Source organism: Clostridium sp. UBA3061 (genome assembly GCF_002367465.1).
GTDB classification, from domain to species: domain Bacteria; phylum Bacillota; class Clostridia; order Clostridiales; family Clostridiaceae; genus Clostridium_J; species Clostridium_J sulfidigenes.
On the sequence record NZ_DFCF01000002.1, the window covers coordinates 230,687 to 346,029 of the forward strand.

108 protein-coding genes, 1 pseudogene and 1 riboswitch (2 of these 110 running past the window's edge) are annotated in these 115,343 nt (G+C 29.2%); of the genes and pseudogenes, 89 read left to right on the forward strand and 20 right to left on the reverse strand.

Features of this window, described 5'->3' with window-relative positions; all coding sequences use genetic code 11:
* Nucleotides 1–355, reverse strand: partial view of an MATE family efflux transporter gene (locus B2P65_RS01205; RefSeq protein ID WP_346877231.1) — the 5' portion only. The gene continues 1,028 nt to the left of window position 1, outside the view; the window shows 355 of its 1,383 coding nt (coding positions 1–355); it begins with the start codon at nt 353–355; the stop codon falls past the left edge of the window.
* A 315-nt stretch (nt 356–670) separates the two neighbouring features.
* Between B2P65_RS01205 and B2P65_RS01210 the strand changes: the two genes are divergently transcribed.
* From B2P65_RS01210 to B2P65_RS01275, 14 genes are all read left to right on the forward strand, one after another.
* Nucleotides 671–958, forward strand: coding sequence for a DUF503 domain-containing protein (locus tag B2P65_RS01210; RefSeq protein ID WP_035131176.1), 288 nt, complete (start codon nt 671–673; stop codon nt 956–958).
* Between the two features lie 261 nt (nt 959–1,219).
* Nucleotides 1,220–2,947, forward strand: coding sequence for an ABC transporter ATP-binding protein (locus B2P65_RS01215; protein WP_346877232.1), 1,728 nt, complete (start codon nt 1,220–1,222; stop codon nt 2,945–2,947).
* Nucleotides 2,947–4,734 carry an ABC transporter ATP-binding protein gene (locus tag B2P65_RS01220; RefSeq protein WP_346877233.1) on the forward strand — a complete coding sequence of 596 codons (1,788 nt, stop codon included), beginning with the start codon at nt 2,947–2,949 and terminating at the stop codon, nt 4,732–4,734. The genes B2P65_RS01215 and B2P65_RS01220 overlap by 1 nt, the downstream gene beginning before the upstream one ends.
* Nucleotides 4,735–5,128: 394 nt before the next feature.
* Nucleotides 5,129–6,982 carry a 5'-nucleotidase C-terminal domain-containing protein gene (locus tag B2P65_RS01225; RefSeq protein ID WP_346877234.1) on the forward strand — a complete coding sequence of 618 codons (1,854 nt, stop codon included), beginning with the start codon at nt 5,129–5,131 and terminating at the stop codon, nt 6,980–6,982.
* Nucleotides 6,983–7,237: 255 nt separating this feature from the next.
* Entirely contained in the window at nt 7,238–7,951 is a 714-nt protein-coding gene (locus B2P65_RS01230; protein WP_346877235.1) for a phosphatase, read from the forward strand.
* A gap of 111 nt (nt 7,952–8,062) precedes the next feature.
* Nucleotides 8,063–9,502: an FAD-dependent oxidoreductase gene (locus B2P65_RS01235; protein WP_346877236.1), complete on the forward strand. Its 1,440-nt coding sequence runs from the start codon at nt 8,063–8,065 to the stop codon at nt 9,500–9,502.
* Nucleotides 9,495–10,382, forward strand: a complete 888-nt coding sequence (locus tag B2P65_RS01240) for a tocopherol cyclase family protein (RefSeq protein WP_346879472.1) — start codon at nt 9,495–9,497, stop codon at nt 10,380–10,382. The genes B2P65_RS01235 and B2P65_RS01240 overlap by 8 nt, the downstream gene beginning before the upstream one ends.
* A 170-nt stretch (nt 10,383–10,552) precedes the next feature.
* The gene (locus B2P65_RS01245) at nt 10,553–11,338 is read left to right on the forward strand and encodes an EFR1 family ferrodoxin (RefSeq protein WP_346847310.1); all 786 of its coding nucleotides are present in this window, start codon (nt 10,553–10,555) and stop codon (nt 11,336–11,338) included.
* 135 nt (nt 11,339–11,473) lie between these two features.
* Nucleotides 11,474–12,808: a hypothetical protein gene (locus tag B2P65_RS01250; protein ID WP_346879473.1), complete on the forward strand. Its 1,335-nt coding sequence runs from the start codon at nt 11,474–11,476 to the stop codon at nt 12,806–12,808.
* A 59-nt stretch (nt 12,809–12,867) separates the two neighbouring features.
* Nucleotides 12,868–14,070: a sodium/glutamate symporter gene (gene gltS / locus B2P65_RS01255; RefSeq protein WP_346879474.1), complete on the forward strand. Its 1,203-nt coding sequence runs from the start codon at nt 12,868–12,870 to the stop codon at nt 14,068–14,070.
* Nucleotides 14,071–14,558: 488 nt separating this feature from the next.
* Complete coding sequence (locus B2P65_RS01260; RefSeq protein WP_346877241.1) at nt 14,559–16,001, forward strand: aminoacyl-histidine dipeptidase; 1,443 nt, start codon at nt 14,559–14,561, stop codon at nt 15,999–16,001.
* Nucleotides 16,002–16,218: 217 nt separating this feature from the next.
* Entirely contained in the window at nt 16,219–18,150 is a 1,932-nt protein-coding gene (locus B2P65_RS01265; protein ID WP_346879475.1) for an OPT family oligopeptide transporter, read from the forward strand.
* Between the two features lie 165 nt (nt 18,151–18,315).
* Complete coding sequence (locus B2P65_RS01270) at nt 18,316–18,720, forward strand: PqqD family peptide modification chaperone (RefSeq protein WP_346847315.1); 405 nt, start codon at nt 18,316–18,318, stop codon at nt 18,718–18,720.
* Between the two features lie 184 nt (nt 18,721–18,904).
* Nucleotides 18,905–19,765 (forward strand): undecaprenyl-diphosphate phosphatase, encoded by an 861-nt coding sequence (locus B2P65_RS01275; protein WP_346879476.1) that lies wholly within the window; start codon nt 18,905–18,907, stop codon nt 19,763–19,765.
* Between the two features lie 72 nt (nt 19,766–19,837).
* On the opposite strand, the gene B2P65_RS01280 is transcribed toward B2P65_RS01275, so the two are convergent.
* Both B2P65_RS01280 and B2P65_RS01285 read right to left on the reverse strand, forming a co-directional pair.
* The gene (locus B2P65_RS01280) at nt 19,838–20,644 is read right to left on the reverse strand and encodes a TPM domain-containing protein (RefSeq protein WP_346879477.1); all 807 of its coding nucleotides are present in this window, start codon (nt 20,642–20,644) and stop codon (nt 19,838–19,840) included.
* A gap of 2 nt (nt 20,645–20,646) precedes the next feature.
* Nucleotides 20,647–21,216, reverse strand: a complete 570-nt coding sequence (locus B2P65_RS01285; RefSeq protein WP_346847318.1) for a LemA family protein — start codon at nt 21,214–21,216, stop codon at nt 20,647–20,649.
* 681 nt (nt 21,217–21,897) lie between these two features.
* Between B2P65_RS01285 and B2P65_RS01290 the strand changes: the two genes are divergently transcribed.
* From B2P65_RS01290 to B2P65_RS18050, 4 genes and pseudogenes are all read left to right on the forward strand, one after another.
* A complete protein-coding gene (locus B2P65_RS01290) occupies nt 21,898–23,403 on the forward strand; it encodes a carboxypeptidase M32 (RefSeq protein WP_346847319.1) in 1,506 nt (501 codons plus the stop codon).
* A 249-nt stretch (nt 23,404–23,652) separates the two neighbouring features.
* Entirely contained in the window at nt 23,653–24,216 is a 564-nt protein-coding gene (locus B2P65_RS01295) for a GNAT family protein (protein ID WP_346847320.1), read from the forward strand.
* 250 nt (nt 24,217–24,466) lie between these two features.
* Nucleotides 24,467–24,787: a rhodanese-like domain-containing protein gene (locus B2P65_RS01300; protein ID WP_346847321.1), complete on the forward strand. Its 321-nt coding sequence runs from the start codon at nt 24,467–24,469 to the stop codon at nt 24,785–24,787.
* A 110-nt stretch (nt 24,788–24,897) separates the two neighbouring features.
* Nucleotides 24,898–25,655: pseudogene (locus tag B2P65_RS18050) on the forward strand (metalloregulator ArsR/SmtB family transcription factor).
* A gap of 161 nt (nt 25,656–25,816) precedes the next feature.
* Here the strand turns inward: B2P65_RS18050 and B2P65_RS01315 are convergent.
* Nucleotides 25,817–26,755 carry an AEC family transporter gene (locus B2P65_RS01315; RefSeq protein WP_346879478.1) on the reverse strand — a complete coding sequence of 313 codons (939 nt, stop codon included), beginning with the start codon at nt 26,753–26,755 and terminating at the stop codon, nt 25,817–25,819.
* Between the two features lie 310 nt (nt 26,756–27,065).
* Here B2P65_RS01315 and B2P65_RS01320 point away from each other — a divergent pair, with 310 nt between their 5' ends.
* Complete coding sequence (locus B2P65_RS01320) at nt 27,066–27,311, forward strand: TM1266 family iron-only hydrogenase system putative regulator (protein WP_150845249.1); 246 nt, start codon at nt 27,066–27,068, stop codon at nt 27,309–27,311.
* Nucleotides 27,312–27,393: 82 nt separating this feature from the next.
* On the forward strand, nt 27,394–28,812 hold the full coding sequence (gene hydG / locus B2P65_RS01325) for a [FeFe] hydrogenase H-cluster radical SAM maturase HydG (protein ID WP_346877245.1): 1,419 nt from the start codon (nt 27,394–27,396) through the stop codon (nt 28,810–28,812).
* Nucleotides 28,813–28,839: 27 nt separating this feature from the next.
* On the opposite strand, the gene B2P65_RS01330 is transcribed toward hydG, so the two are convergent.
* Together B2P65_RS01330 and B2P65_RS01335 are read right to left on the reverse strand one after the other, a co-directional pair.
* Nucleotides 28,840–29,421 carry a 4Fe-4S binding protein gene (locus B2P65_RS01330; RefSeq protein WP_346847325.1) on the reverse strand — a complete coding sequence of 194 codons (582 nt, stop codon included), beginning with the start codon at nt 29,419–29,421 and terminating at the stop codon, nt 28,840–28,842.
* Complete coding sequence (locus tag B2P65_RS01335; RefSeq protein ID WP_150845245.1) at nt 29,421–29,633, reverse strand: 4Fe-4S binding protein; 213 nt, start codon at nt 29,631–29,633, stop codon at nt 29,421–29,423. Before B2P65_RS01335 ends, B2P65_RS01330 begins: the two co-directional genes overlap by 1 nt.
* 108 nt (nt 29,634–29,741) lie before the next feature.
* Here B2P65_RS01335 and B2P65_RS01340 point away from each other — a divergent pair, with 108 nt between their 5' ends.
* Together B2P65_RS01340 and B2P65_RS01345 are read left to right on the forward strand one after the other, a co-directional pair.
* The gene (locus tag B2P65_RS01340; protein ID WP_346847326.1) at nt 29,742–30,413 is read left to right on the forward strand and encodes a Crp/Fnr family transcriptional regulator; all 672 of its coding nucleotides are present in this window, start codon (nt 29,742–29,744) and stop codon (nt 30,411–30,413) included.
* A 57-nt stretch (nt 30,414–30,470) separates the two neighbouring features.
* The gene (locus tag B2P65_RS01345) at nt 30,471–33,839 is read left to right on the forward strand and encodes an AAA family ATPase (RefSeq protein ID WP_346879479.1); all 3,369 of its coding nucleotides are present in this window, start codon (nt 30,471–30,473) and stop codon (nt 33,837–33,839) included.
* A 121-nt stretch (nt 33,840–33,960) separates the two neighbouring features.
* On the opposite strand, the gene B2P65_RS01350 is transcribed toward B2P65_RS01345, so the two are convergent.
* Nucleotides 33,961–34,473: a superoxide dismutase family protein gene (locus tag B2P65_RS01350; RefSeq protein WP_346877249.1), complete on the reverse strand. Its 513-nt coding sequence runs from the start codon at nt 34,471–34,473 to the stop codon at nt 33,961–33,963.
* Nucleotides 34,474–34,661: 188 nt separating this feature from the next.
* Here B2P65_RS01350 and B2P65_RS01355 point away from each other — a divergent pair, with 188 nt between their 5' ends.
* From B2P65_RS01355 to B2P65_RS01365, 3 genes are all read left to right on the forward strand, one after another.
* On the forward strand, nt 34,662–35,006 hold the full coding sequence (locus tag B2P65_RS01355; protein WP_346847329.1) for a hypothetical protein: 345 nt from the start codon (nt 34,662–34,664) through the stop codon (nt 35,004–35,006).
* An 18-nt stretch (nt 35,007–35,024) separates the two neighbouring features.
* Nucleotides 35,025–36,197 carry a cation:proton antiporter gene (locus tag B2P65_RS01360; RefSeq protein ID WP_346847330.1) on the forward strand — a complete coding sequence of 391 codons (1,173 nt, stop codon included), beginning with the start codon at nt 35,025–35,027 and terminating at the stop codon, nt 36,195–36,197.
* A gap of 76 nt (nt 36,198–36,273) precedes the next feature.
* Nucleotides 36,274–36,463: riboswitch (cobalamin riboswitch) on the forward strand.
* A 217-nt stretch (nt 36,464–36,680) separates the two neighbouring features.
* Nucleotides 36,681–37,568: a YitT family protein gene (locus B2P65_RS01365; protein ID WP_346847331.1), complete on the forward strand. Its 888-nt coding sequence runs from the start codon at nt 36,681–36,683 to the stop codon at nt 37,566–37,568.
* 82 nt (nt 37,569–37,650) lie between these two features.
* Here B2P65_RS01365 and B2P65_RS01370 read toward each other — a convergent pair whose 3' ends face one another.
* Nucleotides 37,651–38,190 (reverse strand): 50S ribosomal protein L25, encoded by a 540-nt coding sequence (locus B2P65_RS01370; RefSeq protein ID WP_035133935.1) that lies wholly within the window; start codon nt 38,188–38,190, stop codon nt 37,651–37,653.
* Between the two features lie 274 nt (nt 38,191–38,464).
* On the opposite strand from B2P65_RS01370, the gene B2P65_RS01375 reads away from it, so the two are divergent.
* The 3 genes from B2P65_RS01375 to B2P65_RS01385 all read left to right on the forward strand — a co-directional run bounded on the left by B2P65_RS01375 (nt 38,465) and on the right by B2P65_RS01385 (nt 41,823).
* Entirely contained in the window at nt 38,465–38,809 is a 345-nt protein-coding gene (locus B2P65_RS01375) for a PadR family transcriptional regulator (RefSeq protein WP_035133937.1), read from the forward strand.
* Nucleotides 38,797–40,110, forward strand: a complete 1,314-nt coding sequence (locus B2P65_RS01380) for an FtsW/RodA/SpoVE family cell cycle protein (RefSeq protein WP_346847332.1) — start codon at nt 38,797–38,799, stop codon at nt 40,108–40,110. Before B2P65_RS01375 ends, B2P65_RS01380 begins: the two co-directional genes overlap by 13 nt.
* 402 nt (nt 40,111–40,512) lie before the next feature.
* A complete protein-coding gene (locus B2P65_RS01385; protein WP_346847333.1) occupies nt 40,513–41,823 on the forward strand; it encodes a sodium-dependent transporter in 1,311 nt (436 codons plus the stop codon).
* A 203-nt stretch (nt 41,824–42,026) separates the two neighbouring features.
* Here B2P65_RS01385 and B2P65_RS01390 read toward each other — a convergent pair whose 3' ends face one another.
* The gene (locus tag B2P65_RS01390; protein ID WP_035130106.1) at nt 42,027–42,875 is read right to left on the reverse strand and encodes a patatin-like phospholipase family protein; all 849 of its coding nucleotides are present in this window, start codon (nt 42,873–42,875) and stop codon (nt 42,027–42,029) included.
* Nucleotides 42,876–43,106: 231 nt separating this feature from the next.
* Between B2P65_RS01390 and B2P65_RS01395 the strand changes: the two genes are divergently transcribed.
* From B2P65_RS01395 to B2P65_RS01470, 16 genes are all read left to right on the forward strand, one after another.
* A complete protein-coding gene (locus B2P65_RS01395; RefSeq protein WP_346879480.1) occupies nt 43,107–43,544 on the forward strand; it encodes a DUF523 domain-containing protein in 438 nt (145 codons plus the stop codon).
* Between the two features lie 78 nt (nt 43,545–43,622).
* Nucleotides 43,623–44,522 (forward strand): SPL family radical SAM protein, encoded by a 900-nt coding sequence (locus tag B2P65_RS01400; RefSeq protein WP_346847431.1) that lies wholly within the window; start codon nt 43,623–43,625, stop codon nt 44,520–44,522.
* Between the two features lie 134 nt (nt 44,523–44,656).
* Entirely contained in the window at nt 44,657–44,845 is a 189-nt protein-coding gene (locus B2P65_RS01405; RefSeq protein ID WP_035130112.1) for a hypothetical protein, read from the forward strand.
* 36 nt (nt 44,846–44,881) lie between these two features.
* On the forward strand, nt 44,882–45,493 hold the full coding sequence (locus B2P65_RS01410; protein ID WP_346879481.1) for a class I SAM-dependent methyltransferase: 612 nt from the start codon (nt 44,882–44,884) through the stop codon (nt 45,491–45,493).
* Between the two features lie 522 nt (nt 45,494–46,015).
* A complete protein-coding gene (locus B2P65_RS01415) occupies nt 46,016–47,362 on the forward strand; it encodes a hypothetical protein (RefSeq protein ID WP_346847336.1) in 1,347 nt (448 codons plus the stop codon).
* A gap of 199 nt (nt 47,363–47,561) precedes the next feature.
* Nucleotides 47,562–48,182 carry a TetR/AcrR family transcriptional regulator gene (locus B2P65_RS01420; protein ID WP_346847337.1) on the forward strand — a complete coding sequence of 207 codons (621 nt, stop codon included), beginning with the start codon at nt 47,562–47,564 and terminating at the stop codon, nt 48,180–48,182.
* A gap of 5 nt (nt 48,183–48,187) precedes the next feature.
* Entirely contained in the window at nt 48,188–49,426 is a 1,239-nt protein-coding gene (locus B2P65_RS01425) for a cation:proton antiporter (RefSeq protein ID WP_346879482.1), read from the forward strand.
* Nucleotides 49,419–50,057, forward strand: coding sequence for a GNAT family N-acetyltransferase (locus tag B2P65_RS01430; RefSeq protein WP_346877256.1), 639 nt, complete (start codon nt 49,419–49,421; stop codon nt 50,055–50,057). The genes B2P65_RS01425 and B2P65_RS01430 overlap by 8 nt, the downstream gene beginning before the upstream one ends.
* Nucleotides 50,058–50,278: 221 nt before the next feature.
* Nucleotides 50,279–52,234, forward strand: coding sequence for a translation factor GTPase family protein (locus tag B2P65_RS01435; protein WP_346847340.1), 1,956 nt, complete (start codon nt 50,279–50,281; stop codon nt 52,232–52,234).
* A 38-nt stretch (nt 52,235–52,272) separates the two neighbouring features.
* Nucleotides 52,273–53,250 (forward strand): D-2-hydroxyacid dehydrogenase, encoded by a 978-nt coding sequence (locus tag B2P65_RS01440; RefSeq protein ID WP_346879483.1) that lies wholly within the window; start codon nt 52,273–52,275, stop codon nt 53,248–53,250.
* Between the two features lie 61 nt (nt 53,251–53,311).
* A complete protein-coding gene (locus tag B2P65_RS01445) occupies nt 53,312–54,508 on the forward strand; it encodes an alanyl-tRNA editing protein (protein ID WP_346879484.1) in 1,197 nt (398 codons plus the stop codon).
* A gap of 151 nt (nt 54,509–54,659) precedes the next feature.
* Complete coding sequence (locus B2P65_RS01450) at nt 54,660–55,112, forward strand: L,D-transpeptidase (protein WP_346847432.1); 453 nt, start codon at nt 54,660–54,662, stop codon at nt 55,110–55,112.
* 545 nt (nt 55,113–55,657) lie between these two features.
* Nucleotides 55,658–56,371, forward strand: a complete 714-nt coding sequence (locus B2P65_RS01455) for an ABC transporter ATP-binding protein (RefSeq protein ID WP_346847343.1) — start codon at nt 55,658–55,660, stop codon at nt 56,369–56,371.
* The gene (locus tag B2P65_RS01460; RefSeq protein ID WP_346847344.1) at nt 56,364–58,010 is read left to right on the forward strand and encodes an ABC transporter permease; all 1,647 of its coding nucleotides are present in this window, start codon (nt 56,364–56,366) and stop codon (nt 58,008–58,010) included. The genes B2P65_RS01455 and B2P65_RS01460 overlap by 8 nt, the downstream gene beginning before the upstream one ends.
* Nucleotides 58,011–58,025: 15 nt before the next feature.
* Nucleotides 58,026–58,412 (forward strand): GntR family transcriptional regulator, encoded by a 387-nt coding sequence (locus B2P65_RS01465; RefSeq protein ID WP_346847345.1) that lies wholly within the window; start codon nt 58,026–58,028, stop codon nt 58,410–58,412.
* A 1-nt stretch (nt 58,413) separates the two neighbouring features.
* A complete protein-coding gene (locus B2P65_RS01470; protein ID WP_346847346.1) occupies nt 58,414–59,544 on the forward strand; it encodes a DUF5808 domain-containing protein in 1,131 nt (376 codons plus the stop codon).
* Nucleotides 59,545–59,669: 125 nt separating this feature from the next.
* Here B2P65_RS01470 and B2P65_RS01475 read toward each other — a convergent pair whose 3' ends face one another.
* Both B2P65_RS01475 and B2P65_RS01480 read right to left on the reverse strand, forming a co-directional pair.
* Nucleotides 59,670–60,152: a permease gene (locus B2P65_RS01475; RefSeq protein WP_414632302.1), complete on the reverse strand. Its 483-nt coding sequence runs from the start codon at nt 60,150–60,152 to the stop codon at nt 59,670–59,672.
* A gap of 53 nt (nt 60,153–60,205) precedes the next feature.
* Nucleotides 60,206–60,691, reverse strand: a complete 486-nt coding sequence (locus tag B2P65_RS01480) for a permease (protein WP_346847348.1) — start codon at nt 60,689–60,691, stop codon at nt 60,206–60,208.
* A gap of 147 nt (nt 60,692–60,838) precedes the next feature.
* Between B2P65_RS01480 and B2P65_RS01485 the strand changes: the two genes are divergently transcribed.
* Complete coding sequence (locus tag B2P65_RS01485) at nt 60,839–61,453, forward strand: DUF488 domain-containing protein (RefSeq protein ID WP_346879485.1); 615 nt, start codon at nt 60,839–60,841, stop codon at nt 61,451–61,453.
* A gap of 107 nt (nt 61,454–61,560) precedes the next feature.
* Here the strand turns inward: B2P65_RS01485 and B2P65_RS01490 are convergent, their stop codons facing one another.
* Nucleotides 61,561–62,028, reverse strand: a complete 468-nt coding sequence (locus tag B2P65_RS01490) for a DMT family transporter (RefSeq protein ID WP_346847350.1) — start codon at nt 62,026–62,028, stop codon at nt 61,561–61,563.
* A gap of 58 nt (nt 62,029–62,086) precedes the next feature.
* Nucleotides 62,087–62,512 (reverse strand): DMT family transporter, encoded by a 426-nt coding sequence (locus tag B2P65_RS01495; protein WP_346847351.1) that lies wholly within the window; start codon nt 62,510–62,512, stop codon nt 62,087–62,089.
* Between the two features lie 141 nt (nt 62,513–62,653).
* Here B2P65_RS01495 and yeiL point away from each other — a divergent pair, with 141 nt between their 5' ends.
* The 4 genes from yeiL (at nt 62,654) to B2P65_RS01515 (ending at nt 68,529) form a co-directional block, all read left to right on the forward strand.
* Entirely contained in the window at nt 62,654–63,334 is a 681-nt protein-coding gene (yeiL, locus tag B2P65_RS01500; RefSeq protein ID WP_346847352.1) for a transcriptional regulator YeiL, read from the forward strand.
* Nucleotides 63,335–63,830: 496 nt separating this feature from the next.
* On the forward strand, nt 63,831–64,805 hold the full coding sequence (gene rsgA, locus B2P65_RS01505) for a ribosome small subunit-dependent GTPase A (RefSeq protein ID WP_346879486.1): 975 nt from the start codon (nt 63,831–63,833) through the stop codon (nt 64,803–64,805).
* A gap of 213 nt (nt 64,806–65,018) precedes the next feature.
* Nucleotides 65,019–66,392, forward strand: a complete 1,374-nt coding sequence (locus B2P65_RS01510) for an MATE family efflux transporter (protein WP_346847354.1) — start codon at nt 65,019–65,021, stop codon at nt 66,390–66,392.
* A gap of 43 nt (nt 66,393–66,435) precedes the next feature.
* Complete coding sequence (locus tag B2P65_RS01515; RefSeq protein ID WP_346879487.1) at nt 66,436–68,529, forward strand: GGDEF domain-containing protein; 2,094 nt, start codon at nt 66,436–66,438, stop codon at nt 68,527–68,529.
* Nucleotides 68,530–68,637: 108 nt separating this feature from the next.
* On the opposite strand, the gene B2P65_RS01520 is transcribed toward B2P65_RS01515, so the two are convergent.
* Nucleotides 68,638–69,546 (reverse strand): patatin-like phospholipase family protein, encoded by a 909-nt coding sequence (locus tag B2P65_RS01520; RefSeq protein ID WP_346879488.1) that lies wholly within the window; start codon nt 69,544–69,546, stop codon nt 68,638–68,640.
* Nucleotides 69,547–69,902: 356 nt separating this feature from the next.
* On the opposite strand from B2P65_RS01520, the gene B2P65_RS01525 reads away from it, so the two are divergent.
* The 21 genes from B2P65_RS01525 to B2P65_RS01625 all read left to right on the forward strand — a co-directional run bounded on the left by B2P65_RS01525 (nt 69,903) and on the right by B2P65_RS01625 (nt 89,678).
* Complete coding sequence (locus B2P65_RS01525; RefSeq protein ID WP_346847357.1) at nt 69,903–70,556, forward strand: pentapeptide repeat-containing protein; 654 nt, start codon at nt 69,903–69,905, stop codon at nt 70,554–70,556.
* Nucleotides 70,557–70,621: 65 nt separating this feature from the next.
* Nucleotides 70,622–71,395 carry a peroxide stress protein YaaA gene (yaaA, locus tag B2P65_RS01530; RefSeq protein ID WP_346847358.1) on the forward strand — a complete coding sequence of 258 codons (774 nt, stop codon included), beginning with the start codon at nt 70,622–70,624 and terminating at the stop codon, nt 71,393–71,395.
* A gap of 162 nt (nt 71,396–71,557) precedes the next feature.
* Nucleotides 71,558–72,463 (forward strand): alpha/beta hydrolase, encoded by a 906-nt coding sequence (locus tag B2P65_RS01535; protein WP_346847359.1) that lies wholly within the window; start codon nt 71,558–71,560, stop codon nt 72,461–72,463.
* A 64-nt stretch (nt 72,464–72,527) separates the two neighbouring features.
* Nucleotides 72,528–73,475 carry a patatin-like phospholipase family protein gene (locus B2P65_RS01540; RefSeq protein ID WP_346847360.1) on the forward strand — a complete coding sequence of 316 codons (948 nt, stop codon included), beginning with the start codon at nt 72,528–72,530 and terminating at the stop codon, nt 73,473–73,475.
* A 154-nt stretch (nt 73,476–73,629) separates the two neighbouring features.
* Nucleotides 73,630–73,908 (forward strand): chorismate mutase, encoded by a 279-nt coding sequence (locus B2P65_RS01545; RefSeq protein WP_346847361.1) that lies wholly within the window; start codon nt 73,630–73,632, stop codon nt 73,906–73,908.
* 37 nt (nt 73,909–73,945) lie between these two features.
* Nucleotides 73,946–74,758 carry a shikimate dehydrogenase gene (gene aroE, locus B2P65_RS01550; RefSeq protein WP_346847362.1) on the forward strand — a complete coding sequence of 271 codons (813 nt, stop codon included), beginning with the start codon at nt 73,946–73,948 and terminating at the stop codon, nt 74,756–74,758.
* An 18-nt stretch (nt 74,759–74,776) separates the two neighbouring features.
* The gene (aroQ, locus tag B2P65_RS01555) at nt 74,777–75,220 is read left to right on the forward strand and encodes a type II 3-dehydroquinate dehydratase (RefSeq protein ID WP_150846162.1); all 444 of its coding nucleotides are present in this window, start codon (nt 74,777–74,779) and stop codon (nt 75,218–75,220) included.
* 52 nt (nt 75,221–75,272) lie between these two features.
* Nucleotides 75,273–75,551 (forward strand): hypothetical protein, encoded by a 279-nt coding sequence (locus B2P65_RS01560; RefSeq protein ID WP_346879489.1) that lies wholly within the window; start codon nt 75,273–75,275, stop codon nt 75,549–75,551.
* A gap of 535 nt (nt 75,552–76,086) precedes the next feature.
* A complete protein-coding gene (locus B2P65_RS01565; RefSeq protein ID WP_035130168.1) occupies nt 76,087–76,626 on the forward strand; it encodes a helix-turn-helix domain-containing protein in 540 nt (179 codons plus the stop codon).
* 63 nt (nt 76,627–76,689) lie between these two features.
* Entirely contained in the window at nt 76,690–77,739 is a 1,050-nt protein-coding gene (gene potA, locus B2P65_RS01570; protein WP_346877266.1) for a spermidine/putrescine ABC transporter ATP-binding protein, read from the forward strand.
* Nucleotide 77,740: 1 nt separating this feature from the next.
* Complete coding sequence (locus B2P65_RS01575) at nt 77,741–78,577, forward strand: ABC transporter permease (RefSeq protein WP_035130173.1); 837 nt, start codon at nt 77,741–77,743, stop codon at nt 78,575–78,577.
* Complete coding sequence (locus B2P65_RS01580) at nt 78,571–79,353, forward strand: ABC transporter permease (protein ID WP_346847365.1); 783 nt, start codon at nt 78,571–78,573, stop codon at nt 79,351–79,353. The genes B2P65_RS01575 and B2P65_RS01580 overlap by 7 nt, the downstream gene beginning before the upstream one ends.
* A 4-nt stretch (nt 79,354–79,357) precedes the next feature.
* Nucleotides 79,358–80,407: an ABC transporter substrate-binding protein gene (locus B2P65_RS01585; RefSeq protein ID WP_346847366.1), complete on the forward strand. Its 1,050-nt coding sequence runs from the start codon at nt 79,358–79,360 to the stop codon at nt 80,405–80,407.
* 234 nt (nt 80,408–80,641) lie between these two features.
* Complete coding sequence (locus B2P65_RS01590; protein WP_346847367.1) at nt 80,642–82,072, forward strand: potassium/proton antiporter; 1,431 nt, start codon at nt 80,642–80,644, stop codon at nt 82,070–82,072.
* Nucleotides 82,073–82,253: 181 nt separating this feature from the next.
* Nucleotides 82,254–83,360 carry a glycine cleavage system aminomethyltransferase GcvT gene (gene gcvT / locus B2P65_RS01595; RefSeq protein WP_346847368.1) on the forward strand — a complete coding sequence of 369 codons (1,107 nt, stop codon included), beginning with the start codon at nt 82,254–82,256 and terminating at the stop codon, nt 83,358–83,360.
* Between the two features lie 12 nt (nt 83,361–83,372).
* Nucleotides 83,373–83,768 carry a glycine cleavage system protein GcvH gene (gcvH, locus tag B2P65_RS01600; protein WP_346878510.1) on the forward strand — a complete coding sequence of 132 codons (396 nt, stop codon included), beginning with the start codon at nt 83,373–83,375 and terminating at the stop codon, nt 83,766–83,768.
* Between the two features lies 1 nt (nt 83,769).
* Nucleotides 83,770–85,110 carry an aminomethyl-transferring glycine dehydrogenase subunit GcvPA gene (gcvPA, locus tag B2P65_RS01605; protein WP_346847369.1) on the forward strand — a complete coding sequence of 447 codons (1,341 nt, stop codon included), beginning with the start codon at nt 83,770–83,772 and terminating at the stop codon, nt 85,108–85,110.
* A complete protein-coding gene (gene gcvPB, locus B2P65_RS01610) occupies nt 85,110–86,564 on the forward strand; it encodes an aminomethyl-transferring glycine dehydrogenase subunit GcvPB (protein ID WP_346877267.1) in 1,455 nt (484 codons plus the stop codon). Before gcvPA ends, gcvPB begins: the two co-directional genes overlap by 1 nt.
* 159 nt (nt 86,565–86,723) lie before the next feature.
* The gene (gene lpdA, locus B2P65_RS01615) at nt 86,724–88,103 is read left to right on the forward strand and encodes a dihydrolipoyl dehydrogenase (RefSeq protein WP_346879490.1); all 1,380 of its coding nucleotides are present in this window, start codon (nt 86,724–86,726) and stop codon (nt 88,101–88,103) included.
* 53 nt (nt 88,104–88,156) lie between these two features.
* Nucleotides 88,157–89,140, forward strand: coding sequence for a lipoate--protein ligase (locus tag B2P65_RS01620; RefSeq protein WP_346847372.1), 984 nt, complete (start codon nt 88,157–88,159; stop codon nt 89,138–89,140).
* 160 nt (nt 89,141–89,300) lie between these two features.
* Complete coding sequence (locus B2P65_RS01625; RefSeq protein ID WP_346847373.1) at nt 89,301–89,678, forward strand: PH domain-containing protein; 378 nt, start codon at nt 89,301–89,303, stop codon at nt 89,676–89,678.
* 163 nt (nt 89,679–89,841) lie between these two features.
* Here the strand turns inward: B2P65_RS01625 and B2P65_RS01630 are convergent, their stop codons facing one another.
* Nucleotides 89,842–90,531, reverse strand: a complete 690-nt coding sequence (locus B2P65_RS01630) for a YjjG family noncanonical pyrimidine nucleotidase (RefSeq protein ID WP_346879491.1) — start codon at nt 90,529–90,531, stop codon at nt 89,842–89,844.
* A 94-nt stretch (nt 90,532–90,625) separates the two neighbouring features.
* Between B2P65_RS01630 and B2P65_RS01635 the strand changes: the two genes are divergently transcribed.
* Nucleotides 90,626–91,318: a Crp/Fnr family transcriptional regulator gene (locus B2P65_RS01635; protein ID WP_346847375.1), complete on the forward strand. Its 693-nt coding sequence runs from the start codon at nt 90,626–90,628 to the stop codon at nt 91,316–91,318.
* A gap of 95 nt (nt 91,319–91,413) precedes the next feature.
* A complete protein-coding gene (locus B2P65_RS01640; RefSeq protein WP_346879492.1) occupies nt 91,414–91,926 on the forward strand; it encodes a ferritin-like domain-containing protein in 513 nt (170 codons plus the stop codon).
* 98 nt (nt 91,927–92,024) lie between these two features.
* Here B2P65_RS01640 and B2P65_RS01645 read toward each other — a convergent pair whose 3' ends face one another.
* Complete coding sequence (locus B2P65_RS01645) at nt 92,025–93,050, reverse strand: DUF3885 domain-containing protein (protein WP_346879493.1); 1,026 nt, start codon at nt 93,048–93,050, stop codon at nt 92,025–92,027.
* On the reverse strand, nt 92,995–93,531 hold the full coding sequence (locus B2P65_RS01650; protein WP_346879494.1) for a hypothetical protein: 537 nt from the start codon (nt 93,529–93,531) through the stop codon (nt 92,995–92,997). The genes B2P65_RS01645 and B2P65_RS01650 overlap by 56 nt, the downstream gene beginning before the upstream one ends.
* Nucleotides 93,532–93,787: 256 nt before the next feature.
* On the opposite strand from B2P65_RS01650, the gene B2P65_RS01655 reads away from it, so the two are divergent.
* From B2P65_RS01655 to B2P65_RS01680, 6 genes are all read left to right on the forward strand, one after another.
* Nucleotides 93,788–94,210 carry a GNAT family N-acetyltransferase gene (locus B2P65_RS01655; protein WP_346879495.1) on the forward strand — a complete coding sequence of 141 codons (423 nt, stop codon included), beginning with the start codon at nt 93,788–93,790 and terminating at the stop codon, nt 94,208–94,210.
* 183 nt (nt 94,211–94,393) lie between these two features.
* Nucleotides 94,394–95,428: a M42 family metallopeptidase gene (locus B2P65_RS01660; protein ID WP_346847380.1), complete on the forward strand. Its 1,035-nt coding sequence runs from the start codon at nt 94,394–94,396 to the stop codon at nt 95,426–95,428.
* 197 nt (nt 95,429–95,625) lie between these two features.
* Nucleotides 95,626–97,002 carry a hypothetical protein gene (locus B2P65_RS01665; RefSeq protein ID WP_346847381.1) on the forward strand — a complete coding sequence of 459 codons (1,377 nt, stop codon included), beginning with the start codon at nt 95,626–95,628 and terminating at the stop codon, nt 97,000–97,002.
* Between the two features lie 282 nt (nt 97,003–97,284).
* Nucleotides 97,285–98,337 (forward strand): [FeFe] hydrogenase H-cluster radical SAM maturase HydE, encoded by a 1,053-nt coding sequence (hydE, locus tag B2P65_RS01670; protein ID WP_346847382.1) that lies wholly within the window; start codon nt 97,285–97,287, stop codon nt 98,335–98,337.
* A gap of 18 nt (nt 98,338–98,355) precedes the next feature.
* Nucleotides 98,356–99,546 carry a [FeFe] hydrogenase H-cluster maturation GTPase HydF gene (gene hydF, locus B2P65_RS01675; RefSeq protein WP_346879496.1) on the forward strand — a complete coding sequence of 397 codons (1,191 nt, stop codon included), beginning with the start codon at nt 98,356–98,358 and terminating at the stop codon, nt 99,544–99,546.
* 241 nt (nt 99,547–99,787) lie between these two features.
* Nucleotides 99,788–101,449: a SulP family inorganic anion transporter gene (locus B2P65_RS01680; RefSeq protein ID WP_346847433.1), complete on the forward strand. Its 1,662-nt coding sequence runs from the start codon at nt 99,788–99,790 to the stop codon at nt 101,447–101,449.
* 53 nt (nt 101,450–101,502) lie between these two features.
* Here B2P65_RS01680 and B2P65_RS01685 read toward each other — a convergent pair whose 3' ends face one another.
* On the reverse strand, nt 101,503–103,053 hold the full coding sequence (locus tag B2P65_RS01685) for a PLP-dependent aminotransferase family protein (protein WP_346879497.1): 1,551 nt from the start codon (nt 103,051–103,053) through the stop codon (nt 101,503–101,505).
* A gap of 224 nt (nt 103,054–103,277) precedes the next feature.
* Nucleotides 103,278–104,294: a delta-lactam-biosynthetic de-N-acetylase gene (gene pdaA / locus B2P65_RS01690; protein WP_346847385.1), complete on the reverse strand. Its 1,017-nt coding sequence runs from the start codon at nt 104,292–104,294 to the stop codon at nt 103,278–103,280.
* A 360-nt stretch (nt 104,295–104,654) separates the two neighbouring features.
* Here pdaA and nagA point away from each other — a divergent pair, with 360 nt between their 5' ends.
* The 10 genes from nagA (at nt 104,655) to B2P65_RS01740 (ending at nt 114,118) form a co-directional block, all read left to right on the forward strand.
* Nucleotides 104,655–105,764, forward strand: coding sequence for an N-acetylglucosamine-6-phosphate deacetylase (gene nagA / locus B2P65_RS01695; protein WP_346847386.1), 1,110 nt, complete (start codon nt 104,655–104,657; stop codon nt 105,762–105,764).
* 33 nt (nt 105,765–105,797) lie between these two features.
* Complete coding sequence (locus B2P65_RS01700; RefSeq protein ID WP_346879498.1) at nt 105,798–106,109, forward strand: hypothetical protein; 312 nt, start codon at nt 105,798–105,800, stop codon at nt 106,107–106,109.
* Between the two features lie 125 nt (nt 106,110–106,234).
* On the forward strand, nt 106,235–106,975 hold the full coding sequence (gene truA, locus B2P65_RS01705) for a tRNA pseudouridine(38-40) synthase TruA (RefSeq protein WP_346847387.1): 741 nt from the start codon (nt 106,235–106,237) through the stop codon (nt 106,973–106,975).
* Between the two features lie 90 nt (nt 106,976–107,065).
* Complete coding sequence (locus tag B2P65_RS01710; protein WP_346847388.1) at nt 107,066–108,340, forward strand: MFS transporter; 1,275 nt, start codon at nt 107,066–107,068, stop codon at nt 108,338–108,340.
* Nucleotides 108,341–108,481: 141 nt separating this feature from the next.
* Nucleotides 108,482–109,492 (forward strand): substrate-binding domain-containing protein, encoded by a 1,011-nt coding sequence (locus tag B2P65_RS01715; RefSeq protein WP_346847389.1) that lies wholly within the window; start codon nt 108,482–108,484, stop codon nt 109,490–109,492.
* A 124-nt stretch (nt 109,493–109,616) separates the two neighbouring features.
* Nucleotides 109,617–110,300 carry a response regulator transcription factor gene (locus B2P65_RS01720; protein ID WP_346847390.1) on the forward strand — a complete coding sequence of 228 codons (684 nt, stop codon included), beginning with the start codon at nt 109,617–109,619 and terminating at the stop codon, nt 110,298–110,300.
* Nucleotides 110,301–110,304: 4 nt separating this feature from the next.
* On the forward strand, nt 110,305–111,738 hold the full coding sequence (locus B2P65_RS01725; protein WP_346877285.1) for a HAMP domain-containing sensor histidine kinase: 1,434 nt from the start codon (nt 110,305–110,307) through the stop codon (nt 111,736–111,738).
* A 92-nt stretch (nt 111,739–111,830) separates the two neighbouring features.
* Entirely contained in the window at nt 111,831–112,859 is a 1,029-nt protein-coding gene (locus tag B2P65_RS01730; RefSeq protein WP_346847392.1) for a hypothetical protein, read from the forward strand.
* 154 nt (nt 112,860–113,013) lie between these two features.
* Nucleotides 113,014–113,769, forward strand: a complete 756-nt coding sequence (locus B2P65_RS01735; RefSeq protein ID WP_346847393.1) for an exodeoxyribonuclease III — start codon at nt 113,014–113,016, stop codon at nt 113,767–113,769.
* A gap of 76 nt (nt 113,770–113,845) precedes the next feature.
* Nucleotides 113,846–114,118 (forward strand): hypothetical protein, encoded by a 273-nt coding sequence (locus tag B2P65_RS01740; RefSeq protein WP_346847394.1) that lies wholly within the window; start codon nt 113,846–113,848, stop codon nt 114,116–114,118.
* A 76-nt stretch (nt 114,119–114,194) separates the two neighbouring features.
* Here the strand turns inward: B2P65_RS01740 and B2P65_RS01745 are convergent, their stop codons facing one another.
* Nucleotides 114,195–114,566 (reverse strand): hypothetical protein, encoded by a 372-nt coding sequence (locus tag B2P65_RS01745; protein ID WP_035130245.1) that lies wholly within the window; start codon nt 114,564–114,566, stop codon nt 114,195–114,197.
* Between the two features lie 423 nt (nt 114,567–114,989).
* Here B2P65_RS01745 and B2P65_RS01750 point away from each other — a divergent pair, with 423 nt between their 5' ends.
* Nucleotides 114,990–115,343: the 5' portion of a DUF2089 domain-containing protein gene (locus tag B2P65_RS01750; protein ID WP_035130549.1), read on the forward strand. It continues 9 nt past the right edge of the window; the window shows 354 of its 363 coding nt (coding positions 1–354); it begins with the start codon at nt 114,990–114,992; the stop codon falls past the right edge of the window.

Genomic DNA, 115,343 nt, shown 5'->3' on the forward strand with positions numbered 1-115,343 from the left:
TAAGACTAGTTAGAGATATTATAGCTGTTGAAATTGCAGATTTCATAGTAGTATATTTTTTTGAACCAAAGATTTGTGCAACTACAACAGAGCATCCCATACTAGAGCCTACAGCTACGGCGATGAATAGTGCAGTTATAGGATAAGAAGCACCTACAGCAGCTAAAGCATTTACTCCTATAAATTTTCCTGCTACAATACTATCCACAATATTATAAAGTTGTTGAAAAAGTGAACTAAGTAACATGGGAAGAGAAAAAGTCCATAAAATTTTAAAAGGGTTTCCAATGGTCATATCAGTGATAGAACTATCTTTAATCTTATTATCCCTTTTAGTGATAGTTTCAGAGTTCATAATAGTTTACCTCCTCAAATGATATAATTATAGATTTTAATCTAAAGTTTATAATTTAAAACTAAGTTTATATATACCTTAAGATAAAAAAATCCCCTTATCATTATAGGATGTATGTAAAAGAAGAGCAACGAAGGATATATATAGGAATATTGTGATAAAATTAGAATAATAGGGTACATTGGAGGTAATTGATTAGATTTGCTCTAGGAGCCTTAATTACAGTAATATCAATGGGTTTACCATGTAAGAACATAACATTATTGAAACTGGAGAAATTAATATAAAATATTAAATCAATGGAGTGATAATATAATGAAAATATTAATAATGCGTGTGACACTAAGAGCTTCGTGGGTACATTCTTTAAAGGAAAAGAGAATGGTGATAAAGAGTTTAATGCAAAGACTAAGAAATAAGTTTAATATTTCTGTTGGCGAAGTTGATGAACAAGATATACATCAAACATTAGTTATAGGTATTGCAGGAGTTTGTGGAACATCAGCTCAGGTCCATTCTACCATGGAAAATATAATAAATTTTATAGAAGAAAATACAGATGCAGAAATAATTAAAATTGAGAACGAGGAAGATGTGTTTTGATGTGGTATTAAATGGTGAAAAATTTTAGAAGATATTAAAAAGGGGAAAGTTGCAACACACATAGAGGAAATAAAATAATAAATATTAATAATTCTTTATGTAATTGTATTCACGGTTATAAATTCCATTGACTTCATAGTTAAGCTGTGGGTATTATGTTCTAATAGTGGTAAATAATTAAAGTTAATTATAGAACAGATAATTAAATTATTAATTTATATTATTAGTATTAAAAAATATTTACAAAGGAGGAATTATAAAATGAAATTAATTTTAAAATACTTAAAAAATTATAAAATGCTTCTTATGATTAATATAATATCAGTATTTGGCTTTGCTTTAGTTGAACTTGGAATACCAACTATTATGGCTAAAGTTATCGACAAGGGAATAGCTAATGGTGATATAGAATATATAAAAACAATGGGACTTATAATTGTAGTTATATCTATAATAGGGGTTTTAGGGACAATATTGTTAGGATATTGTTCATCTAAAATATCTACAAATGTAACTAGAGATATAAGGAATGATATATTTAAGAAATCACAAGAGTTTTCTCATAGTGAATATGATAGATTTGGTATATCATCAATGATTACTAGAACTACCAACGATGCATTTCAAGTAATGCAATTTATAAATATATTACTGAGATTAGCGTTGATTACACCAGTAATGTTTATAGTAAGCTTAGTGATGATACTTAAAACAAGTTCATCCTTATCAAGTATATTAGCTGTTACATTACCATTTATAATTATTGGTGTATTCATAATAGCTAAAATTTCCCATCCGTGGTCAGAGATTCAACAGAAAAATTTAGATAAGTTAAACAGAATATCTAGAGAAAATTTGACAGGAATAAGGGTAATAAGAGCTTTCGGTAATGATGATCATGAAAGAGAAAGATTTGCTAAAACTAATAAGGACTATACTGAGATTTCAAAGAAGATTTTCAAGCTTATGTCTATATCTCAGCCAAGCTTTTTCTTAGTGCTTAATTTAGCAATCATAGCCATATTCTGGATTTCTAGTAGCATGATAAATGTCGGAACTCTTCAAGTAGGACAATTAGTTGCTTTTATAGAGTACTTATTCCATGCTATGTTTTCACTTATGTTATTTTCAACTGTATTTGTTATGTATCCCAAAGCACAAGTTTCATCTAATAGAATACAAGAGCTATTAGATGCTGAACCTATTATCAAGAATCCTGAGAATGGAATCAAGAAAAGTAATAATGAAGGAAATGTAGAATTTAATAAAGTTACCTTTACTTATCCAGATGGAGAAGTACCTGTGCTTAAAGATATTTCCTTTACAGCTAAAAAGGGAGAAACTATTGCGTTTATAGGAAGTACTGGTAGTGGAAAAAGTACACTAATAAACCTAATTCCTAGATTTTATGATGTTACTGAAGGAAGTATAAAGATAGATGGGATAGATATTAGAGAATATGATTTAAAGACTTTACGTAAAAAAATTGGATTTATACCTCAAAAGACTAGGTTATTTACAGGAAGTATAGATACAAATATTAGATTTGGTAAAAAGAAAGCTACTGTAGAAGAGGTTGAATATTCTTCAAAGGTGGCCCAAGCCTATGACTTTATAATTAAAAAACCTAAGAAGTTTGAGGAGTTAATAAGTGAAGGGGGAGGTAATGTATCTGGAGGTCAAAAGCAAAGAATATCTATTGCTAGAGCTATAATAAGAAGGCCTGCAATATATATTTTTGATGATAGCTTTTCTGCCTTAGATTTCAAAACAGATGCTACTCTTAGAGCTAAGCTTAAAAATGAAACTAAAGAGGCTGTAGTATTGATAGTTGCTCAAAGGATAAGCTCTATTATGGATGCTGATAAAATTATAGTATTAAATGAAGGTGAAGTAGTTGGAATAGGAACTCATAGAGAGTTACTGAAAAATTGCGATATATATAAAGAGATTGCATCATCACAATTAACAAAGGAGGAGTTGGCATAATGAAGAAGATTAAAAATACAGTAAGTAAAATTTCTCCCTTTGTAAAACCTTATAAATGGCCTTTTATAGGGGCCATAATATTTGTAATTATAGCAGCGGTCTTTACTGCTCTAGCTCCCATGACAGAAGGATTAATTATAACTCAGCTTACCAAGGATGCCTTTGATATGGCGAAAGGAGTAGCAGGAGCTTCAGTAAACTTTAATTATATAATAAAAATTTTAATAGTTTTAGCCTTTGTATATGTAGGAGGTACAGCATCAACATATGCAGCTAGCTTCATGTTAACTAATGCAATTCAAAATACCATGAGGGATTTAAGAAATGCAGTTCAAGATAAAATTAGAAAATTACCAGTGAGTTACTTTGATAAAAATAGCTATGGAGATGTATTAAGTCGTATTACCAATGATATAGATACTATATCTAATGCATTACAGCAAAGTTTTGTTCAAGTAGTTAATGCAGTTCTTTCATTAACTTTTGCCTTGATAATGATGTTTACAATAAATGTGAAGATGGCACTAGTAGCTATACTTATAATACCTATAAGCTATATGATATCTAGAGTTATAGTTGGAAGATCACAGAAACTGTTTTATAAGCAACAAAAGGCTCTAGGAAACCTAAATGGTAAGGTTCAGGAGATGTATACGGGCTTTAATGAGATAAAATTATATGGAAAGCAAGATGATGTTATAAGAGAATTTGGAGATATAAATCAAGAACTTTGTAGTACTGGATTTAAAGCTCAATTTATATCAAGTATAATGTCACCCCTAGTTTCTCTAGTAAGTTATTTAGGAATTGCAGCCATTGGAGTATTAGGTGCAATTAATGCCATAGCAGGTGCCATTACTGTTGGAAACCTACAAGCATTTATTCGTTATATATGGCAGATAAATCAACCTCTTTCACAGGTAACTCAATTATCCTCAGCTATACAATCAGCTTTTGCTGCAGTTGATCGTGTATTTGAAATATTAAATGAGGAGGAAGAAATTTCAGATAAAGAAGATTCAATAAAATTAGAAAATCCACGTGGTAATGTTATCTTTGAACATGTTAAGTTTGGGTATAGTGACGACAAGCCATTAATAAAGGACTTAAGTGCAGAGGTAAAGAGTGGGCAAATGGTAGCCATTGTAGGTCCTACAGGAGCAGGTAAAACTACTCTTATAAACTTGCTTATGAGATTTTATGATATCAAAGAGGGAGCTATAAAGATAGATGGAGTAGACATTAGAGACATGAAGAGGGAAGATCTACGTTCAATATTTGGAATGGTTCTTCAAGATACATGGCTGTATAATGGTACAATTTACGATAATATAAAGTATGGTAGATTTGATGCTACGAAAGAGGAAATAATAGAAGCTGCTAAGATAGCTAATGTACACCACTTTATAAAGACTCTCCCTGATGGGTATAACATGTTTCTTAATGAAGAAGCATCTAATATATCTCAAGGTGAAAAGCAATTGTTAACTATTGCTAGAGCTATAATATCAGATCCTGCCATATTGATATTAGATGAGGCAACAAGCTCTGTAGATACTAGACTAGAGCTATTACTTCAAAAAGCTATGAAGAATATAATGAAGGGAAGAACAAGCTTTGTTATTGCCCACAGACTTTCAACTATCCGTAGTGCGGATTTAATTTTAGTTATAGATGAAGGTAATATTATAGAGCAAGGAACTCATGAAGAGTTAATGATAAAGGGTGGTTTTTACGAGAAACTTTATAATAGTCAATTTAGAAATAATGAAGAAGTAAGAAGTTAAATAATATTAGAAAACGTCTCTTTTTAAGAGACGTTTTTATATTTTTTTAATATACATATATCACAATATAAAATTAAATATACATTTAATTTTATAGTTTAAGTAACCTAATATCATGAAACCCGCATGAGCACAACAACTAGTTAACTAGGTAAATATTTAAATAGGTTTATAGGTATATATTTAAATAGGAACATAGTTTTATAGCTTCATATTTAAATAGTTTATGGTTAAAATCCTATTGAATTTTATTTTTAATTTAATTATTCTGTAATGACATAAATTACAAGTAAGGAATAAAACTATTGAAAAGTAAAATAATGGGTAATACAATATAAGGTATAAGGAATATAGTTAACTATGTTCCATTAAATTATAATTAGGGGGAAAGGGTATGAAAGAGAAAAAAAGACTTACGGCGTTTATAATGTCATTATTTTTATTTGCAACCTTAGTAATGCCAATAAATATTACTGAGGCATATGCAGAAGATAATGATAAAACAAATAATAGCCAAGCTGTAGCTAGTGACGAAAACAGTATAGAGACACAATTACTAGAGGAGACTAATTTAAGTAAGGTTAACAAGGTAGTTGACATTATAAGTTTTAATGATTTCCATGGCAATGTATTAGAGTCTGGTAAAAACATTGGAGCTGCAAAATTAGTAGGAGTTGTAAATGAATATAAAGCTAAAGCTACTACTGAATATGGTGTTATACCAGTATCAGCAGGAGATTTATATCAAGGGACAGCAATTTCTAATCTTACCACTGGTAAACCAGTAACAGCTATGCTAAAAGCTATGGGACTTGAAGCATCTGCTATAGGTAATCATGAATTTGACTGGGGCATTAATAATATAAATGCTTGGTCAAAAGAAGGTGGATTCTCCTTCTTAGCTGCCAATATAGTTAAAAAAGGTACTGAAGAAAGAGTAAGCTATGCGCAACCATATAAAGTAGTTGAAAGAAATGGAGCAAAAATAGGGTTAATAGGAATTTCTACTCTAGAGACAGCAACTTCTACTTTAGCTGAAAATGTAAAAGATGTAGATTTCTTAGATCCAGTAGATACTGTTGCTAAGTGGAACAAAGTACTTAGGGAAACAGAAAAGGTTGATGCTGTAGTAGTTATAGCGCATGCCGGAGCGTATCAAGATATTAATACAAAAGAAATAACTGGGGAAGCTGCTGATATAGCAAAAGTTGAAGGTGTAGATGCTGTAATTGCAGGTCATAACCATTCTGTAGTTTCAGGCGAGGTAAATGGAGTACCAGTAGTAGAAGGTGGATATAATGGTAGAGCCTTAGCTAAGCTTACATTTACCTTTGATCATAGCAACAAACTTATAGACGTAGAGCCTAGTGTGGATGTGTTTTTAGGTAAAGAGGCTACCCTTCCAGTAGATGAAAATGTATTAAAGGAAGTAAATGATATGAATTCAGGTTTAAGTGAAATATTAGGACAAAAGGTAACTTCACTTAAAGAGCGTTTAAGTCATGATGATAAAAACACTGCAGTAACTCCACTTGGTGTAACTGTAGCAGAAACTATGAGAAAAATAGTAGGAACTGAGATAGCTGTAACTAATGGTGGTGGAATTAGAAGAAGTCTAGAACAAGGAAATGTCACTATTGGTGATATGTACGAAATTCTTCCTTTTGATAACACTATAGTAACTCTTGATGTTAAGGGTTCAGACTTATATGGCATCATAGAACATGGAATTAATACAGAGGGATTTGCATGGGGTCAATATGCAGGTATAAAGGTTTGGTGTAATCCAGAAGATGGCAAAGTTTCATCTATAAGATTAAATGATGGAACTAAAATTGATATGGATAAATACTATTCGATAGCAATAAATGACTTTATGTTAACAGGTGGAGATAAATATGATTTCTCTAATGCTATAAATGCAGTTAACACAAATGTAGTTATGAGAGATGCAATGGCTGAAGACTGGAACCAAAATGGTGTCCCTAAAGTAGATTTTAATGTATTAGTAGCAGGAGAAGATACAACTGTAGATAAGCCTACAGAAGAAAAACCAACAGAACCTAATGTTCCAGAAGAAGAAAATAAGCCATCAACTCCAAATACTAATAATCCAAGTAAACCAAGCAATCCAAGCAAATTACCTCAAACTGGTGCTCCATTAACCCCAGATGCATTTGCAATTATGGGAATTGTGGTAATTGCATTAGGTGGATATATTGCTAAGAAAAAGAAAAAGTCAGCATAATAAATTGTTAAAATTTTTTTAACGAGCTTTAAAATAAAATTTTTTACTTGATATAATATAGATATAGCACGTAGCTTAACAGCGTAAGTTCGATTGTTAAGCTTATGTGCTTTTTATTTTGGAGGTGATTTTCAATATGTGAATAACTCATAGAGCAATACATAGAAAGAATCATCCCTTTTTTATTATGCAGTTTTGGGGTAATATAGAGGATAGTGATAGGACTAAAGAAAAATAAAGTAATGGAGGGATATAATGAAGGCTTTAATGGATTTACATACCCATACTATTTCTAGTGGGCATGCTTATAGTACTTTAAAGGAAAATATTGAGGAAGCTAGAGATAAGGGGCTAAAGGTCCTTGGAGTTTCAGATCATGCTATATCTATGCCAGGTACAGCTCATGAATATTATTTTAATAATTTAAAGGTGATTAAGGATGAAATTATGGAAGTTAGAATTCTAAAAGGAATAGAGGCTAACATAATGGATTATGAAGGTAGAATAGATGTACAAGAGGAGCTGGCACTAGAACTTGACTATGTCATAGCTAGTATGCATCCACCTTGTGTAGCACCAGGAACCATTGAAGAAAATACTAATGCTTTAATAAAGGTTATGGATAATCCTTATGTTAAAATCATTGGTCATCCTGATGATAGTAGATTTCCTTTAGATTATGAAAAAGTAGTATTAGCGGCTAAAGAAAAAAATATGGTTTTTGAAATGAATAATACATCCATATCTCCAAAGAGCTTTAGAAGAAATGCTAGAGAAAATCAAATAACTCTTCTAAACTTATGTAAAGAACATGGAGTTAAAATAATCATGGGCAGTGACGCTCATATTTATTATGATGTAGGAGAATTTTCATCCTGCTATGAGTTACTTAAGGAGATAGATTTCCCAGAGAAACTTGTTTTAAATTTTAATATGGATTCCTTAGAATATATATTAGGAAAAAGATAATATAAGGTGATATATCAACAAAATGTTATAGTTGTGTGGATATATCACCTTTATTAATAATTAATTGTGTATAAAATCACTAAAGTGGAATACTATTTATGAGGTGATTTTATGAAATCTGTATGGAGTGAAAGCTGTAATTTTAAAAAGAGGGAATCCTTAAATGGAAATATAGAGGCAGATGTAGTAGTTATAGGAGCTGGTATAACAGGAATATTAACTGCCTATATGCTAAAGAAAAAAGGAATAGATGTAGTTATAATTGAGGCTGAAGAGATTTGTAGTGGAAATACAAAAAATACTACTGCGAAGATAACTTCTCAGCATTCCTTAATTTATGATAAGTTAATTAAGGAATTTGGAGAAGCGAAGGCAAGACAATATGCAAGTTCCAATGAGTTAGCTATAAAAAAATATAAAGAAATAATAGAGAATGAGAGAATTAAGTGTGATTTTGAAGAGAAGGATGCTTATCTATATACTATGGACAATGTTGAAGCTTTAAAAAAAGAATTAGAAGCGGCAACTAAGTTAGGAATAAAAGCTAAACTTTTAGAAAATACAGAGCTTCCTTTTAAGGTTAAGGCAGCTTTGAAATTTTATAACCAAGGTCAATTTAATCCCCTTAAGTTTTTAGAAGTTATTACTGAAGACTTAACCATTTACGAAAATACTAAAGCTTTAGAAATTAAAGAGGAGCTAGTTGTTACAGATAAAGGGATGGTTGCTGCTAAGGTAATAGTAGTAGCTACTCACTATCCAATTATGAATACACCTGGGTATTATTTCATTAGAATGCATCAAGAAAGATCCTATGTTATAGCTTTAGAGAATGCTCAAGATGTCAATGGAATGTACATTGGTATTGATAAATGGGGATACTCTTTTAGAAATTATAAGGACTTATTATTGCTTGGTGGAGGTTCTCATAGAACTGGTAAGAATGAAGCTGGTGGTAAATATGAAGAATTAAGACAGGTAGCAAAGGAGTTATATCCCAATGCTAAGGAAAAATATCATTGGTCTGCTCAAGATTGTATTCCTATAGATGAAATACCTTACATTGGTCAATATTCCACTGAAACTCCTAATGTATATGTGGCAACGGGTTATAAAAAATGGGGAATGACATCTTCTATGGTGGCAGCTATGATTTTATCTGATATGATATCCGGAAATAAAAATGATTTTGCAGAGATATTTTCTCCTACAAGATTTGATATGTCAGCATCAAGTAAAAACCTAACCCAGGATGTAATAGAAACTACAAAGAATTTTATAGCACAAAAAATTCACATTCCAAGTGAGCAGGTAGAGAAGGTAGAAGCTGGTCATGGTGGAATTGTAGAATATAATGGAGAGAAAGTTGGGGTATACAAAGATAATGATGGTAATATATTTACTGTAACTACAAAATGTCCTCATTTAGGCTGTGAGCTTCAATGGAATCCTGATGAGTTATCATGGGATTGTCCATGTCATGGTTCTAGATTTGATTACAAGGGTAATTGGATAGAAAGTCCAGCTATTAGGGGATTATCCCATGAATAAAATTAAATGTTATACAAGGAAAAAGAATTTTTTTGAGGGCTGGTATTTTAAACATCAAAAGGGTGAGGATACTATATCCTTTATACCTGGCATAAATATAGATAGTAAAGGAAATAGATCAGCCTTTATACAAGTGATAACTAATAGAAATTCATATAATATAAATTATAGTTTTTCTAAATTTATAGTTTATAAAGATAAGTTAAGAATAAAAATTGGAGATAGTACTTTTTCATCTAAAGGCATTGAAATCCACATTAAAGATGAGGGCTTAACAATAGATGGAAAAATAGAATATGACTTATTGACTCCTGTAAAATATGACATCATGGGACCTTTTAGCTTTATACCTTTTATGGAATGTAGCCATGGCATTATTAGTTTATATCATAAATTAAGGGGAAATTTAATTATTAATGGTGAATATGTAAGTTTTAATGATGGAGTTGGATATATTGAAACAGATAGAGGCAACTCTTTCCCCAAAACTTATTTATGGACCCAGTGTAATGATTTTAAAAATGAAAAAATATCTATAATGGCAGCTATAGCAGATATACCTTTTATGGGAATAAATTTTAAAGGATGTATATGCGTTGTATATTATAAAGGAAGAGAATATAGATTATCCACCTATAATGGAGTTAAGATTCTTAAATATAATTGCAAGTCACTAATGTTAAAAAGAGGTAAGTATGAACTACAGATAAAAGTTACTGATGGAAATCCACAAAAGTTATTAGCACCCTCAAGTGGTAATATGTGCAGAACTATTCATGAAAATGCAGCTTGCTCAGCTAACTATAAGCTTTATATAGAGGATAATTTAGTCTTTGATATAGAAAGTGATAACTGTAGTTTTGAATATGTGGATAGATAGGAATTTAAATGTCTCTAGACCTGATAAAAACTAAATTCTAAACTAATATTAAACTAGCATTAAAAATATAAAGATGCTAGTTTAATATTTTTAAAAAGACTATTTCATAAATATATATCTATATGGTATATTAAAACAATAGCAAAAAAATATATATGGAGGGTTTATTCATGATATTTTATTTTTCAGGCACAGGAAATTCTTTATACGTAGCAAAAAATTTATCCAGTAACCAAGGAGAAGAATTAATTGCAATTTCAAAGGAAATGAAACAAGATAAAGATTTTTATGAATATGACTTAAAACCAGGAGAAAAGATAATATTTGTTTATCCTATCTATGCTTGGGCATCACCAGCACCAGTAGTTAAATTCATTAGTAAATTAAAATTAAATAACTATAAGAACAATTATTTATCAGCAGTAGTAACCTGTGGCGAGAACATAGGAAATAACATGAAAATACTAGAGAAAAAGCTAGGAGCTAAGGGGTTAAAGTTAAATAGTGGATTTTCAATTGTTATGCCTAATAATTATATTATCCTTGGAAGAGCAGATGAAGATGATATTGTGAATAGTAAGATGTCTAAGGCTTTGGAGACCATTGGAGAAGTAAATAATCTTATAGGTGATAAAGTTAGGGATGTATTTAAAGTTGAAACAGGACCAATGCCTAAGGTTATGACAGCTATAGCTAATCCTATATTCAATAAGTTAGCTATAAATACTAAAAAGTTTTATGTTACAGATGATTGTATAGGATGTAAACTTTGTGAACAGGTATGCAATACTAAATGCATTAAAGTTGATAAAGTTCCTAAATGGGGAGATAACTGCTGTCAATGTTTAGCATGTATAAGTTATTGTCCTAAGGAAGCCATCCAATATGGAAAATATACAATTAATAAAAAGAAATATAAAAACCCTAAAATTCCTGTAGGTGAAATGATAATATAACAGGCAATGATTCTATATAGCTCAGTGAACTTTTAAAGACTCTCTTTAAGACTGGGACTTTACTTTTAAAACATGTATATATTTTTATAATAAAAATAATAATAAGAGTACGAAATTTAAAAGGGGAGTTCATCCATGAAAAACTTACTTAGAGTTATTTTTGTATTACTTATTTTCAATTTTATATTATATGATATAGCTTTTGCTAAGGATAGAAGTTATGTCTTAGAACTTAGAAAAGAAGATAATAAAATTGAGGTAGCAGTAGTTATAAAAGATGATGGTATTTGGGCAGTGAATATAAATAACCCTTCAGAGAAAATAATGCTTAACAAAGGGGCTTATAGAGAGCCAAATATAAGTGAAAATGGTTATGTAGCCTATAGGGATATTAAGAATAACTTGTATGTAACAAAAATAGATTTTTATAAAAAAGTAGAAAATACTACTAATGTAGATGATAGTATTACTGCATATCAATGGGATAAAGATGGAAATTTAATTTATTCTAAGTCCACAGGTGGAGTATATATATTTGGAGTTAAAGATAAAACTAAAGAAATTTTCACTGGAGGAAAAGAGTTTTATACACAAATTTTATTAGGAAAAGATAACTCTTTATTTGCCACAAAGAATATTATGAAAAAAGGTAATTCGGATAATTATCCTTTTCCGCTAGGAATAGTTAAGTTAGATTTAGCAACTAAAACAGAAAAAGTAGTGATACCATATATACCTATAAGTTCCCAAAATCATGATTTAGGGTTGGATCCAAAGATGGCTACCATCTCAATTAATGGAGTTAATTTAATTGTATGGTGTAGACCTAATTCTGCATCAATGACAGCAGATGGGGTGCCTATAGGAGTTTATAATGATGAAAGTAACAAGTGTAGAGAAGTACTTAATGAAGAGATTATAGTTTTAACTTATGAGGATATGATGTCTGTATCACCAATAGATGATAACTTAGTGGCTATTATAAATGGTGCATATAGGTTTATGAATGTAGATAAAACTTTAGGAATCTTAAATTTAGAAGATGAAAGTTTTAAAAAGATCACTAAGGATGGAGAAGTAGCTATGACTCCAAGTTATTCTAGTGATGGTAGAAATATAGTTTATTCAGCCTCAACTTATAGTGAAAATCTTCAGCAATGGGAAAATTCCAACAATCAACATATATATGAAGTAAACTTAGAAAATAATGAAATTACTAAATTGACTAACTCATCTGTAGGATGGGATTTTTATCCTAACTATATTAATGATGATAGTGAATTTGTATTTATAAGAAAAGATAAAGAAAATAAATTTTCTTTAATTAAGGGAAATAGGGAGGGGAAGGAACAAGTTATTATTGATAACATTTTACACTTGGATGATAGTGCAAGTATAAACGAGTATTTTTGGTATTATGGACATTACGATATGAATAAGGTGTTTCATAATATGGAGATAACTCAATGATTTAAAAATTTAATACTTACGCACTAAGATACACATATGATGAGAGGAAAGATAAATTTATGGAATTGACATTAGACATATTTCAAACAATGGCATTAGCTTCTATGGTTTTTTATTTTGGAAAATATTTAAAAGAAAAAATATCTATATTAGAAAAGTATTGCATACCAGCACCAGTTGTAGGAGGTCTTATTTTTGCAATACTTATGCTTATATTTAGGCTGACAGGATTCATAACTATTAATTTAGATACAACTCTACAAAATATTTTTATGACTGCATTTTTCACTAGCGTTGGATTTACGGCTAGTATTAGAATATTAAAAAAAGGTGGTATAAAAGTAGTAACATTCTTAATTATATCAGTGCTTTTAGTAATTCTACAAAATACAGTTGGAGTTGCTTTAGCAACTTTGTTTAATTTAGAACCCTTATTAGGAATTTGTACAGGCTCTATTCCTATGATAGGGGGACATGGTACAGCGGGGTCATTTGGACCTATTCTAGAAGAAATGGGAATTGCAGGTGCTACAACTGTATCCTTTGCTTCTGCGACTTTTGGACTGGTTATGGGAAGTATAATTGGAGGATTGGTTGCTAGAACATTAATTATACGTCATAAGCTTAATACTCCTATGAAGGAGGATGATGATAATACCTGTATGCCACTAGGAGATTTTAATGAAGATAATCAAGATATACTATGTCATAAAAGATTAATGTCAGGTGCATCTTGGATCTTTATAGCAATGGGAATAGGATCTATAATATCTAATTTTATTCAGGGAATTGGTTTAACTTTTCCATCTTATATTGGAGCTATGCTTGTGGCTGCAATTATAAGAAATATTTGTGATGCCACAAATATTGAGTTAGTAGAAAAAGAAATTGAAAATCTTGGAGGTATCAGCTTATCCTTCTTTTTATCTATGGCTCTTATGGGATTAAAGTTATGGGAACTTCTAGATTTAGCAATTCCTATGGTTGTTATGTTAATAGCACAAACAATTCTCATAGGTGTATTTACATATTTTGTAACCTTTAGAATTATGGGGAGAGATTATGAAGCGGCAGTTTTTGCATCTGCAAACTGCGGATTTGGAATGGGAGCTACACCTAATGCTGTAGCTAATATGGATGCACTTTCAAATAAATTTGGATTTGCACCTACCCCATATTTTGTCGTACCAATTGTAGGATGCTTATTCATAGATTTCGTAAATTCTGCAATTATTACACTATTTATAAATATAATTCATTGAAGCCATTGATCAAAGTAATTATAGAATAACGACATATTAAAATATTAGAATATAAAAGAAAAAGCAATATACTATTAAAATGTAAAGAGTATGTTGCTTTTCTTAGGTTAAAATGTATGAAATTAATTCATAAAAGATATAATAATTATGAGATTAGAAAAAGTTGTTATAAAAAGGTAGCATAAATTCTTTCTATTAACATAGGTATTATATAGAATTATATTTTAAGAAATAATAAATAATACTATTTTTATAAATACTTTTTTTAATTATATAAAATATAAAAAATTTAAATGAATTATTAAATGGGTTATAGGTAATATTTCAAAAATAATTATTTTATATATGTTGACTTTATAAATTTATAAGTATAAAATTAATATAAATTTGCAAGTCGAAGAACGTAATAAAATGTTGAAATATATATTGAAATATATATAAAGTACATATTAATTATAAAGTAAATACAAAAAAATGGAGGGATTTTTATGTCTATATTAAAAGGATTAAATCCAGAAAAGGTTCTAGGCTATTTTGAAGAATTAACTAAAATACCTCATGGTTCAGGCAATGAAAAGGTTATCAGCGATTATTTGGCTAACTTTGGTAAGGAAAGAGGATTTGTAGTAATACAAGATGATGAGTTAAATGTAATCATTAAAAAACCTGCTACTCAAGGATATGAAAATGCACCAGTAGTAACAATCCAAGGTCATATGGACATGGTTTGTGAAAAGAATAAGGATAAGGTACATGATTTTGAAAAGGATCCATTAGAGCTTAGAATCGATGGGGACTATCTTTATGCTAATGGAACAACACTAGGAGCAGATAATGGAATAGCAGTAGCTTATGGATTAGCTATTTTAGATTCAAAAGAGTTAAAACATCCTGCTATAGAACTATTTGTTACTACAGGTGAAGAGACAGGTATGTATGGAGCTATAGCAGTAGATCCTAAAAATCTTGATGGAAAAATATTATTAAACATTGACTCAGAAGAAGAAGGAATATTCCTTGTAAGCTGTGCTGGTGGAGTTACTAACTATGTAAATATAAATACTCAATGGGAAGATGCCTCTAATGAAGCTTTAAAACTAGAAGTTAAAGGTTTAAAAGGTGGACACTCTGGTATGGAAATAATAAAACAAAGAGGAAATGCTAATAAACTTATGGGAAGATTATTAAATGCTATATCAAAAGAGGTAGATTTTAATATTTCTCATATAAGTGGAGGCGCTAAAAATAATGCAATTCCTCGTGAAGCAGAAGCTACAATTACAGTAGCAGCTAAGGATGTAGAAAAAGTTAAACAAATAGCTACAAAATCATTAGAAATATTTAAAACTGAGTTAAGAATACAAGATCCAGATGTAACTGTAATAGTTGAAAAATCAGAAACTAGCAAACAATTAACTAAGGAAGTAACTGAAAAAATAGTTTCTTACTTAGTAGTAGCTCCAAATGGAATTCAAACTATGAGTGAAGATATTAAAGGGTTAGTAGAAAGTAGTATTAACTTAGGAGTTATAGAATTTAGTGAAGAAAAAGTTACCTTTGTTTCTGCAGTGAGAAGCTCTGTAAAAACATTAAAAAATGCCATTACAGATGGAATAGATGTTGTAGCAGAATTAGTTGGTGCTGAGGTTATTAATGATTCTGATTATCCAGAATGGCAGTATGAACCAAACTCACCAATAAGAGATTTATGTATAGAAACTTATAAAAATGTTACTGGTGAAGAACCAAAAATAGATGCTATCCATGCAGGACTTGAATGTGGACTTTTAAAAGAAAAAATGCCAGATGTAGATATGATTAGCTTTGGACCAAATTTATTTGATGTACACACTCCAAATGAACATATGAGTATATCATCTGTTGAAAGAGTATGGAATTTTATAAAAGCACTATTAGAAAATATTAAATAAATGCCTAAGGTAAATTTTACTTTAGATATTTAATATAAAAATAAACAATTTGATTTAGGCATCCTGAAGAGTACTAGTTAATGTGTTTATATTTTTATCAATAGTATTAATTAAAGATAAAGATATAGCTTGTAGATAAATTAAACTTTTAAACATAGTAATTAGTGGCTTTTTTAGGGTGCCTTGTTAAAGAGTTACAAAGGAGGAGAAAAAATTTATGAGCCAAGAGAAAAGAAAATTATCTCAAAGTGCTTATGGTGGATGCAAAGGTGAAGAATATGTTCCTTTTATTCCAACATCAATGGCAATGCCAGAAACAACAGGTTATTCAATTATTTTAGGTATTATTTTAGCATGCGTTTTTGCAGCAGCTAACACATATCTTGGTCTGAAAGTTGGTATGACAATATCAGCTGGTATTCCAGGTGCTATTATTGCAACTGGAGTATTAAAAGGAATGTTTAGAAGAAATAACATTTTAGAAGCAAACATGGTAGCATCTTTAGCTGCTATGGGAGAATCCATTGCCGGGGGAATTATATTTATTTTACCAGCATTAATTTTATGGGGATTAAAATTAAGTATTCTAACTGTTGTTATTGTTACAATAATTGGTGGAGTTATGGGAGTATTTTTCATTACACCCCTTAGAAGATACTTAATCGTGGAAGAACACGGAAATTTAGTTTATCCAGAAGGTATGGCTGCAGCTGAAGTTCTTGTAACTGGTAGTGAAGGTGGACAAGGATTCAAAACAGTCATGACTGGTCTTGGAGTAGGAGCTGGATATAAACTTTTCTCAGGTGGATTTGCACTTTGGGGAGAGCAAGCTACTTATGTTATTAAAAGTTATCAAGGTACAATGATGGGATTTGACACTTTAGCATCACTTCTTGGTGTTGGATTTATAGTTGGTACTAGAGCATCATTACTTATGTTTGGTGGTTCTGTTATAGCTTGGTTTGCACTTATACCATTAATCAAATTCTTAGGAGTTGGACTAGCAGAGCCTTTATTCCCAGCTACTAAAATTATAGCTGAAATGAGTGCTAACGAAATCTGGGCTAACTATATTAAATATATAGGTGCTGGAGCTGTTGCAATGGGAGGATTTATTTCTCTTGCTAAGTCTATTCCTACTATTATCACAAGTTTTAAACAAGCTATGGGTGGAATAGGTGCAGGTAAAAATGATAAAGTAAGTAGAATTGATTTAGAAGCACCTCTTACTTGGGTTATTCTAGCAGCTGCTTTTGGATTTGCATTAACTTGGTTATTACCAATGGTTAATGGTGGATTTGTAGGTGGAATCATGGCAGTTTTATTCAGCTTCTTCTTTGCTGTTGTTTCAGCTAGAATGGTTGGTATAATTGGAGCATCAAACAACCCAGTTTCTGGTATGACTATAGCTACAATGTTATTTGTAACTACTGTAATTAAATTAACTGGTGGAGTAAGCCAAGAGTATATGACTAAAGCAGTACTAATAGGTGGAGTTGTTTGTGTCGCTATAGCAGTAGCTGGTGGAGCAGCACAAAGTTTAAAAACTACATTTATTATAGGTGGTACTCCTAAAAAGGTTCAAATAGGAATGTTTATTGCACTTTCAGTAGCAGGAGTTTTTGCAGCACTTGTAATTAACATGTTAAATACTGCTTATGGAATAGGTTCTGCAGATGTAGCAGCGCCTCAAGCTACACTTATGAAAATGATAGTTGAAGGTATTATGACAGCTCAATTGCCATGGACACTAATAATAATTGGTGCTGCAATTGCATTATTCTGTGAATTAGCTGGAATAGCAGTATTACCAGTAGCTCTAGGTATATACCTTCCAATAACTTTAAATGCTGCTATCTTAGTTGGTGGAATAATCAGAGAAATCGTTGAGAGAAAATTTGCTAAGGATAAAGATAGAAGAGGAGAAGTTGTTGAAAAAGGAACTCTTCTTGCATCAGGTTTAGTTGCAGGAGATGCATTGATGGGTATAGTAGTAGCTGGATTAGTAGCTGCTAATGTAAATATAGCATTCGGTAAGAATTTCTTAACAGGAATAACTCAAAGTAATCTATTTGCTTGTGTAATGTTCTTATTACTAGGATTATGGATTTACATGTTCTCTTGTAAAAAAGACAAAGCCGTTAAATAGTAAATCATAAAACAACTTAAAATCGCTTTGCCACAGGTAAAGTCTATCTGTGGACAAGCGATTTTAATAATTGGTAACAAATTAATTTATATAATAAAGAATAATAAAATGAATTAAAGAATATCTTATATTTAATAGTTATAAATAAGTTAGGAGGAATTTTTCATGAAAAATAAGAAAAAGCAAGAAGAAATAGAAAAACAAGCTCAAGATACAAAGCATAATTTTGCCCTTTATGTACCTGAAATTAAACAACAAAATTGGGAAGAAAAAGATGGTAAAGTTGTTATCCATATAAAAGTTACTGATCCAGTTAAAAAGTTTCTAGCTTGGATGGTTAAAAGAACTCCTGAAACTAAATTAGAACTAGATGAGAGATGTTCTACAGTATGGAAGTATATAGATGGAAATAGAACTGTTTATGATATTGCAAAGCTCATGGCAGAAATTTATAAAGAAAATGTAGATGGAGAGCTATATAGATTAGTAACTTATTTAAAATACATATCTAAAAGAGGATGGATAAAGTTTAAAGAATATGATAAAGAAGTTGAAATTAAATATACATAATATTTAATTAACATAAAATTTAAAATTACAAGACCTGTGTAAATACAAGGTTTATAGGTGTTAGAGAGGACAACCTTACATCATTGAAAGATATATGTAAGGTTATCCTCTTGTTCTATTTATACATGTAAGGTAAACTATATGTATGTCAAAAATGGGTACAAGTAGCAAGGAGTGAAAATTAGTGGGTTTAGATTTGATATTTATATTAAAGGCAATAATTATTGCAATAGTAGAAGGGTTAACAGAGTTTATTCCAGTTTCATCTACAGGACATATGATATTAGTTGGTAATGCTATTAACTTCCGTGGTGAGTTTGCTGATATGTTTCAGGTAGTTATTCAACTAGGGGCCATACTTGCAGTAGTGGTATTATATTGGAATAAGATTAAGGATAGTGTAATAGAATTTTTTAAATTCATATTCACATTTGGTAAGAAGGGTCAAACTGGATTTAAATTTGGAATTAATGTATTGATTGGATGTATTCCAATGGGAATAGTAGGAGTAATTTTTTATAAGCAAATTAAAAGTTTATTTAATCTTCAATCAGTAATTGTTGGATTATTAGTAGGAGGATTTTTACTACTTATAGTGGAAAACTTCTTTAGAAAGAGAAAAAGTAAAGCTGTTAAAAACATAGATGATATAACACCTATGCAGGCATTAAAGGTAGGAATATTCCAAGTTCTTGCTGTATGGCCAGGAATGTCAAGAAGTGCATCTACCATAATGGGAGGTTGGGTTGCAGGGCTCTCCACTCCAGTAGCAGCAGAATTCTCATTTTTCCTAGCAGTACCTGCAATGGTAGGATCATCAGCTAAAGATTTATTTGAATTTAACTATTCTATTATGACTCCAACCTTATGGGTTGCATTAATAGTTGGGTTTATTGTTGCCTTTGTTGTATCAATAATAGTTATGGACAAATTTGTTGCTTTCTTAAAGAAAAAGCCTATGAGAGTATTTGCTATATACAGAGTAGCAGTAGGAGTACTACTTGCTGTGTTAGTATTTACAAAGGTTATTACCTTAGTAGCTTAAATTAAATGATAACTTTAATAAAAAAAGAGAACAAATTCATTGAAAAAATGAACTTGTTCTCTTTTTTTATAACTACCAACTACCAGATGATCCACCGCCACCGGAAGAACCTCCACCGAAGCCGCCAAAGCCGCCGCCACCGGAAGAACCACCGCCGCCGAAGCCACCAAAGCCACCGCCACCTCTAGGACCTCTTCCACCTCTACTAGTCCAAAACAACATTCGTAGTAATCTACCCCTATTGAAGATGGAATCTATAAATACAATGATGATGATAGCTATAAATATAAATATATTAAAACCATCATTATCCTCATAATCTTCTTCACTAGGCATTGTCACATTCAAAGACTTATCTAAGGTGACACCGTATTCTTTACTAGCATAATCACATAAAACACTATAACTATTTAGAATTCCTTCACTATAATTTCCACTTTTAAAACTTGGTTTTGCGATGGAAGTCATAACTCTACTTGAAAGTGCATCAGGTATTGCACCTTCAAGACCTCTTCCTACCTCTACTCTCCACTCCCTGTCATCTATGGCTACAAGAATTAAAAGACCATTATCTTTGCCTTTTTCACCTATTCCCCAGGTTCTAAAGAGACTATTGCTATAATCTTCAATTGGAGTATTGTTTAGGGTGTTCATTACAACAACTACAGCTTGAGCACCTGTTTTATCCTCAAGCTCCTTACCTAGAGAAACAATTTTATTGGCATCTTCATTATCTATAATACCTACATAGTCATTTAGATATTTATATACAGTTGGACTAGGATAAGTATCCTGTGCTAATGCACTAAAAGAAGAGAGTAGTAGTATAACAATAAGCAAAGAAAGACAGTGTTTTAAAAATTTAATTGCACTCTTCATCTTTATTTAGAAAAGTCTACAGAAGGGACTTCTGCAGCACCTGCACTTGCTTTATAAAATGGTTTCTCGTCAAATCCAAATAATGAAGCAATTATGTTGGTAGGAAATCTTAAGATTTTAGTATTATAATTTGTTACTACATTGTTATAATCTTGTCTAGCAATGGCAATTCTATTTTCTGTTCCTTCTAATTGCACTGATAAATCTAAGAAATTTTGATTAGATTTTAAGTCAGGATAATTTTCAACCACTACTAACAATCTAGAAAGAGCGTTAGATAGTTCAGTATCTGCAGCTGCTTGGTCAGAGATATTTGTAGCTCCTGCAAGTTTAGCCCTAGCATCAGCTATTTCCGTAAATATTTCCTTTTCTTGAGTTGCATATCCTTTTACTGTATTAACTAGGTTAGGGATTAAATCTGATCTTCTTTGAAGCTGAGTATCAATATTTGATTCCGCTGCACTAACTCCTTGTTTAAGAGTTACAAGATTATTGTAATTTCCAACTAAAAATACAGCAATAATAATCACAATAATTATTATAGGAAGGAAAACCTTCATACCTTTTTTCATAATTTATTCTCCTTTCAATCTTTGATTTAGTATATGTTTTAATTTCACATATTATATATGAATTAATCTTATTATTAACAAGATTAATTAGAAACATAAAGTAATGAGTTATAAATTAAAACCATTGCTTTACATTATATTCATTATAATCAAGAAAATTTACAAAATCAATGTAAATAAGAAAATCCTGTGATTTACACAGGGTTTTCTTATTTGAGGGGTTAATTTTTAGCTTCATTTATAATCGGGGGATTATTTATGAAGTACTTTTTACTTAATACTTAGGGGTTCCACTTTTAATATTACTAAAAAGTAATATTAAAAGTGGAGATACTTATTCCAGGGTGTAACTTATTTGCTTTAAATATTAGGAAATTAATTATCTCTTATATAATCTTGGGGAATTACTTACGAAATATTTATTATCTCCTGTTGATATTTATAATAAGGGTATATTGTGACATCTGTGTGACAAAATTATGATTAGATTATAAATAATTTTAGAAGGAAATTAATGTGATTAAAAATTAGGTGTATAAATTGAATAAAGTTTTTTAATGAAATAAGTAGCATAAAGCAATAATATATAAATTTAATAAATAACTATGGAATTATATTGAAAATAAAGATATAATTAGTACAACGAAAATTATGTAATACAAGTTATAAGGAGTGGGGAGAATGGAGATTATTAATGAAAAATTAAATGAAGTAAAGGAGCATATTAAAAACGTAACTTATTTAATTCATGCAGAAAGCTTAATACATTGGGATATGCAAACAGGAATACCATCTAAAGCTATAGATGGAAGAATTGAAGTAGTGGGATATCTATATTCAGAGTGTATAAAACTTATGACTTCTCCAAGAATAGGGGAATGGATAGAGTATTTCTCAGATAAAATGGACAAATTATCTTTCAGGGATAAAAAGATTATAGAAAATTTAAAAAGAAACTATGATGAACTTATAAAGATACCACCTGAAAGAAATAAAGAGTATCAAATGTTATGTTCAACATCAGAAGCATTTTGGAAACAAGCTAAGGCTAACAATGATTATGAAGGCTTTAAGCCATATCTAGCAAAGATAATAGAGTTTAATAAGGAATTTGCTGAATATATAGGATATGAAGGAAATATATATAATAAGTGCTTAGATGATTATGAAAGAGGATTGACTGTAGATAGGGTAGATAAAGTATTTAAAGAGCTTAGGGATGGTATAGTGGAGCTTTTAGAGAAGATTAAAGCCTCTAAGGTAAGTATAGACGAGTCCTTCTTTAAAAAGCAATTTCCTATCAAAGATCAAGATGAATTTGGTAAATTTGTTTTAGAAAAATTAGGATATGATTTTGAGGCAGGAAGACTAGATACTACTGTTCACCCATTTACAACTAACTTCGGAAATAAAGATGTTAGAATAACAACTAATTATGATGAACATGATTTTAGAAGTGCTTTCTTTAGCAATATTCATGAAGGTGGACATGGTATTTATGAGCAAAACTCAGCAGATGATTTAGAATATACAGGTATTTCAGGTGGAACTTCTATGGGTGTACATGAATCACAATCTAGATACTATGAAAATATTCTAGGAAGAAGTAAGGAATTTTGGGCTTATTTTTATCCAGAGGCTCAAAAGAGATTCCCTCAATTTGAAGGAGTTAATTTAGAAGATTTCTATAAAGCTATAAATAAGGTAGAACCTTCTTTAATTAGAACAGAAGCAGATGAATTAACTTACAGTATTCATATTATAATTAGATATGAGTTAGAAAGAGCTTTCATGAATAATGAAATCACAGTAGAAGAGTTGCCAGCTGCTTGGAATAAAAAATACAAGGAATATTTAGGTGTAGAGCCTAAAAATGATTCAGAAGGAATTCTTCAAGATACTCATTGGGGTGCAGGTTTAATTGGATATTTCCCAAGCTATGCTCTTGGTAATGTATATGGAGCCCAATTTTTAAATAAAATGAGACAAGATATACCTACCTATGACGAAGAAGTTAAAAATGGTAATTTTGCAGTGATAAAAGATTGGTTAAGAGAAAACATACATCAGTTTGGATCTCTTTATACTCCATCGGAGCTTATTGTAAAAGTAACAGGAGAAGAGTTAAATCCTAAATATTTCTTAGAGTACCTAAATAAAAAATACGGAGAAATCTACGAAATATAAGTGACACTCCAAATTTTATATTTGGTCAGTGGAACTTACTCATTCGAACGCATGTGAGAAGGAGTTTCTTCGAGAGCGAAGCGAAAGGTTGCTTTAGCAACATCACTCCAAATTTTATATTTGGTCAGTGGAACTTAAGTGAGACTCTAAATCTATGATTTAGTTAGTTGAACTTACTCATTCGAATATATATGAGAAGGAGTTTCCATAAAATACAATAGATTTAGCATGCATAAAAGAAAGTGAGATATGATGAAATTTTTAAAGAAATTAGTTGGAGATAAATGTTATCTTTCTCCAGTGGATGATATACTAGCAGATAAGGTAGCTCAATGGAGTAATGACTTGAGGGTTTCCTTAAGAACTGGAGATATATCAGATATGATAACAGTTGATGCTCAAAGAGAGTATTTAAATAGTATGAATGAGAGAGGATATGCCTTCTATATAGTTGACTCTAAAAACGACGAGGCTATAGGGGTCATAAGGCTTATGAGAATAAGCCACATACACAGAAATGCTGTTCTTGGAATGTTTATTGGAGATTCGAATCATAGAAATAAAGGTATAGGAACAGAAGCAACAAAGCTAATATTGGATTTTGCTTTTAATGTGATAAATCTTAGAAACATAATGATAGAGACTTTTTCTTTTAATGAAAGGGCCATTAACTTATGCAAGAAGATTGGCTTTAAAGAGATAGGAAGAAGAAGAAACTCTATTATATATGGAAATAATGAGTTTGATGAAGTCTTCATGGATATATTGAATACTGATTTTCATGAATCAATTATATGTGAAGCGCTAAAATAGAAAGAAGACAATATATAACATTAGGCTGTTAAAAAATAAGAGCTATAAACTTTCAGTTTTATAGTTCTTATTTTTTTATTACATTTTATATGAAAATTAGTTAAATCTAAATTTAGTGACTGCAAAATCCATCTGACCATTAATAATAAACAATAAGTGATTAACTCACATAAATAAAATATTAAAAAGGGTAAAATATATGTATAATAAAAAGCAGATTTTGAGTTATCATATATAGGGAGGCATTACAATGTTTAACTTTTTAAAAAGGGATAATGGAAAAGTAATAAGTATTAATGATATAGATAGTTTGTTAGGTAAGATTAATTTAATTGATGTTAGAGAAATATATGAATATAGAAATGGAAGTTTAAAAACAGCTAGAAATATTCCAATGGGAAATCTTTTAAACAATCCAGATAGATATCTTAAAAAAGAAGATGAATATTACCTTATGTGTCAAACAGGTTCGAGAAGCTCACTTGCTTGTAGGAGACTGACTAAAAAAGGGTTTAATGTGATTAATGTTAGAGGTGGTATTGGAGCATATAAAGGGGCTAAAAGAAAATAACTTTAATTATTGTATAGAATATTTTAATTTGTAGTTGATATAATCACTTAAGAGTAATATAATTTAATTAAGTTAATGATTAATTAAATTATATTATAAAAGGAGTATATATGATAGAAAGTGTAAAAGTTTTTAAAGCTATTGGTGATGAGACAAGGATAAAAATACTAATATTATTATCTAAGAAGAATATTTGTGCAAAGGCAATAGCTAAGCATTTACAAATTTCTGAAGCTGCAGTATCACAACACATTAAAATTCTTAAGGAAGTAGATTTAATTGTAGGTTACAAAAGAGGATATCATGTAATCTATGACTTAAATAAGAAAGTTTTAGAAAAAGCTATAGAATTTATTAATGTATTAATTACTGATGACATATGCTCAATAGATGATAAGTTTAATGTAAGTTTAGAGAGCTTTCATGCTTTACAATGTGAAAAAAATTGTAAGGTGGTAAAGAAATGCTGTAAAGAGAGATTAAAGGAGGAAGAGTAATGAAGGTTTGTTTTCCAGTTAAATCTAATAAAGGTATGGAGAGTGTACCATATGGACACTTTGGAACAGCTCCAATGTTTGTAGTATGTAATTTAGAAACTAATGAGGTTAAGACTATAGGAAATGGTGATTTAGGTCATCAGCATGGTATGTGTCAACCAATGAAAGCATTATCAGGAGAAGTAGTAGATGCTGTGGTTGTAGGTGGTATTGGTCAAGGGGCTATAGTTAAGTTAAACTCCCAAGGAATAAAGGTATATAGAGCAGCAGAAGGAACTATAAATACAAACTTAGAGAAGCTTAAAAATGGTGAGTTGTCAGAATTCGCTATGAATCATACTTGTAATCATGATGGATGTGACCATCATTAAAATATAATTAAGAATTGAAAGAACTGTATGAAAATAGANNTCTATTTTCATACAGTTCTTTTAATAATGGCTCTGTTGAAAACTATAGTGATAGAATATACAATCTATAACATGTTGACGGATTATTTTTACATAGTCCAACTATATATTTAATCTATCCCCTAAATTAAACTAAACTGTTTTAATGTGAATATCCACAGGAATACTGTAAGTATACAAAAGGCTGAAGTAAATACTACTATTTGGGCAGCTAATTCACTATCACCATCCATTTTTTGAGCCATAGTGAAGGAAGAAATAGCAGTAGGGGATGCAAAGATAAGCATTAACGCTATAAGTTCTATATCTCTAAAACCTAACCATATACTTATAGGCATAAGAATACTAGGAACTACAATAAGTCTACCAGTTACACCTATAATAGTTTGTTTCAAGTGAGCTTTTACATCGGTGAAAGAAAAGGAACCACCAAGTAAAATAAGGGAAAGAGGTGTAGCAATTCGTGATATATCACTTATGGATTTTTCAATAGCTGTTGGAAGTTTTATTCCAAAGATAAGAAATAATAGTCCAATTGCTGATGTTATAATTAAAGGATTAGTAATAATTCCTTTTAGAGTATTTTTAATATCTAGCTTTCCGCATCTAAAAATTTCTAAGGATATCACTGCTAACATATTAAAAAAAGGAACAACAGTGGCTATTAGTATAGCTACAACACCAACTTTGTCTTCACTAAATAGGGAACATGCTACAGGTAGACCAAATATTATAAAGTTGCTACGAAATATACCTTGTATCAAAACACCACGTTTTTTATTATCCTTTTCAATAAGGGGAATGAGAATGCATAGTACTATAAAGGTAAGGGTAACACTTATAAGTGCAAAGCAAATAAGTTTCGGATTTATAGCTCCTTTTAAATCTGTTTTATATATATTATAAAATAACAATAGAGGCAAAAAAGCCTTAAAGGTGATACTATTCATAACCTTTAGAGTATTGTCATCAAACATTTTCAATCGCTTTAATATATATCCTAAAGCCATGGTAAGAAACAGTGGTAAAACTACATTAATTGATAAAATCAAATTTCCCATAATTAATATCCTTTCTAGTATTTTGTTAATCTATTTCTCATATTTTATATGGTTGTCCCAATTAATTGTATACAAAGTTAAAGTGTTTTTCAATGTATAAGTAATAATTGATAATATTTGTAATAGGTGTTAAAATAAAAATGTAGTCTTACTCTAAGGAAGTATCCAAGGAGGAAGAGTAATAGATTTAAATCGTTCTGAATTACATGAGGGTTAGCCCAAATGATAAGGCGGTGTCATAGGATAGCGATATACTATCTCTGCTCTCTATTGGGACGCAGAGAGTATTTTTTTGAGGGGAGCTTAAGCTTTGGAAACAAGAATCGCATTGATTGGAATTATAGTAGAGGATACTACAGCTACAGAAAAATTAAATAATATTTTACATGACTATGGACAATATATTGTTGGGAGAATGGGGGTACCATATCGCGACAAGGAGGTGTGTGTTATCAGCGTAATTATAGATGCAACTAATGATATTATTAGTTCATTATCTGGTAAGTTGGGTATGCTCGATGGTATTACTGTAAAAACGATCTATTCAAAGAAGTAGAGTAAATATATAAAATCAGAACGAATTAGGTATATATTAGAATAAAGCACTTAAAATCTTATTAAGAAAGAAGAGTAGATGTATGTATAATGTAAAATCTAAGGTAGCAACTGAATTTATTGAAGATGGAGAAATATTATCAACCCTTGAATATGCTAAGAAAAATAAAAATAATAAAGAGTTAATAAATAGTATTATAGAGAAGGCTAGAGAATGTAAAGGTTTAAACCACCAAGAAGCAGCAGTACTATTAGAATGTGATTTAGAAGAAGAAAATAAAAAGATAGAAGAGCTAGCTATGGAGATAAAGAATAAATTTTATGGTAATCGTATAGTTATGTTTGCTCCATTATACCTTTCTAATTACTGTGTTAATGGATGTATATACTGTCCGTATCACCATGGAAACAAACATATAGCTAGAAAGAAACTTACTCAAGAAGAGATTAAAAAGGAAGTAATTGCATTACAGGATCTTGGACATAAAAGACTTGCACTAGAAACAGGTGAAGATCCTATAAATTCTCCTATAGAATATGTATTAGAAAGTATAAAGACTATATATAGCATAAAACATAAAAATGGTGCTATAAGAAGAGTAAATGTAAATATTGCTGCTACTACTGTTGAGAATTATAGAAAATTAAAAGAAGCTGGAATAGGAACATATATATTATTCCAAGAAACTTATAATAAAAAATTATATGAAGAATTACATCCAACAGGACCAAAGCATGATTATAATTATCACACTGAAGCTATGGATAGAGCTATGGAGGGTGGTATAGATGACGTTGGTATAGGAGTTTTATTTGGATTAAACATGTATAAGTATGATTTTGTTGGATTACTTATGCATGCAGAGCATTTAGAAGCATCCATGGGAGTAGGACCACATACTATCAGTGTACCTAGAATTTGTCCTGCTGATGAAGTAAATCCAGAAGATTTTACTAATGGAATTTCTGATGATATATTTGCAAAGATTGTTGCAATCTTACGTATTTCAGTACCTTATACAGGAATTATTGTATCTACAAGGGAATCTCAAAAATCTAGAGAAAGAGTGCTTCATCTTGGAGTTTCTCAAATTAGTGGAGCTTCATGTACAAGTGTTGGAGGATATGCTCAGAAGGAAAAAGAAGAAGAAAATTCAGCACAATTTGATATCAGTGATACAAGAACTCTAGATGAAATTGTAAATTGGTTACTTGGCATGGGATATATTCCTAGTTTTTGTACTGCTTGTTATCGTGAAGGTAGAACAGGAGACAGATTTATGCAGTTAGTAAAATCAGGTCAAATTTCTAACTGTTGTTTACCTAACGCCCTAATGACTTTAAAAGAGTATCTAGAGGATTATGCATCTGAAGATACAAAAGCTAAAGGCGAAGAAGTCATAAAAAATGAAGCTATGAAAATTCCTAATCCTAAAGTTAAGGGTATTGTAGAGGAACACCTAAAAGAACTTAATGAAGGAAAACGTGATTTTAGATTCTAGATATAATAAAAATAGAGGGTTAGCCCTCTATTTTTTCATATCTTTAATTATACAAATTCCTTGAGTCATGGTACCCATTGGACAATAAACACACCAAGAACGTGGTTTATAAAGGGCCATGGTAATTATACCTAGGAAAGTTGAAGTTAACATTAAGCTATAGAAGCCAAAACTAAATTGAACTATCCAAGGAGAAACATAGGATAAATCTGTGAAGTTCCAAGGTAATTTAAAGGTCCAAAGTATAGTAAGAACTTCTTTTAGAGTATTTGTCCCTTGGAAAACTAAATATGTGTTAAATACCATACTAATGAACATAGTTAAAAAGAAAATTAAAAATCCGTATCTAAAATATTTAGATTTTAAAAATTTAGGCATAGGCTTATTTCTTGATAATTTTAATTTATTACCTAATAAATCTAATAGTTGTCCTCTACCACAATATTTATTGCAATAGCCTTTATTTCCTTTAACTATTGAAATTAATAAAGGTACGATAAAGCAAATTAACCCTAGCCAAGCAAAGAGTATATTAAATAACCCTAAAATTAAATATAGGGATGATAATATCCAAAGATATTCATAAAGATGCTTTTTCTTCCTTTTCATTAGTTGCCTCCTAGTTGTTTAATTTCTATAGTAGATGCAGGGCAAGCTTTAACACATTTTCCACATCCAACACATTTATCATAATCAACCTTTGAAAAAATACCCTTGTTAATAGCAATGGCTCCAAGGGGACAGACTTTTTCACAAGCACCACAGGCTACACAGTAGCTAGTATCCACATAAGCCTTCCTTTTAACAATTTTCTTTTCCATAAATTTATATCCTCCTGTTTTATAAATGTTGTAGTAAGCATATTATAACTGTATAATTAAAAGAAAATATGTGATATAGTCACACAAGCAATTTTTTAGGAGGATAATATGTTAAATAGTTTAGATGTATTTAATAAAAGACTTGAAGCTTTGTATGATGCTTATCCTGTATTAAAAGAAATAGATGATAGCCATGAAATTATAAGAAAAAATGTAATTTTTAAAAGTTTATTAAGTGAGGAGTATTTAAAAACAGATAGTGGAAACTGCATAGGTATGTTATTTGTTATAAGTGGAATTATAAAGGTTCAAAAAGTAACAGAAGAGGGAAATGAAACTAATTTATACAATGTAGAGCGTGGTGAGCTATGTCATGAAGCATTAAGCTGCTTTGTAAATTGTCAATCACTAAATATAGAAGGCATAGCCATGCAAGACTCTTTAATTGCTATTTTACCATCAGATATAGTGAAAGCCTATTTATTAAGTGATTTTAGATTTATGCAAGTTATATATAAAGATTTATATTCAAAATTTAGAGGGGTTATAGAAAACAAAGAAGCTAGAATTCATGAATCTTTAGAAAGTAGATTGGTTAAATTATTACTTAGTAAGAATACTAAAATAATTTATACAACCCATGGGGAACTTGCTTTTGAATTAGATTCTTCAAGAGAAGTAATAAGCAGAAAGCTTAAGGAACTAGAGAAAAAAGGATATTTATTAATATCAAGAGGTAAAATTCAATTACTAAAAGATTTAGAAGAACTATATAATTAGTAAAGAAATTATAATACAAAGATAACAACATAAACAAAAGAAAGGGTGAAGTTATATATGAAAGACAAAAGTTTAAGTAATGGTTTTTTAAATATAGTAAAAAAAATGAATAATGAAATAATAGGGCAAGGAGAATTCATTCATAAATTGTGCAATTATTTTAAAGAAAAGTTTGAAGAAGATAAGAAGGGCATATTACTTTTAGCTGGTAAACGAGGAACTTTTAAAAAAGCTAGTGTAAGGTTATTATTTGAAAAACTTAATGAGGAAGGAATAACTGAAGATTATCATATAGATGAAATAGATTTAGCTTCTTACAGTTTTAATTTAGGATATAATGCTTTTTTAAGTGACTTATATGAAAAACTAAATAGTAGTTCACAGGTAATAATGTTTAAAAATACTGAAAAAGCTTCAGAAAATATTTTAAATGTGTTATCAGAAATATATCCTAATACTTGTTTAAAGTTAAAAGATAACTACATTATGAAAAATAAGTTTCTTATTGAAGCAAAGATTAAGGATATAGACAATATAGGAGAATTTATCTGTCATAATAAGTTTTTCATATTTATTTATAATAGTGATGATAATGTAATAGGAGATGGAATTTTAGATAATAGGGAAGAGGTATTATATACTGAAAGCCTTACAGAAGAGGAACAAAATAAAGTAATTAGAAGAGAAGTGTTAAGGTCAATAGATGGTATACAAAAGCATATGCAAGGAAATATAGTTCTTGGAATAGAGAATAAAGATGAAGAGGAAGATAACTTTGGAATTTGTAGTTTCTTACAAGAAAACTTCATAGAAGATAGCAATTTTGGAATCAGTGAATATATATCCTATAAAATTTACAAACCAATTATGAACCTAATACAAAAAGAAGGACTTTATAATGAAAGTCAGATTTTAATATATGTAGATAAGAATGAGATATATTGCAAATCAGATGATGAAATATACAAGTTAGAAAACTATCTAGTACCTACCCTTGAAGAAGTAAAATATAAATTGGATTCTATAATAGGTATAGAGGAACTTAAGAATTTTATAATAAATGTTGAAAATAATTGGAAGGTACAAAAAATAAGAAAAAGACTTGGACTAAAAACTTCAAAGATATCTATGAATATGATATTTACGGGAAATGCAGGCACAGGAAAGACTAATGCAGCTAGGGTTACCTTTGAATATTTAAACGCCTTAGGTATATTATCTAAAGGTGTATTTGTAGAGGTGAGTAAAGCAGATTTCGTTACAGAGAACATTAATGATACAGCTAAGAGAACAAATGATATAATTAGTTCCGCCTTAGGAGGAGTACTATTTATAGATGAAGCATATTCCTTATGTGAAAGTGAAGAAGATAAGGTAGGTAAGGAAATAGTAGATGCATTACTTAAGGGCATTGAGGACAATAGAGATAATTTAATAGTCATATTAGCTGGTTATGAAAAGGATATGGAAAGATTTTTAACTATAAATCAAGGTCTAAAATCTAGATTTTCGAATACTATACACTTTAAAGATTACAATCCAGTAGAAATGTATGAAATAGCAGTTAACATAGCTAAATCTAAGGGGTATAGAATAACCAAAAATGTAAAAGCAGGGTTAATAGATTTATTTACAAGAAACCAAATTACAGGCAAAAATGATTTAGGTAATGCTAGGTTTGTAAGAAACATAGTGGAAAATGCAATAATTGATGCTTCTAAAAAGTATCTAACTAATAGTGATAAGGAAATTGATTTATTAGATAGAGATAACTTTAACTTTAGAGCAAATGCAAAGTTTGATTTAGAAGAAAAATTAAATGAAATAATAGGACTTGATGACGTTAAAAAACTATTAAGAAGTCAATATAAGCTTATAGTTGCTCAAGAAAAAAGGAAGTCTGTTGGAGTAAATACTAAGATAGAGCAAAATTTAAATATGGTATTTACAGGTAATCCAGGTACAGGTAAAACAAGCATAGCAAGATTAGTAGCTGAAATGCTAAATAGTATGGGACTATTAAAGGTAGGCCAACTAGTAGAAACTGATAGATCAAGTTTTGTATCAGAAATTCCAGGGGAAACCCCAAAGAAAACAGAAGAGAAGTTTAAAGAAGCTTTAGGTGGAGTATTATTTATTGATGAAGCATATACCCTTGCAAATGACTCATTAGGAATTGAAGCCATAGAGACTCTGTTAAAGTTAATTGAAGATTATTCTAAAGAAGTAATAGTGATATTAGCTGGGTATGAAGAAGAAATGGAAGAATTCTTCGATGTAAACATTGGATTAAGGTCAAGATTTCCATTATGGACTAATTTTGCAGACTATAATCCCAATGAACTTTTTGAGATGGCTGTAAAGCTTGTTGAAGCAAAGGGGTTTAAGTTATCTAAGAATGGATACATAGCTTTAAAGAAAAGCTTTGTTGAAATCTACAATAACTCAGATGCACAATCAGGAAATGGAAGGATGGTTAGAAATTATGTGGAAAAACTAATCAGAAATCAAAGCATAAGAATTGTAGAAGAGGATATCAGTGTCTATGAGATGAACCTTATAACTGCTAAGGATGTAGAAAATATAAATGTTATTGAAGATGATAATATCTTTAATCTAGATAGTAGATTAGAGCTATTAGTTGGTAATGAGGATGCAAAGGAATTTTTGAAAAATCAATATAAGCTTTTAAAAGTTAGAGAAAGAAGAAAGAAATTAGGATTAGGCTCAGATATCAATAGATATATGAATATAATATTTACAGGGGAAAATGGAACAGGGAAGAAAACTGTAGCTAATATTCTCTCAGAAATGTATTATAGTATGGGAATAGTTAAAGCCAAAAACATTGTAGAAATGGATAAATATGAATTCATGGCAATGATTAATAAGGGAATAAAAATTGAAGATATATTTAGTAAATTTTCAGGGAAAATGCTATTTCTAAATAGGGTAGACCTTCTCCTAGAGGAACAGCAATATAATAAAATAGTATCAGATTTCATTAAATTCTTAGATAAAAATAATAAGGTTATATTAATCCTTTCAGGAGAAAAAGAAGGGATGAAAAAACTAGTATTATCTAATCCAGCCTTTAACTATAGATTTCCAACTTGGTTTGATTTTGAAGATTATGATTATATGGGACTATGTAATATAGCATTAAGTATATTAAGTAAAAAGGGATATTCTTTATCGAAGGATGCAGAAGAGGAAATTAATAAAACTATAATAGACATATACGGTAATCCAAATTTAGTAATAAAAAATGGATTAATGATAAAACAGTATTTAGATAATCTTATAAGAACTCAGAGTATTAGAATATGTGATGAAGAATTTAGTAGAGATAGTATAAATTTTATAACCTTAGATGATATTATAAACAGTAAGAAAGAATTTTTAAAAAGAAATATTGTAAAGTAGTAAAATAAAGTAGTAAAGAACTATATCAAGATATGTTTTGATATAGTTCTTTACTTTAGTATAAAATTTATAAGCTTGATATATAGAATTTGTATTAACAATTAATAAGTATTAACAGTATCTAAGTAGGCATTATTATTCCACAAGCTAATCGTTTCCCAGAATTACCAGCAGGTTGACTAGTAAAGTCATCAGCATTTTCATGGATTATGATAGCTTTTCCAACAATATCTTTTATAGAAAATCTGCTTAAATAAACATCCATTGCAGCAATACCATTTGATGACATTAGTGGTGGAAGATCTCCATAATGATAAGGGTGAGGTTCATTTGTTGGATTCCAATGTCCACCAGTAGTTTTAAAAGGATCACTTGGATCACCTATATTACAACTTTCAAACTCATGAATATGAAATCCATGGAAAAGTGAAGGTTTTCCTTCAGAGTTGTATCTTGGAATACCAGTAATATATACTCTAAGAATTATCCCATCATCTAAACAGCAAAATAATGCTCTGCCACGTAGTTCAGGAGCTAAAGGTCCACCTTCAATTACTGCATAAGCTGTTGGTTCAGGCATACCATGATTCATAATTATATCGTTAATACTAAATTTATCATTAGCCATTCTCATATTAATACACTCCATTTTATTGATACAATATAATTTATAATATGTTGTAGTAAGTTGGTATGTGAACGCAAAATATAAATATTTTATGCACTTTGTTAAATTTAGTTTAATTAAATAAAATTTATGTAAATTTGATTTTAATCAACCGAAAATATATAATAGATATATAAGGAAGAGGAGGGATATAAATGGAAGTTCTTATATTTGTATTAAATGACCCAAGAGATTTAGAGGAAATAATGGTTGAATTCACTAACATAGGTATAAGTGGGTCTACAATTATTGATACTGTAGGGATGGCTAATATTTTATCTAGTTGTGAAGATGCAAGTATGTTTTCTTCACTTCAATTGTTATTAAACAAAGGAAGGTCATCTAATAAAACAGTATTTACCGTTTTAAAGAAAGAAAGAATAGAACAAGCACTAGAAATTATTAACAAAGTAACTGGAGGATTAAATGGTCCAGGTAATGGAATAGCATTTACAATTCCGGTTAATAGAGTAATTGGAGGTAGCTTTCAACAAAAATAGGAGGGACTGAAGTTAAAGATGAATTGGTTATATGTACTAGGGATAGTAATACTTGCAGGTATATTTTTAGGATTACTAGTAAGTTATATTAAACTACCAAAGGTAACAGGATACTTAGTAGCAGGGATAATAATAGGACCTTTTGTTTTAAAGATTGTACCTACTGAAGCTATCCATGGATTAACAGTTATTTCAGAGGCAGCCTTAGGGTTTATTGCTTATAGTATAGGTAGTTCTCTTAATTTTAAGGATTTAAAGAAAATTGGTTCTGGAATTATAATTATAGCTTTATTTGAAGCACTTATGGCAGTAGTAGTTGTAACTTTAGTTATGATAACAGTATTTAAGCAACCATTAGCTTTTAGTTTATCTTTAGGCGCAATAGCTTCAGCAACAGCACCTGCAGCTACAATTATGGTTCTAAAGCAATATAGAGCTAAGGGACCCTTAGTAAATACTCTTATACCAGTAGTTGCTATAGATGATGCCATTGCAGTTATAGCCTTTGGAATAGCTTTATCTATTGCAAAAGCTTTAACAAATGGTACAGGAGCTTTGACAGTGATGTCAATAATGAATCCTTTTATAGAGATTATAGGATCTGCTGTTTTAGGAATAATACTAGGATTTGTGTTAGCATTTATTAATAGGTTATCTAACAGTAGAGAGCAAACTATGAGCATGGCTATAGGTGTAATTTTATTAGCTATAGGCCTAGCTAACAAATTACATTTGTCTGGATTATTAACTTGTATGGTTATGGGTGGAACCATTAGTAACATTACCGATGGTAAAACTAAATTACTTACTGTATTAGATGAATTTACTAATCCAATATTTATAGCATTCTTTACCATATCAGGATTAGAACTAGATATGTCAGTTTTGAAGACTGTAGGTATAATTGGAGCTGGCTATGTAATAGCTAGAGTTATTGGTAAAGTTTTAGGAGCTTATTTAGGAGCTAAGATAGCTAAATCAGAACCTATAGTTCAAAAATACTTAGGATTAACTTTAGTACCACAGGCAGGAGTAGCTATTGGACTAGCACTTATAGTTCAAAATGAATTACCAGCTTATGGTACCCAAATTAGAACTATAATATTGGCAGGAACTGTTATATATGAGTTAATAGGCCCACTATGTACTAAAATTGCAATATTTAAAGCAGGTGAAGCAAATAAAGCTTAATAATAAATATGGTTCATGTATAACATCATTGATTTGGCTTTAAATTCACTATAAACAATGATATAATGAATGTATAAAATTAAATATATTTTATGGTTTTAAAGTTTATTCTTTAAATTAAAAGGGAAGTTGGTGAAAATCCAACACGAACCCGTCACTGTAACAAGGAGTGTATTCTAGATAAGCCACTGTTAACTTAGTTAATGGGAAGGTTAGAATACATGTTGATATGAAGTCAGGAGACCTGCCATAGGATATAGACCAAAAAACCCACGGGGAAACTGGGAGGTGTCTAACATGAAAGATGTATTTAGTGCTTTTCATAAGAGAAACTACTTTTGTAAATCTTTTAATTGTTATACTAGACATCCCGTATAGGATGTCTTTTTTCATGTATAAAAACATAAGTTTATATACATGAAATGCAGGGGAGTGATTAATCTTAAGGTCATTAATAATATTAGCTAAGACAAGGAGATTACAATGAGTAGTATATATGTAACTAAACAATTTATCTCTGATAGTAATATCAAAGAAAAACTAGGTCAAGTATCATTAATTCTTTTAGGAAGTTTAATTTATTCTTTAAGTGTAAATATGTTTATAGTTCCACATAAGTTTTTAAGTGGGGGAGTAGCTGGGATAGCATTACTTTTACAATATGTAACAGATATTCCTTCAGGGTATTTTACATTGTTTATCAATATACCTATATTTTGTTTTGGAATTAAGGTAATTAATAAGGAATTTGGGTTTTTAAGTTTTATTGGTATGATATCAATGTCCATATTTTTAATATTAACTGAAGATATAACTAGATTTATTAAAGTAGATGATTTATTAATATCATGCATAAGTGGAGGAGTTTTATGTGGTTTTGGTATGGCCATAATATTTTTAAATAAGGCTTCAGAAGGTGGAACGGATATAATAGCTATTGCTTTAAAGAAAAAGTATGGTGTTAATTTAGCTTCTATGACATTTATATTAAATGGAGTCATTGTTTTTACAGGGTTAATTTTAAATGATCTAACTATAACTATCTATACGTTAATATCTCTATTTATAAGAGCCTATATTCTAGATAACGCTATTACTATGACTAATGAGAGAAAATTAATTATAGTGATAAGTAATAATCCAGAGGAAATAAAAAATTCTATCTTGGAACTTTTGGGAAGAGGTGTTACCTTTCTTCATGGAGAAGGTGCTTTTACAGGAGAGAAAAAGAAAGTTATATATTCTATAATGAGTTCTAAACAAGTGGAAAAGGCCAAGAAAGCTATACTAGATATTGATGCTAATGCAGTGATATCCATAATGAATGTGAATGAAGCTCATGGAAAGGGATTTAAACAGTTATCTTTTTAAGACGTAATTTAAATAAATATAAGAAAAAAGTGCTAGTCTTTTATAAGATCAGCACTTTTTTAAATTTAAATTTCATTTTGCATTAGCCATTTACTACAGCTAAGATAGTGTCCTCAGGAGTAAGAAGGGTTACTTCACTTGGAATATTAATATCTTTAGCTAGTAGTTTATCATTAAATTGCATATTAGCTACATTAACTTCAATATATTCTGGAATCTTTTCTACATTTCCTTGAAAATCAAGATATGGTCTAAAGGTTTCTAAAACTAGTCTTTTAGATTCCAAATTTTCTTGACCTATATAATTTATAGGAATAGTTAGTTTAATTACTTCATTTGGTTTAACATATTGTAAATCAAAATGTATAATTTCGTGTAGATTGTTTTTTTGAATATCTTTAACTACACAGTTTAGAGTTTTTCCCTCTAAATCAATAGGTATGATAGAACCACTAAAACTGCCTTTTAACATTTTTAACAGTTCAGTTTTATTCATCTTAGCAGAGATAGGTTCTTCTAAAAATTCACCATAGATTACGCAAGGTACTTCTCCCAAATTTCTAAGCTTCTTTAAATTCTCCTTTGAGCTTCTTTCATATACTTTAAATGTTGTACTTTTCATAATAAATCCCTCACTTATTTTTAATAATTTTTTGTTGATTTATTAAGCTCAGTATATAAATGAATCTAAGCACTATTAATTACACACAGAGCTTATACAAAGCCCACATATGCATCAACCTCCTTAAATATACTTATACCATGATAACATATATTAAGGAAAAAGCAAAATTCATAAAATATTAGAATAGATAATACTTTACAATGTAAATATATACATATATAATTATACATAGATATACTATGTATAGTAAACCGAGGTAAGGGGTGGAATTATGAAAATAAATAAAGAACTTTTGAAAGGAAGCACGACAATACTTATATTAAGTCTACTTAATCGAAAAAATATGTACGGATATGAAATGATTAAGGAGATAGAAGAAAGGTCTAAGGGTATTTTCTCTTTTAAAGAGGGAACGCTATATCCTATTCTTCATAGTTTAGAAAATGAAAATTTTATAGAAGCTTACTGGGATGAAGGCGAAGGAAAGCGTAAGAGAAAATATTACAAGATAACGGAAAATGGTAACAAAATTCTCAAAGAAAAAGAAGCAGAATGGAAATTGTTTAGTTCTACAGTTAATGAAGTATTAGGGGAGGGAGATTTATGTCTACAGTAAACCATCCGAAGGTAGAAAAGTATATAGAAGAAGTATGTGGATTAGTTAAAAATAAAAGAGTTCATAAAAATATAAAAGAGGAACTTATAGATCACATAGAAGAGATTATACAAGAGTACAGAGATGTTGGAATAACGGAGGAGGAAGCTATAGATAAAGCTATTATGCAAATGGGTTCATACGAAGTTATAGGAAGGGATTTGAATATGGTTCATAAAGCATCTCCTGATTGGATGCTTTTAGGTATAACCGCTATATTTATATTAGTTAGCATATTTACTTTAGGCTTCATTCAGAAGAATAATGCATTGACACACAGTTCATATGCTAATTTTTTAGGTAAGACTATAATTTATGCATCAGGAGGAATTATATTAACAGCAGTTTTACTTAAAATTGATTATAGAAAATTAAAAAAGTACTCTAAATATGTTTATAGTGGAGTAATAATTCTGTTAATATCCCAAATCTTTATAAATACAGGCTATATAAATGGAGAAATTGGCTGGATAGTTATTGGGCCAATTAGTTTTAATGCTTTTAATATAGCACCTTTTTTTCTAATCATTGCTTTAGCTGGAATGCTTGATAAGTGGAATTGGAATGAGATTAAAAGTATATTAAAAGGGATTTTTATTGCTTTTGTACCAATAATATTTTTTATTATTGGAAATGCTTCAGTTAGCATTATTATATATGCCATATCAGCTATTACTTTGATGATTATATCAGGTGTGAAATTAAAACATATTATAACTTCCTTTGGAGCTATGGGGGTTATCTTTTTATCTTGTATGGTTAGTGAACCTTACAGAATAAAAAGATTTCATGTGCTTTTTAATCCTTCATTAGATGTAGATGGAATGGGATGGATTTATAATCAACTAGTTAAATTAAGGGAATCGGCGGGATTGTTTGGACAGGGAGCAAATTTTATACCAAATATGTTGCCAGAAATTCATACAGACTTTATATTTACCTATATAGTTTATTCTTTTGGATGGATTGCTGGAATAATACTAATTTCTTTAATTTTAGCATTCATAATAAGAATGGGTATAATAGGAAAAAGTACTAAAGAAACCTATGGTAAATTACTAGTAAGTGGATTTTGTGCATTATTTATAGTGCAGTTTTTACTAAGTATTTCTGTTAGCTTGACATTAGCACCTACAGTTTCAGTAAGCATGCCATTTATTAGTTATGGTGGAAGCCAACTTTTAATTAATATTTTAGCTATAGGTTTAGTATCTAATGTATGCAAGTGGAGAAATACGCCATATGATGCAGAAGTTAATTAGGTTTTTAATAAAATAAAAATTATGATTTACTATTATTATATAATAAAAGTATTAAGAAAATTTGTTGACATACATATATAATGATGGTAGTATTTAATAAAATATAACACTTAGGAGAATTAAAATGAGTAGAGAAATTAACTTTAAATCAACAAAAGTTAATATGGCATATTATCTTAGCTATTATAGATAGGGTTTGTATTTATAAACAATTATAGATGCAAGCCAGTTTAACAAATTTGGTTTGTGTCTATGATGGTTAGGAAGATTTGCTATACTCAAATGTTTAGTGATTAGACCACATAGATATATCTATGTGGTTTTTATATTTGATGCCTTCTTATTTAAACCACATGGAATCAATCTATGTGGTTTTATTTATTTTAGGAAGGAGATTAGAACATGAAAAACAGAGAGAACTTTACAAGTAGAGCAGGATTTGTGATATCTTGTATTGGAGCAGCAGTAGGACTTGGAAATATATGGATGTTTCCTTACAGGTTAGGTCAAAATGGGGGAGCTGTATTTTTAATACCATACTTTATTTTTGTACTTATACTAGGATCAACAGGGTTAATTACAGAGTTTGCCTTTGGAAGAGGTGCTGAGGGAGGAGCTTTAACAGGAATTAAAAAAGGATTTAAGAATAAAGGTTTAAAGGGAGGAACTCTCTTTGGATTTATACCAGCCATAGGACTTGCAGGAGTGTTTATGTTTTATAATGTGGTAGTAGGTTGGATAATTAAGTATTTAGGACTTAGCCTTAGTGGAAATATAAAAAATATTGATATACCTAAGTACTTTGAAAGTTTTGCAGGAAGCACCCAAACTATACCATGGAATTTACTAGCAATAGTACTAGCCTTGATAATTGTATGTATGGGTATATCTAAGGGAATTGAAAAAATAAATAAAATTATAATGCCTATACTTTTTGGAATTTTTATATTGTTAGCTATTAGATCATTAACTTTACCTGGAGCTATAGATGGGGTGAAGTACCTATTAACACCACAATGGTCATACCTATTTAAAATAAATACATGGGTAATGGCACTTGGTCAAGCCTTCTTCACAGTATCTTTAAATGGATGCGGAATGGTGGTATATGGTAGTTACATAGAGAAGGATTTAGACATTCCAAGGTCTGCAGTGAGTACTGCTGTACTTGATACTATTGCGGCATTATTAGCATCCTTTGTTATTATGCCAGCAGTATTTGCCTTTGGCTTAGATCCAGCAGCAGGTCCACCTCTATTATTTATAACAATACCAACTATATTTAAAGCTATCCCTGGTGGACAAATACTTATGATACTATTCTTTTTAAGTGTATTATTTGCAGCAATTAGTTCTTCAATAAATATGCTAGAAGGGCCAGTAGAATCTTTTATGGCACAAACAAAATTAAGCAGAAAAACAGCTACTATTTTAATAGCTGTAGTGTCATTTGTATTATCAATACCTTTAAATTTAAATATGAATTTGTTTAGCAACTTTGCAGATGTAATTACTATAGTAATATCACCATTAGCTGCACTGTTAGTATTTATAGTATTTTACTTTATGTACAACAAAGAACAGGTGTTAGAAGAAATAAATAGAGGTGCTAAGAGAAAGTTAGGAAATAAATTTTTTATGTTTTCAAAATATGGGTTTACCCTTATAACAGTATTGGTAATAATACTAGGAATAATTTATGGTGGGATATAAGTCTGTTTATACTAATTTTAGATGTGGATTTTCCTATTTTAAAGAGGGTAATAACTATATATTCTAAATAGTAAATTCTCTGAAACCCGCATGAACAGAAGAACTAGTTAACTATTTTCATAGTTAACTAGTTTTATATATTAATATTTATATAGTTTTATAGGTTTATAGGTAAATATTTAAATAGTTTTATTAATATACTTTTATGAAATGCTAAAGAATTTTTTTATTTCATCAATTCTTTCTAAAGCTATATTATATCCGTGGTTATAGGCGTGTTTAATTTTATTAAGATCTTTTTCAAAGCTATCAATACCATCTTCTGCAGTAGGTCTTAAAATTATAGCTTTGCCATCTCTTTCAAGTTGTTCACAATACTTAACTCTATCATTGTAAAGCTCATGACGTGTAAGAAGAGGCTTTACTAAATTAGGATATTTCTTTTTTAAAACTTTAGCAGCAAAAATATTGCCTTTACCTAATTCTTTAATATACCCCTTAGGTCTAGTTAGAATAATTAGATGCTTTTCATTTCCATCTTCCATGGCTTTTAATACAGGAATAGGATCACAGATGCCTCCATCAAAATATTCATTATCATTAATTATAGCTGGAGGAAAGAAAAGAGGTATAGCACAACTAGCTCTTAACATATTGCATTTTTCATCTAAATCTTTACCATTTAAATATTCGGTAACTCCAGTTTTAGCATTAGTCACACCAACTAAAATTTTACCTTCATAGCTTTTAAAGGTATCCATATCAAAAGGATAAATCTTATTAGGTAACTCATCAAAAGCAAAATCTAAACCAAATAAGCTTTTACATTTAAAAAAGTTTCTAAAGCCTATATATCTTTTATCATGTCTATGGTTAATTAGAATATCATAGTTTCTTTTCTTTTGTTTTGATATATATGAAAAGCCGTTGGTAATACCTGCTGAAACGCCAATGCAATAAGGAAACATAATATCATTATCTAAAAGGGCATCCATTATACCAGCGCTAAAAATAGGTCTAAAGGTTCCACCTTCAAGAATTAAACTACTCATGATGTCAACTCCTTAAAATTAAATTTGTTAGATTGTTTTCTTACATAATTAAATTAAGATATTATTTTAATTATGATTCTTTAGAATAAACTCCATATTTTATTATACCTATATCTCCATAGAAAGTTAAGATATATTAATTTGAAAATAAGCTATGATATAATTATATCTATAAATTACTAATAGGTATTGTAGTATAAGTTATAGATAAAAAACAAAGGAGGACTATATATGTATTTAGTAAGTTCATGTTTAGCAGGAGTCAATTGTAGATATAATGGAAGTAATAGTGAGAATAAATATGTAGCCGAATTAGTAAAAGCAGGAAAAGCTATAGCGATATGTCCAGAACAATTAGCTGGTTTGCCCACTCCAAGGGCGTGTTGTGAGATTTTTATAGATGAAAATTCTAATAAAAGAGTAATTAGTAAGGACGGTATAGATTTAACCGAAAGTTTTTTAAAGGGAGCAGAGAAAACTTTAGGAATTATTAAAGCTGCTGGTATAAAGAAGGCAATACTACAGTCTAGAAGTCCTTCATGTGGGTACGGTATGGTATATGATGGAACATTTTCAGGAAAACTAATAGAAGGCAATGGATTAGTAGCAGAATTATTAATGGAAAATGGGATTGAAGTCTATACAGAAAATGATTTAGATAAAATATAATGTTATTATTTTAATTATTGATATGAAAGGTATGAAGATAAACTTTATTTTAAAAGTTTATATTTAAGTTAGGGGGTGATTAGCATAGAATACATAAAAGCAAAAAAATTAATATCTCAATATATACCTAATAATTCATGGTTTGATATCAATTATAATATGAATATCTATAAAGGATGTTGCCATGGATGTATTTATTGTGACTCCAGAAGTGAATGTTATCAAATAGAAGATTTTGATAGAGTTAGAGCAAAAGAAAAAGCTGTAGAAGCTATAGGAAAAGAACTTAAAGGGAAAAGGAAAAAAGGTGTAATAGGAACAGGCGCTATGAGTGATCCTTACAATCCATTTGAAAAAGAATATGAGCTAACAAGGGAAGCTTTGAAGGAGATTACTAGGTATAATTTTGGAGTTTCCATTGCCACCAAGAGCCCTTTAATTACTAGAGATATTGATATATTAAAGGAGATTTCAAGGCGCTCTCCTGTGTTAATAAAAATAACTGTAACTACCTTTGATGATGATTTATGTAAAAGGATAGAACCTAATGTGGCACCTAGTAGCCAAAGGTTTAAGGCTATAAAACAGCTTAGTGATAGTGGGATATATACAGGAATATTGCTTATGCCAATTCTTCCTTTTATTAATGATTCAGAAGATAATATAAGAAATATAGTTAGAGAAGCTCATAATTCAGGAGCTAAATTTATATTTGCTTATGGAATGGGGCTTACCCTTAGAGGGAATCAAAGGGCCTATTACTATGAACAATTAAGTAGACTATTTCAAAGGGAGAACTTAGTTAGAAAATATATTCATACCTATGGTGATAGATATGAATGTGAATCTTCTAATGGAAAGAAGCTTTGGAAGACCTTCACTGAAGAATGTAATAAATATGGAATTATATACAAAATGAAGGATATAATCAAGGATTATAGAAAGAATTATGAAGAGGAACAGCTGAGCTTATTTTAAGACTATTAAGATAAAATATTAGATTTACCTTACTTAATCTATGTTTCAATATATGATAAAATGTATATAGTATTTAATTAAAAGGGGGAAATGGTTTGTCTTATGTATGTTAAGGCAAAATCTATATAGTTAAAATGAAGGATATTAAATCAATATTCTATTGGATAATAGGATTTTTACTTGCGGATGGCTTTAGATATTTACTTAGGGATGTAGATATTCCAGAGATTTTTAAATGGGCATTAGGAATAGTTATAATTCTTGGAGGCTATATCCTTATAAATAAATTATTTATAAAAGATAGAAGCAAAGAAGAAATATAAACTAAAGGAAAAAATTTATTTTAAGGGGATGAAGATATGCACTTTGATGAGGAGTCAAAAAAATGGGATACAGAATGTAGGGTTCAAAGAGCAAAGAAAATTAGTACTGAAATAGAAAACTATTTGGATAAAGATAACAGTTTAAGAGCCTTAGAATTTGGATGTGGTACAGGGCTTATATCAGAAAATTTAACTCATAGATTTTCTGATATATTGATGATGGATTTATCTGAAGGAATGATAGAACAGTTAAAATTAAAAATAGAAAAAAACAAAATAAAAAATATGAAAACTTGGTGTGGGGATTTATTTCAATTTAACGATAATAAAAAGTTTGATGTGATTTATACATCTATGGTTTTTCACCATATAGAAGATCTACTAAAGGTAATAAAGAAGCTATATGATTTGCTAAATAAAGAGGGCAAATTAATAGTTGTAGATCTATGTCCTGATAATGGTGGTTTCCATGATGAAGTACAGGATTTTAGTGGACATAATGGATTTAAGCTTACAGAAATGGAAGGCTTAATAGAAGAAGCTGGGCTTGAAGTCATAGGTTCAAAAATATTTTATTCAGGAATGAAGAAAAGTGAAGGTAAGGAGCAACCATATCAGTTATTTAGTATGTGTGGTATAAGAAAGTAAATATATGTTACGAAGTTTTCTCAATTATAGATTAGATTTTAGAGTATATGCAATATTTCTTTTCTGTTGAAACTACATTATTATTTATTGACTTAATTTCAAATATTTGCTATAGTGATTTTATCAAATATAGGAGGTACAACAATGAAATTGTGTAATTGCTAATTAATTTTCATAATTGAAAATTGATGAAAGAAAGAATAAAATGCCTAATCATTAGGTTTTTTTGTGTACTTCTTTTAAATTGGCAATTAAAAGACATACCTCTTATAGAACTAAAATTGTATTTATGTTTTATATAGACGTTAAGTTTATTAGGACAGGAGCTATAGTAATTGGAGATTGTATATATTTATTTTTATTGCATTAAATATATAGTTCTTATTAGATAAACTTATTTAAGTATAAAATTGATTACAGATTTTTAGGCTACAAGAAAGCAGTGCTTTTTTGTAGCCTTTTGTTTTATATTTAATAAATCAATGGTTAGGCCTCAAAACTTATTTTAAGGAGGCTATATCAATGGATAAAACATTGAAGTTTGCACATGAAGAAGATGTAATTTGTGCAATGGAGTTAGTTTATGAACATGAAATCAGAAATATGTTAATTTCAAATATATTTGGGTTAAATAAAGCCTTATCATTTATTAATTTTGCTTGTATTAATGATACTGATAATGTAATTACAATAGGCTCACATTTAGAGATTACCACATTACTAATATCATATATCTATGCACCACAAAAGTTAGTGACACAGATTTCAGATATAAGTTGTGGTATTGATAATGGAGTATTTAAAAATATCAATGAACTTTTATCAGGTTATAAATATACAGAAATTATTAGCTCTAATTTTGATATAGGACTTGTAGAATATGAGAAGGAATCTTTTGACGTAGCAATTTTGGGTTTTGCTAATTTAATTAATATCTCAGAAGAAGTACAGATAAACAGGTTTAGTCTTGAAACTGGAATAGAATATGAGATGTTTGAAAGGTTATTAGCAAAGTCCAGTAAGTTGTTAAAAAAAGATGGAAGATTAGTAGTACTTACGAAACCAGGATGGATATTAAAGTTATGGAGTTTAATTCATGACCTTGGTTTACAATTAGAATATGATAGCTATAGTCTATACGTTGATAGTAATAGACATCCTAATGGATTTATTTGGTTAAGGTTCATTAAAAGAGATATAAATTTTAATCTGGAATTGCATAAGAGGAATATACTATCTTTAATGCATGATAACAACATTGATAGACTGTATGCTCATAGGAATAATTTAATATTTCCATATGTGGAGCTCTCCTATAGTAATTCTGAAGCCTATGTTAAATTAAATCAGAATTTAGAGTATATGCAATATTTCTTTTCCGTTGAAACTACAGCAAATCTAGCGGAATTGTGTGAAGGATATACAGCATGTCTAGTTACTCCATCCGTAGCACAGTATGCATATAAGATAAATAAAAACATAGTCCTTTTTGAACGAGATAACAGATTTAGAGAAAATGGTGGTCTAAAATTTGTAAAATTTGATTTGAATATTGGTTTAACAAAATTTTTACAGAATAAATATTTAAAAAAATTTGATAGAGTTATATGTGATCCACCATTCGATATCAAATTGGATGTTTTAGCAAATGATATTGTTGAATTGTTAAAGCAAGATAGAAAAAGTGTTGCTTATATAATATTTCCTAATAACAGAAAGAGTAGTTTAATCAATGCTATGAAGGTTAGAGGGTTATTATTAGAAGAGGAAACTCAAAAAATAAGTATAGAGTATTCTAGGCCACCTAAGATAGTTAGGGTTAATGGTAAAGATGCCATTCAATTATATAAGTTTATTTATGTAATTTAAAACATTTTTATGGAAGATGGAGCAGTTAAGGTTAAAAATAGATAAGAATAAATGTCTATTAATAATTATCAGTAAATTTAAACTTAAAATTTAATTGAAGGTCTTTAAAAAATTTAATAATTTATATTATTGACCACGTGGTTTGTTTTTGATAATATATAATAGACCGTGTGGTCAATATTTATATTTGGAGGGTATTATGAATCAAAAAGAGAAAAGTCAGATAAGTAAAGATAAAATATTAAATGCTGCCATAGCGGAGTTTGGAACAAAGACATATGAAAATGCTTCGCTGAATAATATATGCAACGATAACAAAATTTCAAAGGGACTTATCTATCACTATTTTAAAAATAAAGATGAGTTATTTTTAAAATGTGTTAAGGTTTGCTTTGATGAGCTTGTAGATTATCTTAGTAAAGAAGAATTTGACCAATTGGATTTTCAGAAGTACATGCAAAATTATTTTGATTTAAGGTATCGTTTTTTTAAAGAGAATAATTATTACAGTCATATATTCTTTCATGCAATTTTACAACCACCTGTACATTTGAAAGAACAAATCAAAGACTTAAGAGCTAATTTTGACACACTTAATATAAGTCACTATCGCATGGCCTTAAGTAATGTAACACTACGAGATAATATTACAGAAGAAGAAGCAATGGAATACTTCTTTGTTTTTCAAGAAATGTTCAATGGTTATTTTCAAAGTAAAGCTTATGAAAATCTGGACTTTAATTCACTAATAGAAATGCACGAACTGAAACTGTCAAAAATACTAAATATTATGCTTTATGGTATTTCAAAGGAGGAGTAGAAATAATGATATTATTAATTTTAAGGATTTTAGTGGCAATTGCAATTGCTTTTATTGTAGGTAAGCTTGTTTCAAAGATAAAGTTGCCTGCTATTCTAGGATGGTTACTTACAGGTATGATACTTGGACCACATGCATTTGGAGTTGTAAATGATGCAGTTTTAAATGTTCATTGGTATGAACCAATTATGCATATTTTAGAATGTGTAGTGGGACTTTTAATAGGCACGGAGCTTGTTTGGAAGAAAATTAAAAAATCGGGCAAGCAAATTATCATAACAACATTAACCCAATCATTAGGAACATTTTTTGTTGTGAGCTTGGTATTTGGGGTTGTATTTTATTTTGTAGGATTTCCTATTTATATTGCATTTATATTTGGAGGTATTGCTCTTGCAACTGCACCAGCACCAGCACTTTCTATTGTGCGTGAGTTTAAAACAGACGGACCTGTAACTAAAACATTAATTCCTATGGCAGCCCTTGACGATATGGTAGGAGTAATTGTATTTTTTTCAACTATTTCTATTATATCTGCCAATCTATCTGAGCAAAAACTACCGGCTTATATGATATTACTTGTAGTTTTATTACCAATTATTATTGGGATTGTTGTAGGATTGCTTGCAGGAGTTGTACTGAAAAGAGAACGTTCAACAAAAGTAACTGTATTGCTACTGAGTGCAACCATACTAATATCAGCAGGTGTTGGTTTTATATTTAATGATTTAGTTTTACCAAAGCCTGTACTTAACTTTATGCTTATTGGTATGGCTTTCTCAGCAACGTTTTCTAATATGATTTCAGAAGAACGTCTAGAGCGGATTATGAACTCATTTAATCCTATTCTTGGTATTTCTATGATTGTAGTTATCTTAAATCTGGGAACACCGCTTGACTATCATCTGATTTTAGGTGCCGGACTATTTACTGCAATTTATATCATCTCAAGAGCTGTAGGTAAATATGGTGGAGCATTATTCGGAGCTGTTATAACAGATTCACCAGAAACCGTAAAAAAATATTTAGGACTCACATTGCTTCCTCATTCAGGTGTATCTCTCGTATTTACAGGTATAGCTGTTTCTGTTCTATCAGGACCAGCACCAGAATACGCTAAGGTCATCCAAGGAACAATTGCGGCGGCAGCGGTTATTAACGAGGTTATCGCAGTTATAGCATCTAAAAAGGCTTTTGAGTGGGCAGGAGAATTTAATAAAAAAGAGGAAATTAGCAATGAATGAGATAATATATAGAGAAATCAAAAAAGATGATTATGAAACCGTTAAATCTATAATAAATGAGAGTTTTGGACTTTATAGGTATATTGATAATGAAAAGGTATTAAAAAATCTTTTAAAATTATACTTACAAAGCTGTTTAGCAGAGAAAACCTTTAGCTGTGTTGCAGAAAAAGACGGAAATATTGTTGGTGTGATTTTAGGAAAGTCTAAAAATGATTATAAAATATTGACTCATTTAAAAAATATTTTAGGAGTAGTATTGTATAATTCAATAACGACATTAAAAGCTATACAATATAAAAGTAATATAAGTGATTATAGAAATATGCATCACATTTATCATAAGCTTCTTGCTGGTAGAGAGGCGGAGTTTGATGGAGTATTGACACTATTTGCCGTTACAGAAGACTGTAGAGGATTGGGTGTAGGTAAGAAACTACTTTCAAATCTTTGTGATTATTTACGAAATCACAACACAAAACATATTTATTTATACACAGACTCAACCTGTAATTATGGTTTTTATGATAGTCAAGGGTTTGAACGTTTAGCTGAAAAAAGTTTTGAAACAACCTGTGAGAGTAAACTTGTTACAATGAATGTTTTTTTATATGGATACAAAGTTGAATAAATAAATTAAGCCACTTAATATGAAGAAATTCAAATTGAGTGGTTTTTTGTAATAGGGATTTTAATTATTATAACAATATTAGATTGTTATAATATATCTACTAGTAAAAAGTTATTTATATAAATAAAGTTTTAGGGGAAGTTGCATTTATAACTGAAACATAAAAGAATATTGTGGTAAAATAAATCTAATGATATTGTACAATAAAGGGGAAGTTTATAGTGAAAAAAACCATAGGAATTTTTGCTCATGTTGATGCAGGTAAAACTACATTTTCTGAGCAATTACTTTATCATACAAAGAGTATAAAAACTAGAGGAAGAGTTGACCACAAAGAAGCTTTTCTAGATAGTCATAATATAGAAAGAGAAAGGGGTATTACAGTTTTTTCTGATATTGGAATTTTTAATTATGAAGATTCAGAATATTATTTAATAGATACTCCAGGACATATAGATTTTTCGCCAGAGATGGAGAGAGCTATGGGGGTTCTAGATTATGCTATCCTTTTAATAAGTGCAGTAGAGGGAGTGCAAGGTCACACAGAGACAGTATGGCAGCTACTAAGAAAAAATAATATACCTACTTTTATATTTATAAATAAAACAGATAGAGAAGGTGCTGACTTACAAAAGGTTATCCATGAGATAAGAAATAACTTAAGTAGTGAAGTTTGTTTAGTTGAAGAAGATTTATATAATTTAAGTAATGAAAATATAGAATTTATAGCTGAAAGAAATGAGGAATTACTGGAAACCTATCTAGGTAAAGGCTATGACAACTACTTATGGGTAGATAAATTAAAGGAGCTTATTAAGTCAGAAAAAATATTTATAGTTTTAAAAGGGTCAGCTTTATTAGATGAAGGTGTAAAAGAGTTTTTAGAGAACTTTAATAGTCTTAGTTATACTAACTATGAAGAGATAAAAGATAATAAATGCTTCAAAGGTAGAGTATTCAAGATTAAATATGATGAAAAAGGTAATAGAATTACCTTTATAAAAGCATTACAGGGTGAGTTAAAGGTAAAGGATGAAATTATATATAGTACAAATGGAGAAGAGATAAGAGAAAAAATAAATGAAATTAGAAGTTATAATGGAAATAAATTTGAGAGTAAAGATAAAATTGTTTCAGGTGAAATTTTTGGAATTATAGGCATAAGCTCTTTAAGAGCTGGTATGGGCATAGGAGTTTTAGATTTAAATGAGTTTTTTATGATTCCAACCTTAAGAGCAAAGGTAGAGTTTGATAAAAGTATAAACCCTAGAGAAGTGTTAGGATGCTTTAAAATTTTAGAAAGTGAAGAAAATAGTCTGAATGTAGTGTGGAGCGAGGAGTTACAAGAGCTTCATATTAGTATAATGGGAAAAATACAACTAGAAGTCTTAAAGGAAATATTAAAAGATAGATTTAACTTATTAGTGGATTTTGGAACCCCAGAAATATTATATAAGGAAACCATGGAAGGGGAAGTGGACGGCTTTGGACATTTTGAGCCTCTTCGTCACTATGCAGAGGTTTATTTAAAGTTAAAAGAAGGGCCTAGAGGATCAGGGATTACTTTTAAAAATAAATGTCACAGTGATTTTTTAACTACAGGAAATCAAAATCTTATAAGAACTCACATATTTGAAAGAGATCACAAGGGAATACTTACAGGAAGTACAATTACAGATATAGAAATAACCCTTATGAATGGAAGAGCACATTTAAAGCATACTGAAGGTGGAGATTTTAGAGAAGCAACTAAAAGAGCCCTTAGACAAGGATTAGAAAGTGCTAAAAATCTATTACTAGAACCCTATTACAAATTTAAAATAGATGTAGAGATAAACTTAATGGGTAGAGTTATCAGTGATATTCAAAAAATGAGTGGTAGCATTAATGAGCCTAAAAGTTATGGAGAAAGAGTTATAATTGAAGGAAGAGGTCCTGTAGCTACCTTTATGAATTATGCTTTGGACTTTCAAGCATTCACAAAGGGTAAGGGCAGCTTAAGTCTAGTATTTCATGGGTATGATATATGTCATAATCCAGAAGAGGTTATAGAAGCTAAAAGCTATAACAAGGACGTAGATCCTGAATACACATCATCTTCAATTTTTTGTGCTAAGGGTGTAGGTTATGCAGTTCCTTGGTATGAAGTTAAGGAACATATTCATTGTCTTAAATAAATATTATTAGAAATTTAATATATTAGGAGTGATTAATTATGGAAAAAGAAATTAATGTAGTTGTGTTAATGCCTATGGACGATAGCCATAAAATTGATTTAATGTCAGTGGCACCTAGATCTAATTTTATATTTACTTCAGCTAAAGAGATAAATAGGGAGACTCTTCAAGATGCTCACATAATTATAGGTAATCCTCCATTAGATATGGTTAAAGGATGTAAAAACTTAAAGTGGTTACAACTTGATAGTGCAGGAGCTGATTTATTTGTAAAAGAAGGGGTGCTTCCAAGGGGAGTAAAACTAACTAATTCAACTGGAGCCTATGGACTCGCTATATCAGAACATATGATAGGTGTACTACTTTCTATATATAAAAAGTTATACCTTTATAGGGATAATCAAAATAATAGTCTTTGGAAGAATGAGGGTGAAGTTAAATCTATTTGTGAATGTACTGCTTTAGTTATTGGACTTGGTGATATTGGAGGAGACTTTGCCAAGAGAATAAAAGCTCTAGGTGGATATACTATAGGAGTAAGAAGAAGTGATACTAATAAACCTGAATATTTAGATGAATTATATCTTATGGATAAGGTTGATGAGTTATTGCCTAAAGCAGATGTGGTAGCATTAAGTTTACCAGAAACTAAGGAAACCTATAAATTATTCTCTAAAGATAAAATTTCTAAGATGAAAAAGGATTCTGTACTTATAAATGTAGGTAGAGGTACAGCTATAGATACTGAAGCACTTTGTGATGCTTTAGAAAGTGGGAAACTTTTAGGAGCAGCTTTAGATGTGACAGACCCTGAGCCATTGCCAAAGGATCATAGGATTTGGGGAATAAAAAATGCAATAATTACACCTCATGTTTCTGGAAATTATAATCTAAAGGAAACCCACCATCGTATAGTTAAAATTGCTGTTAATAATTTAGAACGCTTTATAAAGGGAGAGGAACTCAGGAATGTAGTTAACTTATCTACAGGATATAGAGATTTAAAGACAAAGTAATATTTAAATTAAGGCTAAAGTTAGAACTTTAGTTATACATTGGTTAAAGGAGAGAGATACAATGGAGAAGCTTTATTATAAAGATCAATATATTAAAGAATTTGTAGCTGAATTAGAGAAGGTAGAAGAGAAAGATGGGAAGTTTCATGTGGTTTTAGATAAAACAGCTTTTTTCCCAGGAGGTGGAGGTCAATTTTGTGATCTAGGATTTATAGAAAATGAACCAGTAATAGATGTTTACGAAGAAGAAGGAATTATATATCATGTTCTTAATAAAAAGCCTATAAAGCTTCATAAATTAAAGTGCTCTATAGATTGGGAAAGAAGAAGGGATGGCATGGATCAACACCTCGGACAGCACGTTTTATCAGGGTGTTTTTATAAAATATTTAATGCAAATACAGTGGGTTTTCATATGGGAAGAGAAATATGTACTGTAGATATAGAGGGAATATTAGAAGAAGAAAAGATAAGAGAAGCTGAAAAGGCTGCAAATCTAATTATAGGAGATGATCTTCAAGTAGAATTTTTAGTGCCAGATAAAAAAGAGTTAAAGAAGATGGGATTAAGAAGAGCATTACCTAATACTAATGAAGAAATAAGAGTTGTTAAGATTTCAGATTTAGATATTAATGCATGTTGTGGAGTACATCCAAAGTCAACCTTAGAACTAAGAATGATTAAGGTAAGAAGATGGGAAAAACATAAAGGAGCAACGAGAATAGAATATGTAGCAGGGAAAAGAGCAATAGAAGATTCCTTTAGAAAAGATAAATTTACTACAAGGGTATGTAGATATTTAAATGCCAGTGAAGATGAGGCTATAAATGGCATAAAAAATATGAACGAAAATCTTAAAGCTGCTCTAGATAAAAATAAAAAGCTAAGTGAAGAAGTGGCTGCTTATGAAGTAAAGGACATGGTTGAAAAAGGGGAGAAAGTAGAAAATATAACTATAGTTAAAAAAGTTTATGATAATAAAGATATTAAATATGTAAATAAGGTAACTTCAAAGATTATTGAAAATAACAATACTATAGCATTAATGGCAATTAAAAATGGAGAAAGAGCAAACCTTATCTTTGCAGCATCAAAGGATTTTAAAGGAATATCTATGAATGAACTATTAAAAGATGCAATCACTTTAATTGATGGTAAAGGTGGAGGAAGTAGTCATCAAGCTCAAGGTGGTGGAAAGAATAATAACAACTTAGAGGGAGCTTTAGATTATGCTATAAATAAGATAAAAGGTAAATAGTATAAAATAGAAATTAGAATTAATGTTAATTCGCATTGGCATTTTATAATTGAGTACATAATATATGATTATATAGTATTATGGTGGAGTAATTATGAAATATGTAAAAGGTACATTAAGTTTAGTTAAATGTAAAGTAAACTCTATAAGAATGAGAATACAGGGGGTATATAGGAGTGACTATAATACAACAGCTACACAACTAGTAAATTCAAAAGAATTGAAAAGTGATACTGAATATTTAATATATGTAGAGCTTAATAAATTTAGGACTAATGTATTTAAAAAGAAGGGTAATCAGTGGTCTTTAGTAAAGTCTTATATATGTTCAATAGGAAAATCATCTACACCAACTATAAAAGGTACCTTTAAGGTCGGTATAAAAGGACCATACTTTGGAGTAGAGCATGGTTATAAATGCTATTATTATACACAAATCAAGGGAAATTACCTTTTTCATTCTATAATATATAATTTAAATGGAACAGTGAGAGATGGAAGATTAGGAATGAGGATTTCTGATGGATGTATAAGGCTTGCAAAGGAAAATGCAAAATGGATATATGATAATGTTCCAAAGGGAAGCACTATTTATATAGAATAGGTTAGGCATCTTCAAAAAATAAATAAGTCAGAATGATCGTCTATTTTATATTATCTGATGACTACCCGATCTAATACTCACATCTACTTCAAAGTGAGAGACGCCCCTAGCTAACGATTTCCCCTAAAGGACAACGAATTCTAAGTATCGAAAATACTGATACTAGGAGTTCAGTTAATAAGCTTCAGTGGGAGTAAAAACCCCCTCTGAAGCAAAGAAATCTGTTTATACTGCGTCAACAGAATGCTTAGATAGTGCTACTATATGCGGAACTTATTTCCTTGTCTAACTCAAAATATACTGCGCATCTTTGACTTATTATTTATTTTTAGATGCCTTAATTAAAAGGGATTTTCACAAAATGAACTAAATCTTATATAAATGCGAAGCACTTTATAAAGATTAGCAATATTTTGTGAAAGTCCTTTTTTATTTAGAAAAACTATTAAAAGTAAGTTATGAAAAGATCTATTAGGCACTTGAATATTTGTTACATCTGTTATATATTATATATAACAGATATAACAAATAAGGTGGTATGTAAAATGTTAAAGATAAATAATTTTTCAAAGTCTTATAGTGGTAGTAAAAAAGCTGTAGATAGTATATCTCTTGAAGTGAAACCAGGAGATATATTTGGATTTATTGGTCATAATGGTGCTGGAAAAACTACTACCATTAAAGCTGCAGTAGGAATTTTAGATTTTGAAGAAGGAGAAATTTTAATAAATGGTAATTCTATAAAGACTAGTCCAATAGAGTGTAAGAAGGATATAGCATATATTCCGGATAACCCGGATTTATATGATTCATTAACAGGTATACAATATTTGAATTTCATAGGAGATATTTTTAAGGTATCAAAGGAAGAAAGGGAGACACTTATAAAAAAGTATAGTGAAGCCTTTGAACTTACAAAATCTCTAGGAGATCTAATTTCATCCTATTCTCATGGGATGAAGCAAAAGTTAGCCCTTATATCAGCACTTATTCATAAGCCTAAATTACTAATTCTAGATGAACCTTTTGTTGGACTTGATCCTAAAGCAGCACATATTTTAAAAGGATTCATGAGAGAATTATGTAATGAAGGGGGAGCTATATTTTTCTCTACCCACGTACTGGAAGTTGCTGAAAAATTATGTGATAAGATAGCTATCATTAAAGGTGGAAAGATAGTAGCTTCAGGAGACACCAATAAAGTTAAAGGTGATGGTAGTCTAGAAGAAATATTTATGGAGTTGATTGACAATGAGTAATTTAAAAGTTCTATTAAAAAATAACATTAGGAATACTTGGGGAATAAATAAATTCCTAAAGGAAGAATCAAAGAGTGAAAAAGTAAAAAACATATCCATATTTTTAGCAATACTACTAGGCATATTTTCTATAGGTATGTTAATTGTAATGTATTCCTTGGCTATAGTAGAGCAATTGGGTCAGTATGGATATTTAAGTCTTATTTTGATGAGTGCAATGCTTCTTAGTACTATGTTTTCATTGTTTACATCTGTATACAAGGCTCAGGGTGTTCTTTTTTCATCAAGGGATTTTGAAACCTTAATGAGTTTACCTATAAAACCAGGTATAATCTTAGCTAGTAAGATGATTGAATTATTATTATTGAATTATTTATTTGTAGCACTAGTAACAATTCCACCAGCTATAGTTTATTTTATGAAATCAGGTACAAGTATTATATTTTTTATTTATTTATTCATAGGAATAATTTTTATTCCGCTTATACCTATAGTTATGGCAGCTATTATAGCCTTTGCTCTTAGCTATGTATCTTCAAGAATGAAACGTAAAACTTTAATTTTAAATATAGGAACCTTGATAGTTGTAGTTGTAGTAATGATAGGTTCATTTAAAATGGATAAGATTATAAATATAGTTATAGAGAACAGTACATCTATAATCCAAGGGATAAAAACTATTTATCCACCTTCTTATTACTTTACGGATGCTTTAGCTAATTTAAGCTTATTATCTATGACAAAATTTATTTTATGGTCTATAATTCCTTTCATAATATTTTTAATAATCTTTGCTAGAAGCTTTAAGTCAATAAATTTAAGGTTAGGAGAAACTTTTAAAAGATCTAATTATAAATTAACATCCTTAAAAACAAATACTTTAAGGGGAGCCTTAATAAAGAAAGAATTTAAGAGATATTTTTCATCTTCTGTATATGTTACAAATACAATAATAGGTATAGTTTTAGTAACGGTAGCAGCTGTATCATCTCTAGTTATGGGAGGAGATTTTCTCATAGATCAGATGGCACAATCTAGTGATTCAGACCTTCAGGTACTAGCACCACTATTAAAACAGGTAATGCAATTTGCACCACTTATAATATTATCCTTTGGTATAGGATTAACTTGCACTACAGGTTCATCTATATCAATTGAAGGAAGAAATTTGTGGATTTTAAAATCATCTCCACTAGAAGTTAAAGATATATTCATTGGTAAGATAGGAGTTAATATTCTTTTACTAATACCAACTATAGTAGTGGATTCAATTATGTTTGCCATAGCCTTTAAGTTAACCCTAATAAATTTTATGTGGACTATATTAATTCCTACACTATTAGCTATTTTAGTATCAGTTGGGGGCCTTTTGATTAACTTGTTTTTCCCTAAGTTAGACTGGACTTCAGAAGTACAGGTTGTAAAGCAAAGTTTAAGTTCTATGATAAGTATTCTTATGGGAGCAGTGCTTGTAGTTGTAGTGATTTTTATAACTATTGGAATTAACAAGGTATTTGCGATTACAAATATAAATTTATATCTAGGGGTTATAGCATTACTACTAGTACTTTTGATATTATTAGTATGTACAATATTGAAAACTAAGGGAGAAAAGTTGTTTAATAAACTAAGGAGTTAAATAGGAGATGAGATTTTGATTTTAAAAATAGACTTTGACTCAGATATACCTATATATGTCCAGATAAAGAATCAGGTAGTTGAAGGTATAGCAAGAGGGGAACTAGAAGAAGGCGAAGAACTTCCATCCGTTAGAGGGTTAGCTGATGATATTGGAGTGAATATGCATACAGTTAATAAAGCATATTCACTTTTAAAGGATGAAGGTTATATTAAAATAGATAGAAGAAAAGGAGCTTTTGTATCTCTTAGCTTAAAAAGCTCTAATGAGGAGTTTAGAGAAAGTTTAAATTATGAACTAGAGTATTATATGGCTGAATGCTTTAATAGAGGCATAAGTAAAGAAGATATAAAGAGCTATATTGACGCTATTTTTAGTGGATTTAAGAAGGAGGATAGCTAATATGGATAAATGGTTATTCTTAGTATTTATGAATTTTATGTTATTATTTATATTTTTAACTAGTTTTTTTGTGAACAAAACATCTAATAGTGGCATTTTCTTTGGAGTGAGATTTCCTAAGGAATATCAAGAAGAAAAGGAGCTAAAAGATATAGAAAAATCTTATAGAATAATTATTTCAATCATATTTTTTATTATGCTTTTAGGAGTAAATATTTTATTCTTTAATCTTGATAACTATAGTGAAAATACTTTAGGATTTATAATGGCAATACTTATTATAGGTAGTTTAATAATAAGCTTTATAGTATATATTCCATATTATAAAAAGGTTAAAACCTTAAAAAAGCATAGAGACTGGACTTATACTAAAAGAAATGTAGTAGTGGTAGAGACTACTCTAAGAAAGCCTAAAAAGGATGAAAAGATAAAACCTATAGACTCAAAATGGTTTTTATTATTATTTATCTTTCCTTTAGTAAGTATTTTAGTAACTATGTATAGATATGATGCATTACCTAAGGTGATGGAGATTCCTTATACTAGCTTTGGGGTGTTTAAAAAGGAGACTTTAAGAGGTCATTTTATAATATATCAATTTCCAATTGTTCAAATTTTTTTAACAGCATTATTATATGGAATAAACAAAGTGATTATTAATTCTAAGGTGGATTTAAATAGTGGAAGTATTGAGAAGGCCATTATTCGAAAGAGGAAGTTTAAAAAAATAGGGTCAATATTAATGATGGTAATGATACTACAAATGCTTATTATGTTTTCGTTAATTCAAGCATCTATATTATTTAACTTTGATCCTATGATAATTAACTATGTATTTATGGTAATTTTCATGATAACTATGATTATATTTATCATTATTTTTATCAAAATTGGTCAAGGTGGAAGAAATATCGAAACAAAAGGTGAAAAAGATGAGTTATATAAAGATGATGATGATAAATGGATACTAGGAAGCATTTATTATAATAAAAATGATCCAGCTTGGATGGTAGAGAAAAGATTGGGTGTAGGTTGGACAGTAAACTTTGCTCATCCAAAGTCTTGGATAGCTGTGGGAGGACTTATAGTATTTATAATAAGTAATATAATTATGTCTATATTGCTTATTTGATTGTATTGTGTATAAAAATTAAATCAGAATTAAAGGAGTTACTAAAATGTTAGAACTAAGTTTAATTTCAGTATAATGAAATTAAAACCTTAGTTGACTTAGTAACTCCTTAATTTTTATACTTCTTAAGTATCATAACGTAAATATAGATTATCTATATCTTCTTTTTTCATAAGCCCTTCAACTAAATAACCCATTATGATGACTCCAGGTATATCAATTACTAATCTAGATAGGGTAAAGGCATAACCTATAGCGGAAATTTCGAAGAGTAATGTAGAAATTTTAGTAACACACCAAGCATTCATAAAAATAATAATATTACTAAATTTAACTCCTTTTTTTAAAAGCACTGCAGTAAAAGGAAATGCAGCATACATGGGGCCAGCAGCTATAGAGCCAATAAGAATAGCAATTAAAACACCAGTAAATCCGGAGTTCTTCCCCATATATTTCATTAATACTTCTTTTGGAACCCACACATCAATAAGGCCAAGAAGAATCATAATAGGTGGAAGTACAGATAACATCTGAATAAAGCTAGATTGAGCATTAATAAAGCTTTTAGTTCCTAAGTCCCAATTAAAGACGAATACTAAGATAAGTATTAATAAACTTAAAAGGAAAAAGGAATACCTTTTTAGAAAGTTAAGTAGTCTAATCAAAATAAAGTCACCACCTTTCCAATAAAGAAAGCTACTACAAAGGAAAAGACAAAGGCTATAAAATTTCTAAGAAAGGCAGCTTTTTTACCTATATATTTTGACTCTAAGCTATATGTCATGATACCAACCATGGTTAGAGTAGAAATTAAAGCTCCCACTTGTGGATAACCCGCTCCACTTTCAAGTAGTGTATTACCTAATGAAAAGGCTACAAAAGTTGGCATCATAGTTATGGAACCAGTAATAGAAGAAATAATAACTCCTAAAAACCCAGAATTAGAACCCATTAATTTTGATATGGTAGCTGCATCTACTATAGCAAGGAGAATTCCTACAGTGATAATGATACCTAAAAATTGAGGCATTATGTTTTCAAAGGATTTAAGGGAAATTTTTAGAGCCTTAATAGTTTTCTTCTTATCTTTGATTAAAGAAATAAGAAGTAGCACTAAAGCTAAAGTGTATAGAATAACACCTGTCATAACATCACTTCCAATAACTCTATAAAATCATATTATGCTCATAAATTTGTGAGGTTACATAATTATAGTATAATAAGTATTATCAAGGGTATGAAAAGAGAGGAGTGATGAATAATATAGATTATACTAATAAAGGAAGAAAAGATTATGAAAATATTTACAATAGGACATTCTAATTATACTGTAGAGAAGTTAATTCATATGCTAAGACATTATAACATTGACTGTGTAGTAGATATTAGAGGAACTCCTTATTCAAAGTATAATATTCAATTTGACAAGGAAACAATAAGGGAAACTTTGAAGAAGGAAGGCTTTATTTATATCTATATGGCTAAAGAGTTAGCTGCTAAGAGAGAAAATAGGATATCCTATTATGATGAAGGGTATTCAGATTTCGAGAAGGTAGTATATGAAGAGGATTTTATAAAAGGTATTCAAAGGCTAAAGGATGGCTGTGAAAAAGGATATAGAATAGCATTATTAGGTGCGATGCAAGATCCTATAAGATGTCATAGAAGCATCTTAGTGGGAAGAGCTTTAAGAGATCATGGATTCACTGTAGGACATATATTAGACGATTATTCTCTAGCTTCTCAGGAAGATATGGAAAGAAATCTATTAGATAAATATTTTAGTGATAGAGATCAAGTTACTATAGATACTATCCTTGGAACTGCACCTACAGAGAAAGAATTAATAGAAGAAGGATATCGATTAGCCAATAAAGAAATCGGATATCGGATTGAGCATTTAAAATAAAAGGATATCTATAAAATAATTCAAGTCCAGGCGTAAGTAATCTTTATTTTAATTACTTATACTTGGACTTATTATTATTGATGAATAATTTGAATGTATTCATTTGACTATGCTTTGAGAATTTCACTTTCATCACAAGTAGTGTCATTTTTATCTACTATAAGATTATAGGCCAACCCTATAAGAACTAAAATACCTCCAATAATTTTTCCTGTAGATGCTTTACCTAAGGTGATATAGTCAATTACTATACCCATAAATAATTGCCCAATAAATATAAAGAGAGTTAGATAAAAAGAAGATATTCTCGGAGTCATGTAATTTGAAATAACTATGGTTATAACTCCTAGGAGTCCTCCTAAATATGCTAAGAAGGGTATTGTGCTAAAGCTACTAAAGGTTGAAGGAAAGGTTTCTTTGCTGAATAAAAGAAATACTACTGAGAAAAACAGTCCAACTACATAGTTAAAAAAGGTTCCTTGAAATATACCGATTTTCTCTGCTAATTTAGAATTTATAGTTCTACCTATAACAATAGTTACACCAGCTAAAATAGAAATTATAATATATATCATTATTTATCTTTAATAAGGTTATAGAATAAATAATCTTATTAAAGTTCACCTCCTATCATTATTTAAAAATAGTCATAATTACGATACCTATAATCATAATTGATAAACCTATGAACTTCTTACCGTTAAATTTAATCTTTTTCATTCCAAGTAATCCATAGTTATCAATGATAATAGAAGAAATTGCTTGACCAAGTAATCCTAGAGAAATGCTTAAAGAAGCACCAAGAGCCATAAAACTTATATTACTAAAAAGCACTGTAAATACTCCAACGGCTCCAGCACTGTACCATAAAATAGGAATACCTTTTTGAATTTTTAATTTTGACTTAGTAGCAAATAATACAGTAATAATAGTAATTAAACCTACTATGTGAATGAGTACACTGGAAGAATAATTACCAATAGTCCCTGATAAGGTTCCATTAAACACAAGCATTACTGAAATTAATGCACCTATAAATATAGAAATAAAAATATTCATGACAATCCCCCTTTTAGTTACATATTGAATTTATCATAAAGCAGTTGAGAAGTATTATGACATATGTCATAGTTGTATTAAGAAAGTATTTAAGATGAGAAATAATTTTAATAAGTAATTTATATGATTTAGGAGATAAATATGAAGAAAATAAATAACTCAGAACTTATGAACACATATATAAATAAATACAATATTAATGATATCTTTACCAGTGATATGAGAGAATATATGGAATTATTTCACTTTAAGAGAAATGAATTTTTATGTAAAGAAGATGAGCCTATAGATTATTTATTCTTTTTTGTAGAAGGGAAGGCTAAAGTATATATTAGTTTAAAAAATGGTAAATCGCTTTTAATATGTTTTTATTATCCACTTATGGTACTAGGGGATTTAGAGCTAGTTAATTTTACAATGGCAACTACAAATATGGAAGTTATAGAAGAGGCCTATTGTATTGGCTTATCTTTTAAAAAGGTAAGAGAAAAACTACTTAATGATGCTAAATTTCTAAGATTTATTTGTAGTTCATTAGGCAATAAAATGGACACAGTTTCTAGGAATGGATCAATTAATTTACTATATCCACTGGAAAACAGATTAGCTAGCTATATAATGGCAACAAGGGAAGAAGGAAATAGAGTTGTATTTAATGAAACATTAACAGAAATTGCTGAGTTGCTAGGAACTAGCTATAGACATCTATTAAGGACTATAAATAATTTAATAAATAGGGAAGTATTAAAAAAAGACAATTACGGATATGAAATTATTAATGAAGAAATACTTAGAAGTTTAGCCGTGGATTTATATAAATAGATAATAAAGATGGACATATAAGCATTTTAAATTATATAAAATCCTAAAAATGAAAAATATTTATAGAAATTTGTCATTTAATTATTTACAAATATGTATATTTGATGTATGCTTAATATATGTATTGATATTATAAATATATAAATCGAATTTGAAAGGAGTTGTTGTATTATGATGAACAGAGAAAGATTAATATTAGATGAAGTATATACAGCCGCTCCAAATTTAAGATTTAAATGTTAGTTTCAGTGGATTAATATTAACAATTATATTCAGTTTAAAACCTTAGAAGTATAATAATATTATAATCCTAATTTTATAACTATATTTAATTTGAACTTATGCCTTGGAGTAGCCTAATCCAAGGTTTTTTTGTATGCAAAAATAAAGTTTTTTAACCAATAAGGTTATTATAAAAAAGCTAAAGGGCATAAGTTCAACGTCTTATTAAATGAAAATAAATTAAAGTATAAAGTTAGAAAGAGAGATTATATAGTTGAGAGAAAATAATATAAATGAATATTCAATAGGAAGAGTGTATGCTCAGCATAGAAATTTATACAAGATAATAACTGAAAAGGGAGAAATATCAGCTACCCTATCGGGGAAGTTACAATATGAATTAATTAATAAAAAGGACTATCCAGTTGTAGGGGATTGGGTTAATTATGAAGAGCTTGGTTATGGAGAAGGAATAATACATCAGATTCAAGAAAGAAAAACGCTTATTTGTAGAAAGGTAGCAGGAGTAAAAAGTGAAGAACAGGCTTTAGCTGCAAATATAGATAAGATTTTTATAACAATGTCTTTAAATAATAATTTTAACCTAAGAAGATTAGAAAGATATATTAATATAGCATGGGATAGTGGTGCTACACCTGTTATCTTATTAACTAAATTAGATTTATGTGAGGATTTAGAAGATAAATTATTATCCTTAGATCAGGTGGCATTAGGTATAGATAAGATAAGTGTAAGTTCTTTAACTGGTGAAGGTGTAGAGGTAGTAAGGAATATTATAAAAAGCGATGATACTGTAGTTTTTATTGGATCTTCAGGGGTTGGAAAATCTACTATAATAAATAAATTATTAGAAAAAGAAGTACAAATTACTAAGGAAGTTGATGAATATGACAAAGGAAGGCATACTACAACCCATAGAGAGTTGTTTGTGTTGCCAACAGGGGGAGCTATAATAGACACTCCAGGAATGAGAGAACTTCAGCTAAGTCAGGGAGACGTAGAAGCCACCTTTAAGGATATAGAAGATCTTGCATTGAAGTGTCACTTTTCAGATTGTAAGCATAAAAGTGAACCTAAATGTGCTGTTCAACAAGCCATTGAAAGAGGAGAATTATCTAAGGAGAGATTTATAAGTTATGAAAAAATAAAAAAAGAAATAGCTAATGAAGAAAAACGTAGAAAGGCTAAAGAGAGAATAAATGAAAGAAAAGCTAGAATAAGAAGATAGATGAAAATATGTATTTTGGAAGTTGATGAAATTTTCTAAGAGCATAAATAATTTTATTAATATATTCATAATAAAGAAATTTGCATTAATATATTTATTATTCTAAAATAACCATACATACCATGCACATTTGTAGAAATATGTATGGTTATTTTATATGTGAAATATGGTATAATTATTTTATTAAATTGGATTAATACGGAGAATATTTATATGAAAATAACTACAGATAAGAAATTTTACAGATTACTTTTTAGTATATCAGTACCCATAGCTATACAGAACTTAATTACTTTTGCAGTAAGTATGATAGATACCTTAATGGTAGGATCTTTAGGCGAAGTCCAATTATCATCAGTAGCTTTAGCAAATAATTTATTTTTTATTTTGATGATTCTACTTTTTGGACTAGCTAGTGGATCAAATATTATGATATCTCAATATTGGGGGAAGAAAGATGTAAATTCTATTCATAAGATACTTGCAATTATGTATAGAGTTTGTACTGTTATAATAATTATATTTATAGCCATAGCAGCACTATTACCAACACAGTTCATGAGTATATTTTCTAATGATATAGCTGTTATACAAGGTGGGGCTAGCTATCTTAGAATAGTCTGCATAGGATACATATTCTATGGTTTAACAAACTGTACAATAATGATGCTTCGTTCTGTAAAAACGGTAAAAATTTCAATGTTAGTATATAGTGTGTCATTGTTGGTAAATGCTTTTTTTAACTGGATATTTATTTTTGGAAAATTTGGATTCCCAGCATTAGGCATAAGAGGAGCAGCTATTGCTACCGTTATGGCAAGAATCACAGAATTTATAATAGTTATAATATTTATGATTTATTTTGAGAAGAAGATAAAATTACGACCTAAGCATCTATTAAAGGTGGATAAGGTTATATTAAAGGATTATGTATCTACATGTACACCAGTATTATTTAATGAATTGCTTTGGTCTACAGGCTCCTCTATGATTTCAGTTATTGTAGCAAAAATGGGAACAAGTACAGTAGCAGCTAATAGTATAAATGGAGTTGCACAACAATTTGTAACAGTGTTTATATTTGGATTATCTAATGCTGCAGCTGTTATTATTGGTAATACCATAGGTGAAGGTAAAAAGAATAAAGCCATGGAATATGCCTTTACAATAGGTGTATTTAGTGTAATTACAGGGCTTATTGCCAGCGGAATAATATATGTTATTAAGCCCGTAATAGTAAACTTCTACAATGTTCCACAAAGCACAAAATTAATTGCTATGGAAATCATGAGTGTAACCTCTATTATTGTTATATTCCAAGCTTTAGGAAGTAATATGATGATGGGAGTTCTAAGAGGTGGAGGAGACGCAAGATTTGTATTATTAAATGATATTATATTTATGTGGTGTGTAGCTATTCCAGGAGGATTCATAGCAGTAGATATATTAGGGTTACCAATAGTAGCTGTATTTTTTATAATTAGGTGTGATGAGATAATAAAATCTTTGGTTAGTATAGTAAGAGTAAGTAGTGGGAAATGGGTAAGAGATGTTACTAGAGATTTTGCCATAGAAGAAGAGGAATAATTAATACCTTATAACATAATAAAAATAGGGGGTTATGAAATCTATGTATAAAGATTCAAAAGAAGATGTACTAAATAGACTTAGGGAAGATTCAGATTACATAGACCAATTTATAGATTATATTAACGAACAGCTAGTAATTAACCTAGACAACGCTAAAAGTATATTAGATGAAGGTTTAAAAATATGTACTGAAAATGAAAATATCAAAGGAATAGCTTGGTGTAGTGGAACTATAGGGTGGTATTTTAATTATTCAGGTACATATGAAAAGGGAGTACAGTGGCTATTAAAAGCTAATACATTATTTCAAAGCATAAGTGATGAAAAAGGGAAATTATATGTATCAAATGGTCTTATGAGTGCCTACTTTCAATTAGGATTATGTGAATTGAGTACAAAATGGGGAAAGATTGCTTTGAAAATAGCAAAAGAAATAAAAAATGATAAGTTTTTTTTAATAATATTAAATAATATTTGTGTTAATTATCTAAATCTGGAAAAATATAATGAAGCTAAAAAAATTATAGATTCATTGCAAGACATACCTTATGGTTATAATGATAATTTGAAAATAAATATGTATAAAGTTATTGCTGAAATTGAATGTGAACTTGGCAATTTAGAAAATGCCATAAATTTTATTAATGAATCTATTGAAATTGGAGAAAAGCTGAATTATGAAATTATAAGAAGTGAAGCTTTAAGGATAAGGGGAAAAATTAATTTTAAGGCTGGCAATCAAAAGGAAGCAGAAGAAGATTATTCAGCTGCATTAGAGCATGCCACAAAGAGGGATTATTATGAAGTTCAAGCTAGCATATTAGAGTCTTGGGCTCAGAGTGATTTAATTAATAATAAATATGATGAAGCTATTAATAAGCTAGTAAAGGCATTAGAAATATGTGAAAAAAATAAATACGTACTAATTAGTAGAAATATATATAAACGACTGTATTTATCTAACAAGGAGATTAATAAATATAAGGAAGCATTAGTGTATTATGAGAAGTATGTTGAAATAAATAATGAATTGAACTGTATAACTAGTGAATTAAGTCTTGCTGATTTAGAAAATGAAAAGAATAAGCAAGAAGCAGCTATATTCAAGTCATTATATGATGACATTAAAGTAATATCAACTATAGGGCAAAAAATAACTTCAGATCTTAATTTTGATAATATATTAGAAAATATACATAAAGAAATATCAATGATTATTGATGCAGAAGTGGTTGGTGTTTCTACCCTTAAGGAATCAGAAGGGATTTTAGATTATGCACTATTTATAGATAGAGGAAATAAGCTGAATTTAAAGAATGTTCATATAGAAGATGAAACAAGCATAGGAGCTTACTGTGTTAGAAATAGAAGCACTATTTTAATTAATGATCTGTATAAAGAATATAAAAAGTATGTACCAACCCTTAAGGTAAAAGTAAGTGATAATAATACTCAATCAGCAATGTATTGTCCTTTAATTCTAGAGGATAAGGTTAGAGGATTTTTAAATGTACAAAGTTATAAGAAAAATGCATATACAGAAAATGATTTAAACAAATTAAAGATATTAGCATCCTATGTTGCTATAGCTTTAGAGAATTCCTGTCTTTATAATAGAACTAAATATTTTTCTTCTCATGATTTTTTAACGGGATTACTGTCTAGGATGGAAATATTTGAAAAGGGAGAAAAAATATTTAAGGATTGTCAAAGAGAACGAAAGAAATTAGCTGTCATAATGATAGATATTGATGATTTTAAATTAATCAATGATAAGTATGGACATAGTTATGGAGACGGTGTATTAAAAATGGTTGGAGGCATAATTAAAAATAATGTTAAAAATCATGGAGTTGCAGGGAGATATGGTGGGGAAGAATTTTTAGTGATTTTACAAGGTATAAGTGAAAGAAAGATTTATTCAATCTGTGACAATATAAGAACATCAATTGAAAGAGCTAATATATATTATAGAGAAAAATCTAAATTAAAAGTAACATCTAGCCTAGGTGTATTTATGTATTCAGGTAAAGAGAAGAGCATTGATCAATGTATTAATTTTGCAGATGAAGCATTATATATAGCTAAAGCTGAAGGGAAAAATAAACTTGTAAAATATGAAAATTATTCTTAGTTATATAAAGTTAGTTAATTAGAAAATGTACATAAAAATAAAAAAGTTATTCTATAATGATAAAAGGAATTATTATAGAATAACTTTTTATATTAAATTAATTCTGTACTAATGTAAAAAATTATTTTCTATAAATTTAAAGGTATCGGAAAGATCTAGATTGTCCACAGCATCTTTAAGTAATGGAACTTTTGAATAGTCATCAAGAGGAATTTTATATTTTAGTATAGGATTTATTCTAAAGTAGTTTGGACCGATAAGCTCTTTGCAATATAAGTCTTCTAGAGGTGTATCATTTAGTAGAATTGAAACCAAAGGTGTTTTAACATTACATTTTGGTCTGAGCATCCACTGGAGAGTACCCCAAGAAGATGTATCTGATTTTATTTGGTTAAGTGTTGAGCCGGTACCAATAGATAATATACGAAAATCAGATAGTGAATGTTTAGGCTTAAGGAGCTTCATTACGGAAATCATAGAGGCGGCTGTAGGATTATTTACAATTACACCTCCATCTATAAAGTTCTTGTATGAAGGGAAATAAGTAGGAGCGGCAGAGCTAGCTAAAGCCACATCTACAACCTTAGATGTGTATGTTGAACCACGAGAAAGGTTATTAAAAAATACAGATTGCCAGTTATCGGATGAAAAACCTTTTACATTAAAGGATGGGATGAATACATATTTTTCAAGATCCCCAAGGGTAAGGTCTTCTGTAAATACAGATAATATGACTTCTCTTAAGTTTTTATTATTAAATTTAGGTCTGAAAAGGTTAAGATGAGAAGGATAAAATATACTTTTTACAGTCTCATAGTTGTACAAGTTATCAACATAATTTCCATCCTTTCCAGAAGCTAGAGCTAAGGCTATTAAAGCACCTGTAGAAGTACCAGCAAATAAGTTTGTATACTTCAAGATATCAGGATATTTATTATAAATGCGTTTTAATATACGTGTGGATAGGGCACCACGAATTCCTCCACCATCAAATACAATAATTCTGAATGTAGACATTAGACACCTCCGTTGTAGCTTATATGATTATTGTATTAATGATTATGTAGGTATGTGAATATATTATTATCTGTTTTAAAATATCTTTGACTTATAAAGAAGCTAAGAACTCTGTTTATCCGATGACTACCAGCTCTAATACTCCCACCTTTTTCAAAGTGGAAGTAAAAGACCTGCTATGTCCCTGGATAACGATTTCTAAGCATCATAGAAGCTAAGAACTCTGTTTATGAAGGTTTTTGAGATTACCTGGGGAATATTTAAATATGATAGATAATAATTAGATTAAATGAAAACAGTGAAGGAGGGTGAAGATTAGCTATGTTAAGTATATATAGTACATAGCTAGAAGAAATATGGAAGAAAGAAAAGTAAAAAATGTATTATTACCTAAAATTACAGCAATAAATGAAGAGGTATATTCTTTAGAGAAGAATATAGATGATGAAGATTATTTTAATAATGTAATGATGCTTAATTGTGACATAAGTAATGAGTGTGCATCACATGTTGAATTTTCGGAAGTTATATTTAAAAATGTAGATTTTAGAAATGTAAAATTTCCTCATATTGAATTTATAGATGTAAAGTTTGAAAACTGTGATTTATCAAATTCTAATTTAAATAATGGAATTCTGCATAGGGTAGAAATGAAAAACTGTAAGCTTATAGGTATAGATTTGACAGATACAAATATTCAAAATGTCACATTAAATCAGTGTAGCGGTGACTATAGTAACATATCTTTCTCTACTCTTAAAAATGTAAATTTTATAGATTCGTCATTTAATAATGTAATATTTGAAAATAGTAAATTTAATAAAGTAAACTTTGAAAATGTAAGTATGAGGCAAATTGATATATCTAAGGCTATGGTGAAAGGAATTGATTTTAGAAATAGTGATATAGAAGGACTTATTGGAGATGTAAGAGATTTATATGGAATAGTAGTTACTCCAATGCAAGCACTATCGCTTTCGAGAATTTTAGGGATTGTAATTAAGGAATAGATGTATTAAAGAGACTGCCAGAGTAATGAATTTTAATTAGGATATTTAAAGTTAGGAGAAAACATATGATAACAATAATATCATCAGCTAAATCTTTAGATTTTGAAAAAGAAATATTTATAGATGAAAGTACCGAACCTGTATTTATGAATGAAGTAAGAGAATTAGTAGATATAATTAAAAATTACAATTTACAAGAAATAGCTAAGATAATGAAAATTAGTAATAAGTTATCAAAGGTAAATTATAATAGATTTCAATGCTTTTATGACCAACAAGTAAATACTAGACAGGCTATTTTTGGATTTAGTGGGGAAGTATATAGAGCTATAAATCCTTTTGAATATGACAGATCAAACATAGAGTTTGCACAAAAGCACATTAGGATTTTATCAGGTTTATTTGGGGTTTTAAGACCTTTAGATAATATAAAAGAATATCGGCTAGAAATGGCTACAAAGTTAAGAGGTATACCTGAAGAGAATTTATATAAATTTTGGACAAAAAAGATTACTCAAAATATAGTTCATGATTTAAATCTTAAAGAAGATAAGACAATTTTGAATTTGGCCTCTCTAGAGTACTCTAAATCCATAGATAAAAGTAAGCTAGATACTATTAATGTCTATGATGTTGAATTTAAAGAAAACATAGAGGGAAAATATAAGATTATAGGAACATATACTAAGAGGGCTAGGGGGCTTATGGTAACTTATATTGTTAAAAATAATATAGATAATATAGAAGATTTAAAGAATTTTAAAGAAGAAGGTTATTGCTATAATAAAGAATTAAGTAGCAATACTAAATTAGTTTTTACTAGAGAAAAAATGATTTAGGTCTATGACTTTAGTATTAAATAATGTGACATTATAAAAGAAATTAAAGGTGCATTAATTATAAAAAGTAGGGGATTACTAAAATATATAAAATAAAAACTTGTATTTTAAATACAAGTTTTTTTATTTTAAAACATTATAAGATGATAATAGGAGCAAATTATGATAATAGTTAATATATTAATTGTAATGACAGTACTTTTTATAATATTTATCAAAACTATAAATTGTTTATTTTATTATGCTACTCTTGGTAAAAAGCGTGATAAGATAGAAACCTTTAATAGTCTTTACACCATGGGATTATATTCTCTTGATGAGTATGAAAAGTTAAAATTGGAAGAGCTAATTGTACAAAGTAAAGATGGATATAAGTTAAAAGGATATTATCTAAACTGTAATTTACCTTCAAAAAAAATAATAATATTATTGCATGGATACTTGGTTGGCCACTACAGGTCTTGCCAATATATAAAGTTTTTTATAAAAGAAGGATTTAATATTCTTTTAGTAGATCAAAGAGGTCATGGTAATAGTGAAGGAACTTATGCTACCTATGGAAGATATGAGTGTGAAGATTTAGATTTATGGGTAAGCTGTATAAGACAAAAAGTTGGGGAGAAATGCTTTATAGGTGTACATGGACATTCTATGGGAGCTGCTACTGGTCTTATGTATTCAGTTTTAGGAAAGAATAAAATAGATTTTATAATATCGGAATCAGCTTATGCAAATGCAATAGAGGTTATAAAAAGAAAGTTAAATAAATACAAGATTCCATTTTTCCCTTTCTATAATCTCGCTAATCATAAAATAAAAAAAGTATGTGGCTTTTCTTTAGGAGAAATAAGTCCAATGGATATGGTAAAGGAAAGCAAAGTACCAATTATGTTCATTCATGGAGATGAAGATGAATTAATACCATGTTATATGTCTATGGAAATGTATGAAATTAAAAAGGGAATAAAAAGCTTATGTATAATTCCAAGAGCTAAGCATAATACTTGTTATGCCACTAACCAAGAGAAATATGAAAATGAAGTAAAAAACTTTCTTAAAATGATATAATAATAAAAAGTCGCTAATAAATATTTTAAAATCAAGATAATATTTTAATGGGGGATGAAGGGGAATGAGAGTAGGATTAGTATTATCTGGTGGAGGCGGAAAAGGAGCTTATGAGATAGGAGTATGGAAAGCTATAAAAGAGTTAAATATAGATAAATACATAAAAGTAGTTTCAGGTACTTCTATAGGTGCTATAAATGCAGCTTTATTTGCTCAAGATGATTTTGAAGAAGCTAAGAAAATGTGGCAAGAGGTTACTATAGAGAAGTTGTTACCAGTAAATAGTAAAGTCTTAATAAGGAAAGGCGTAACCCTCGCTATTGGTAGTAGAAACATGAATTTAGTAAAAAAATATATGACAAAGAAATTAGAGCAGGGTGATATTCCTAGGGATGGAGCTAAGGATATTATAGAGAAATATATAAATATTGATAAATTAAAAAAGTCAAATAAAATATGTTATGTATCATGTACTGAAATGCCGGAGTTCTCTGCTAAATATTTTAAAATAAATGACTATGAAGAAGAAAAGGCTAGAAGTATATTATTAGCAACGGCTTGTCTTCCTATGATATATGAAAGTGAAGAAATTGGTGGAAAGACATATTTAGATGGGGGACTAGTAGATAATACTCCTATAAAACCAGTATATGAAGAAGGGTGTGATATAATAATAGCTGTACTATTATCTAAAGAAGCTAAAATAAAAAGAGAAGATTTTCCAGATGCAAAAATCATAGAACTAATTCCTTCAGATATAGAAACAAAAATATTAGATGGATTATTAAATCTAGATGAAGAGTCTAAAAACAAGAGAATTCAAAGAGGTTACTATGATACAAAAAATCTTTTAGAACCTATTTTTGAAATGGCAAGATATCAATTAATCGAAGAATTAGAAAGACAGGCTATGGACAGTGAATTACAAGAATTTGAAGAAAAAAATAAGGAAAGTTGGATAGCTAGAAATACAAGAAGAATAAAGAGAAAACTTGGAATAAAAAAACTTTAATAAATATTATGTAAAGTAAAAATATATAGATAAAAAGATAGATTCCTATAGGAGTCTATTTATTTTTAGTGGAAATAATATATAAATAAGTGTTATTATATATTAGTAAAATTTAATTAATGTATATAGATAATTTAGAAAAGGGTGAATTGCAGTGAATGAATTAGAGCAATGTAGAAAAGAAATCGATGAGATTGATAAAGAACTTATAAATCTATTTGAGAGAAGAATGGATGTTGCTATAAGAGTAGCTAATTGTAAAAAAGAAAATGATTTACCGATATATGATGAGGAGAGAGAATCAAAGGTTATTAAAAAAAATGTAGACAATTTAAAAAATAAGAACTATGATTTATTAGCAAGAAGATTTTTCTTAAGCATAATGGAGTTAAGTAGAAGTTTGCAAGAGAGCATTATAAAAAAGCATAAGTAAAGTTATTTAAATTAATCATATATAAAGGAGTAATGTTATGGAGTTTTACGGCATACTAGGTGAGAAATTAGGACATAGCTTATCACCAAGAATACATAAGATAATATTTCAGGCTATGGAAGTAGAAGGTGCATATAAACTATTTGAAATACCTAAAGGAAATTTAGAAAAATTCATAGATGCACTTAAACTTTTAAAAATTAAAGGAGCCAGTGTAACTATTCCTTACAAGGAAGAAATTATTAAGTATTTAGATGAGATATCACCAGAAGCACAAAGGATAGGTGCTGTTAATACAATATCACTAGAGGATAATAAACTATATGGTTATAACACAGATTACTATGGCTTTGGATATATGTTAAAGGTATATAATGTTAAGATACAAGACTCAATAGCTGTAATTTTGGGAAATGGTGGAGCTACAAAGGCTGCTGTGTGTTATTTATTAGACAATGGAGCTAAAAATGTTTATATAGTAAGTAGGACACCAGAAAAAAATAAGGGAATAAATCATGAAAAAGTTCAACTAATAAGTTATGAGCAGTTAAAAGAAATTCAAGGAGATATGATAATTAATACAACTCCAGTAGGTATGTTTCCTAATGAAGATGCCACTCCTGTTAATGATACTATCATAAACAATTTTCAAACAGTTGTAGATATAGTATATAATCCATCAGAAACAAAATTTTTATTAAAGGGAAAAGAGTTAGGAAAAAAAGTTGTAGGGGGATTATCTATGCTCATAGGACAAGGCGTAAAAGCACAGGAAATATGGCAAAAGAATTCTATTGATGACCAAGTAATTAAAGATATATATGAAATTTTAAATAGAGAGTTTAGTTAATTATAAGAGGTGATTGCTATGAAAATTATGGTTATAAATGGACCTAACCTGAATTTTTTGGGCATAAGGGAAAAACATATATATGGCTCAAAAAGCTTTGAGAAGATTGAAAATTACATAAAGGAATGCTCTAAATCCTTAGGACATGACATAGAGATGTTACAAAGCAATATAGAGGGAGAAATTATTAACTTCATCCAAAGGGCATACTATGAAAAATATGATGGAATAATAATTAATCCAGGTGCCTTTACCCATTATAGTTATGCAATCTATGATGCTATAAAAAGTGTAAACATAGATACTGTGGAAGTTCATTTATCACAGATTTATGATAGAGAAGATTTTAGACAAAAATCAGTTACTGCTCCAGCATGTATAGGTCAGATATGTGGTTTTGGAGAATATGGATATATAATGGCTATGAATGCTCTAGAAAATAAAATGAAGATTTCTAGCTAAAGTAGGTTATAATACTAATTAAACATTTGTAACCTAGGAGGAAGGGAAACTTATGGATGAGCTTAATAATAGGATAATAGACATCTATACAAGTCTTGCTGAAAGTGGAGTTAGATTTTATTATGAGGATGAAATTAACCCTTTTAGCGAAATAAAAGAATTGAATTCTTGTAATGAAAAATACCTATGGTTCACGACTGATGGAGAAAATGAAGTTAAAGTATCCATAGAAGATTTCAGAGTATATCATTCAAAGGAAAACATTAATCTTTATGATTGGGTTGAAATAAGAGAATTTGATAGGCTTTTGGAAGAATTAAGTGAGAACTAGTAGAATCAAATGAAAAATAAACAACTAAGGTGTTAATTACTTAGTTGTTTATTATTTTTTTAAAATTTATAAATTGTGGATAAAATAAAGTAAATTTTCAGAAAAAAGGTTGATAATCTAAGATTTATCCACTTAGTGTTAATTATATTGTGGATAGAGTTGTGGAAAATGTTAATAATTACATTATTTTACAATGAAAAATATATAGCATTTATTGTGATTATAAGGTATTTTTTTAAAATAGTTAAAGTAAATTGTCTTTCTAGTATTTGGTAGAAGGTTAGTACAATTAATACTAGGAAGTTTTTATTATGGAATATACTTAGTATTACTAAACATGAAGAATATTAATATAAACATATTTTCATAAACATAAGGTATATTCAAAGGTTCATTATGAAAAAAAAATCATGAAAATATAAAAAAAATTTAATAAATCTATTGATTTATTAATAAAAAAAATATAGAATAATATTGTTTGTTTAGTAAATGTAAACTTAAGGTTTAGTATAATACATAAGATTGAGGTGGAATCGTGCAAATTGGAGAGAAGATAAAAAGTCTTAGAATCGAAAAACAGTTAACACAAGAAGAACTTGCAAACAGATGTGAATTATCCAAGGGGTTCATATCTCAAATTGAGAATGATCTCACATCTCCATCTATTGCAACACTTATGGATATTCTTCAGATACTAGGCACAAATTTAAATGAATTCTTTAGTGAGAAAATTAATGAAAGAGTTAAGTTTACAAATGATGATATGTTTGAAACTGAGGATGAAGATCTAAAGTATAGATTAAAGTGGCTCGTACCAGATGCTCAAAAAAATCAGATGGAGCCTATAATGCTCACATTAGAACCAAATGGAAAATACAAAGAAGAAACTCCTCATGAGGGAGAGGAATTTGGACTTGTGCTTCATGGTATTGTAAACCTGCATTTAGGAGATAAGGTATATAAAATACGTAAGGGAGAAAGCTTTTATTTTAAGCCAAAGTCTAATCATTATATTTCAAATACAGGAAAAACTGAGGCAACAGTAATATGGGTAAGTACACCACCGTCATTTTAAGTAGACAAATTTAATAAGGTGACACAAAAGTATAATTAGCATTATGTTATAAAAGAGGTGTTTATGTTGGGTGATAATATAATTGAAATTAAAGGTATATCTAAAACCTTTGAAGACAACAAAGTTTTAGACAATATAACTTTAGGGATAAAAAAGAATGAGTTTATAACATTACTTGGTCCAAGTGGCTGTGGTAAAACTACTACATTAAAAATTTTAGCAGGTTTTGAAACTTGCGATGAAGGTGAAGTTATATTTGAAGATAAGAAAATCAATGACTTACCTCCATATGAAAGACAGATTAATACAGTGTTTCAAAAATATGCACTATTTCCTCACATGAATGTATATGAAAACATAGCTTTTGGATTAAAAATAAAAAAACTTTCTAAAAGCGAAATTGATAAAAAAGTAAATGAAGTTTTAAAATTAGTAGATCTTAAGGGCTTTGAAAAAAGAAAAATTGAATCTCTAAGCGGTGGTCAGCAACAAAGAGTAGCTATAGCAAGAGCTATTGTTAATGAGCCAAAGGTATTACTTCTTGATGAGCCTTTAGGTGCTCTTGACTTAAAGCTTAGAAAAGAAATGCAAATAGAGCTTAAAAGAATACAAAAACAATTGGGAATTACTTTTGTATTTGTAACCCACGATCAAGAAGAAGCACTAACTATGTCTGATACTGTGGTAGTAATGAACAAGGGAGTGATTCAACAAATGGGTACTCCGGAAGATATATATAATGAACCTGAGAATAAGTTTGTAGCTAGGTTTATAGGAGAAAGTAATATTACAGACGGAATAATGTTAGAAGACTTTAAGGTTAAATTCTGTGGACGTATATTTGAATGTGTTGATAAAGGCTTTGATAAAGATGAATATATAGATGTGGTAATAAGACCAGAGGATATAAAAATAGTAAATAAAGAAGAAGGAAACTTAAAAGGGATAGTAAAATCTTCTGTATTTAAAGGAGTTCACTATGAATTAGAAGTAGAGGAAGAGAGTATGAACTTTATTCTTCATAATACTAAAAACTTTTCTATAGGTACAGAAATCGGAATGGATATTTATCCAGAAGACATTCACATAATGAAAAAGTCAGGAGAAGCGTAGAATGAAAAAGAAATCATATTTAGCTTATCCTTATGTATTGTGGAGTTCCTTGTTTATAATAGTACCTCTTCTTCTAATAGTATTTTTTAGCTTTACAGAAAAAGTGAGCGGAAGCTACCAATTCTCTATAAATAATTTTAAAAGATTAATGGATCCTTTATATATAAAGGTATTTACTAGATCTATTAGCTTAGCCTTACAATCAACAATTTTATGTTTAGTAATGGGATATCCCATTGCGTATATGATATCAAGAAAACCAGAGAATAAACGTGGAATGCTTATAATGTTATTTATTCTTCCAATGTGGATGAATTTCTTGCTTAGAACCTATGCATGGCTTGCAATTCTAGGAAAGAATGGTTTGCTTAATAACTTACTTAATATCATTGGGTTAAACTCAGTAGATATACTATATACAAATGGTGCAGTGCTTCTTGGAATGGTGTATAACTTTCTTCCATTTATGGTACTACCAATATATACATCGCTATTAAAGATGGATCAAGATTTAGTTAATGCTGCTTATGATTTGGGAGCCGGAAAAATTACAGCTTTTATGAAGATAATTTTTCCTTTAAGTATACCAGGAGTTATCTCAGGAATAACTATGGTATTTATGCCAGCGGTATCTACCTTTGTAATCTCGCAACTTTTAGGTGGTGGAAAGCACATGCTCATAGGAAATTTAATTGAGCAGCAGTTTACTTCTGTTGGAGATTGGAACTTTGGTTCTGCAATATCTATCCTTATGATGATATTAATTTTATTAGCTATGGGATTAACCTCTAAGTTTTCAGATGATGATGAAAAAGGAGGAGGTAGAGTATTATGGTAAAAGCAAAAAAAATATTTTCAAATATATATTTGATTTTAATATTTATATTTTTATATGCTCCTATTTTTGCCCTAGCACTATTTTCTTTTAATGATTCAAAATCCATGGCAAGATGGCAAGGGTTTACTTTTAAGTGGTATCAGCAATTGTTTCATAATGATAGAATAATTTCAGCTTTAATAACCACTGTAGTAGTAGCAATATTGGCATCAGCAATAGCTACAGTCATAGGAACAATAAGTGCTATAGGGATAGATAGAATGAGGGGGCCTAAAAAGGCAATGCTTCTCAATATAAACTATCTACCTGTATTAAATCCTGATATAGTAACAGCAATAGGTCTTATGATACTTTTTATATTTTTTAATATGAAGTTAGGATTTTTAACTATGTTACTTGCACACATAACTTTTAATATACCATATGTAGTTTTATCTGTATTGCCAAAGTTAAAACAACTTCCAGACAATGTAGAAGAAGCTGCTATGGATTTAGGCGCAAAACCTATGTATACCCTTAGAAAGGTAATACTTCCACAGATAAAACCAGGTATAATTTCAGGATTTTTAATTGCTTTTACTATGTCTATAGATGACTTTATTATAAGCTTTTTTAACACTGGAAATGGAGTAACTAACTTATCAATCGAGGTTTATTCTATGGCAAAGAGAGGTATTAAACCAGAGATTAATGCACTGACTACATTAATGTTTATAACAGTATTAATACTATTATTATTATCTAACAGAAAGCAAGCAATGGTAGGGAAGGAGTAATAAGATGAAAAAATTAAAAAAAATTATAGCTCTAGTATGTACAGGGGTAATGGTGACAGCTATGCTTACAGGTTGTGGGACAAAATCCTCTAGTGATGTTTTAAATATTTATAACGTTGGGGATTATATAGATGAATCTCTAATAGAAAAGTTTGAAGAAGAAACTGGTATAAAGGTAGTATATGAAACCTACGATACCAATGAAATCATGTATCAAAAGATAAAGAGTGGTGGATCAAAATATGATTTAATAGTTCCATCAGATTATATGATTGAAAAGATGAAGGATGAGAAATTAATCCAGAAGATAGATTATTCTAATATTCCTAACTATAAAAATATAGATGAAAGCTTTAAAAAGCCTAGCTATGATGAAAATGATGAATATAGTGTACCTTATTTCTGGGGAACTTTTGGTATTCTTTATAACAAAAATATGGTAAGTGATCCTGTAGATAGTTGGGACATTTTATGGAATGAGAAATACTCTGGAGAAATCCTAATGCTTGATTCAGTTAGAGATACTATGGCTATTGCCTTAATGAAGTTAGGATATTCTCAAAATAGCATAAATGAAAAAGAACTAGATAAAGCTAAGGCTGAATTAATAGCTCAAAGACCTTTAGTTCGTGCTTATGTTAATGATGAAGGTAAAGATAGACTTTTAGGAGAAGAAGCTGCTATGGGAATAGTTTATTCTGGAGATGCAATAACTCTTATGGAACAAAATGAAAACCTAGCTTATGGAATCCCTAAAACGGGTACCAATAAGTGGGTAGACGCATTATGCATACCAACAGATGCAGAAAATAAAGATTATGCAGAGAAATTTATAAACTTTATGTTAGAGCCGGGAAATGCTGTCCAAAACATAGATTATATAGGATATTCTACACCAAATAAAGCAGCTCTTGAAATGCTTTCACAAGATGTTAAATCTAATCCAGTAGCTTATCCAGATAAGACTCTTCTTGATAAATGTGAATCATTCATAGACCTTGGTGACAACATTAAGCTTTATGATGAAAGATGGATTGAAATAAAATCTAAATAGTATAAAAATAGTATAAAAATAGTAGCTAACCTATTTATGGTGAGCTACTATTTTTTATATCATGATGAAAATTCATTAAAATTTTTGTTAAATTTAATAGACTTTACACAAATATAATTTGATTAGGGAGGAATTTTTATGTATTGAATTCAATTTTATTGTATAATATATATATGAGAATATCTAAAATTAAAAAAATTAATTATAATAAATAATATAAATTAAGGAGGTAATATGCTTGAGTTAATGATTATATGTGGATTAGTATTACTAATTTGCATAACATCCAGTAAAGTATTATATAAGTTTGGTGTACCAATGTTACTTATATTCATCATTTTAGGAATGTTATTTGGCTCAGATGGTGTAGTAGGAATATATTTTGATAATTATGAGCTTACAAGAGAATTATGTTCCTTTGGGTTGGTATTTATAATGTTCTATGGTGGGTTTGGTACCAATTGGAAAGAAGCTAAACCTGTTGCAAGAGAATCCATTTTAATGTCTACATTTGGGGTAATAATCACATCAGGATTGACAGGATTATTCTGTTATTTTGTCCTTAAAACAAGTCTTTTAGAAGGGTTGCTAATAGGCTCCATAGTTGGGTCTACAGATGCAGCATCAGTATTTTCTATATTACGTTCACAGAAATTAAACTTAAAAGGAGAAATTGCATCTATACTAGAGGTTGAAAGTGGAAGTAATGACCCTATTGCATATATGCTAACATTAATAGTTTTAACATTAATGAATAATGGGGGTATCAGCTCAATAGTACCTACAGTAATTGGACAAATTATTTTTGGTATATTAATTGGGGTGATATTATCTAAGCTAACGGTCTATATAATGAGAAATGCAAATTTTGAAGTAGATGGATTTTATACAATATTCATAACGGCAATTGCCATTTTATCTTATGCATTAAGTGAATGGGTAGGCGGTAATGGATATTTAAGTGTTTATATAGCTGGTATTATCATTGGAAATAGCAAAATTCCACACAAGAGAAGCTTAGTTCATTTCTTTGATGGAGTATCGTGGATAATGCAAATTATGCTATTTTTTGTATTAGGTTTATTAGCATTTCCTTCTGAATTACCAAGTGTTATAGGGAGCTCTATATTAATATCAATATTTATGATAATAATTGCACGTCCAATCGCAACCTTTAGCGTTTTAAGTTGGTTTAAGATACCATTTAAACAACAGTTGTTTGTTTCTTGGGTAGGATTAAGAGGGGCAGCTTCAATTGTTTTTGCAATATATGCAATAACATCAGGGATACCATTAGAAAATGATATATTTCATATAATATTTTTTATAGCTTTATTATCAGTAGCTATTCAAGGCACATTAATCCCTAAAGTAGCTAGAAAGTTAGATTTAGTAGATGATACAAAAACAGTATTAAAAACATTTACCGACTATCAAGAAGATAGGTCTACAACATTAATAGAGTATAATGTTGACTCGAACAGTAGTTGGAAAGAAAAGACTATAATGGAAGCGGATATTCCAGAGGAGATACTTATTGTAATGATAAAAAGAGATAGTGAAATAATAGTTCCAAAAGGCTCTACACTAATTAATCAAGGTGATATATTAGTTTTAAGTGGAAATAATATAGAATATTTATTAGAAAAAAATGTTGGATCGTAGATTTTGTACAAAGTGGCTATAGAACTTATAGCCACTTTAGTTTTGAAATTTATATGAGGATTAATATAGTTATGAATTATTTTATTCTTAAATATTGTATTTTGAGTAAAATATTGCATATAAATAAATTAGCGTTATAATAGACTTATATACATTATTTTTAATTTAAGGAGGGAGTTAATTGGACAATTTAAAAGTTACTCCTTTAAGAGGAGAATATGAGAAGAATGGTGGAAAAATTGTAGAGTTTGCTGGGTATGAATTACCTACTCAATTTAAGGGAATTCTACATGAACATGAAACCGTAAGAGAAAGAGCAGGTTTGTTTGATGTTTCTCATATGGGTGAAGTGCTAGTAAAGGGAAAGGATGCTGAAAAATTTGTTAACTATCTTTTAACAAATGATGTGAAAACACTAAAAAATGGAGATGTCATATACAGTTTCATGTGTTATCCAAATGGTGGTGTTGTAGATGACTTACTAGTGTATAAATTTTCAGAAGATTATTATTATTTAGTTGTAAATGCAAGCAATAAAGAAAAAGACTTTAAATGGATGTTAGATAACAAAGATAATTTTGAGGTAACCATTGAAGATATTTCTGATAGTGTTGCTCAATTGGCACTTCAAGGTCCAAAAGCTCAAGAAGTATTACAAAAATTAACACAACTTAATTTATCAGATATAGGATTTTTCCAGTTTAAAGATGATATAGACATATGTAATAAAAAAGTTTTAATTTCAAGAACAGGATACACTGGTGAAGATGGCTTTGAAATATATGCAAAACCTGAGGATGTAGTAGTCTTATGGAGAGAAATACTTAAAGCTGGAGAAAATGAAGGTGTTGAACCTATTGGACTTGGCGCTAGAGATACACTAAGATTTGAAGCTACCCTTCCATTGTATGGGAATGAAATGGATGAAACTATAACTCCATTAGAAATGGGTTTTGGATTTTTTGTGAAACTTAATAAAGAAAATTTTATTGGTAAAAATGTTTTGATAAAACAAAAGGAAAATGGAGTAACCAGAAAATTAGTAGGATATGAATTGATAGATAGAGGTATAGGAAGACATGGCTATATAGTAATTAAGGATAATGAAGAAATAGGACATGTAACCACTGGATATATGTCTCCTACCTTAAACAAAACAATAGGATTTGCGTTAATTGATGCTAAGTACGCAGCATTAGGTACAGAAATTTTTATAAAAGTTAGAAATAAAGAATTAAAGGCAATGGTTGTCAATAAGAAGTTTTATAGTAAAAAAACTCAAAAATAAGGGGGATTAATCATGTTAGTATTGGAAAATTTATTGTATACAAAGAATCATGAATGGATAAGAGTAGAAGAAGATAAAGCTTATATAGGAGTTACAGATTGTGCACAAAAATTATTAGGTGATATAGTTTTTGTAGATTTACCATCAGAAGGTGATGAGTTTTCTAAGGGAGAAGCTTTTTCAACAATTGAATCTGTTAAAGCTGCTGAAGATATTTTCATGCCTGCAAGTGGTAATGTACTACAAGTTAATGAAGAGTTAACTGATAATCCTATTCTAGTAAATGAAAATGCATATGACGCTTGGATGATTTGTGTAGAATTATCAAATAAAGATGATTTAAAAGATTTATTAAAAGCTGAAGAGTATGAAGAATTATGTAAAGACCTATGTAAAGAAGGTGAATAATATGTTTCCTTATATTCCTATTACAGAAAGAGAAAAAAAACAAATGCTTGATTTTATTTCTGTAAAATCAATAGAGGATTTATTTAAAGATATTCCGGATAATTTAAAATTAAATAGAGAATTAAACATTGATAAAGGTTTATCTGAGTTAGAAGTTGAGAAAATAATGACTAACTTAGCTAATAAAAATAAATCTATAGAAGATTTTATTTGTTTTTTAGGTGCAGGCATGTATGATCATTATGTTCCTTCTATATGTAAACATTTAACTGGAAGAACAGAATTTTATACAGCTTATACTCCATATCAACCTGAAATTAGCCAAGGAACTTTACAAGCAGTTTTTGAGTATCAAACTATGATTTGTAACTTAACAGGTATGGAAGTTTCAAACTCATCTATGTATGATGGGGCTACAGCAGCAGTAGAAGCTTCTGTAATGGCTATAGAAAATACAAAGCGAAATACCATAATAGTTTCTAAAACAGTACATCCGGACACAAGACAAGTTTTAAAAACTTATCTAAAATATAAAGGGTACGATTTATTAGAAGTTGATGAAAGTAATGGAGTTACAGATATTGAGAAGGTAAAATCATTATTAAATAAAGATGTAGCAGGAGTTATTATACAAAGTCCAAACTTCTTTGGAATTATAGAAGAGGTAGAGGAATTAGAGAAGGATATCCATTTAAATAAATCTTTACTTATTATGAGTGTGGATCCATTATCTTTAGGTGTTTTAAAAAGCCCTGGTGAACTAGGGGCAGATATAGCTATAGGGGATGGTCAAAGTCTTGGTGCTAATATTAACTTTGGAGGACCGGGTCTAGGATTTCTAAATACTACTAAAAAGCTTATGAGAAAAATGCCAGGTAGAATTGTTGGAGAAACTGACGACAGTCATGGTAATAAAGGATATGTATTAACACTTCAAGCAAGAGAACAACATATAAGAAGAGAAAAAGCTACCTCTAATATATGTTCTGATCAAACATTGATGGCAATAGGTGCTGCTGTATATATGGCTACAATAGGAAAAGAAGGTATAAAAGAAATAGGAGCTCAATGCATCAAAAAGTCTCACTATGCTTTTAATCAATTAATAGAGAGTGGTAAATATAAGCCACTATTCAATAAACCATTTTTTAAAGAGTTTGCAGTGAAATCTGATACTTGCTTATGTGAAATAAATAACAAATTACTAGATAATAATATTTTAGGTGGATATATTTTAGAAGAAGATTACCCTCAATATAAGAATTCTATGTTACTTTGTGTAACAGAAAAAAGATCGAAGGATGAAATAGACAAATTAGTTAAAGTGATGGAGGAGATATAATGAAAAGTTATAATAAAGTTATCTTTGAACTATCATGTGAGGGTAAAGTAGGTTATACGCTTCCACAAATAGATGTGGAGGATATAAATATAGAGTCTGTTATACCTAAAAATATGTTAAGAGAAGAGGATGCATATCTTCCACAAGTAAGTGAAGTTGATGTAGTTAGACATTACACTGCTCTTTCTAATAAAAACTATTGTGTAGATAAGGGGTTCTATCCTCTAGGTTCTTGTACTATGAAATATAATCCTAAAATTAATGAAGATGTGGCTATGTTTTCTGGTTTTAGTAAAATTCATCCTAAAGAATCAGCAGAAAATGTACAAGGTGCATTAGAACTTATCCACGACCTTTCCTTAAAGTTATGTGAAATTACAGGTATGGATGATTTTACATTGCAACCCGCTGCTGGAGCTCATGGTGAATTCACAGGACTTTTATTAATAAAAGCATATCATGAAAGTAGAAATGATTTTAAACGTAAAAAAATAATAGTTCCTGACTCAGCTCATGGTACAAATCCTGCAAGTGCAAAAGTGGCAGGTTTTGAAATAGTTGAAATTAAATCTGATAAGGATGGATTGGTTTCAATAGAAGAACTAAAAAAAGTTTTAAATGATGAAATAGCGGGACTGATGCTTACAAATCCAAATACTTTAGGTTTGTTTGAGAAAAATATAGAGGATATAAGTAAGTTGGTTCATGAAGCAGGCGGACTTTTATACTATGATGGAGCAAACTTAAATGCTATTATGGGAAAAGCTCGTCCTGGTGATATGGGATTTGATGTGTGTCATTTAAATCTTCATAAAACATTTTCAACACCACATGGTGGTGGTGGTCCAGGAGCAGGTCCAGTAGGCGTATGTGGTAAACTTTCTAAGTTTCTTCCGGTTCCAATTATAAAAAAGGAAGAAGAGAAGTTTGTATTTGATTATGATAGACCTGATTCTATTGGAAAAGTAAGAAGTTTTTATGGGAATTTTGGAGTGTTAGTTAGAGCCTATACCTATATACTAACTATGGGAAGTGAAGGACTGAAAGCTGCTTCAGAGAATGCTGTATTAAATGCAAATTATATAAAAGAAGCTTTGAAAGATTATTATAAGGTAGCTATAGATGAGGTATGTAAGCATGAAGTTATCTTTGCTGGTTTAAAAGATAACCCAAATCATATATCAACTTTAGATGTAGCTAAAAGATTGATTGACTATGGTGTACATCCACCAACAGTTTATTTTCCTCTAATAGTTGAAGATGCTCTTATGATAGAACCAACTGAAAGTGAAAGCTTAGAGTCCATCAATGAGTTTGTTGAAGTTATGAAGATAATAGCTATAGAAGCTAAGGAGAATCCAGAAGTTTTACATGAAGCTCCTCAAAATGCTTTAGTAAGAAGGTTAGATCAAGTTAAAGCAGCAAGAACACCAATCTTAAAGTGGAGTAAGTAACTTTTTAAGAATTAAAATTTATAGGCATTAATATAATAATGTCAAAGATTATATTAATGCCTTTTTATAAATATTTGTTAAAGTTTTAACTAAAATAAGCTTGCATATAAAGTTAATATAGTAATTCATACAGAACATATTAATACGAGGAGTGTAGTTATGAAAGATATAATTGTAATAGGCGGAGGACCTGGTGGTTATGTGGCTGCCATTAGAGCAGCGCAATTAGGAGCAAAAGTGTGCCTTATAGAAAAAGAAAATTTAGGTGGGACATGTTTAAATTATGGGTGTATTCCAACTAAAACCATATATAGAACTGCAGAACTTTTTAATAACTTAAGTCATATTGAAGACTTTGGTATTAAAGCAAATAATTTTGAAATAGATGTAGATAAAATTCAAGAAAGAAAAGGAAGCATTATAAAAACCTTAGTAACTGGAATAGAAGCTCTTTTAAAGGGAAATAATGTAGAACTTATAAGGGGTAAAGCTACATTAATTGATAAAAATACTGTAACAGTATGCAGTGAAGAAGAAATAACTATTAAAGGAAAAAATATAATTATAGCTACTGGATCTCAAGCTGAAATCCCATCCATTGAAGGAATATATGATAGTAAACATATTATAACAAGCACTGAACTTTTAGATTTTAATCATATACCAAAATCCTTAGTAGTTATAGGTGGTGGAGTAATTGGAATGGAGTTTGCCAGCATTTTTAATGCTATGGGAAGTAAAGTTACAGTGATAGTTGCGAGAAATTCTATACTATACGATATAGATAAAGATATTTCAAAGAGATATTCAGCTATGGCAAAAAAGTCTGGAATAGAGATTCTTACTTCAACTAAAGTTATAAGTTTTAGAGAGACTGAAGAAATAATTATACAATGTCAGGGTAAGAAAGGTGACTTTGAAGTAAGAGGGGAAAAAGTACTTCTTGCAAAGGGAAGAAAACCTAATTTTGAAGGTATTGATGTAGATAGATTAGGAATAAACACATATAAAAAAGGCATAGTGGTTGACGAAAATTATGAAACTTCTTTAAAGGGTGTATATGCTGTTGGAGATGTTAATGGGATTTCACTTCTTGCTCATGCAGCTTCTCACCAAGGGGTGGAAACTGTGGAACATATATTATTAAATAAACCTTGTCATAAAGCAGTGATTCCTTCTTGTATTTTTACTTTCCCTGAAATAGCAGTAGTAGGAATTACAGAAGAAGAAGCTAAAGAAAAGGGAATAAACTATAAAAAAAATAAATTTATGTTTGGTGCCAATGGAAAAGCTTTAGCTTTAGGTGAAGGTGAAGGTTTGGTAAAAGTTATAAGTGATGAAAACAATGTGATTTTAGGTGTGCACATTCTTGGACCCCATGGGTCAGATTTAATACTAGAAGGCACTATCATGGTTGAAAAGGAAATGACGGTGTCAGAGCTGAAAGAAGTGGTTCATAGTCATCCAACGTTAGGTGAGGCACTACATGAAGCTGTCTTAGGATTAAATAAAGAAGCTATACACAGTATAAATAGGTAACTACTATTTTTAAAATATGCATTATATTATATTCAAAATAAAAAGGAGAAAAAATGAGATATATTGATAATAATTGCACAGATCCTTATTTCAATTTAGCTCTAGAGGAGTATTTATTAAGAGAAAAGAATGGTGAATATTTTGTACTTTGGAGAGATGAACCTTGTATAGTAGTTGGAAAAAATCAAAATACTTTATCAGAGATTAATGAGGAATACATTAAAAAGCATGATATAAAAGTTGTAAGGAGACAAAGTGGAGGTGGAGCTGTTTTTCATGACCTTGGGAATTTAAACTTTACATTTATAGTTGAGGATGATGGAAAAAAATTCAATGATTTTAAGACCTTTGTTATTCCAATCATAGGTGTATTAAATGAATTAGGAGTAAAGGCAGAGTTTTCAGGGAGAAATGATCTTTTAATAGATGGTAAAAAGTTTTCTGGAAATGCTCAATGTAAATATAAAAATAGAGTAATGCATCATGGGACTTTATTATTTTCTTCTGACATAGTTAACTTAAGTGATGCTTTAATTTCTAAACCCATAAAATTTTCAGATAAAGCAGTTAAATCTGTATCTAGTAGAATTACAAATATTAGTGAACATTTACAGGAATCCTTTAGTGTTATAGATTTTAAAAATAAAATATTCGAGTATATCGGTAGAGAAGAAAAAGATAAGGTTATAACTACTTTAGATAATGAGGAAATTGAAGAGATTAAAAATCTAGTTAAAACTAAATATGAAACTTGGCAGTGGAATTTTGGACAGTCGCCCAAATATAATTTTTATAATGAGAAAAAATTATCTGCTGGTACTATAGAATTAAGTATTGATGTTGAAAAGGGTATAATGAAGCACATAAGAATTTTTGGAGATTTCTTTGGAGAAGGAAATATTGAAGATATTGAAAAAGCTCTTATAGGTAAAAAGCATAATACTGAAGAAATTCATAGAGTAATAGATAATATTAATATAAAGAATTATTTTGGAAATGTAAGTAAACAAGAGCTTTTAAGCTTATTTTTTGTATAAGATTATTTAAATTAGGCGATAGAATTTAATTACAGTATATACAAAGGAAATATAGGGACACAAAAAACACATTTAAGGTAAGATAAACTATATAAAAATATTTACTAATATTTGTTATTTAGGGTATAATTAAATTAATTTTATAAAGGGAGTGATGGTAATGGGATTATTTAGTAGTGTAATAGGAAATGCGTCAGAGGTGGATATCAATAAAATCAAGGAAGACTATATGAAATTATTAGGTTCTAATGAACAAATAGAAAAAGCATACAAGCTAGTAAGAGATATGATTATATTTACAAATAAAAGATTAATTATTATTGATAAGCAAGGGGTTACTGGTAAAAAGGTAGAGTATCATTCAATACCATATAGAGCAATTACTAATTTCAAAGTGGAAACATCAGGACATTTTGATTTAGATGCAGAACTTAAAATATTTGTTTCAGGGATGAGCATGCCTATAGAAAAGACCTTTAGCAGTAGTTGTAACATTTATGAAGTACAATCAATATTAGCAGAATATTGTAGCAGATAGTATAAACATAAGAGTGCATGATAATGAGTATTAGAAGCTAAGATTAAAATTAAAGAAAAAATAGTTTGCATATGTAAAAGTGGATTCTTGGTGAATCCACTTTTACATCCATTGTTAAGATAAATATATAAACTTTATATTGCTAGTTATGAATTAATATTATCTATTTTTCAACTATACTCTTAAGCTCCATAAGATTGGAAATCTCATATGTAGGGTTTATAGCACCTTTGTTTATAATCTTATTAGAATTAAACCAGCAGGTATCTATACCAAAATTTATTCCCCCTTGTATATCTGAAGTTAAGCTATCGCCTACCATTAATACTTTGGTTTTATCAGTATGATTTATATTTTTTAAAGTATGTTCAAATATTCTAGGATCTGGCTTAGATACTTCAATTTCATCAGATACTACTATATCATCAAAGTATCCTCCTATGACAGATTTTCTTATTCTATTATCTTGTACATCCTTAAGACCGTTAGTGATTATAATAAGCCTATAATTTTTATGTAGACTTTCTATAAGAGCTATACTATCATCATATAAAAATGATGCACTGGATAAATGTTTTACATATGATTTTGCAAAATTAACTTCATCAAATTTAGCATTTAATTTATATAATAGTCTTCTAAATCTTTCAATATTCAAATCACTCTGAATGATAAGTCCATCTTCAAACTCTTTCCATATAGTTGTATTTATATCCTTATATACTTTTAAATGATAATTTTCATCATAATCTATGCCAAACTCAATCATAGTATTTTTAAGAGCGTATCTCTCAGATTTTTTAAAATCAAATAAAGTTTCATCTGCATCAAAAATTATAACTTCGTAATTCATAATAAACCTCCATCTATACTTTACATCCTCTATTGCATAAGTTACCATATTGATGTATATATCTATAGGACATATGTCATGATAAGGAGAATTTATGAAAAAAATATTGAATCAGCAACTCTTAAACAAGTATTTTACTAAGTATAATATAGAAAATCTATTTGATGAGGATATAATAAACTATGCTCAACTCCATTTTTATGAAAAAGATGAAATTATATTAGAAGCGGAGGATGAACTTGAATATTACTATTTGCTTGTAGATGGGAAAATTAAAATATCATATCTTTTTGAAAATGGTAAATCAATGCTATTAAAGTTTTATAAAGACTTTAATACTATAGGAGATTTAGAGTTTTTAAAAAATAAGCCCATACAATGTAATGTTGAAGCTATAGAAAATACTTTTTTAATTGCCATACCATCAACTATACTTAGAGCAAATTATATTGATAATGTGAACTTTTTACATCATTTAGTAGGTTCTTTAAGTGAAAAACTTCATGAAACCATTAATAATAGTTCATATAACTTTGTATATCCTCTTGTAAATAGGCTAGCTAGCTACCTAGTTGAGCATTTAGAAGATGATAGAAATTATATTCTTTTAAACTCATCATTTAAAGAGATTGCTGAATTTTTAGGAACAACTTATAGGCATTTAGTGAGAACATTTAAAGAGCTTGAATCAAAATCAATTATAAAATGTGATAATAAAAAAATATATATATTAGATGAGGATAGACTTAATGAGTTATCTAAAAATGTGTATATGAAATCCCTTTAGATATAGAAGCAATACGTCTAAATGTAGAAGAAGCATTCATAAGATAAAATTATTTATAATATATATAACATAGATAAATAATTAAGGGGGCTATTATGAGTTATACTACTGAAAGACAACCACAAGGTATTGCCAAAAGTGCAGAAGGATTTTTAAGAGAAGGGCTTGTTGCAGAAGTTGTAGCAATAAATGATTATAGTCATTTTATAACAATTACAGAAAATAAAGAACTTAAGGAACTATTTCATCATATTATGGAAGATGAAAAGAGACATTATGCAATGTTTTTAAATGCTCTAAGATGTATTGATCCAGAGCAAGCTGCTTTAGAAGAAGAAGCTAGGGAACATGTAAATATATCATCTAAGGAAAAGTATAAAGATTATACTAATAAATATGATAAGGATGTTAATCTACTTGTAACTATTAGAGAGGGAATAAAGGGAGAGTTAGAGGCTATTTTGCTTTATGAACAATTTGTTAGAAACTTAGATAACAGTACTTTAGTTAAAATAATAAATGAAATAACTAGAGATGAAAAGGAACATGTGGAAGAATTAACTAGAGCTTTAGTTATTTTAGATAAAGATAATTATGGAACATTATAAGAAAGTATAAAATAATCTGTGTAAACCCAATAAGAAGAATATGATTATTCTTATATAATTTGGGGAGCACAGATTATATTTTTAATGTAATAGAGACTTTAAGTGTACTGAGTTAATTCCTCAAAAATATCAATACCTCTGTCGTCATATAAGAAAAACACAGTTCCTGTTTCAAGGTCTATGATGTAAACAGAACAATCAAGCTCTGTGTTATCCCCTAAATCAGAGGTAATTATTTTACGAAAAAGTGTTTCAATATCAATTTTATTGGTTTTCCATATATATCTTATACCATGAAAGGTTTCTTCTTCGTCAGTCCAATGAAAGGGAATGGTTTGGTTTTCGGCCGCTGCAAGGCATGACTCAACAAATTCTTTTTCGTTCTTTACCGCACGATTGTATTTATCTTCATAAATAACGGCTAAATTATTAGTAAAATGTTTCTGTATATAGAGCTTTATGGCAAGCTGAGAGCAAGTATCAATATATTCCGTTCTTGCATTTAGAGCATCATCATAGGGATTATAACACTCTAATGGAAACTCTTTACAGAAGTGGGTAGTTAATAATGATTGGTTTAACAATTGGTTTCTAAACATTCCAATTGCTTCATACGTATGATGTGACCATTCGCTCCAAAAGGCAAAATATCCATCTCTTTCATAAGGTTCGTCTGGTAAAATTTTAGGTGAACACTGGTTATAAAACTTCTCAACAGCCCTAGAAAATCGTAAAACCTCATTTCGATATTTTAGCAATGAAACCGTGTAGGTGGTTCCTTCTTCCGTTTGGATAACAACCACATCTGTCTTGTGCGTAACAGAATAATCAATACCATTATCGCATCCAATTATTGTTACTTCACTCAAAGTGTCAGATGCAAATAAACTGTTACCACAACAAGGAAGCATCTGTTCATAAGGAGTAATCGCATGATCATGTGTTAAGGTTCTAAGCATCTGTAGTGCAGAAGCACTTGTACAGCATGAGTAATCTAACCGTGTATCTCCGATTGTGACTGTAACATCTCCGTGTAGGCATAAATCTTTTGGAGCGTCTTCAGAATCATCAATCCAGCAGAGATTTGACCAAGAAATTACAAATGGTGTGTCTTTCATTATCATAAGCCATCCTCCTAAAAAGAGTTTCTAATGTAATGTCATGGAATATATGCATAAATTGTTGATTGCAGAACACAGCATTTTCAATTAGGGATTCTATGCTATCAAATGCCTGCTCATCCTCGGATATCCACAAAGAAACCGTCTTGGCAGAGCCGTTTTTTGAAATAAAGCATTTTATCTCCTTGTATGAAAACTCAAGCTCACGCCCTGCATTTATCAAATATAACAATGCAGCTAAGGAATGATAGTGAAACAACTCATTTGCTAGGTTATCATACAAGTTTTCGGACATATCCTCAAGTACATATTTTCCTTTTGTGCCATCAGCATTAATATAAAATCCATCAATGATTTCATTGATACCTCCACCAAATGACCAGTTGTTGGATTCAATAAAACCAATAAATTTATTGAAAAATTCATCTTCAGATAGATTCATTGGCACTTCTACGCAGCCTTGTATCTCAAACTCTTTGCTCAAAATAATCACCACCTATCATATAAATTCAATTTATAAGCGTAAATCTCATCAACTACCTTTTAGTAAATATTTGCATGGTTGTATTTTTTATCATTTTACCATGACCAGACAAATACATCAACGGCTTAAATATGAGCAGTAAAGAAGAAGAAATTGTAAAGAAACAAGAATAATGCTATGCTTATATAAAACCTTAAAAATTGATAAATATAAGAATGAATAATTAACATGAAAGAACATAATTGGGAGCGATATTATGAATATAAAAATAGAAAAAAACTGTGATAATGTAGATTGGAGCTTGATTCCAGAAATATTAAAGTTGGGAGGTATGAGGTATTTTGATGAAGCAACCCATAAGAAAGCCTTTGAAAACAGCTATATTGCTATATTTGTATATGATAATGATAATCTTATTGGATTTGGAAGAGCATTATCAGATGGAGTTTATCAAGGTGCAATTTATGATGTAGCCATATTGCCACAGTATCAAGGTAAAGGAATAGGAAAGTTAATTGTAAGCACTATACTTGAGTCATTGCCAGGATGCAATGTGATTTTATATGCTGCTATGGGAAAAGAAGGATTCTATAATAGCTTTAATTTTAGAAAGATGAAAACTGGTATGGCTTTATTTAATAATGCTGAAAATATGAAAGAAAAGGGATTTATTGAATAGAAAACTTTACAAAAAATATTATTATAAACCCTTTAATAATTTATAGATGAATATTATAATATTTAGAGAGACTAAATTATATGACTATTATAATTATTTAGATATTTTAAAAATTAATTACTTTTATATCTAAGATTAAAGAATAATAGGAATATAAAATTTATATTATCGGGAGGGCGAAAAATGATAACAGTAAACAAAGAAAAGGTTCTAAATACAGCAAAAGAAATATTGCTTATTGATAGCCCAAGTGGATTTTGTTATGACGTTATGGACAAAATCCAATCAATGACAGAAGAACTAGGTTATGCTTTTGAAAAGACTGTTAAAGGCTGTGGAGTTATAACTGTTCCAGGAAAAAGTAGTGATAAAGTAATAGGGTTATCTGCACATGTAGATACATTAGGAGCTATGGTAAGATCTATTTCTAGCGAAGGTACTTTAAAGTTTACTTTAATTGGAGGACCAATAGTTCCTACTTTAGATGCTGAATATTGTAAGGTTAGAACTAGAGAAGGAAAAATATATAATGGAACATTCCTAAGTACAAGTCCAGCAGCTCACGTATTTGAAGATGCAAAATCTAAAGCTCGTGATCCAAAGAATATGGAAGTAAGACTTGATGAAGTTGTAAAATCTAAAGAAGATGTAGAAAAACTAGGAATATGCCCTGGAGATTTTATATTTATAGATCCTAAAACTACTATAACAGAAAGTGGATTTTTGAAATCTAGATTTATAGATGATAAAGGTAGCGTTGCATGTTTAATGAATCTTCTTCATATATTAAGTAGCGAAAAGATAGTTCCTACCTATACTACTAAAGTATTTATATCTGTTTATGAAGAAGTTGGACATGGTTCAGCTTATATACCATCAGATATAACAGAAATGATAGCTGTAGATATGGGATGTATTGGAGAAGATTTATCTTGTACAGAATATGATGTTTCTATCTGTGCTAAGGATTCTAATGGGCCATATGATTTTAATATGACTACAGACCTAGTAAATCTTGCTAAAAGCAACGAAATAAAATATGCTGTAGACATTTATCCAATGTATGGTTCAGATGTTGGAGCAGCACTTAGTGGTGGAAATAATATTAAAGGTGCACTAATAGGACCTGGAGTTCATGCTTCCCATGGAATGGAAAGAACTCACTACACAGCTTTAGAAGGAACAATAAAATTATTATATGCTTACTTAACAAGATAGTTATTAAGACTCAATTTATCATTAGATATGGTAGGTTGAGTCTTATTTCTACAAGAAATTTTCCCCATGATTAAAGATATTGAAAAATCTATAACAACATATAAGCAAAGTATAATTAGGTTTACATATAATTCAATATTAAGTATAATTTAGATATATTATGGATATGAATTTTACGATAAAAAGGGGGAGACATATTGAATTATAAAATAAAAAAAGAAATTATTATTACCCTTGCCTTTGTGATAGGATTTATCCTTTTAATAGGAGGAATGTACATATCATTGCCAGCTAATGAGAAAAGCTATATAGGCAAAAATTCTTCTAATATAGATTTCACTAATTATGAGGATTATTCTGCATTAGAAATTTTTGATGATAGTGTAAAGGATAAAAAGATAGTTTTGACTAATGAAGAAATTGGAATAAAGGAGAATGCGCAAATTCAATATAAATTTATATCTTACTTAATGGATACATGGAAGTTAAAATATTTTTTAGTTGATGTAGGGTATGCAGAAGCTGCAATTATAAATGAATACTTGCAGACTGGAGATGAAGCCTTACTAGAATCATATAATAATAGTTCTATGGGATATGCATTTATTGGAGATTCAAAGCAGGAAATGCTAAAAAAATTATACATAAAAAATAGTCAGCTTCCCGATAATAAAAAATTAAATATAATGGGAATAGGAATAAATGAGTCCGTTCAATCTGTTGACTTATATTTTAAAAGGATAATTAGTAGAAATCCTGATTTAACAGATAAGCAGATAGAAAATATAAATAATATTTTAGAAAACTTAAAAAGTGAAGAGATTATAACAAATATAAGTAATGATGAGGAATTAGAAAAAAGAAATGAAATAATTTTAAAGCATATTGATAATTTTTATAGTGATATTAATGCCAATGAAGAAGAATATAAAGAAGCTTTAAATGATGATTTAAATAACATAAAAATTGTTTTAGATAATATAAGAAATTTGCAAGAAATTATGAAAACATATCATCAAGATGATTCAAATAATACAAATGGAAATGAAAAGTATTCTCAATATTTATATGATAATTTGAATAGTTTCTATAAAGATATGAATATGAAAAGATGTTATATCCATGTATACCAGATATATAGCTATCAACATAAAATTTTAGATGTAGATTTTTTAGGAGCAAAAATTGCAAAGGATAAGAAATTTAAGGATAAGGTTTTAGGGATTAATGTTATATACCAAAAAGGTAAATTTAATTTTGATAATACACATATGCAAATAAATGCAGCAAGAGAAGATTTAAATACGCTCCTCGAAGAAATAAAGTTAGATAAAGAGGATATGGTAATAGATTTAAACAACTCAAGAAGTCCATATAAAAGAAAATTTACTCCTATATATTTTCCATTTCCAGATGATATCTTATATTCACAAGAAGATGTAGCTGGGGAAGAAGTTGGAGGAATTATAGGGAAAAAACCAGGGGTAACTACTGATTATTTTCAAGGAGTAATTATTATAAAGAATCCTTCTATAGACGAAACTTATTATAATAGATTATATAATAATCAATAAATAATTGGTTTATTCAAGTCACTGCAATAAATGGCTTGAATTTATTATAATAAAGTATTATTCTAAAGATGGAATACTAAATTTAAATTTTCATAAAAATAAATGTAAAGGTTTAAAAATCTAACGGAAAAGATAAAACAATCTAATCTGAAAGAAAACTATAAAACCAGAACCATAGTTATTGTTATATATTATGGGTCTAGCTTTCTTTCTATATTAAGATGGCTAGACTTTTATTTTAGGTTAAGTATATTATAAAATTATATTGTAAAGGGGAAAATTATGATAAGAGATTTAATAGATAAGTTAGCTTTAACTAATAATTTATCTTCAGAGGAGTTATTGTACATATTAGATAATTTGGATGAAGAAAGTAAAAAATATTTAATAGAAAAAGCTCATGAAACTAGGATGAAAGTATATGGAGATAAAGTATATATAAGAGGTCTCATTGAATTCACTAATTACTGTAGCATGAATTGTGTTTATTGTGGAATTAGAGCAGAAAATAAAAATGCTGATAGATATAGACTTACTCTAGAAGAGATATTAGAATGTGCAGACCTAGGAGATGAACTAGGATATAAAACTTTTGTATTACAAGGTGGAGAAGATCCATATTATACAGATGAAAGATTAGTACAGGTTATTAAAGCTATAAAACAAAGATATCCTGAAAATGCTATAACAATTTCTTTAGGAGAGAGAAGTTATGAATCCTATAAGAAACTTTATGATGCAGGTGCAGATAGATACTTATTAAGACACGAAACTGCTACAAAAGAACTTTATGATAGATTTCATCCAGGTGCTACCTTTGAGAATAGAAGACAATGCCTATACAACCTAAAGGAAATAGGATATCAAATAGGGGCAGGATTTATGGTGGGGTTACCTGGACAAGAAAATAAGGATTTAGTTAATGACTTAAGATTTATAAAAGAACTATCTCCTCATATGTGTGGATTGGGTCCTTTTATACCCCATAAGGACACAGTATTAAAGGATTGTAAATCAGGAACTTTAGAAAAAACTATTACTATGCTAGCTTTAGTAAGACTTTTAGTCCCAAATATTTTATTACCTGCTACTACAGCACTAGGTAGTATTAATCCTTTGGGAAGGGAGATGGGAATTAAAGCTGGAGCAAATGTTGTTATGCCTAACCTATCACCAAGAAGTGTGAGAGAGAAATATTCTCTTTATGATGGAAAGATATGCACTGGAGATGAAGCAGCAGAATGTAGATATTGTATTGAAAATAGAATAAAAAGTGCAGGATTCCAGTTAGATATTACTAGAGGAGATAATTTAGACTGGATACGTAAGCAATAGATTAGAAGGAGAGAGAGAATGAATACTACACCTAATTCTAATAGAACGCATATAGCTATATATGGTAAAACTAATGTAGGAAAATCATCATTATTAAATAAAATTCTTAAACAAGAAATTTCTATAGTTTCAGATGTAAGAGGAACTACTACAGACCCAGTTTCAAAGGCAATGGAGTTAATTCCAATTGGTCCAGTTCTATTTATTGATACAGCAGGACTTTGGGATGATACCAAGCTTGGAGCTGTAAGGAGTGAGAAAACTCTTGAAATAGTTAAGAGGACAGATTTAGCTCTATATGTTATGGATTCTGATGATATAGACATAAAAGCTTACGAAGAAGTAAAGTTAAATTTTAAAAAGTATAATGTGCCACATATCCTTGTCATTAATAAGATAGATGTTTTAAATAATAATAAAATAATAGATTTGAAAAATGAGTTTTCTGAAGGTGTATTTGTATCTTCCATAACTGGTGAAGGAATTGAAATTTTAAAGGGAAAAATTATAGCTATGGTACAAGAGAATCAAGATGAACTTCCCATAATAGGTGATTTATTACCTTATAATAGTAAGGTTGTTCTTGTAGTACCTATAGATTCAGAAGCACCGAAAGGAAGGTTAATATTACCTCAGGTTCAATGCATAAGAGATTGTTTAGATTATGGAATGAAAAGTTATGTAGTAAGAGATACAGAATTGGAATCTGCTCTGGTAGATATTAAGGATATAGACTTAGTAATAACAGATTCCCAAGCTTTTAAGAAGGTAGATAAAATAGTTCCATCTAATATTAAATTAACTAGTTTCTCTATGCTCTTTGCAAGACATAAAGGAGACCTATCTGTATTTGTAGAGGGGGCTAATAAAATCAAAGACCTTAATGAAAATTCACGAATACTTATATCAGAAAGCTGCTCTCATAATGTGTCTCATGAAGATATAGGAAAAGTTAAGATTCCAAAGCTTTTAAATAAGCATGTAGGATTTGATCTTAATTATGAATATAGAGTTGGTCATGATTTCCCAGAGGACATTGAAAAATATGATTTGATAATTCATTGTGGAGCATGTATGATAAATAGAAAAACTGTTATTAACAGAATAAATCAGTGCAAAGATAAGAAGGTTTCTATAACTAACTATGGAGTTATACTTGCATATTTAACAGGTATTTTAGATCGAACCTTATCAATTTATAAAATGTAAATTATTCCATATAGAATATAAATTTGACAATTCAAATAGCAAGGTATAAAATATCTATGGGTGTAAAGCTTATTTTGCACCCATAAATAATAGCATAAGCATTAGGCTTCAGAGGACGATAATCTTCCCCTGAGGCTATGTTCGTTGCCACGATACTCTACTTTAGTACTTAGTGGTAGAAATAAGTATTAAAATAGAATATTGTTGAGTGACTAAAGCTAAAGTAAAGGATGGAGAAAAGATGTCACCAAAGATTTTTACTCTTATTAAAGAGAAAAAGATTACTAAAGAGCAAGTAATGAAGGATGTTATGGCTGGAATTATAGTAGCTATAATAGCATTACCACTTTCAATTGCACTAGGTATATCTTCTGGAGTATCTCCGGAAAAAGGCCTCATCACTGCTATAGTTGCTGGATTTATAATTTCTTTTTTAGGTGGAAGTAGAGTGCAAATAGGAGGTCCCACCGGAGCTTTTGTAGTTATAGTTTATACTATAGTACAAATGTATGGTATTAATGGTCTTATAATAGCAACCCTTATGGCTGGAATTATGCTTGTTATAATGGGAGTATTAAAATTAGGAGATCTTATAAAGTATGTTCCACATACTATAACTGTAGGTTTTACTAGTGGGATAGCCATAACTTTATTATCTACACAAGTTAAAGATTTTTTAGGACTTAATATTAAAAATGTACCAGCAGAGTTTATACCTAAGTGGCAAAGCTACTTTTCTAATATGGGCACTTTAAATATTACTGCACTTTTAGTTGGAATTGGATGTATACTGATAATGGTGTTTTGGCCAAAGGTAAATAAAACTATTCCGGGTTCCGTTATAGCACTTATTGTATCTACTCTAGCAGTTCAGTTATTTAATTTACCAGTAGAAACAATAGGTAGTAGATATGCACAAATATCATCTAGTATACCAGTGCCTTCAATTCCCATGTTTGAAATAGAAACAATAAAAGTTTTATTTAAGCCAGCTATGACTATTGCAATATTAGCAGCTATAGAATCATTACTATCAGCAGTTGTAGCTGATGGAATGATAGATGATAGTCATGATTCAAATATGGAGCTCATTGCTCAAGGTATTGGAAATATAGGTTCAGCTTTATTTGGAGGAATTCCAGCTACAGGAGCCATTGCAAGAACAGCAGCTAATGTTAAAAATGGTGGTAGAAGTCCAATTTCAGGAATGGTACATGCTATAACCTTATTATTAATAATGCTATTATTTATGCCTTTAGCTAAAATGATACCTATGACAACTTTGGCAGCAGTATTAATTGTAGTTTCTTATAATATGGGTGAGTGGTCAACCTTTAAATCCCTTCTTAAAGCACCAAAAAGTGATATTATAATTTTACTTTTAACTTTTATATTTACTATAGTATTTGATTTAGTAGTAGCTATAGAGATAGGAATGATTCTAGCTATGTTCTTATGGATAAGAAGATTAGCTGAAACTACAGATATTAAAAAAGTTCAAGGAATAAAAAGCAAAAGAAATAAAGATGGAGAAGTAATACAGATTGATAATAATAAAATTTTAATATATGAAGTAAACGGACCTTTCTTCTTTGGAGTAGTTCAAGATTTTATTAAGATGATAAGTAAAATTGAGACTGCAGCAGAAGTATTATTATTAGACATGAGGCATACTCAAGCATTAGATGCCAGTGCAATTTCAGCGCTAGAAAGGTTACACAATCATTGTAATAAGCACAATATAAAACTGATAATATCCAATCTACAACTACAACCTAAAAAAGCACTTACTAAAATGGAGTTTGTAAAATCCTTAGGTGAAGAAGCGGTGTTTAATACGAGAGAAGAAGGATTAAAGGCTGCACATGAGTATATAAATATAGAAGGAAAGCTTTTGGGATAAAATTAAAGGTTCTGTATAAATAGTTTACTATTTGCATACAGAACCTATTTTTCTTATATAAGAGGACTTATATAAGAGGTTCTTTTACCTTTATTTATAAGCATTGATAGGCAGTCAGCGATTATACTCATGCCAACTTGAATTTCTTCTAAATTAGTGGCAGCATAACTAAGTCTTAAAGTGTTATCTATATTTTTATCTTTATTTACATAGAATACATTGCAAGGAACAATTAATACATCTTTTTTTGAACATTGAACATATAGCTCACTAGCAGAAACGCCCTTAGGAAGTTTTACCCAAAAGTTAAGACCACCTTTAGGATCTATAAAATCTATGCCATATATTTTAAGCTTTTTTAGTTCTGATTTCATGGCATCATATTTTATTTTATACATCTCTATCATATATTTTAGATGTTTTTCCCAGTAACCATTTTTAAAATAAAGTTGCAGTGCTCTTTGAATTAATCCAGAAGAAGAAATGTCAGTAGTATGTTTTGCTGCTAAAAGTTCATCTTTTATAGCTTTAGGAGAAATTATAAATCCTATTCTAAGTCCAGGCATTAAAAGCTTTGAGAAGCTTTTGATATAGATAACCCTATTTTTACTATCCATAGATTTAAGGGTTTTGCTCTTAAAAGAACTATCATAGGAAAGTCCAGATAAAGAATCATCCTCCACCAAATATAAATCGTATTTATCAGCTAAAGCTAATAGCTGATTAAGTTTTTCTTCAGAATAAGAGGCTGTAGTAGGATTTTGAAATTGAGTCATTACATATATTAATTTAGGTTTATATATTTTAATATTTGCTTCTAATAACTTTAAGTTTATGCCATCAGCTTCCATGGGTACACCGATGATATTAGCTCCTCTAGATTTAAATACAGCAACAGCTCCTGTATAAGTAGGATTTTCTGTAATAACATAATCACCAGGACTTAGTAGAGCTTTACCAATTATATCGATACCCTGTTGAGCACCAGAAACTATTTGAATGCTATCTGAAGTAGCATTTATTCCATACTCTTGAAGAAAATAATCACATAAAGAAGACCTAAGAGGTTCATAACCATTGCTTTCTTGGTATCCAAATGCGTAACCTTTATCTCTATCTAGGACTTCATTTAAAGCAGATTTAAAGGCTTCAAAAGGGAAGATACCTGGATCAGGAGTAGCACTAGCAAAGTTAATAGTAGTTGAAGACATAGCAATTTGACCATTAGACATAAGCTTAAAGTCTTCCTGGTAGTTAGGAGAAGCTACATAGGTATTATGTGAATCTAGATTTTCAGAATTTATACCTCTACTATTGGATGGGGAGGATGAAATATCATAACTCATATAGATATTATCTTGCTCTGCTACATAATATCCACTTCCCTTTATAGCGTTAACGTATCCGTTTATCTCAAGTTGTTTATATGCATTAACTATAGTTACATTATTAACTTCTAATTCATTAGCTAATTTACGAATAGGGGGAAGCTTATCACCAATTTTTAAAGTGTTAGATTTTATTAATGCTTCAATTTTATTAGCTACTTGAAGGTACATAGGTATTGTAGATGATTTATCTAATTCTATTGAAATAGAGCTCATTATTAATACTCCTTTCATTATTCTAAATATAATTATTGTAACGATACAATAATTATATATTTAAGTAATGACATTGTAAAGAAAAGATTGAAGATAATTATAAGAAAAGAGCATTAATACTGCTTACAAATGTATTAATACTCCTTTTCTTGCTTATTATATTTTAGGAAGAATGCATTTTGAAAATATTTTAAGAGCATCTTTAAAGTAATATATTTTATAATCTACTGGAATAGTTGAAATTCATAGCCTTGTGCTTTGGCTTCTTTTAGTATAGAATCAAGGATTTCTGTGTTGGTCTTAGAAACTGCATGAACAAGAAGAATTGCGCCATTGTGTAAGCCGTTCATTATAGTATCTTTTGCTCTAACTGGATCAGGTTGTTTGTTTATATCCCAATCATGATATGCAAAACTCCAAAATAATGTTTTATAACCTAGATTTTTTGTCATAGCTAAAGATTTCTCGGAGTATTCACCCATTGGTGGTCTGAAATAAAGTGGCATATTTTCACCAGTAATTTCTTTAAACTTTGATTCTACATCTGAAAATTCATTATTAAATTTCTCCTCTGATCTAGTAACATCTGGCATAGAAGGATGATGATTTGTGTGATTACCAACAATATGACCTTCTTCTACCATTCTTTTTATAATATCTGGATTATCTTTTACATAAGGTGAAGTTACAAAGAATATAGCCTTAACATCATTTGCTTTTAGTATATCTAAAATTTTAGGGGTATATCCATTTTCATAACCTTCATCAAAGGTTAAATAAAGTACCTTTTTACTAGTATCTCCTACGTAATGAGCATCATATTTATTTAAATCAAACTTTAAATTTAAATTTACTTCTGGTGTCACATGTTGTTTATTTGGTTTAAACCACCATGCTATTTTTTCATTGCTAAGATTAGTAGTATCTATTTTTGAAGCTATTGGAGCAGGATCTTCATTAGATGGGTTATTAGAGCTATCATTGGATATATTTTCATCTACCTCTGACGGCTTAACTGCTAAATCATCTTTTGAGGATGAAGGATTTCTCTGATCATTTTGAGAAGCTCCCTTAATTATTTCATCATCAATTTCTTTCACAGTATTAAATACACTTTTATTTTCATCCTTGTCTGTAGTTGAGTTTGAGGTAGACCCTGTGTTAGAAGTACATCCAACAAACATAAAAGAACTTATAATTACAAGGACTAAACTTAAATTACATATAAATTTTTTACTCATTTTAATCCTCCTTTTTAGAATATCATTAGTGACTTTAGTAATTAATATACGAATAGCATGTGTTTATAGTTAATAAAAAATACAAAAAGTTTTTCTACTATAGTAATAAAAATATGTTTAACCTTTAGTAAGATTATCTTATAATGAAATGTAGAATATCGTACTATTTCCATAGTTCACTATTTAGATAGGTAAATAGCCAAATAGCTAAATAGCTATATAGGAAACTATTTAACTATTTGTTCTATTCATGCGGGTTTCAAGGTTTTTTCATTTAAATAGTAAGATTGGAAATATATTTAATATGAATATTAATAATTGCTTTGTTAATGAAAAATAAAGATTTAAGGGGCAGTGGGAATGATAAAGGTATTAACAGATACAACAATATATATTAAAGATGGAAAAATTGCAGACCATGGAGAGTCTTTAGTTATAGAAAAAGGATGTTATGCAGTACCTGGCTTTATAGATGAGCATACCCATGGTGGATACGGAATAGATGTCATGGACACTGATTATGAAGGTTTAAGAAATCTAACTAATAAATTGCCAGGAGAAGGAGTTACAGCTTTTCTTCCAACCACCATGACTGCAAGTTTGAAAAAAATAAGAGAAGCTATTGATAATACTTTAAAGGTTAAAAACCATAATGATAATAATGAAGTAGATGGAGCAGAAATAATTGGACTTCATTTGGAAGGTCCCTTTATAAATAAAAAGTATAAGGGAGCTCAGGTTGAGAATTATATTTTAACCCCAGATAGTGAGATAATGAAGGAGCTTATAAAACATTCTCACAATAACATTAAAAAGGTTACTTATGCTCCTGAATTAGACAATAAGTTCGAATTTATAAAATGTCTTACAAATAATAACATTATTCCATCAGTAGGGCATAGTGATGGAACTTTTTCTCAAATAGAAATAGCAGTAGAAAAGGGTCTTTCCAGTGTTACACATTTTCACAATGGACAAAGCTCTCATCATCATAGAGAACCTGGAGTAGTTACTGCTGGTTTTACTTTTGATGAATTAGGTGTAGAAATAATATGTGATGGAATACATCTTCACAAAGACACTATAAAAGCTGTTTATAAAATAAAGGGAAGGGAAAAAATAATATTAATAACAGATTCTATGGAAGCTAAAGGGTTAAAAGATGGTGAGTACAAACTTGGTGGACAAAAGGTTATTAAAGTTGGAAATGAAGCTAGACTTAAAGATACAACCTTAGCTGGAAGTTGTTTAACTATGATAGATGCTGTAAAGAATATAATAAAATTCACTGGATGTACCTTAGAAGACGCTGTCACTATGGCAAGTACAAATCCAGCTAGAAATTTAAATATACTTCATAGGAAGGGTAGTTTAGATAAAGGCAAGGACTGTGATATAGTAATATTAGATAATAAGTATAATATTGTAAAGACTCTATGTAAAGGAAAAGTTGTGTTTGAAAATAGATAAAAATTTTAGGATTAAGAAGGGAGAAATTATATTATGGCAAAGAAAAATAGTAAAAATAATGACTTTTTAAATACTCATAGAAATAGCTCATACCCTAAGATATATTCTCTTTTATTGGATTTAGTAAATGATGATAGAGAAGACTTAGCCAAAATTGTATTAAAAGTAGATTATTTGCTTCAATATACCAGTAATGCTATAAAACAAAGGGATTATGCAGAAGCAAAAGAGGCTATAGAAAAGGCTAGAGAAAGAATTGATAGTTTAAAGGCTGAAAATGTGGATGTAGAGTATTTAGAATACCTCTACCAAGGGATAATTAAAAATTGCAAGACAGTTAAATAATATAACTACATAATTTTATAGCTTTATTTTAGTAAAGAGTATATACTTAATTGGAATGAGCTAAGAGTTAGAACTCTGTTTATTCTATAGAGAATTTAACTAGTAGAGATAATAAAGGAGATTTTATGAGAAATTTAAAAATGGTAATAGAATATGATGGAACTAGATATAAAGGATGGCAAAAGCAAAAGGATAATGTTGCTACTATACAAGATAAAATTGAAAATGTATTAAGTAAGATGACTAATGAAGATATTCAAGTTATAGGTTGTGGTAGAACAGACACAGGAGTACATGCTAAAAACTATATAGCTAATTTTCATACTAAATCTACACTTACCAATGAAGATATTTTGAACTATCTTTATGAATTTTTACCAGAGGATATAGTTGTAAAATCAGTAACTGATGTTCACGAAAGATTTCACTCTAGATATAATGCAAAGGCAAAAACCTATGAGTATACTATAAACAATGGAAAATATAGAAATGTATTTAATAGAAAATTTACATACCACATTGAAGAAGAAATAAATTTAAATGCTATGATGGCAGCTGCAGATATTTTGGTTGGTACCCATGATTTTAAGAGTTTCACAAGCTTAAAATCAGATAATAAATCCACTGTTAGAACTATAAATTATATTGATATAACAAAGGATGATGAGATTATTAAAATAGAAGTCAATGGAGATGGATTCCTTTTAAATATGGTTAGAATAATAGTTGGAACTCTTTTAGAAGTTGGGAAAAATCAGTTAAAGCCAAGTGATGTTGCTAAAATTTTAGAGGCAAAAGAGAGAGCACAAGCTGGACCAATGGCTCAGGCTAAAGGATTATGCTTAAAAGAAGTTGAATATAATTAATTTTAAGAGAGCAATAATGCTCTCTTTTTGTATAAGTATTGAAATTTTGTTTACCCTAAATAGAGAATGATTATTTAAGGTGGACATAAAATGGGTAAATTAAAGACGTTACAAATAATAAAGACATTTCCTAGAAATATACATATAATGGTAGCGAGTGAAGCTCTATGTGCTCTGGGCATGGGAATGTTTTTCTTTTTGCAAATTTTATATTATGATTTTATAGGTTTATCAGCTGAAGCTATAGGAACAATATTTTCTCTAGGCTCTCTATTTACTTTGACAGGCTTTTTTGTAGGACCATTTATTAAAATACTTGGAAGAAAGAGAATTTTATGTATAGGATTATTAATTTGTGCCATAGGAGTTGGGTTTCATATGGGGTTTAGAGCAATGATAATTCTTATGTTTGGTCAAATTCTTATAAATATAGGTACGTGTCTTATAAATGTTACAGAGTTACAATTGTTGTATTCATATACTATAGGTAAAAAGGAATGTTGTGCCTATAGCTATAAGTATTCCGTAAATTTAATAGCCGGAGCTGTAGGAGCACTAATAGCTGGAAATATAACAGGAATAGAATATTTTGCGAGAATAGGGTATAAAAAGTTATTTCTACTAGCAGCTATAATTCTAATAGTGACTTCAACTATTAGATGCTTATTGCTACCTAAGGATATAACTAATGTAGCAGAGAATGAAGAAGTAAAGAAAAGTATGAGGAAAACAATAGAATGCTTAAAGTCTGATAAGCAAATTAGACTTTTTTCTATGCTTTTATTTATTAACGCCATAGGATTTAGTGGTGTAGCACCTTATAATAATTTAATATTAAAGAATTATTTTGGTTTAGGAAATAATATAATATCTTATATAACTTTTTCATTAACTATTTTAAGTATGTTTGGGCTTATTTTAATGCCAGGGATTATAGAACGGATGGGGGTAAAGAAATTTAACCTGACTGTATTTATAATTGCAATTATCAGTTGTTTTATGTTAGCAGTGGTTTCTAGCAGTGAATTGTTTATACTTTTCTTAGTTATTAGAGGTATATCTGTTGGTCTTATAATTTACTCTTTAGATAGTTTGATGATGAGTAATATAGCCATAGAGCATCGAGATATATTTGCATCATTAAAGATGCTAGCTAATGGATTCTCATTAGCTATAGGGAATTTTCTTGGTGGAACTATTTTGAATAACTTGGGATATAGATATAATTATTTATACGGTTTTATTATACTTATTTGTGCTACTATATTTTTCTATCTTAAGGTTAGAAGATATATGACAAGTACTACGATAAATAGATCTTGTTCCTGTAATTTTAAGGCTAGACATATTGAATATAAGAAATAGTAGAAGTTGATAAAATAATTAACATAGACCATGTGCTTACTTGATAAATGTGGGGGAGCATATGGTCTATTGTAGTTTAATAGAGTATCATATATAATATATTTATAGCTTAATAAATGACATAAAGTAGGAGGAATCTGTATGGGGGTTACAATAAAGGACATTGCGAAGATTGCCCAAGTGTCGGCAACTACGGTTTCTAATGTTATTAATGGAAAGACAGCAAAAACTACAGAGGAGACAAAACAGAGAATACTAAATTTAATTAAGGAGCTTGACTATAAACCGAATGCCATGGCTAGGAGTTTGGTTAATGGAGAAACTAAGCTTATTGGGGTTATTTTGCCGGATATTTCTAGTTTTTATTTTTCACGAATAATTAAGGGTATTGAGGAAACGGCAGAGGAGCATGGATACAGCATATTAGTTTGCAGTACATATAATGATGCAGAAAATGAACATAAGTATATTAACCTAATGAGAGAGCACTGTGTAGATGGCATTATAATTGCGCCTAGTTTAATAAAGGAGAGTTGGCAATTTGAAGATTTATTAAGAATTAAGTATCCTATGGTGGCTATTCATCGTAGCATTAGTAGTAGTGAAGACGTTTGCAATGTATATCTAGATAGTTATAGGGATGGTTATGAAGCAACTAAATATCTTATTGAATTAGGACATAAAAATATAGGGTGTATTAATGGAACACCTTGGTTAGCAAATTGTGGAGATGGCATGGAAGGGTATAGACAAGCTATGAAAGATCATAGCTTAGAAATAGATGATGAATGGACACACTCTTCTATGCATGATGTAGAAACTGGTATTAAGGGAGCGGAAAAACTTTTAAATTGTAAAAGTAAGGTTACAGCTATAGTAGCTTGTTCTGATGTTATTGCTTATGGAGTTTATAAAGTTGCTAATAAGGTTAAGATATCTATACCATATGATTTATCTGTTATAGGTATTGATGATTTGGTTTTTTCTGAAATTATAACGCCAGCACTTACAACGTTTAAACAACCTATAAAAGAAATGGCTAGAAAAGCCACTGAAGAGTTAATATCTATAATTTTACGACAACCAAGAGAACAATCAGAGTATAGGTATACATCTGAATTAGTTATAAGAGAAAGTGTAGAAAGAATATAGTTTTAATCCCTATCTAATATAGATGGGGATTTTTTATTTGAGACAGTTACTTCATATATTTGCCATATATAATATGAAGCTGTATATTATAATTAGTGGATAATTTTTAATTTGGGAGAGAGATATGGGTATAAAGATTTTAATAGTAGAAGATGAAATATCTATAAGTGATATATTATATACTGCATTAAAAAGTGAAGGATATAATGTAAGATGTGGATTTACGGCTAAAGAAGGCAGAGAATTAGTAAAAAATTATAAACCTGATTTAGCTTTGTTAGATTTAAATTTACCAGATGAAAGTGGCTTCGAGTTATGTAAAGAAATTAATAGTAAGTATTTAATTCCAATTGTAATATTAACTGCAAGAAATGATATAGTAGATAAAATTTTAGGATTAGAGCTAGGAGCTGATGATTATATAACTAAGCCATTTCATATAAAGGAAGTCCTTGCAAGGGTTAAAACTGCTCTTAGATGTGTAGAAAAGTACAAAGTGAAGAGCCAAAGTGAATTTTTAGAAGTTTCAAATCATATAAAAATAAATATAGATAGTAGAATTGTATTAAAGGATGAAGAAGAAGTCAGATTGAAACCACAGGAATATGATTTGTTTGAATTCTTAGTGAAGAATAGGAATAGAGTATTTTCAAGAGAAGAACTTCTTAATAAAGTTTGGGGATATGATTATGATGGAGATATTAGAACTGTAGATGTTCATGTAAGAAGAATTCGAAGTAAATTAGATAATGAAAATGAGAGATATCTTATAGATACAGTATTTGGGGTAGGATATGTGATGAGGTAATAATATGAAAATAAGAGTAAAATTTATATTTTCTATACTATCTATAATTATAACTTTTGGAGTAATATTGAATTTATCCATAAGGAATATATTAATTATTAGAATGGAGACATCCATAGGTAATTCACTAAATGAAATTATGTATAGTACTAGAGAAGCTATAAAATATAGACTGCTAGCTACAGAGTTAGAGTATGAAAAAGATAGCTTAGTTAAAGAAAGCAATTACTTAAATAGATATATATCATCTAATTTCCAGTGCACTGTAGAAATAAGTGATACAGATGGCAAGATATTAAGTGAGAACGTAGATGAATCTTTTAGGGAAATATTAAATAGTGGAAATAAAAATGCTGGATCTGGAACTGCTATTGTTAATCTTAAATATGAAGATAAAAAACTCTATGGAATTCTGTCCTATCCTATTTTTGTGAATGAAGATAATCTAGGGGTTCTTAGTATTATAAAAGATTATAGTGAGGTTTATGGTGAAAATAATAGGATGCTTTTATTTATAACTGTTGTAGAAGGTATTATATTATTCTTTATATTTAGCTTATGCTTTTTCATAATAACTAAAGTTACTAAGCCTATAATAACATTGACAGAAGGCGTAAAAAAAGTTGGACGAGGAGACTATAGTTTTTATATAGATGCTCATGGAAATGATGAAATAGCTATATTGTCAAGAGAATTTAATAGTATGAAAGAAAAAATAAAAGAACAAATAAATACAATAAAAGAAGAAAAACAAAAGGTAGAGAAATTAGAGAAAAGTAGAAAAGCTTTTTTTGATAATGTGACTCATGAAATGAAGACACCGTTAACTGCTATTTCTGGATATGCAGAGATGATAAATGATGGGATGGTAAAGGATGAGGCTTTTAAGAAAAGAGCTATAGAAAGAATATATCTAGAGAGTGAAAGATTACATCACTTAATTATAGAGTTAATAGAAATATCCAAGGGATTATCTTATACTACAGAAGAATTTAAGGATATTAGAATAGATAAACTTATAGATGAGATAAGTGATGACATGAGTATAAAAGCTAAAAAATACTCTATGAAAATTATAAGAAATTTAGAAAGTGGTATAGTATCAGCACAGTGTAACAGGATTAGGGAACTTATTATAAATTTAATTGATAATGGTATAAAATATTCTAAATCACAAGAGTATCTTTATATAAATGGGAAAATAGAAGGGAAGAAATATATTATAGAAGTAGAGAGTATGTCAGGAGTTATTCCTAAGGAAATATATGATCATATTTTTGAAGCTTTTATAAAATCTAATAAGTATTCAGAATCTGAAAGTAGAGGACTCGGATTATACCTATGCAGTGAAATTATAAAAGATCATGGAGGTTCTATAGATATTATAAATGGAGAAAAGGTTACTGTAAGAGTAGATATGCCATTAAGTATAAAATAACCTTGTTAATAACTTGGAAATAACTTTACTATAGTTGTTAAAATTTTCATCATATACTTATATTAAAGTTATTAAGTAAGGGGTGCTTGAAAATGAAAATAAATAAATTTCTATTGTGTTCTGTAGCTTTTGTTATGGTCACTGGTACAGTTATAATGGGAGGATGCAAAAATAAAGATAAAGAGATTGTTTTATCTGAAAATGTAGCCAAAGATATTCAAGTTGAGGAAAATGAAATAGAAAAGTATATAAAGGAGGGCAATAAGTTTCTAGAAGAAAAAAAATATGCAGAGGCTAGAAAGTCCTATGAAGCTGCAATAACAAAAGGAAAGAATGATAAGCAGATATATACAGATATAAAGGATGAGTATATAAAAAAAAAGAGGTACGATGATGCTTACTATATTATAAAATTAGCTATTGATAATAAGGTTGATACAGAAAATATGGAAAAGATTCTTACTAGTATAAGGGTAAAAATGGAAGGAGTTGAGTTATCTTATGATATATATGAAGATGACCTTTCATTTGTTTTACCAGAAGAGGTAGAAGTAATTGTAGATAACAATAAGATAAAGGATTATGTTCTTTGGGAAAAATCAAAGATAGATATATTAAATCAACCTGGACAATATTCATACAATGGGGTGACAAAGGAATATGGAAGAAATGTTCATGCTACCTTAAATATAAAAGAGAATATGTATGATAGTAGAATTGGATATGTAAAAGATATTTACACAGATAATAATGTTATTTATATATCCTTCGATGAAGTAGAATTTTATACTGGAGAAGATGCCTTAGTAGAAGCTAAAAAGGATAATAAAGCTATAAAAGAAGAGGATGGAACTTATATAGTTTATGATGACTATTATATTAGAAATTCTGTAGTTGAAACAAAGGTTTATGAAGTATCTAAGGATGTAGCTATGAACTTATTAGCCTATGAAGTAAACCCAGATAATAATAAGATTGATTTTCAAACAGTTAATTATGATACTTTTAAAAAGCATATAGATAAGTATAAGAAGGACATCTCTGCAGAAAGAGCTTTACTATGTAAAGTGGATATGAAAAATAGTATAGTTGCATCAATTAGTAGACAATTTACTCCATAGTAGTGTAAATAAATATATACTATATGTTACAATAATTAGTAAGGTAATAGAATCACATTAAACTTATAGTGATAAGCTATAGCTAATAATAAAATAAGTTTTAAGTTATAAGTTATTATAACTTAAAATTTATTTTGGAAATGAGGTAGTATATATGAAGTTGATTTCGTGGAATGTTAATGGCATTAGAGCTTGCGTTCAAAAAGGATTTTTAGATTTCTTTAAAGAAGTAGATGCAGATATGTTTTGTATTCAAGAAAGTAAAGTTCAAGGTGGGCAGATAGAACTTGCTTTAGAAGGATATCATCAATACTGGAATTATGCTGAAAAAAAAGGATATTCAGGAACTGCTATATTTACAAAGATAGAACCTATGAATGTATCCTATGGTATTGGAATAGAAGAACATGATAAAGAAGGTAGAGTAATTACTTTAGAGTTTGAAAAGTTTTATCTTGTAACAGTATATACTCCAAACTCTAAGTCGGAGTTAGAAAGACTTGATTATAGAATGGTTTGGGAAGATGAATTTAGAAAACATCTTAAAAATTTAGATGAAAATAAACCAGTGATAGTCTGTGGAGATTTAAATGTAGCTCATAAGGAGATAGATCTTAAAAATCCTAAAAATAATAGAAGAAATGCAGGATTTACTGATGAAGAAAGAAATAAATTCACTGAATTATTAGATTCTGGATTTATAGATACCTTTAGAAATTTCTATCCTGATTTAGAAGGAACATATTCTTGGTGGTCTTATAGATTTAAAGCTAGAGAGAAAAATGCAGGATGGAGAATTGATTATTTCTGTACCTCAGAAAGATTAAAAGAAAATTTAATTTCAGCTAAGATACATACAGAGATATTAGGTTCAGACCATTGTCCAGTAGAAGTTGAAATTAATATTTAACATTTAAAGTAATATTATTCCATAAACTTAAATATAATATATAAAATTATACTTAAGTAAATATGGAGGGGTTACTATGATAATAGATGCTAGTTTAAGAGATTTAAAAATTAAGGGAAGAAAATTTAGAAATGAAGGAAGAACTGTGGGAATGATACTTAGAAGTAATGGAGATACTTTGCCAATTAGTATTAAACGTTCAGATATGGATAAATTTCTAAAAAGATATGGAGACCATAGTGATGTAACTTTAAGGGTTCATGGAGAAAATATTAATACATCCATAATAGAAGTACAAAGAGATCTACTACTTCATTATGCACATAATGTGCAGTTTAAAGAAATTTAAATTATAGTTTGAAAAATCCCCAGTTAAATTGNNCAATTTAACTGGGGATTTTTCTTATTTTAGTATCATTTATAGACTAAAGTGGTATTCTTGCAAGAACCATATGTTTATTTTTCATATTATATAACTGTTCCTTAGTGATTTCTTGAATAGTTGTAATCTTAGTTACATTGTGGATCATACCAACTCTAATTTTTGCATCTTCTAAGTCTCTTGCTAATAATGTTCCACAGTATCTAGCATCTTCAGTATCCACATTAAATAAGAATACATTTAATTTCTCTATTGGTACAACATCTTTCTTTAAAAATTCATCATCAAATTCAACTTCACTATCAAGAGAGATTAAACCTTCTCTAACTATAAGTTTATCCCACCCTTTATATTCACAAAGTCTACCCCATAGTCCTAAATTCATAATGCTTCTTACAGTAAGTTTTACCATCATAAAAATTCACTCCCTCTCAATTTTAACTCTCATATATTTTAATTATTATTGTACCATTATTTTGAAGATTATTCAATCAATTTACTGAATATTTAAATCATTTATAGTTTGTATACAATATTTATTGATTATACATTAATAAATATATTAAATTTATCAATAATTATGATTACCAATTTAAAAAGATTTATGTTATTAGATCTTTGTATATTTATTCTAAGGTTTGTAATGAATATTTTATAATAAGATTTTTATATATTATCAATAAACGAGTAAAATTAATTATATTAATATTAAAATTAATTATATTAATATAATGCTTATTGAAAATTAATTTTTTGAATAATAATATTAATTATTTTCAATGTATATATTTACAATTAAAAGAATATGCCGTATAATTTTATTTAGGAGGTGGCAAGAATGTATAAGGCATTAACAAGATGTCCTGTTTGTTCAGGAAAATTGAATATAAAAAGGCTACAGTGTGATGAATGTAATACTGTAATTGAAAATAATTTTACTTTTTCAAAGTTTGAGAAGTTAAATCATGATCAATTAAGGTTTGTAGAAACCTTTTTACAATATAGAGGAAATATAAAAGATGTAGAGAAGGCATTAGGAATTTCTTATCCAACAGTAAGGGGTAAGTTAGATGAAATAAATGAAGTATTAGGGCTATCTAGTAAAAAACAGCATGAAATTGATAGAAAACATGTAATTACAAAGTTAGAAAATGGTGAGATAACTTCAGATGAAGCTATCGAACTTTTAAAT

Coding starts and splice junctions, on each gene's coding strand:
- B2P65_RS01240 (WP_346879472.1), top strand. CDS start 9,495: ATGAATAAAATTAAATGTTATACAAGGAAAAAGAATTTTTTTGAGGGC.
- B2P65_RS01335 (WP_150845245.1), bottom strand. CDS start 29,633: ATGGAAAAGAAAATTGTTAAAAGGAAGGCTTATGTGGATACTAGCTAC.
- B2P65_RS01300 (WP_346847321.1), top strand. CDS start 24,467: ATGTTTAACTTTTTAAAAAGGGATAATGGAAAAGTAATAAGTATTAAT.
- B2P65_RS01220 (WP_346877233.1), top strand. CDS start 2,947: ATGAAGAAGATTAAAAATACAGTAAGTAAAATTTCTCCCTTTGTAAAA.
- B2P65_RS01380 (WP_346847332.1), top strand. CDS start 38,797: ATGTCTACAGTAAACCATCCGAAGGTAGAAAAGTATATAGAAGAAGTA.
- B2P65_RS01635 (WP_346847375.1), top strand. CDS start 90,626: ATGAAAAAAATATTGAATCAGCAACTCTTAAACAAGTATTTTACTAAG.
- B2P65_RS01215 (WP_346877232.1), top strand. CDS start 1,220: ATGAAATTAATTTTAAAATACTTAAAAAATTATAAAATGCTTCTTATG.
- B2P65_RS01375 (WP_035133937.1), top strand. CDS start 38,465: ATGAAAATAAATAAAGAACTTTTGAAAGGAAGCACGACAATACTTATA.
- B2P65_RS01225 (WP_346877234.1), top strand. CDS start 5,129: ATGAAAGAGAAAAAAAGACTTACGGCGTTTATAATGTCATTATTTTTA.
- B2P65_RS01235 (WP_346877236.1), top strand. CDS start 8,063: ATGAAATCTGTATGGAGTGAAAGCTGTAATTTTAAAAAGAGGGAATCC.
- B2P65_RS01445 (WP_346879484.1), top strand. CDS start 53,312: ATGGAGAAGCTTTATTATAAAGATCAATATATTAAAGAATTTGTAGCT.
- B2P65_RS01415 (WP_346847336.1), top strand. CDS start 46,016: ATGGATAAAACATTGAAGTTTGCACATGAAGAAGATGTAATTTGTGCA.
- B2P65_RS01495 (WP_346847351.1), bottom strand. CDS start 62,512: ATGAATATTTTTATTTCTATATTTATAGGTGCATTAATTTCAGTAATG.
- B2P65_RS01660 (WP_346847380.1), top strand. CDS start 94,394: ATGATAACAGTAAACAAAGAAAAGGTTCTAAATACAGCAAAAGAAATA.
- B2P65_RS01535 (WP_346847359.1), top strand. CDS start 71,558: ATGATAATAGTTAATATATTAATTGTAATGACAGTACTTTTTATAATA.
- truA (WP_346847387.1), top strand. CDS start 106,235: ATGAGAAATTTAAAAATGGTAATAGAATATGATGGAACTAGATATAAA.
- B2P65_RS01580 (WP_346847365.1), top strand. CDS start 78,571: ATGGTAAAAGCAAAAAAAATATTTTCAAATATATATTTGATTTTAATA.
- B2P65_RS01560 (WP_346879489.1), top strand. CDS start 75,273: ATGGATGAGCTTAATAATAGGATAATAGACATCTATACAAGTCTTGCT.
- B2P65_RS01640 (WP_346879492.1), top strand. CDS start 91,414: ATGAGTTATACTACTGAAAGACAACCACAAGGTATTGCCAAAAGTGCA.
- B2P65_RS01645 (WP_346879493.1), bottom strand. CDS start 93,050: ATGATAATGAAAGACACACCATTTGTAATTTCTTGGTCAAATCTCTGC.
- B2P65_RS01420 (WP_346847337.1), top strand. CDS start 47,562: ATGAATCAAAAAGAGAAAAGTCAGATAAGTAAAGATAAAATATTAAAT.
- B2P65_RS01520 (WP_346879488.1), bottom strand. CDS start 69,546: ATGTCTACATTCAGAATTATTGTATTTGATGGTGGAGGAATTCGTGGT.
- B2P65_RS01350 (WP_346877249.1), bottom strand. CDS start 34,473: ATGAGAATGGCTAATGATAAATTTAGTATTAACGATATAATTATGAAT.
- B2P65_RS01455 (WP_346847343.1), top strand. CDS start 55,658: ATGTTAAAGATAAATAATTTTTCAAAGTCTTATAGTGGTAGTAAAAAA.
- B2P65_RS01685 (WP_346879497.1), bottom strand. CDS start 103,053: ATGAGCTCTATTTCAATAGAATTAGATAAATCATCTACAATACCTATG.
- B2P65_RS01440 (WP_346879483.1), top strand. CDS start 52,273: ATGGAAAAAGAAATTAATGTAGTTGTGTTAATGCCTATGGACGATAGC.
- yeiL (WP_346847352.1), top strand. CDS start 62,654: ATGAAGAAAATAAATAACTCAGAACTTATGAACACATATATAAATAAA.
- gcvH (WP_346878510.1), top strand. CDS start 83,373: ATGTTAGTATTGGAAAATTTATTGTATACAAAGAATCATGAATGGATA.
- B2P65_RS01745 (WP_035130245.1), bottom strand. CDS start 114,566: ATGATGGTAAAACTTACTGTAAGAAGCATTATGAATTTAGGACTATGG.
- yaaA (WP_346847358.1), top strand. CDS start 70,622: ATGATAACAATAATATCATCAGCTAAATCTTTAGATTTTGAAAAAGAA.
- B2P65_RS01490 (WP_346847350.1), bottom strand. CDS start 62,028: ATGATATATATTATAATTTCTATTTTAGCTGGTGTAACTATTGTTATA.
- B2P65_RS01575 (WP_035130173.1), top strand. CDS start 77,741: ATGAAAAAGAAATCATATTTAGCTTATCCTTATGTATTGTGGAGTTCC.
- B2P65_RS01625 (WP_346847373.1), top strand. CDS start 89,301: ATGGGATTATTTAGTAGTGTAATAGGAAATGCGTCAGAGGTGGATATC.
- B2P65_RS01360 (WP_346847330.1), top strand. CDS start 35,025: ATGAATTGGTTATATGTACTAGGGATAGTAATACTTGCAGGTATATTT.
- lpdA (WP_346879490.1), top strand. CDS start 86,724: ATGAAAGATATAATTGTAATAGGCGGAGGACCTGGTGGTTATGTGGCT.
- B2P65_RS01370 (WP_035133935.1), bottom strand. CDS start 38,190: ATGAAAAGTACAACATTTAAAGTATATGAAAGAAGCTCAAAGGAGAAT.
- B2P65_RS01655 (WP_346879495.1), top strand. CDS start 93,788: ATGAATATAAAAATAGAAAAAAACTGTGATAATGTAGATTGGAGCTTG.
- B2P65_RS01390 (WP_035130106.1), bottom strand. CDS start 42,875: ATGAGTAGTTTAATTCTTGAAGGTGGAACCTTTAGACCTATTTTTAGC.
- B2P65_RS01405 (WP_035130112.1), top strand. CDS start 44,657: ATGAAGGATATTAAATCAATATTCTATTGGATAATAGGATTTTTACTT.
- B2P65_RS01480 (WP_346847348.1), bottom strand. CDS start 60,691: ATGACAGGTGTTATTCTATACACTTTAGCTTTAGTGCTACTTCTTATT.
- B2P65_RS01510 (WP_346847354.1), top strand. CDS start 65,019: ATGAAAATAACTACAGATAAGAAATTTTACAGATTACTTTTTAGTATA.
- B2P65_RS01340 (WP_346847326.1), top strand. CDS start 29,742: ATGTTAAATAGTTTAGATGTATTTAATAAAAGACTTGAAGCTTTGTAT.
- B2P65_RS01425 (WP_346879482.1), top strand. CDS start 48,188: ATGATATTATTAATTTTAAGGATTTTAGTGGCAATTGCAATTGCTTTT.
- hydG (WP_346877245.1), top strand. CDS start 27,394: ATGTATAATGTAAAATCTAAGGTAGCAACTGAATTTATTGAAGATGGA.
- B2P65_RS01680 (WP_346847433.1), top strand. CDS start 99,788: ATGTCACCAAAGATTTTTACTCTTATTAAAGAGAAAAAGATTACTAAA.
- B2P65_RS01265 (WP_346879475.1), top strand. CDS start 16,219: ATGAGCCAAGAGAAAAGAAAATTATCTCAAAGTGCTTATGGTGGATGC.
- B2P65_RS01715 (WP_346847389.1), top strand. CDS start 108,482: ATGGGGGTTACAATAAAGGACATTGCGAAGATTGCCCAAGTGTCGGCA.
- B2P65_RS01450 (WP_346847432.1), top strand. CDS start 54,660: ATGAGAATACAGGGGGTATATAGGAGTGACTATAATACAACAGCTACA.
- gcvPB (WP_346877267.1), top strand. CDS start 85,110: ATGAAAAGTTATAATAAAGTTATCTTTGAACTATCATGTGAGGGTAAA.
- pdaA (WP_346847385.1), bottom strand. CDS start 104,294: ATGAGTAAAAAATTTATATGTAATTTAAGTTTAGTCCTTGTAATTATA.
- aroQ (WP_150846162.1), top strand. CDS start 74,777: ATGAAAATTATGGTTATAAATGGACCTAACCTGAATTTTTTGGGCATA.
- B2P65_RS01620 (WP_346847372.1), top strand. CDS start 88,157: ATGAGATATATTGATAATAATTGCACAGATCCTTATTTCAATTTAGCT.
- B2P65_RS01295 (WP_346847320.1), top strand. CDS start 23,653: ATGATGAAATTTTTAAAGAAATTAGTTGGAGATAAATGTTATCTTTCT.
- B2P65_RS01515 (WP_346879487.1), top strand. CDS start 66,436: ATGTATAAAGATTCAAAAGAAGATGTACTAAATAGACTTAGGGAAGAT.
- B2P65_RS01590 (WP_346847367.1), top strand. CDS start 80,642: ATGCTTGAGTTAATGATTATATGTGGATTAGTATTACTAATTTGCATA.
- B2P65_RS01315 (WP_346879478.1), bottom strand. CDS start 26,755: ATGGGAAATTTGATTTTATCAATTAATGTAGTTTTACCACTGTTTCTT.
- B2P65_RS01710 (WP_346847388.1), top strand. CDS start 107,066: ATGGGTAAATTAAAGACGTTACAAATAATAAAGACATTTCCTAGAAAT.
- B2P65_RS01345 (WP_346879479.1), top strand. CDS start 30,471: ATGAAAGACAAAAGTTTAAGTAATGGTTTTTTAAATATAGTAAAAAAA.
- B2P65_RS01720 (WP_346847390.1), top strand. CDS start 109,617: ATGGGTATAAAGATTTTAATAGTAGAAGATGAAATATCTATAAGTGAT.
- B2P65_RS01230 (WP_346877235.1), top strand. CDS start 7,238: ATGAAGGCTTTAATGGATTTACATACCCATACTATTTCTAGTGGGCAT.
- B2P65_RS01525 (WP_346847357.1), top strand. CDS start 69,903: ATGGAAGAAAGAAAAGTAAAAAATGTATTATTACCTAAAATTACAGCA.
- B2P65_RS01290 (WP_346847319.1), top strand. CDS start 21,898: ATGGAGATTATTAATGAAAAATTAAATGAAGTAAAGGAGCATATTAAA.
- aroE (WP_346847362.1), top strand. CDS start 73,946: ATGGAGTTTTACGGCATACTAGGTGAGAAATTAGGACATAGCTTATCA.
- B2P65_RS01210 (WP_035131176.1), top strand. CDS start 671: ATGAAAATATTAATAATGCGTGTGACACTAAGAGCTTCGTGGGTACAT.
- B2P65_RS01250 (WP_346879473.1), top strand. CDS start 11,474: ATGAAAAACTTACTTAGAGTTATTTTTGTATTACTTATTTTCAATTTT.
- B2P65_RS01270 (WP_346847315.1), top strand. CDS start 18,316: ATGAAAAATAAGAAAAAGCAAGAAGAAATAGAAAAACAAGCTCAAGAT.
- nagA (WP_346847386.1), top strand. CDS start 104,655: ATGATAAAGGTATTAACAGATACAACAATATATATTAAAGATGGAAAA.
- B2P65_RS01355 (WP_346847329.1), top strand. CDS start 34,662: ATGGAAGTTCTTATATTTGTATTAAATGACCCAAGAGATTTAGAGGAA.
- gcvPA (WP_346847369.1), top strand. CDS start 83,770: ATGTTTCCTTATATTCCTATTACAGAAAGAGAAAAAAAACAAATGCTT.
- B2P65_RS01245 (WP_346847310.1), top strand. CDS start 10,553: ATGATATTTTATTTTTCAGGCACAGGAAATTCTTTATACGTAGCAAAA.
- B2P65_RS01735 (WP_346847393.1), top strand. CDS start 113,014: ATGAAGTTGATTTCGTGGAATGTTAATGGCATTAGAGCTTGCGTTCAA.
- gltS (WP_346879474.1), top strand. CDS start 12,868: ATGGAATTGACATTAGACATATTTCAAACAATGGCATTAGCTTCTATG.
- B2P65_RS01410 (WP_346879481.1), top strand. CDS start 44,882: ATGCACTTTGATGAGGAGTCAAAAAAATGGGATACAGAATGTAGGGTT.
- B2P65_RS01485 (WP_346879485.1), top strand. CDS start 60,839: ATGAAAATATTTACAATAGGACATTCTAATTATACTGTAGAGAAGTTA.
- B2P65_RS01430 (WP_346877256.1), top strand. CDS start 49,419: ATGAATGAGATAATATATAGAGAAATCAAAAAAGATGATTATGAAACC.
- B2P65_RS01280 (WP_346879477.1), bottom strand. CDS start 20,644: ATGAAGAGTGCAATTAAATTTTTAAAACACTGTCTTTCTTTGCTTATT.
- B2P65_RS01585 (WP_346847366.1), top strand. CDS start 79,358: ATGAAAAAATTAAAAAAAATTATAGCTCTAGTATGTACAGGGGTAATG.
- hydE (WP_346847382.1), top strand. CDS start 97,285: ATGATAAGAGATTTAATAGATAAGTTAGCTTTAACTAATAATTTATCT.
- B2P65_RS01260 (WP_346877241.1), top strand. CDS start 14,559: ATGTCTATATTAAAAGGATTAAATCCAGAAAAGGTTCTAGGCTATTTT.
- B2P65_RS01540 (WP_346847360.1), top strand. CDS start 72,528: ATGAGAGTAGGATTAGTATTATCTGGTGGAGGCGGAAAAGGAGCTTAT.
- B2P65_RS01330 (WP_346847325.1), bottom strand. CDS start 29,421: ATGAAAAGGAAGAAAAAGCATCTTTATGAATATCTTTGGATATTATCA.
- B2P65_RS01700 (WP_346879498.1), top strand. CDS start 105,798: ATGGCAAAGAAAAATAGTAAAAATAATGACTTTTTAAATACTCATAGA.
- B2P65_RS01460 (WP_346847344.1), top strand. CDS start 56,364: ATGAGTAATTTAAAAGTTCTATTAAAAAATAACATTAGGAATACTTGG.
- B2P65_RS01385 (WP_346847333.1), top strand. CDS start 40,513: ATGAAAAACAGAGAGAACTTTACAAGTAGAGCAGGATTTGTGATATCT.
- B2P65_RS01730 (WP_346847392.1), top strand. CDS start 111,831: ATGAAAATAAATAAATTTCTATTGTGTTCTGTAGCTTTTGTTATGGTC.
- hydF (WP_346879496.1), top strand. CDS start 98,356: ATGAATACTACACCTAATTCTAATAGAACGCATATAGCTATATATGGT.
- B2P65_RS01285 (WP_346847318.1), bottom strand. CDS start 21,216: ATGAAAAAAGGTATGAAGGTTTTCCTTCCTATAATAATTATTGTGATT.
- B2P65_RS01470 (WP_346847346.1), top strand. CDS start 58,414: ATGGATAAATGGTTATTCTTAGTATTTATGAATTTTATGTTATTATTT.
- B2P65_RS01630 (WP_346879491.1), bottom strand. CDS start 90,531: ATGAATTACGAAGTTATAATTTTTGATGCAGATGAAACTTTATTTGAT.
- B2P65_RS01740 (WP_346847394.1), top strand. CDS start 113,846: ATGATAATAGATGCTAGTTTAAGAGATTTAAAAATTAAGGGAAGAAAA.
- B2P65_RS01365 (WP_346847331.1), top strand. CDS start 36,681: ATGAGTAGTATATATGTAACTAAACAATTTATCTCTGATAGTAATATC.
- potA (WP_346877266.1), top strand. CDS start 76,690: ATGTTGGGTGATAATATAATTGAAATTAAAGGTATATCTAAAACCTTT.
- B2P65_RS01725 (WP_346877285.1), top strand. CDS start 110,305: ATGAAAATAAGAGTAAAATTTATATTTTCTATACTATCTATAATTATA.
- B2P65_RS01395 (WP_346879480.1), top strand. CDS start 43,107: ATGTATTTAGTAAGTTCATGTTTAGCAGGAGTCAATTGTAGATATAAT.